The organism is Shewanella intestini, from assembly GCF_018221465.1.
GTDB classification, from domain to species: Bacteria; Pseudomonadota; Gammaproteobacteria; order Enterobacterales; family Shewanellaceae; genus Shewanella; species Shewanella intestini.
This window is the reverse complement of sequence record NZ_JAAIKR010000002.1, coordinates 230,686-346,028: the sequence shown is the minus strand read 5'-3', so window position 1 is coordinate 346,028 and position 115,343 is coordinate 230,686. Positions and strand designations below refer to the sequence as shown.

Annotated in this window: 96 protein-coding genes, 3 tRNA genes and 1 pseudogene (2 of these 100 only partly in view); 36 read left to right on the top strand and 64 right to left on the bottom strand. The window is 39.7% G+C overall.

Translation table 11 applies throughout. From position 1 onward, the window contains the following. The 5 genes from G3R48_RS04630 to ccoN form a co-directional block, all read right to left on the bottom strand. Positions 1-374, bottom strand: the 5' portion of a protein-coding gene (locus tag G3R48_RS04630) for a FixH family protein (RefSeq protein ID WP_153663517.1). The gene continues 106 nt to the left of window position 1, outside the view; 374 of the gene's 480 nt are visible here — the first part of the coding sequence; its start codon is at positions 372-374; the stop codon falls past the left edge of the window. Between the two features lie 115 nt (positions 375-489). After that, the gene (gene ccoP, locus G3R48_RS04625) at positions 490-1,446 is read right to left on the bottom strand and encodes a cytochrome-c oxidase, cbb3-type subunit III (RefSeq protein ID WP_153663515.1); all 957 of its coding nucleotides are present in this window, start codon (positions 1,444-1,446) and stop codon (positions 490-492) included. Beyond that, the gene (locus tag G3R48_RS04620) at positions 1,443-1,622 is read right to left on the bottom strand and encodes a cbb3-type cytochrome oxidase subunit 3 (protein ID WP_153663513.1); all 180 of its coding nucleotides are present in this window, start codon (positions 1,620-1,622) and stop codon (positions 1,443-1,445) included. Before G3R48_RS04620 ends, ccoP begins: the two co-directional genes overlap by 4 nt. A 9-nt stretch (positions 1,623-1,631) precedes the next feature. Then, positions 1,632-2,246: a cytochrome-c oxidase, cbb3-type subunit II gene (gene ccoO / locus G3R48_RS04615; protein WP_153663511.1), complete on the bottom strand. Its 615-nt coding sequence runs from the start codon at positions 2,244-2,246 to the stop codon at positions 1,632-1,634. Positions 2,247-2,259: 13 nt separating this feature from the next. Continuing rightward, positions 2,260-3,687, bottom strand: coding sequence for a cytochrome-c oxidase, cbb3-type subunit I (ccoN, locus tag G3R48_RS04610; protein ID WP_153663509.1), 1,428 nt, complete (start codon positions 3,685-3,687; stop codon positions 2,260-2,262). Positions 3,688-3,955: 268 nt separating this feature from the next. Here ccoN and G3R48_RS04605 point away from each other — a divergent pair, with 268 nt between their 5' ends. Beyond that, positions 3,956-4,414 (top strand): hypothetical protein, encoded by a 459-nt coding sequence (locus G3R48_RS04605; protein WP_153663507.1) that lies wholly within the window; start codon positions 3,956-3,958, stop codon positions 4,412-4,414. 49 nt (positions 4,415-4,463) lie between these two features. Here the strand turns inward: G3R48_RS04605 and G3R48_RS17215 are convergent. Then, positions 4,464-4,864: pseudogene (locus tag G3R48_RS17215) on the bottom strand (response regulator); the annotation flags it as partial. 297 nt (positions 4,865-5,161) lie between these two features. On the opposite strand from G3R48_RS17215, the gene G3R48_RS04595 reads away from it, so the two are divergent. Beyond that, positions 5,162-5,365, top strand: a complete 204-nt coding sequence (locus G3R48_RS04595) for a hypothetical protein (RefSeq protein ID WP_153663505.1) — start codon at positions 5,162-5,164, stop codon at positions 5,363-5,365. 7 nt (positions 5,366-5,372) lie between these two features. On the opposite strand, the gene G3R48_RS04590 is transcribed toward G3R48_RS04595, so the two are convergent. Both G3R48_RS04590 and G3R48_RS04585 read right to left on the bottom strand, forming a co-directional pair. Then, the gene (locus tag G3R48_RS04590; RefSeq protein WP_153663503.1) at positions 5,373-6,629 is read right to left on the bottom strand and encodes a Y-family DNA polymerase; all 1,257 of its coding nucleotides are present in this window, start codon (positions 6,627-6,629) and stop codon (positions 5,373-5,375) included. A gap of 3 nt (positions 6,630-6,632) precedes the next feature. After that, entirely contained in the window at positions 6,633-7,040 is a 408-nt protein-coding gene (locus G3R48_RS04585; protein ID WP_153663501.1) for a LexA family protein, read from the bottom strand. A 299-nt stretch (positions 7,041-7,339) separates the two neighbouring features. On the opposite strand from G3R48_RS04585, the gene G3R48_RS04580 reads away from it, so the two are divergent. Together G3R48_RS04580 and G3R48_RS04575 are read left to right on the top strand one after the other, a co-directional pair. Next, positions 7,340-7,759, top strand: coding sequence for a hypothetical protein (locus G3R48_RS04580; protein WP_153663499.1), 420 nt, complete (start codon positions 7,340-7,342; stop codon positions 7,757-7,759). A 111-nt stretch (positions 7,760-7,870) separates the two neighbouring features. After that, positions 7,871-9,157 carry a tyrosine-type recombinase/integrase gene (locus G3R48_RS04575; protein ID WP_153663497.1) on the top strand — a complete coding sequence of 429 codons (1,287 nt, stop codon included), beginning with the start codon at positions 7,871-7,873 and terminating at the stop codon, positions 9,155-9,157. Between the two features lie 642 nt (positions 9,158-9,799). Here G3R48_RS04575 and G3R48_RS04570 read toward each other — a convergent pair. Continuing rightward, a complete protein-coding gene (locus G3R48_RS04570) occupies positions 9,800-10,003 on the bottom strand; it encodes a hypothetical protein (protein ID WP_212593216.1) in 204 nt (67 codons plus the stop codon). A gap of 113 nt (positions 10,004-10,116) precedes the next feature. On the opposite strand from G3R48_RS04570, the gene G3R48_RS04565 reads away from it, so the two are divergent. Both G3R48_RS04565 and G3R48_RS04560 read left to right on the top strand, forming a co-directional pair. After that, positions 10,117-10,905, top strand: coding sequence for a GlxA family transcriptional regulator (locus G3R48_RS04565; protein WP_212593215.1), 789 nt, complete (start codon positions 10,117-10,119; stop codon positions 10,903-10,905). 6 nt (positions 10,906-10,911) lie between these two features. Next, complete coding sequence (locus G3R48_RS04560; RefSeq protein WP_212593214.1) at positions 10,912-11,082, top strand: helix-turn-helix domain-containing protein; 171 nt, start codon at positions 10,912-10,914, stop codon at positions 11,080-11,082. Between the two features lie 265 nt (positions 11,083-11,347). Here the strand turns inward: G3R48_RS04560 and G3R48_RS04555 are convergent, their stop codons facing one another. From G3R48_RS04555 to smrA, 4 genes are all read right to left on the bottom strand, one after another. Continuing rightward, entirely contained in the window at positions 11,348-11,842 is a 495-nt protein-coding gene (locus tag G3R48_RS04555; protein ID WP_153663495.1) for a hypothetical protein, read from the bottom strand. An 815-nt stretch (positions 11,843-12,657) separates the two neighbouring features. After that, positions 12,658-14,934 (bottom strand): acyl-CoA dehydrogenase, encoded by a 2,277-nt coding sequence (locus G3R48_RS04550; RefSeq protein WP_153663493.1) that lies wholly within the window; start codon positions 14,932-14,934, stop codon positions 12,658-12,660. A gap of 11 nt (positions 14,935-14,945) precedes the next feature. Continuing rightward, entirely contained in the window at positions 14,946-15,587 is a 642-nt protein-coding gene (gene psrA / locus G3R48_RS04545) for a TetR family transcriptional repressor PsrA (RefSeq protein ID WP_153663491.1), read from the bottom strand. A 314-nt stretch (positions 15,588-15,901) separates the two neighbouring features. Continuing rightward, positions 15,902-16,525 (bottom strand): DNA endonuclease SmrA, encoded by a 624-nt coding sequence (gene smrA, locus G3R48_RS04540; RefSeq protein ID WP_153663489.1) that lies wholly within the window; start codon positions 16,523-16,525, stop codon positions 15,902-15,904. Positions 16,526-16,661: 136 nt separating this feature from the next. Here smrA and G3R48_RS04535 point away from each other — a divergent pair, with 136 nt between their 5' ends. Next, entirely contained in the window at positions 16,662-17,231 is a 570-nt protein-coding gene (locus G3R48_RS04535; RefSeq protein WP_228497384.1) for a YybH family protein, read from the top strand. A gap of 23 nt (positions 17,232-17,254) precedes the next feature. Further along, positions 17,255-17,713, top strand: a complete 459-nt coding sequence (locus tag G3R48_RS04530) for a YchJ family protein (protein ID WP_153663487.1) — start codon at positions 17,255-17,257, stop codon at positions 17,711-17,713. Between the two features lie 129 nt (positions 17,714-17,842). Here G3R48_RS04530 and G3R48_RS04525 read toward each other — a convergent pair whose 3' ends face one another. From G3R48_RS04525 to G3R48_RS04515, 3 genes are all read right to left on the bottom strand, one after another. Then, positions 17,843-20,074: a sensor domain-containing phosphodiesterase gene (locus G3R48_RS04525; protein ID WP_153663485.1), complete on the bottom strand. Its 2,232-nt coding sequence runs from the start codon at positions 20,072-20,074 to the stop codon at positions 17,843-17,845. A 161-nt stretch (positions 20,075-20,235) separates the two neighbouring features. Beyond that, entirely contained in the window at positions 20,236-20,520 is a 285-nt protein-coding gene (locus G3R48_RS04520) for a DUF406 family protein (RefSeq protein ID WP_153663483.1), read from the bottom strand. Between the two features lie 94 nt (positions 20,521-20,614). Further along, on the bottom strand, positions 20,615-21,106 hold the full coding sequence (locus tag G3R48_RS04515) for a VC2046/SO_2500 family protein (RefSeq protein WP_153663481.1): 492 nt from the start codon (positions 21,104-21,106) through the stop codon (positions 20,615-20,617). Between the two features lie 125 nt (positions 21,107-21,231). On the opposite strand from G3R48_RS04515, the gene G3R48_RS04510 reads away from it, so the two are divergent. The 4 genes from G3R48_RS04510 (at position 21,232) to G3R48_RS04495 (ending at position 22,812) form a co-directional block, all read left to right on the top strand. Then, a tRNA-Tyr gene (locus G3R48_RS04510) sits at positions 21,232-21,316 on the top strand. Positions 21,317-21,346: 30 nt separating this feature from the next. Beyond that, a tRNA-Tyr gene (locus G3R48_RS04505) sits at positions 21,347-21,431 on the top strand. Between the two features lie 71 nt (positions 21,432-21,502). Continuing rightward, positions 21,503-21,587 (top strand) — tRNA-Tyr (locus G3R48_RS04500). 160 nt (positions 21,588-21,747) lie between these two features. Next, positions 21,748-22,812 (top strand): PLP-dependent cysteine synthase family protein, encoded by a 1,065-nt coding sequence (locus G3R48_RS04495; protein WP_153663479.1) that lies wholly within the window; start codon positions 21,748-21,750, stop codon positions 22,810-22,812. A gap of 68 nt (positions 22,813-22,880) precedes the next feature. Here the strand turns inward: G3R48_RS04495 and queE are convergent, their stop codons facing one another. Then, positions 22,881-23,549: a 7-carboxy-7-deazaguanine synthase QueE gene (gene queE / locus G3R48_RS04490; RefSeq protein ID WP_153663477.1), complete on the bottom strand. Its 669-nt coding sequence runs from the start codon at positions 23,547-23,549 to the stop codon at positions 22,881-22,883. Positions 23,550-23,705: 156 nt separating this feature from the next. Here queE and queC point away from each other — a divergent pair, with 156 nt between their 5' ends. The 5 genes from queC to G3R48_RS04465 all read left to right on the top strand — a co-directional run bounded on the left by queC (position 23,706) and on the right by G3R48_RS04465 (position 27,669). Then, complete coding sequence (queC, locus tag G3R48_RS04485) at positions 23,706-24,422, top strand: 7-cyano-7-deazaguanine synthase QueC (RefSeq protein ID WP_153663475.1); 717 nt, start codon at positions 23,706-23,708, stop codon at positions 24,420-24,422. 57 nt (positions 24,423-24,479) lie between these two features. After that, entirely contained in the window at positions 24,480-25,115 is a 636-nt protein-coding gene (gene rrtA / locus G3R48_RS04480; RefSeq protein WP_153663473.1) for a rhombosortase, read from the top strand. A gap of 529 nt (positions 25,116-25,644) precedes the next feature. Beyond that, positions 25,645-26,322, top strand: coding sequence for a PAQR family membrane homeostasis protein TrhA (gene trhA, locus G3R48_RS04475; protein WP_153663471.1), 678 nt, complete (start codon positions 25,645-25,647; stop codon positions 26,320-26,322). A 44-nt stretch (positions 26,323-26,366) separates the two neighbouring features. Further along, positions 26,367-26,702: an MGMT family protein gene (locus tag G3R48_RS04470; protein WP_153663469.1), complete on the top strand. Its 336-nt coding sequence runs from the start codon at positions 26,367-26,369 to the stop codon at positions 26,700-26,702. 22 nt (positions 26,703-26,724) lie between these two features. Further along, positions 26,725-27,669, top strand: a complete 945-nt coding sequence (locus G3R48_RS04465) for a DUF3108 domain-containing protein (RefSeq protein WP_228497382.1) — start codon at positions 26,725-26,727, stop codon at positions 27,667-27,669. Here G3R48_RS04465 and G3R48_RS04460 read toward each other — a convergent pair. Next, positions 27,652-28,431, bottom strand: coding sequence for a class II glutamine amidotransferase (locus G3R48_RS04460; RefSeq protein ID WP_153663467.1), 780 nt, complete (start codon positions 28,429-28,431; stop codon positions 27,652-27,654). The genes G3R48_RS04465 and G3R48_RS04460 overlap by 18 nt on opposite strands. A gap of 237 nt (positions 28,432-28,668) precedes the next feature. On the opposite strand from G3R48_RS04460, the gene fadE reads away from it, so the two are divergent. After that, positions 28,669-31,116, top strand: coding sequence for an acyl-CoA dehydrogenase FadE (fadE, locus tag G3R48_RS04455; RefSeq protein ID WP_212593213.1), 2,448 nt, complete (start codon positions 28,669-28,671; stop codon positions 31,114-31,116). A 71-nt stretch (positions 31,117-31,187) separates the two neighbouring features. Further along, a complete protein-coding gene (locus tag G3R48_RS04450; RefSeq protein ID WP_153663465.1) occupies positions 31,188-31,604 on the top strand; it encodes a PaaI family thioesterase in 417 nt (138 codons plus the stop codon). Positions 31,605-31,939: 335 nt separating this feature from the next. Here the strand turns inward: G3R48_RS04450 and G3R48_RS04445 are convergent, their stop codons facing one another. The 4 genes from G3R48_RS04445 to dapA all read right to left on the bottom strand — a co-directional run bounded on the left by G3R48_RS04445 (position 31,940) and on the right by dapA (position 38,305). Next, positions 31,940-35,032, bottom strand: a complete 3,093-nt coding sequence (locus G3R48_RS04445) for an efflux RND transporter permease subunit (protein WP_153663463.1) — start codon at positions 35,030-35,032, stop codon at positions 31,940-31,942. Beyond that, complete coding sequence (locus G3R48_RS04440; protein ID WP_153663461.1) at positions 35,029-36,111, bottom strand: efflux RND transporter periplasmic adaptor subunit; 1,083 nt, start codon at positions 36,109-36,111, stop codon at positions 35,029-35,031. Before G3R48_RS04440 ends, G3R48_RS04445 begins: the two co-directional genes overlap by 4 nt. Positions 36,112-36,316: 205 nt before the next feature. Then, positions 36,317-37,417, bottom strand: coding sequence for an NlpB/DapX family lipoprotein (gene bamC, locus G3R48_RS04435; protein ID WP_153663459.1), 1,101 nt, complete (start codon positions 37,415-37,417; stop codon positions 36,317-36,319). 3 nt (positions 37,418-37,420) lie between these two features. Beyond that, a complete protein-coding gene (gene dapA / locus G3R48_RS04430; protein WP_153663457.1) occupies positions 37,421-38,305 on the bottom strand; it encodes a 4-hydroxy-tetrahydrodipicolinate synthase in 885 nt (294 codons plus the stop codon). Between the two features lie 284 nt (positions 38,306-38,589). Here dapA and G3R48_RS04425 point away from each other — a divergent pair, with 284 nt between their 5' ends. Further along, positions 38,590-39,132: a glycine cleavage system transcriptional repressor gene (locus tag G3R48_RS04425; protein ID WP_153663455.1), complete on the top strand. Its 543-nt coding sequence runs from the start codon at positions 38,590-38,592 to the stop codon at positions 39,130-39,132. Between the two features lie 44 nt (positions 39,133-39,176). Beyond that, complete coding sequence (bcp, locus tag G3R48_RS04420; protein ID WP_153663453.1) at positions 39,177-39,647, top strand: thioredoxin-dependent thiol peroxidase; 471 nt, start codon at positions 39,177-39,179, stop codon at positions 39,645-39,647. 169 nt (positions 39,648-39,816) lie between these two features. On the opposite strand, the gene G3R48_RS04415 is transcribed toward bcp, so the two are convergent. The 15 genes from G3R48_RS04415 to aroA all read right to left on the bottom strand — a co-directional run bounded on the left by G3R48_RS04415 (position 39,817) and on the right by aroA (position 58,210). Then, a complete protein-coding gene (locus G3R48_RS04415) occupies positions 39,817-41,658 on the bottom strand; it encodes a cation:proton antiporter (protein ID WP_153663451.1) in 1,842 nt (613 codons plus the stop codon). Between the two features lie 598 nt (positions 41,659-42,256). Beyond that, positions 42,257-43,810, bottom strand: coding sequence for an AbgT family transporter (locus G3R48_RS04410; protein ID WP_153663449.1), 1,554 nt, complete (start codon positions 43,808-43,810; stop codon positions 42,257-42,259). Between the two features lie 255 nt (positions 43,811-44,065). After that, positions 44,066-45,268: a 2-methylaconitate cis-trans isomerase PrpF gene (gene prpF / locus G3R48_RS04405; RefSeq protein WP_153663447.1), complete on the bottom strand. Its 1,203-nt coding sequence runs from the start codon at positions 45,266-45,268 to the stop codon at positions 44,066-44,068. A 50-nt stretch (positions 45,269-45,318) separates the two neighbouring features. Beyond that, positions 45,319-47,913 (bottom strand): Fe/S-dependent 2-methylisocitrate dehydratase AcnD, encoded by a 2,595-nt coding sequence (acnD, locus tag G3R48_RS04400; RefSeq protein ID WP_153663445.1) that lies wholly within the window; start codon positions 47,911-47,913, stop codon positions 45,319-45,321. Between the two features lie 56 nt (positions 47,914-47,969). Continuing rightward, positions 47,970-49,097 carry a bifunctional 2-methylcitrate synthase/citrate synthase gene (gene prpC, locus G3R48_RS04395; RefSeq protein ID WP_153663443.1) on the bottom strand — a complete coding sequence of 376 codons (1,128 nt, stop codon included), beginning with the start codon at positions 49,095-49,097 and terminating at the stop codon, positions 47,970-47,972. A gap of 50 nt (positions 49,098-49,147) precedes the next feature. Further along, on the bottom strand, positions 49,148-50,026 hold the full coding sequence (gene prpB / locus G3R48_RS04390; protein ID WP_153663441.1) for a methylisocitrate lyase: 879 nt from the start codon (positions 50,024-50,026) through the stop codon (positions 49,148-49,150). A 27-nt stretch (positions 50,027-50,053) separates the two neighbouring features. After that, positions 50,054-50,713, bottom strand: coding sequence for a GntR family transcriptional regulator (locus tag G3R48_RS04385; RefSeq protein ID WP_153663439.1), 660 nt, complete (start codon positions 50,711-50,713; stop codon positions 50,054-50,056). A 343-nt stretch (positions 50,714-51,056) separates the two neighbouring features. Then, positions 51,057-51,608, bottom strand: a complete 552-nt coding sequence (locus G3R48_RS04380; protein WP_153663437.1) for a DUF2058 domain-containing protein — start codon at positions 51,606-51,608, stop codon at positions 51,057-51,059. A gap of 35 nt (positions 51,609-51,643) precedes the next feature. Further along, a complete protein-coding gene (gene pyrF / locus G3R48_RS04375) occupies positions 51,644-52,342 on the bottom strand; it encodes an orotidine-5'-phosphate decarboxylase (RefSeq protein ID WP_153663435.1) in 699 nt (232 codons plus the stop codon). Positions 52,343-52,362: 20 nt separating this feature from the next. Beyond that, positions 52,363-53,526, bottom strand: coding sequence for a lipopolysaccharide assembly protein LapB (gene lapB / locus G3R48_RS04370; protein ID WP_153663433.1), 1,164 nt, complete (start codon positions 53,524-53,526; stop codon positions 52,363-52,365). Position 53,527: 1 nt separating this feature from the next. After that, positions 53,528-53,812 (bottom strand): LapA family protein, encoded by a 285-nt coding sequence (locus G3R48_RS04365; RefSeq protein ID WP_212593212.1) that lies wholly within the window; start codon positions 53,810-53,812, stop codon positions 53,528-53,530. Positions 53,813-53,934: 122 nt separating this feature from the next. Continuing rightward, positions 53,935-54,222 (bottom strand): integration host factor subunit beta, encoded by a 288-nt coding sequence (gene ihfB / locus G3R48_RS04360; RefSeq protein ID WP_153663429.1) that lies wholly within the window; start codon positions 54,220-54,222, stop codon positions 53,935-53,937. 77 nt (positions 54,223-54,299) lie between these two features. Further along, positions 54,300-55,967: a 30S ribosomal protein S1 gene (rpsA, locus tag G3R48_RS04355; RefSeq protein ID WP_153663427.1), complete on the bottom strand. Its 1,668-nt coding sequence runs from the start codon at positions 55,965-55,967 to the stop codon at positions 54,300-54,302. Between the two features lie 102 nt (positions 55,968-56,069). Beyond that, positions 56,070-56,759 (bottom strand): (d)CMP kinase, encoded by a 690-nt coding sequence (cmk, locus tag G3R48_RS04350; RefSeq protein ID WP_153663425.1) that lies wholly within the window; start codon positions 56,757-56,759, stop codon positions 56,070-56,072. Positions 56,760-56,929: 170 nt separating this feature from the next. Next, a complete protein-coding gene (gene aroA / locus G3R48_RS04345; RefSeq protein ID WP_153663423.1) occupies positions 56,930-58,210 on the bottom strand; it encodes a 3-phosphoshikimate 1-carboxyvinyltransferase in 1,281 nt (426 codons plus the stop codon). 400 nt (positions 58,211-58,610) lie between these two features. On the opposite strand from aroA, the gene G3R48_RS04340 reads away from it, so the two are divergent. After that, the gene (locus G3R48_RS04340; protein WP_153663421.1) at positions 58,611-59,804 is read left to right on the top strand and encodes an amino acid aminotransferase; all 1,194 of its coding nucleotides are present in this window, start codon (positions 58,611-58,613) and stop codon (positions 59,802-59,804) included. 409 nt (positions 59,805-60,213) lie between these two features. Here G3R48_RS04340 and serC read toward each other — a convergent pair whose 3' ends face one another. Both serC and gyrA read right to left on the bottom strand, forming a co-directional pair. After that, on the bottom strand, positions 60,214-61,308 hold the full coding sequence (gene serC / locus G3R48_RS04335; protein ID WP_212593211.1) for a 3-phosphoserine/phosphohydroxythreonine transaminase: 1,095 nt from the start codon (positions 61,306-61,308) through the stop codon (positions 60,214-60,216). A gap of 169 nt (positions 61,309-61,477) precedes the next feature. Further along, positions 61,478-64,177 carry a DNA gyrase subunit A gene (gene gyrA, locus G3R48_RS04330; protein WP_153663419.1) on the bottom strand — a complete coding sequence of 900 codons (2,700 nt, stop codon included), beginning with the start codon at positions 64,175-64,177 and terminating at the stop codon, positions 61,478-61,480. A 503-nt stretch (positions 64,178-64,680) separates the two neighbouring features. Here gyrA and ubiG point away from each other — a divergent pair. The 5 genes from ubiG to yfaE all read left to right on the top strand — a co-directional run bounded on the left by ubiG (position 64,681) and on the right by yfaE (position 70,683). Then, positions 64,681-65,403, top strand: a complete 723-nt coding sequence (gene ubiG / locus G3R48_RS04325) for a bifunctional 2-polyprenyl-6-hydroxyphenol methylase/3-demethylubiquinol 3-O-methyltransferase UbiG (protein WP_153663416.1) — start codon at positions 64,681-64,683, stop codon at positions 65,401-65,403. Positions 65,404-65,555: 152 nt separating this feature from the next. Beyond that, on the top strand, positions 65,556-66,212 hold the full coding sequence (locus tag G3R48_RS04320; RefSeq protein ID WP_153663414.1) for an HAD family hydrolase: 657 nt from the start codon (positions 65,556-65,558) through the stop codon (positions 66,210-66,212). Positions 66,213-66,887: 675 nt separating this feature from the next. Further along, positions 66,888-69,176: a class 1a ribonucleoside-diphosphate reductase subunit alpha gene (gene nrdA / locus G3R48_RS04315; protein ID WP_153663412.1), complete on the top strand. Its 2,289-nt coding sequence runs from the start codon at positions 66,888-66,890 to the stop codon at positions 69,174-69,176. A 48-nt stretch (positions 69,177-69,224) separates the two neighbouring features. Beyond that, positions 69,225-70,355, top strand: a complete 1,131-nt coding sequence (gene nrdB, locus G3R48_RS04310; RefSeq protein WP_153663410.1) for a class Ia ribonucleoside-diphosphate reductase subunit beta — start codon at positions 69,225-69,227, stop codon at positions 70,353-70,355. After that, positions 70,345-70,683: a class I ribonucleotide reductase maintenance protein YfaE gene (gene yfaE, locus G3R48_RS04305; RefSeq protein ID WP_228497380.1), complete on the top strand. Its 339-nt coding sequence runs from the start codon at positions 70,345-70,347 to the stop codon at positions 70,681-70,683. The genes nrdB and yfaE overlap by 11 nt, the downstream gene beginning before the upstream one ends. A gap of 47 nt (positions 70,684-70,730) precedes the next feature. On the opposite strand, the gene G3R48_RS04300 is transcribed toward yfaE, so the two are convergent. Further along, the gene (locus G3R48_RS04300) at positions 70,731-71,639 is read right to left on the bottom strand and encodes a LysR family transcriptional regulator (protein WP_153663406.1); all 909 of its coding nucleotides are present in this window, start codon (positions 71,637-71,639) and stop codon (positions 70,731-70,733) included. Between the two features lie 125 nt (positions 71,640-71,764). Here G3R48_RS04300 and G3R48_RS04295 point away from each other — a divergent pair, with 125 nt between their 5' ends. Further along, complete coding sequence (locus G3R48_RS04295; protein ID WP_153663404.1) at positions 71,765-73,150, top strand: MATE family efflux transporter; 1,386 nt, start codon at positions 71,765-71,767, stop codon at positions 73,148-73,150. A 1,050-nt stretch (positions 73,151-74,200) separates the two neighbouring features. Here the strand turns inward: G3R48_RS04295 and G3R48_RS04290 are convergent. The 3 genes from G3R48_RS04290 to G3R48_RS04280 form a co-directional block, all read right to left on the bottom strand. Further along, positions 74,201-75,436 (bottom strand): sensor domain-containing diguanylate cyclase, encoded by a 1,236-nt coding sequence (locus G3R48_RS04290; RefSeq protein WP_153663402.1) that lies wholly within the window; start codon positions 75,434-75,436, stop codon positions 74,201-74,203. A 331-nt stretch (positions 75,437-75,767) separates the two neighbouring features. Further along, on the bottom strand, positions 75,768-76,430 hold the full coding sequence (locus tag G3R48_RS04285) for an SDR family oxidoreductase (protein WP_153663400.1): 663 nt from the start codon (positions 76,428-76,430) through the stop codon (positions 75,768-75,770). A 3-nt stretch (positions 76,431-76,433) separates the two neighbouring features. Further along, positions 76,434-76,994, bottom strand: coding sequence for a hypothetical protein (locus tag G3R48_RS04280; protein WP_153663398.1), 561 nt, complete (start codon positions 76,992-76,994; stop codon positions 76,434-76,436). Between the two features lie 590 nt (positions 76,995-77,584). Between G3R48_RS04280 and G3R48_RS04275 the strand changes: the two genes are divergently transcribed. Then, positions 77,585-78,466 (top strand): polysaccharide lyase family 7 protein, encoded by an 882-nt coding sequence (locus G3R48_RS04275; RefSeq protein ID WP_228497379.1) that lies wholly within the window; start codon positions 77,585-77,587, stop codon positions 78,464-78,466. Between the two features lie 61 nt (positions 78,467-78,527). On the opposite strand, the gene G3R48_RS04270 is transcribed toward G3R48_RS04275, so the two are convergent. Next, the gene (locus G3R48_RS04270) at positions 78,528-80,543 is read right to left on the bottom strand and encodes an oxidoreductase (protein WP_153663394.1); all 2,016 of its coding nucleotides are present in this window, start codon (positions 80,541-80,543) and stop codon (positions 78,528-78,530) included. A gap of 163 nt (positions 80,544-80,706) precedes the next feature. Between G3R48_RS04270 and sppA the strand changes: the two genes are divergently transcribed. Next, on the top strand, positions 80,707-82,551 hold the full coding sequence (gene sppA / locus G3R48_RS04265; protein ID WP_153663392.1) for a signal peptide peptidase SppA: 1,845 nt from the start codon (positions 80,707-80,709) through the stop codon (positions 82,549-82,551). A gap of 135 nt (positions 82,552-82,686) precedes the next feature. Then, positions 82,687-83,700 (top strand): asparaginase, encoded by a 1,014-nt coding sequence (gene ansA, locus G3R48_RS04260; protein WP_153663390.1) that lies wholly within the window; start codon positions 82,687-82,689, stop codon positions 83,698-83,700. A 194-nt stretch (positions 83,701-83,894) separates the two neighbouring features. On the opposite strand, the gene G3R48_RS04255 is transcribed toward ansA, so the two are convergent. The 4 genes from G3R48_RS04255 to G3R48_RS04240 form a co-directional block, all read right to left on the bottom strand. Beyond that, complete coding sequence (locus G3R48_RS04255; RefSeq protein WP_153663388.1) at positions 83,895-84,176, bottom strand: YeaC family protein; 282 nt, start codon at positions 84,174-84,176, stop codon at positions 83,895-83,897. Next, positions 84,173-84,490: a zinc ribbon domain-containing protein gene (locus G3R48_RS04250; RefSeq protein WP_153663386.1), complete on the bottom strand. Its 318-nt coding sequence runs from the start codon at positions 84,488-84,490 to the stop codon at positions 84,173-84,175. Before G3R48_RS04250 ends, G3R48_RS04255 begins: the two co-directional genes overlap by 4 nt. Positions 84,491-84,511: 21 nt before the next feature. Then, positions 84,512-85,636 carry a M14 family metallopeptidase gene (locus tag G3R48_RS04245; protein ID WP_153663384.1) on the bottom strand — a complete coding sequence of 375 codons (1,125 nt, stop codon included), beginning with the start codon at positions 85,634-85,636 and terminating at the stop codon, positions 84,512-84,514. An 81-nt stretch (positions 85,637-85,717) separates the two neighbouring features. After that, positions 85,718-86,389, bottom strand: coding sequence for a response regulator transcription factor (locus G3R48_RS04240; RefSeq protein ID WP_153663382.1), 672 nt, complete (start codon positions 86,387-86,389; stop codon positions 85,718-85,720). 290 nt (positions 86,390-86,679) lie between these two features. Here G3R48_RS04240 and G3R48_RS04235 point away from each other — a divergent pair, with 290 nt between their 5' ends. From G3R48_RS04235 to G3R48_RS04225, 3 genes are all read left to right on the top strand, one after another. Then, positions 86,680-87,873 (top strand): efflux RND transporter periplasmic adaptor subunit, encoded by a 1,194-nt coding sequence (locus G3R48_RS04235; protein ID WP_212593210.1) that lies wholly within the window; start codon positions 86,680-86,682, stop codon positions 87,871-87,873. Between the two features lie 2 nt (positions 87,874-87,875). Then, positions 87,876-91,079 carry an efflux RND transporter permease subunit gene (locus G3R48_RS04230; protein ID WP_153663378.1) on the top strand — a complete coding sequence of 1,068 codons (3,204 nt, stop codon included), beginning with the start codon at positions 87,876-87,878 and terminating at the stop codon, positions 91,077-91,079. 482 nt (positions 91,080-91,561) lie between these two features. Beyond that, positions 91,562-94,249, top strand: a complete 2,688-nt coding sequence (locus tag G3R48_RS04225) for a bifunctional acetate--CoA ligase family protein/GNAT family N-acetyltransferase (RefSeq protein ID WP_153663376.1) — start codon at positions 91,562-91,564, stop codon at positions 94,247-94,249. A 91-nt stretch (positions 94,250-94,340) separates the two neighbouring features. On the opposite strand, the gene G3R48_RS04220 is transcribed toward G3R48_RS04225, so the two are convergent. After that, positions 94,341-95,357: a GGDEF domain-containing protein gene (locus G3R48_RS04220; RefSeq protein WP_153663374.1), complete on the bottom strand. Its 1,017-nt coding sequence runs from the start codon at positions 95,355-95,357 to the stop codon at positions 94,341-94,343. A gap of 287 nt (positions 95,358-95,644) precedes the next feature. Here G3R48_RS04220 and eco point away from each other — a divergent pair, with 287 nt between their 5' ends. After that, complete coding sequence (gene eco, locus G3R48_RS04215) at positions 95,645-96,223, top strand: serine protease inhibitor ecotin (protein WP_153663372.1); 579 nt, start codon at positions 95,645-95,647, stop codon at positions 96,221-96,223. Positions 96,224-96,338: 115 nt separating this feature from the next. Here the strand turns inward: eco and G3R48_RS04210 are convergent, their stop codons facing one another. The 5 genes from G3R48_RS04210 to pssA form a co-directional block, all read right to left on the bottom strand. Beyond that, complete coding sequence (locus tag G3R48_RS04210; RefSeq protein WP_153663370.1) at positions 96,339-96,617, bottom strand: hypothetical protein; 279 nt, start codon at positions 96,615-96,617, stop codon at positions 96,339-96,341. A 102-nt stretch (positions 96,618-96,719) separates the two neighbouring features. Beyond that, on the bottom strand, positions 96,720-98,684 hold the full coding sequence (locus tag G3R48_RS04205) for a RecQ family ATP-dependent DNA helicase (RefSeq protein ID WP_153663368.1): 1,965 nt from the start codon (positions 98,682-98,684) through the stop codon (positions 96,720-96,722). 174 nt (positions 98,685-98,858) lie between these two features. Next, positions 98,859-99,176, bottom strand: coding sequence for a hypothetical protein (locus G3R48_RS04200; protein ID WP_153663366.1), 318 nt, complete (start codon positions 99,174-99,176; stop codon positions 98,859-98,861). 136 nt (positions 99,177-99,312) lie between these two features. Continuing rightward, entirely contained in the window at positions 99,313-100,113 is an 801-nt protein-coding gene (locus G3R48_RS04195) for a tRNA-uridine aminocarboxypropyltransferase (RefSeq protein WP_153663364.1), read from the bottom strand. Then, entirely contained in the window at positions 100,113-101,426 is a 1,314-nt protein-coding gene (gene pssA / locus G3R48_RS04190) for a CDP-diacylglycerol--serine O-phosphatidyltransferase (RefSeq protein WP_153663362.1), read from the bottom strand. Before pssA ends, G3R48_RS04195 begins: the two co-directional genes overlap by 1 nt. A 379-nt stretch (positions 101,427-101,805) precedes the next feature. On the opposite strand from pssA, the gene dacB reads away from it, so the two are divergent. Further along, positions 101,806-103,539, top strand: a complete 1,734-nt coding sequence (gene dacB, locus G3R48_RS04185; protein ID WP_153663360.1) for a D-alanyl-D-alanine carboxypeptidase/D-alanyl-D-alanine endopeptidase — start codon at positions 101,806-101,808, stop codon at positions 103,537-103,539. Positions 103,540-103,696: 157 nt separating this feature from the next. Here the strand turns inward: dacB and G3R48_RS04180 are convergent, their stop codons facing one another. The 10 genes from G3R48_RS04180 to nirB all read right to left on the bottom strand — a co-directional run. Next, on the bottom strand, positions 103,697-104,554 hold the full coding sequence (locus tag G3R48_RS04180) for a CsgG/HfaB family protein (RefSeq protein ID WP_153663358.1): 858 nt from the start codon (positions 104,552-104,554) through the stop codon (positions 103,697-103,699). Between the two features lies 1 nt (position 104,555). Next, the gene (locus G3R48_RS04175) at positions 104,556-104,960 is read right to left on the bottom strand and encodes a curli assembly protein CsgF (protein WP_153663356.1); all 405 of its coding nucleotides are present in this window, start codon (positions 104,958-104,960) and stop codon (positions 104,556-104,558) included. 12 nt (positions 104,961-104,972) lie between these two features. Then, a complete protein-coding gene (locus G3R48_RS04170) occupies positions 104,973-105,491 on the bottom strand; it encodes a curli production assembly/transport protein CsgE (RefSeq protein WP_153663354.1) in 519 nt (172 codons plus the stop codon). Beyond that, on the bottom strand, positions 105,488-106,120 hold the full coding sequence (locus G3R48_RS04165) for a response regulator transcription factor (RefSeq protein WP_153663352.1): 633 nt from the start codon (positions 106,118-106,120) through the stop codon (positions 105,488-105,490). The genes G3R48_RS04170 and G3R48_RS04165 overlap by 4 nt, the downstream gene beginning before the upstream one ends. A gap of 148 nt (positions 106,121-106,268) precedes the next feature. Then, the gene (locus tag G3R48_RS04160; protein ID WP_153663350.1) at positions 106,269-107,924 is read right to left on the bottom strand and encodes a beta strand repeat-containing protein; all 1,656 of its coding nucleotides are present in this window, start codon (positions 107,922-107,924) and stop codon (positions 106,269-106,271) included. Between the two features lie 17 nt (positions 107,925-107,941). Then, positions 107,942-108,481, bottom strand: a complete 540-nt coding sequence (locus tag G3R48_RS04155; protein WP_153663348.1) for a curlin — start codon at positions 108,479-108,481, stop codon at positions 107,942-107,944. Positions 108,482-109,028: 547 nt separating this feature from the next. Next, on the bottom strand, positions 109,029-110,906 hold the full coding sequence (locus tag G3R48_RS04150) for a bifunctional protein-serine/threonine kinase/phosphatase (protein ID WP_228497377.1): 1,878 nt from the start codon (positions 110,904-110,906) through the stop codon (positions 109,029-109,031). A gap of 64 nt (positions 110,907-110,970) precedes the next feature. Continuing rightward, complete coding sequence (locus G3R48_RS04145; protein ID WP_153663346.1) at positions 110,971-112,437, bottom strand: NarK family nitrate/nitrite MFS transporter; 1,467 nt, start codon at positions 112,435-112,437, stop codon at positions 110,971-110,973. A gap of 20 nt (positions 112,438-112,457) precedes the next feature. Further along, positions 112,458-112,784 (bottom strand): nitrite reductase small subunit NirD, encoded by a 327-nt coding sequence (nirD, locus tag G3R48_RS04140; RefSeq protein ID WP_153663344.1) that lies wholly within the window; start codon positions 112,782-112,784, stop codon positions 112,458-112,460. After that, positions 112,781-115,343: the 3' portion of a nitrite reductase large subunit NirB gene (nirB, locus tag G3R48_RS04135; protein ID WP_153663342.1), read on the bottom strand. Its footprint extends 53 nt past the window's final position; the window shows 2,563 of its 2,616 coding nt (coding positions 54-2,616); its start codon lies off the right edge, out of view; it ends in the stop codon at positions 112,781-112,783. The genes nirD and nirB overlap by 4 nt, the downstream gene beginning before the upstream one ends.

The window sequence follows — 115,343 nt, the reverse complement described above, 5'->3', positions numbered from 1 at the left end:
TTTGATAATGCAATGCGATACGCACCAGTACCATCTGCAGTGGCGTTAACGTTAAAGTCTTTGTCTTCAAGAGTAGGGTGGATAAAACTGACTTGCAGCGCCGCTTTATATTGTGGACCACCATGTTGGGTGATAATTAATTGATGTTCTTCAACCTTAACAAGAAATTGCATCCCCAAGTTTTTAGCCTGTTTTATTTTGCGTAAATCCATATTAATGGCTTTACCTTCTTTGTAGTAGTCATCTGACACCAATGAATCGGCGTTATCGATTGCAATATTCAGAGCAACCAAACTTTTTATGATGACTCCCAGTAATAACACGACGATAAACCAAGGCCAGAAGTGCTTGTACCATGGAAGTGGCTCTGACATGAATCGTTCCTAATTTTCATTCTTATTATTGAATTATTTTAACCTGAATAGGCTTAATATTCACTTAAAAAAAAGCCTCGTTTTCACGAGGCTTTTAAAATCAATCAATGTGTAACTATTTGTTTGATAAGCTATAAACATAAGCGGAGATAACGTGAACTTTCTCTTCACCTAAAATCTCTTTCCAAGCAGGCATCATACCTGTTCGGCCATTTTTGATTGACGCTTCAATGTCATCTCGGTGACTACCATATAACCAAGCTCCGTCGGTCAAATTAGGCGCGCCCATGAACTTATTACCTGAACCGTCCATACCATGACAAGCGAAGCAGCCTTTCATATATGAACCTTGTCCTTGAGCCGCTAGCGCTGCATCGTGTTCACGCCCTGACAGTTTAACGACATATTCAGTTAATCCTTTGAGTTCGCTGTCGTCAATTGGTAGTCCGCCTTTGGGTGGCATCATACCGTTACGACCGTCCATAATAGACTTTTTAATATCAGCTAATTCACCACCATATAACCAATTTCCATCAGCAAGGTTAGGGAAACCGATTGAGCCGCGTGCATCTGAACCATGACATTGTGAACAATTTTGTAAAAACAATCGCCCACCAACTTTTAATGCTTCTTTATCTTTAACTAACTCTTCAAGTGGCGTTGCCAAGTAAGCAGCAAAAATAGGTTTGTATTTGGCATCCGCTTTCGCTACTTCACGGTCATATTGTGACAAGCGGTCTTCAGCTTTCGCAGCTTCAACAGCGGCTTTTGAATCTTCATTTGACACAACACTTTGATTAGAGCTTGTCCAACCAAACAGGCCTTTGTAACTGCCTAACCCTGGGTAAAGTGCTAAATAAATTAGTCCAAATACAATGGTCACATAAAACATGTATGACCACCATTTAGGTAATGGGTTATTTAGCTCTTCAATTCCATCAAAGCTGTGGCCCATTGATTTGCCTTCATCTATACCGGTGTTGTTCTTCGAACATGCTATCAGTATAAAAACGCAGCCAAATATAACTAAAAGAGTTGGAACTATAATCCAAATATTCCAGAAGTTACTCATTTCTTTTTCTCTCCTGAGTCCTTCGCCATATCTGAGATTTCTTCTTTTGTGAATACAAGGTTCGCAGCTTCATCAAACTTACTTTTGCTTTTAGAACTGTATGCCCAGTAAAAAATCCCGATAAAAGTCACCATAACAATAATGGTTAAAATGCCTTGAAAAGTACCGTAATCCATCTTGGCCTCCTATCTGAGTGCGTGACCTAAAGATTGCAAGTAAGCGATTAATGCTTCCATTTCTGTTTTACCGTCAACCGCTTTTTTCGCGCCAGCTAGCTCTTCTTCACTATACATATTATGTGTAGGGTGAAAGTTGCTTAAGATTTCCATCTTATTTCTTGTTAACTCACCATTTAGGGTGTTTTCCATTAACCAAGGATAAGCTGGCATATTCGATTGAGGTACCACTGCGCGAGGATCAATTAAGTGAACTTCATGCCATTTGTCACTATAACGACCACCTACGCGCGCTAGATCAGGTCCTGTACGTTTCGAGCCCCACTGAAATGGGTGATCCCACACACTTTCGCCAGCAACTGAGTAGTGTCCATAACGTTCAGTTTCTGCACGTAGTGGGCGGATCATTTGGCTGTGACAGTTATAACAACCTTCACGAACGTAAATATCGCGGCCTTCAATTTGCAATGCCGTATAAGGGATCATTCCCTCAATGGGTTGTGTGGTATCTTTTTGGAATAATAGCGGCGTAATTTGCACCAATCCACCAAAACTAATCGCGATGACGGTGAAAATACCCAACAAGCCGATATTCTTTTCAATTAACTCATGATTAAATTTCATTGAATCGGCTCCTTTATGCTTCTGTTAATTCTGGTAACGAATCTTTTGGTGCTTTAACGGTGCGCATCACGTTATACGCCATGATAAACATACCCGCTAAGAAGAATAAACCACCAATGAAACGTACAAAGTAGAATGGATAAGAGGCTTCTAAACTTTCAACAAAGCTGTAAGTTAAAGTGCCGTCAGAGTTAACTGCACGCCACATTAAACCTTGCATTACGCCTGAAATCCACATTGCGACGATATATAATACAGTCCCAATTGTTGCTAACCAGAAATGCACATTCACAAGGTTAGTGCTGTACATACGCCCATGACCGAATAGCACTGGAATTAGGTGATAAAGAGAACCAATGGAAACCATTGCAACCCAACCTAATGCACCAGAGTGAACGTGTCCAACAGTCCAGTCAGTGTAATGTGACAATGCGTTAACCGTTTTAATCGCCATCATTGGTCCTTCAAAGGTAGACATACCATAGAAAGATAACGAAACAACTAGGAAGCGTAAAACAGGGTCGGTTCGTAGCTTATGCCACGCACCTGACAAGGTCATAATACCGTTGATCATGCCGCCCCATGAAGGTGCAAACAAGATAAGCGACATCACCATTCCTAATGACTGAGTCCAATCAGGTAGGGCGGTGTAATGAAGGTGGTGAGGACCAGCCCAGATATATAACGCAATTAATGCCCAAAAATGAACAATTGATAAACGATAAGAATATACTGGTCGACCAGCTTGCTTGGGTACGAAATAATACATCATACCGAGGAAGCCTGCTGTTAATAAGAAACCAACAGCATTATGACCGTACCACCATTGCACCATGGCATCTACCGCGCCAGAGTACATTGAATAAGATTTAAATAAACTGACAGGTACTGCCATTGAATTAACAATATGAAGTACTGCAACAGTAATAATAAATGCACCAAAGAACCAATTAGCAACATATATATGCGATGTCGTTCTTTTTATAATGGTGCCGAAAAACACAATGGCATAGCACACCCACACAACGGTGATTGCGATATCGATTGGCCATTCCAATTCTGCATATTCTTTACCTGAGGTGAACCCCATTGGTAATGTAATGGCTGCTGAAACGATAATGGCTTGCCATCCCCAAAATGTAAATGCGGCCAATTTAGGCGCAAACAGTTTAGTTTGACAAGTGCGTTGAACGATATAGTAGGATGTTGCAAATAGAGCTGATGTTCCGAACGCAAAGATAACCGCATTGGTGTGTAAAGGCCTTAAACGACTATACGTTAACCAAGGGGTTTCAAAGTTCAGTTGCGGCCAGATTAACTGTGCCGCAATTAATACACCGACAGCCATACCAACAATTCCCCATAAAATGGTTGTGAGGGCAAATTGGCGAACAATAGTGTAATTGTAATCAGCGCCTGTAGACTGGGAATGGTTCATCATAATACTTCCACGGCTTATTACTTTTTCTTTTTTAGTTATAGTAAAGGGTTGCTTTACCTGTGTAGTTGACAGCGCTTAAAAAAAACACAACCTTGCAGCATTAAAATTTAAGCTTGTCAATGGTTTATAACGTGAATTTAATGGTGTTCACGAACCGCCTTTATGATACGTGAGCTAAATCAAAAAAGAAACCATTCGACCCTGTGTAAATTTGATCTAGATCAAAATCTAAAAGATAATGTTAAAAAATAGATTTCAAGAGTTAACAATGAAACCAAACCATTACATACCACTAATTTTATTGATTTTATTGATTTTTACAGGTGGTTGTGGCGATTCAGCCCCTAACGTAAGTGATAATTTAAAGCAACAATCGAATCTATGTCAGTTTTCTCAATCAGCTTGCACAAAAACTGTTAATAATATTAATGTGAAGTTAACCATTACACCAGAGAGTGCTCCGAGTGAAAAACCTTTACTTGTTTTACTTAATTTTGATAACCCCGTTTCTGAAGTTCATTACCGTCTTGAAGGGCGTGATATGTTCATGGGGGTGATTCCAGGGATTGTAAATCAAACCAACGCTCAGCAATTTGAAGGCCCATTAGTTTATGGTGCTTGTAGCAGTGGCTTCATGGTTTGGCGTATGTTTGTAAGCTTTAAAACTGATGACGGAGAACACGTGGCTATTTTTGACTTTCTTGCAGACAACGACACGCAGTCTTAGTAAGTTATCGGATTAACTTTTGTCGTAATGAACATCAAAATATCTTCCGCTGCCGCGCTCTTGCGGCTTCAATTTCCATGATGTCACGGTATGAATGTAGCGCAGAGTAAACACGGGTTGATCATTTTCTTGAATCGCGCTCCGCTTCTGTTTTGTCATCGTTAATGTCATCGTTAACAATTACATCTTCTTCAGGCGCTTGGCTAGGTTGTCCCGTACGTAATATAATTCTAATTTTATTATATTCTTCACGAAGCCATTTAATTAATTCAAGTCCGGCATGAACCGTCTCCATCAAAACATCTACAACCGCAATATCTTGGTGCTGTTGTAGTATCTCTTTTGCTTGTTCTGCGTTATAGGCATTTATAAATGATAATCCACGACCATCATAAAACGCGATAATGCCAATTTTGTCATACGATGAATATCTGGTTCATCGTCAACCATTAATACTTTCCATGTTGTTAGATCTGTTTTGGGTGTTGGTTTTTCTTACCTCAAAAGAGTGGAGTCTTCTTCGTTATGCATAATGATAATTAACGCATAACTAAATAATTTTATTGGTTATTAATAGTTTGGTTTGAATGTTAATTTGCATATTTACTGAGTAATTAAAGTGTAGTTTAAGCTTTTATTTCAGGTAGGATTGTTTGGTTTGTTATTATCAAATGACAACAATGTAATTGATAACTATTCGCATTTGGTTTATATTGAGTCTAAATAAAATACCTGTTTGGAGGCATCATGAACAAACTCAATATTTCACTTTCTTATCAACAACTGGCGAGTTTGATTGACCATGGTCACTTGTGTGCAGCAGATTTACAATGTTTAGATAAAGAAACCAAACAAGCGCTATGGCAAATGTGTTTAATTCACTGTCAACAGCGTATCCACTGTAAAAACGTGGTTTGCCAACCACAAACCAAAGTGAGTGACGTCGTTTAACCAACGATTAAACACAATGAATTTTGGGAATGTCGTGCCAATTAGTGGTGTATTGCGGGGTTAGCATATCTCGGCGCATATGCCATTTAGGTGCAATGCCGTTAGCAGCAATAAAAACAGATTCACTACCAAAACGATAATTAAGCTTATCCATTACTTGCATCATTGCTGGTTTGTTCCGTTTGGCAAATAAATCATATTGATAATGTGCCTCCGGACTTAAATCAATCAGCCCCACACCCACCTTATAATAACGCACACCACCCCTAAATAATTGCGCACAAATCGTTGTTGCCGCTTTTATCAGTTGGCATGAATCATTGGTTGGTTGCGAAAAGTGATAGTGGTATTTAAACCCTGCCTGAGTGTCATCAAAAGGGGAGTTAGAAGCAAAAATAAGCATTGTCGATGTCATTGAACCTTGCTGACGAGCTTTTTCTGCGGCAATACACGCATGACGACTTAATGCTTGAGATAACGACGCTTTATCTGTAATTCGTGTGCCGACACTGCGAGTTGAAAAGATTTGCTTTTTATCAGCTCGGACTTCGTCCCATACTTTACAAACTTCTCCATTTAACTCTCTTACAATTCGCTCTACCTCCACACTAAACTGCTTTTTGGCTAATCTAGCCGGCATATTGGCTAATTGTAAGGCATCGACAATACCGATTTTCTCTAAACGTTGCGCCAGTTTTCGGCCAATTCCCCACACATCGCTAGGTTTTATACAGGCCAAAATCTCCCTGCGTTTTGTAACTGAATCAATACAACAAACACCGTTATAACCTTGGATTTTCTTGGCTGCATGATTTGCTACTTTTGCTAACGTTAAAGTTTGACCGATACCGACACAAACAGGTAAACGTGTTTCTTTCCAAACGGTACGTCTGATCAATTGTGCATGTTGAGTTAAACAAGGAATAGCAAACTGACATTGTTTAAATGATAAAAAAGACTCATCAATACTATAAATATGCTGCTCTGGAGCAAAGCGGCCAATTACTTCCATTAATGCCGATGATAAAGAACCGTATAGCTCATAGTTAGATGACAAGGCAATAATGCCTTTTCGTTCACATAACGCTTTTGCTTCAAAGTAAGGAGTGAATTTTTTAACTCCTGCGGCAAGGGCTAAACGATTAGCCGCCACAATACAGCCATCGTTATTCGATAACACCACAATGGGTTTGTTACGCCATTGCGGATTAAATACTTGTTCAGCACTACAATAAAATGCATTGGCATCGACTAATGCAAACATCCGTTATTTGCCTGCCAGAACCGGGCTTGTACGATGACAACGAATAGAACGCACCACAACACCTTCAATATTAAATGAGTCATGTTCGTGGATCACCACACTATGGTAGTTATCATTGGCAGATAATAATAATCGTCGCTGGGTATCGATTAACTTGCATACAAAATTACCATTGTAATTTGCAACAATAACATCTTGATTTTTAACGGTGACATGGCGATCGACAATTAAAATATCTTTATCAAAAATACCAATATTTTGCATTGAATCACCGCTTGCTTGACCAATAAATGTGGCGCTTGGATGATCAATTAATAACTCATCTAAACTTAAAGGAAGTTGATGATAATCTGAAGCAGGGGATTCAAACCCCGTTATTCCTGCACTGGCTAAAATAGGGATGACATTCATAGTAATTAGTTTAACTGTATATTTATACAGTATTATAGTTAACCCCGTAAAATTGGCAATCTTTTCTACTTACATCAAACCTCAACGAGTCAATTTATAGCAAGAAGTTGTGCCATTCAGATAAGCAGCTTTGCAATAACAATCATCATAAGCTTTTGAAGTAATTAGCTAATAGTAATAATTTTAAAGCAGTGACCTTGTTCAGCTTACGTTTAGCAAAAATAGATACAATAAAGCGATGAAGAGGTTTATGAACCATGTATCGCCTCAGTAGATTGATTTGAAAGTAGGGGATTGCGATGAGAAAAATGATTATATTGATATTGTTGATACTTTTTAGCACCACAGTAAAAGCAAGTTATTCAACACAACAACCTGTCGTTGTGCAAATAGAGCAGTCAATCAACAATATTGATAACGCATTAAGTTGCTCAATTATCTATTCGCACTCACCGCAATTATCGACAGCCGACTTTTATAAAGGAGTGGTGTATACCCACTTTTCAAACTTAGTCGAACAACTCATGTTAACCGGTAAATCAGAGCAACACGCACGAGACATGGTCATGAGTAAAATTGTCACTCAAGCCAAGTCATTAGAGCAGCAACTTAGCGTTAAAAAGTCTCAAGATAAAAGTCAGTTTATTGAGCTATTAAAGACCAAAGCGCAGCAATTTGATTGCGAGCATTACGCCAAGATAGATAACAATAAATTATAGATCCATCTTTATTATCGTCATAAAACACACCACATTTGGTGCCGATAAATAACGTTATCGGCATCAATTTGTTTTGGTATACTCAAGTATTATTTTATCTAGATATACCGCATGTTTGAGAAAAAACCCCCAGTTTATCCATTATTTGATTCAGCAGATTACGTGTTGTCGGGTAATCAATTTGTGAACCAACATATTACTCAAATCACCTTAAGATCCGTGTCAGATGCGGGATTAATTATAGAGCATTGCTCCGACTGGTTATTTGAACAACGACAATCAGAAAATAACTATAAAACCTACCGAAGTGAACTCACCACGTTTTTACATTGGTGCTTTGATGTAGCATCCATATCGCCAATAAAGCTGACTAGAAAAGACATTGGCCGCTATATTAATTACTGTGAAAAACCACCCAAAGAGCTGATTGGAACGTTTAATGTACCGCAATTTAAGACCGATAAAGCCACTGAAATACGTTATCCCAATGCGGCATGGCGACCATTTACTGCGAAAAAGAAAGATGGAAAACAACAGCCATATAATTTAAGTGACAGTGCTTTAAAGACAAAAATTGCGATTGTGTCGTCATTCTACGGCTACTTAATCAGTGAAGAATATACAGAACGTAATCCTGCGCAACTATGGCTAAAACACAGTCGATTCGCAATTAATCGAAAATTCATTAAAAATGAAGATGATAATCAGAAAGCATTTACCAAATTACAATGGTCATATGTTGTCAGTACGGTTTCAAACCTTGCTGAAACACAACCTGAAAAACATCAACGCAGTTTGTTTTTAATCAACTTATTGTATAGCTGTTATTTAAGAATATCCGAAATTAGCGGCCGAGCTGGGTATTCACCAATGATGAACCAATTTAGAAAAGATATTCATAATGGCATTTGGTATTTTCATGTGCCGTTTTCAAAAAGTGGTAAAGCCCGCAATATTGCCATCTCTAAATCGCTGCTTAATGCACTAATCGATTACCGGCAATTTCTTGGATTACCAGACTTACCCAGCATTGATGAACAGCAACCATTATTTGTTCGTCACAAAGCTGCTGCGCATGGACGTGATTCTGGATTATTGAATGCCAATCTAGGCATTAGACATTTAAGGGATGAACTCAATCATATCATTGCACTTGCTGCTGACATTGCATTTACCGACGGGTTTGAACAAGAAAGCCAATTGATGCGTAAACTCACAGCGCATAATATTCGTCATACAGGAATTACACATGACATTAATTTGAATCAGCGGCCATTATCACATGTTCAAGCAGATGCCGGACATGAAAGTATTGATACTACATCACAGTATTTACATACCACGCAGACTGAACGACATCAAAGCGCCGCGAATAAACCATTAGATCATCTAAAATAACGCGCTTGTACGTGAAATCTAGACAACAAACCTTAGGTAAGTACTTCAGATTTCACGTACAGATGCGCTAATAATTGCAAGGTTTATTGATACTTATAGGAAACAAATATTTGAGTATATACAAACACACAAGTATGCGCACAATGTATATTATGTTAAATAGGATCTAAAGGTAAGAGAAACTGACCTATTGTGAACTGGCTATATGGCTATAAATCGAGATTACCGGTCTAAGCGATAATTTTCATTTAGCAAAAATTTAATGACTGATTCAGCCATCTATAAAGTTAACTATCTTTATGCTTAGGAATGTTCTTTTAATCGGTTCATTACCAGGCTTTCTCGTATTCTTTTGTTCATTTGGATATCGTTGATATTCTTTAAAGTGTTATAAATGAGTCATCAGCCCTAACCCGTTTCTGAACAACATAAAAGAGTTAGACTTTTTGCGACTCCACCTAAACGAGCCGCGCATTGCAAGCATCGGGTTTAAAAAGAAAAAGAAAATGAAATGCCAGACTTATTGGAATCTACATGGGAGCAGCGCCTTCAGAACAATATATTGTGACTTGCCAATTACAACTGAACCGATACGCAAACATCACAACAAGACGCGACAATTATCAGGTATTTTTGAGCGCTCTAAAATTCTAGCGTCTCGCCGTCAGCAGGAATAAGAACTTTATCTGATAAACCACTCTTACTAATAGATTCGTTCATAATTTTTCGAGTCGTCCCGCAGTGATTTAGTGCATCCATATGGTTCGCTATCACTTGACCTGGAGACAATCGAATAAACTCCATAACCTCATCAGCAGACATTAATAGCGGTTGACCAACATCCAAATGCCTCTGTAAATTAATTAATGAGTCATGCTCTTTGTGTTTTTTAGTATGCGATGTTCAGTATTAGTGTGATACTGTCTCGAAAGTCATTATTTACGCAAATCGAGCCAATCATGTTTCAATCAGATGAGCTGATTAAAATCACATTGCTTGCTTTTGAAGGAATAAGTGCTTTTCATCTCTCTTTACCCTGTATGGTGTTTCAAGATATTTTTGTCGGTCAATCTCCTCGGTTTGATCTAAAGATCTGTACCGAAAATGGGACACAGTTTGAAACAGGCTCAGGCTTTGGTGTTGTGATTGATAGAGATCTTAGTGCGATTGAAGAAGCGGATATTGTGATTATCCCAAGTTGGCCAAATGAGCTAGCGCAGCCGAGCGAACAAATTCTTGTGGCGCTAAAGGAGCATTATGCGAAAGACAAGCTACTGGTGGGACTCTGTCTTGGGTCATACGTGCTTGCATGTGCAGGAGTTTTAGATGGAAAACGAGCCACTACCCACTGGGCTTTCATAGATCAATTTCAGCAGAGATTTCCTAAGGTAGATTTTGACCCAAATCCTCTTTTTATTGAACTCGAAACGATCATCACTTCAGCAGGGGTAGCCGCTTCGCTTGATTGTTGCCTACACATAGTGCGACGACTGTGTGGTAGCGAGCTTGCCAATGCTCTTGCACGTAAGATGGTCACAGCTCCATTTCGTTCTGGGGGGCAACAGCAATACATACCTGCTCCGATTAATGCAAAGCCCCTAACAGAAACAAGTCTTAGCCTTGTAGTTGAGCTGGTCGAGCAAAATCTCAATTTGTCACACTCATTAGATGAAATAGCTGAACGCTGCGCAATGAGCAAGCGCACCTTTACACGGCAGTTTAAAGTCACTTACGGCTGCACCTTTTGACAGTGGTTGCAAAATCAACGCTTGGTGCTCAGCCAACGTTTATTAGAAACAACTCAACTCTCTATTTCTCAAGTTGCAGAGCAAGTCGGTTTTGGCTCTGACAGTGTGTTCAGAAAACACTTCAAGTCTACTTTTTACGTAACACCGACACAGTGGCGCACCTCATTTAAACAATAGGCTAAATAGTTGGGCTATATACGTGTCACCTATCAGTCAAATTCAGCGCAGATATTCAAAAAAAGCGCAAACTTGGTCGTTTATCTATGATTTGTAGGATTACATCGTGATATCGCTGTCTATAGCCACAAATTAGTGATTATCAAATTAGCATTATTTGTGGGAAATAAAGTTAATGTTCTAAATTTAAGCCAGATTTGAAAACCATTTAAGTAAAAAAAACGCTGACTAATAGCAGCGTTATTTCGAGCAAGCATTTAATATATTATAAAAACTTATACCCGATAGATAATGATAATGCGCTACCGTAATCAATGTGTTGAGTTTGAATACTGATATCAAAACCATTGCTAGCAACATACCCAATATTTGCAGTGTAACCACTATTAGATTCAGTTGTTGTTAAGTTCTTAATTCTTACTTGTGTTGCTCCGCCACCTACATAAAAACCATCATTAAATTCATAACCTAGACCAATGGAAGTCGCTTGAAATGAACCAGAAGTATTATGGTAACGAGTATTGCTTGAAGTCATATCGGTTTGCGAGGTGATCGTAGCTTGTAAACGTAGACCTTTATAATAAGTATATGCTAAACCTAAAATAGCAGCATTAGCATCCTTAAAGTCATTTGTTCTGATTTGAGCTGAACCAATAGATGCAGTAAATCCTGCTTTAGAATCATCATAACGCGCTGCGTTTGCAGTATTAATAGAAACGATAATGAGTGATGTGATGAAAATGGCGCGACTACATTTCATGTTACTACCTTGTTTTTATCTTTTTAGATAAATATGTCATTAATATTGTGAATGAAGCACAAATAAATTGCGCTATTCCGTATAATAAATAGTGTTGAATAAACCAATTACAAAATTAAAAAAGCACTTATCAGTGCATTTCCTACACTTTGTTTAGCTTGGCAAAGTAATCATTAAATAACATTCCCCCTCCCCTAGCTGCAAAGGTTAGTCAGTAATGTTATGTATTTTGCTAAATGCCTGTCTTTTGTTATTAAATAGTACTTAATGCGCGCATTTTACAAAAGAAATATTAAATAAAGTGTTATCTAGTTATCAAATTTGTGGCGTACGGGGTAAAAATTTGTAAAACGATAACTAAAACAATAAAGATGCTTAATAGATATCTCTTTAATTAGCCTTTAAAACTTGATGTATGTACGCTTGACTGGAAAACAGTGACCTTCATTAATACTTAGGTGAAAATCAACACTTAGATCACAATAAGGCGTTTAATGTTTGTAGTGGTAGAGGAAATGAAACAGCAGAATGAAGCAATTGACTTTGCCATGATGGCTTGGGATATAACTTAACGATAAGTCGATAAACAGGTAATAAACAAGAAAATATTCACACCAGTAAAGTGATGTGAATAGGGATCAATATAGTCAATAACTACAAGAATCATTGTAAGAAACACAATATGAAAGTAAGTTTGTAGCCACAACGACAATAAAGGCTAGAGATGCCTTTTTGTTTGATTATCAGCATATATAGTTGTAAAAAAACGCTGCCTAAAGGCAGCGTTTAAAATAATGAAACACTAAATTAAATGATTAAAGTGAACTAAACTCGTCAACATTTATCGCATCTAAACGCAGTTTATCCGCTTCAATAAGTTGAGTATGTTCTTCATCAGTAATGATGTTTTCAGATAATGCGGCATCAAACAAATCTACCATTGGCAATTTTGCAGGTAATTGTTTATTACGCTGTGCTTGCTTAAGTTTTTTGTATAACGCTTTAGCTTGGTATTTTGCATTAAACGCCGCTTCTACTTCGGCAATGCCGCTTTTATCACCTGCAAATTCTCCACATAAAAACGTCAATCGATCCCTTGCTGGGCTTGGTTGCATCATCCCCATGCATAAATTAACGGCCGACTTGTCCGTTGGCATAGCAAAGTGATTACCTAATGGGAAAATAATAACCTTTAATAAAATGGAGATTATTTTGCTAGGAAAATTACGAATAGCGTCTTGTAACGCTTTAGCAGCAAAATGTAAGCGTTGCTGCATAACGTAATGCACAATGGGTAAGTCATCATGCTGACGACCATTATCTTCAAAGTGCTTTAATGTCGCAGATGCTAAATACAACTGGCTTAACACATCGCCTAATCGTGCTGAAATCATTTCCTTACGTTTTAAATCACCACCCATCACCAACATTGAAACATCAGTCATCGTTGCCAATGCAGCAGAGATACGGTTCATATCACGATAATATGATTTTGTTTGACCACTCACCGGTGCTGAAGAAAAACGACTGCCGGTTAATGCATTTGCAAAGGTACTTAATGCGTTACGACAGCTATAACCAATATGCCCCATTAATAAATTATCGAATCTATCTAACCCGGCAGCAGAATCGTCCATACTTGCCGCTTCCATTTCGGCTAACACGTATGGATGACAACGCGTTGCACCTTGGCCAAAGATCATTAACGAACGCGTAAGAATATTTGCGCCTTCAACAGTGATAGAAATTGGATTAGCCATAAATGCATGGCCTAAATAGTTTTTCGGTCCAAGTTGGATACCTTTACCTGACTGAATATCCATTGCATCTTCTACAACATCACGACCAAGCTCAGTCATATGGTATTTAGCAATAGCGGTTACAACTGAAGGTTTTACTTTTAAATCAATACCTAACGTTGTTAATCTACGCGCAGCTTCTAACTGATAAGTATTGGCGATAATCCGCGCCATGGCCTCTTGTACACCTTCAAAGTAACCGATTGGCATACCAAATTGTTGGCGTACATAACTGTATGCAGTGGTGGTTTTTGTCGCAACATGACCTGATGCAGTGGCAAGTGCCGGCAATGAAATACCACGGCCTGCGGATAGACATTCAACCAACATTCTCCAGCCGCGACCAGCATATTGTGGGCCACCGATTATCCAATCGAGTGGGATAAACACTTCTTTACCACTTGTAGTACCGTTCATAAACGCCATTGATAGTGGGTTATGACGATTACCAATTACAACACCCTCATGATCAGTAGGAATAAGCGCACAGGTAATACCAATATCAGGGGTGTCACCTAAAAGCCCTTGTGGGTCTTTCATTTGAAAAGCTAAACCTAATACGGTGGCAACGGGTGCTAGGGTAATGTAGCGCTTATTCCAAGTTAAACTGATACCCAGTGTGTCTTCGCCATTAAATGATTGTCGACAAACAACGCCGATATCAGGAATAGCACCAGCATCACTGCCCGCCTCTGGGCCTGTTAAAGCAAAACAAGGAATGTCATTACCAACAGCTAGAGACGGTAACCAACGATCTTTTTGCTCTTGTGTACCGTAATGAGTCAGTAATTCACCCGGGCCTAAAGAGTTTGGTACCATTACGGTCACCGCAGCACTAATACTGCGTGATGCGATTTTAGCGACGATAGTTGAGTTTGCATAAGCTGAAAACTCACGTCCACCAAACTTTTTAGGGATAATAAGCGCAAAAAAACCTTCTTTTTTAAAGTATTCCCAAAGCTCTGGTGGCAAGTCTTTACGGTTATGAACAATGTCAAAATCATCAATCATTGCTAATGCAGTTTGAACTTGATTATCTAAGAAAGCTTGTTCTTCTACAGTTAACCCTGGTTTACCGTAATCGTGTAATTTATTCCAGTCAGGTTTACCGCGAAATAACTCGCCTTCCCACCATACATCGCCGGCTTCCATGGCTTCTTTTTCAGTAGTTGAAAGAGGCGGCAGTACTTTTTTAAAGAAAGCAAACACGGGACGTGTGATAAAGCGAATACGCAAATCTCTTACACCGAAGAGAATGGCTAGTGCTATCAATATTAAAATAATAATACTCATAAAAAACCTTATTAATTAGTCGGGACAGGAACTGCTACACCTGCAGCCATATATGGAATAACTTTACGTAGAATGGCTTCAGTATCGTTATGCTCGTCATAATCCGCTGCAGCAATTTCGTTTAGGGCATCGGCTGAAGCCATAGTGAATACGATGGTGCCAAGGGTAAAGTGTAGTCGCCAAAACATTTCAACTGCAGGAATGTGTGGCGCACTTTGCTTAACGGCAGCAATAAATGACGCCAGATATGCCCCATAATGCGTGGTGATAAACCAGCGCAAATGCCCCTGACTTTCAATGTAACCACGGCCAAGTAATTGAAGAAATATAATGGTACCGCCGCTTCTTAGCGTATTTAGGTCAAGCAATGGCTGAATAAGTGTGGAAAAAATCTCGTCTAAAGATGCCGTTTGTGGTGATTTTTGTAAAGCAACTATCTCTGCTGCTGCATTTGGCATAAATACGTCGAGGTATCTTGCAAGTACAGCCCTGATCAACTCTTTCTTTGAGCCAAAATGATAATTAACTGAAGCAAGGTTAACTTCAGCTTTACTTGTTATCAATCTCAATGATGTTTCAGAAAAACCACGTTCTGCGAATAATTTCTCTGCTGCATCAAGAATCCTTGTTTTTGTATCAGTCCTGCTTGCCATCCTATAACCCAAGTTTAATTTAAAACACTTGTTTAAATTAATCATTGAGCGAACAGTTGTCAATTGAAAAAAATTTAAAAAAAGAACCAACAATGGCTCTGACTAACTAATAAGCAAGATAAATGGGTTTTATGTGTTATGACTAACGTAGATTAAGTCGATTAACGAATCGTCCAAAAAGTCAAAACAGAAGGTCTTAACTTTAAAACGCTTGTGTGAATGCCTTTATTGAGTATCGTTAAAAAATAAAAAACAACACTTAACATGGACGGTTAATGCCCATTAATCACCCTATAAATACTAACGTCATGACATTAACGCGACCGATTGGCGTTGTGTTGAGCTTTAGAATGACCTTTACGGTTGCGTTCGCTATTGTCGATTTTAGATTGAGTTGATTTTTTTAGCATGACAAATAACGCCCCTTCGCCACCATACTCTTTAGTGGCACTATGAAACGCTTGTACCTGTTCTAATTGTGTTAGCCATTGTGCAACCGCCGACTTAATTAAAGCTGCAAAGGGTTTATTATTACGTCCTTTACCATGAATGATAATCAGGTTTCGTTCACCAAGGTATTGGCAACGTGGTATTTCATCAATTAATATTTGCCGAGCTTGCTTCAGTGTGAGCGCCTGCAATTCAAGAACAATCTTAGTGGCATAAAGCCCTTTACGAAGTTGTTGAAACACAGCGCCTTGTACGCCATCTACTTTATATTCAAGTACTTGTTCTGGTTTGATTGGGGTAATCATTGCAGGATTGATTGTCAACGCTTGCAACAGCTCATCTTCATCAGCAGCGGCTTTTTTTGCTTGCATAGCCGTTGTTAATTTGAATTGTTGGCTGTCTATTACATTCTGCGACGCGGTTTTTGTAGGAAAAGGCGTAATATCAGCCATTGCTTGAGCAAATAAGTCATCGTCATTCATATTCATCTACATTCCTACACACTTTGTAAACATTATGCGCTTGGGCATAAATTGGAATTATTTTATAGTTAAGCAAAATTTGACCGACAAGTATTCATTTAGTCAAAAAATAATTTCATCCTTTATAGAGAGCTTTAATTGAATGAGCATTAATAGAAATATCCTCATGCCATTACATTTACTGTTAATTGTTATTTTTAGCATAACCCAAGTAAATGCAAACGAGCGACAAGAAAAGCATCAACAATTGAATATGAAACTCTCTGCATTTCAAAAAGCATTTGAATCACTTGATACTAAACAATTGCAGAATATATATCATGAAGATGCAGTGTTTATCTCTGAAAACAGAAACGACCCCATTGTGGTAGGCAAACAGAATATATTGTCGCGTTATCAACATTTTTTTGACAAGATCACTCATAAAAACGCCCGATTAGAAGTGGATTTTAGAGTAGTTGAACGTAATATTTACCCGCAAAATGTCATTGATATAGGATACTATATTGTGCGGTTTCATCCCGATAAAGCATCAGGCGATCCAATAAGTGAATTTGCAGGCAAGTTTGTTAATAATTATATCGAACATAAAAAAGACAACTGGTTACTGACTGTCGATTCTAATACCCGCTCTCAAGCCGAGTTATATTATAATGCCAAGCCAATAGCTAATTTATATTATGGACGCCAATTCATTCAACCGACTGAATAAACACCATAACAACTGAGAGTCAAATGAAAACATGCGCTTGCGGAAGTAAAACCCCTTATGATGAATGCTGTTTACCCTTCCATTTAGGGCAACAATTGCCCCAAAGCGCAGTCCAGTTAATGCGTTCCCGTTATTGTGCTTTTGTGGAAAAACGTTACCAATATATTCTTGATACCCACGCTAAAGCATTCAGACAAGGCTTGACCATTAACCTACTAGCCCAAGATGCACCAGAGTGGTTAGGCCTACAAGTGATTACTGCTCAAGAAGCAAAAAACCAAGCAACGGTGAGTTTTAAAGCTTGGTATATTGTTGCTAAACAAATCGATGTTATTTATGAAAGCTCATCATTTATTAAACAAGATGGCCGTTGGTTTTATACTGAAGGCGAACAAATGACAGCACCATTACCTAAACGCAATGAACCGTGTGTATGTAATAGTGGCAAAAAGTTCAAACAATGTTGTTTATTGAGGTGTTAAACAAAAGCGAGTCGGTTATATGAAAATCGCATTTAGGAAGTGTGCTAGCAAAATAAGAGTAACTGTCAGAAAAACGTTCTTGAAATGCTCAACAAGCAATAACAAAAAAATTTATCTTCAGATACAAAGTTAACTATTTTGCTTTAACGTCAACGCTTGTGCACTATTATAAAATTCAGCAAAGTCATTTGTTCTCAATGCTTTACTATATAAATATCCTTGTGCGTGATGACAGCCATTTTCAGCTAAAAACTGTTGCTGTTCTACCGTTTCAACACCTTCTGCTGTTAAGGAAAGATTCAAGGCATTGGCCATGGCAATAATTGCACTGACAATCTCTCGGCTTTCTCGACTGGTGCTGATATCCATAATAAACGAACGATCTATTTTCAGTTTACTAATTGGAAATTGTTTCAAATACTTCATTGAACTGTAGCCAGTACCAAAATCATCAATGGCTAAGCCAACCCCTAATTCTGATAACTCCTGACATAAAAGTGTCGCAGAACGAACATCACCCATTAACTCAGTTTCAGTAATCTCAAGAATTAATGAATGCGGTTTTATTCGGTAACGAGTCAACATTGTCCATACGTGTTCAAATAAATTGCCGCTAAAGAATTGCCGTGCAGCAACATTCACATGCATTTTGATATCGACATCTTTGTGTTGCCATAGGTTTAATTGTTTACAAGCGGATTCAAGCACCCAATCGCCAATAGCAATAATAAGATCAGATTGCTCAGCGATTCCAATAAAATCACCAGGATATACCACACCTTTTCGCGGGTGATTCCAGCGAATTAATGCTTCAGCTCCAATATACTGGCTTGTTTGCAAATCTTTTAATGGTTGGTAATAAAGCTCAAATTGACGACCGTTAAGCGCAGTATGTAAATCGCGGTCGATCTGGACATTATTTTCATATTGCGACAGCAATTTTTGATTGAAAAATTGAATATGTACAGTATTGTTACCCTTGGCATATTGCAGCGCAATATCAGCACATGATAACGGCGAATAATGCCCGAATACGGTTGCTAAATTTACCGCTGCAAGTGTTGCATTTGGCTCAATTTTTTGGCGAGAAATTACTGTCGCTGTACAAATCTTGTCGTAGAGTTTTTGTATTAAAAACTCAAAATATTGCTCGCTTTGTTGCTCTGGAAATATCACCGCAAACTCATCACTACCAATACGGGCAATATCAATGGCATTATTAGCCTCGCCAAAATGACGTAAACGGCGTGCGGTTTCTATCAATAAGCCATCACCAACATCATGGCCGTGGGTATCATTAAATCGTTTAAAACCTAATAAATCGATAATGACTAAATAACCCGTCTGTTCAGTTTTAAGCTTAGATTTAAAATAAGCACGATTATGAAGCCCTGTTAAACTGCATTGCCAAGCTTGTTTTTCTAGTTCTGCTCGGTATTCATTCTCTGTTGAATTATCATAACAACTCACTAAACCGTAAACATTGCCTTGGTCAGTTTCAAACGGGCTGACATGGTAATGCAAATAATAATTACTTCCATCTTGCCTTGTTAACCTTTTTTCACCGCTGATAACCTTACCTCGCTTTAATCTGGCTAACATAAAGTCAAGTAAACTGAGATTATTACGGAATATATCTAGATTCATCACTGAATTATTGAGAATGTTTTCTCGCTTTAAGCCCGTCATTTTATGATGTGCTTTATTGACGTACTCAATTATGCCGTTGGCTAGATTAACCACAATCACGACATGTTCGGATTGTTCTATTGCAGTGCGAAGTAAATTAATTCGCTCAGATTTATCATATGAATAGCGCGTGGCGAGCGTAAGGGCGAGTTGATCCGCACATTGAATAATAAATTGGCGTTCGTTAACAGTCCATTGGCGTAACGAATCATGCTCTATTGATAATATCCCTTCTATATGACCATTAATCCGAATGGCGACGTCTAATACTGAGGTAATATTGCTTGCACAATAATAGTCATGAAGCTGGGTAAGTAGTGGGTGTGATTGTGCATCGGAGGCTTGAATATAACGATGCAGTCTTAATTCGTTAATATAGTCAGCATGGGTTGTTACCCCTTTACGGTGGCTAGCAAACTGACTAAATAACTGGGTTTTACCATGACTATGAGCAATTAACTGATATACATTTCTATCTGCTTTATCTTGTTGCTCTAATAAATGGTTAACTTTCTCTTGTTCGTCAAACAGCCAAACAAACACTTGCGAAACTTGACAATATTCTCGCAACTGTTGACACACTAACTCTGCAGTCAGTGCAAAATTCCCTTGTTCTTTCGCACTGGAATTTACAATTAATTCCAATAAGTGCTGGTGCTGCTGTTGATTCATCAATATCCGGAAAAAGCATGCTCTGCATGTTGTAACATGCTGATGCACGATAGGAAAATCGTTAAACGTTTAATAAGATGCTAATCGTTATTTTTACTAAGATTACACGGATAAAAGAGTTAGCAATCGAAGCAATAAGCGATTTTAAATCAAACTGTTACTTACAATTGATTTTCCAATTGAAAGATCATCTTTTCAGCTGCAACATCAAAAACAATGTCGACAGACTCACCATGTTCAGTATCTGTAAATGTGGCAGTTACATTTTGAAAACGTTGTTTAGCTTTGTCTACAATGTCAGTTAATGCTTGTTTTTGTTGCGCCGTGCTTTTAATCGTAAGTACGCAATCATTTTCTTCAATAACTGCCCCAATGTCGACAAAACTACCACATTCAGGGCAACTATCATTCACATTGGCTTGTTGATTTTTAATCGTTTGCACCATTTACAACCTCATAATATAACTTAATTAATTAAATTTTAACTTTATTTAAGTAGACAAAGAATTAGATAGTTCACAATTTTGCAAACTGACGGTATTAAGCGGCAATGTTAATCGTATTTGCCATGGTACGTTGCATTTCAAGTTCATCTAAAAATGAAATACCCAGTTGATCTGGCTCAATATCGGTATTGGCATGTTTTAACATGGCTAATTGACTGCAATTACTTAAGCATAATTGCATATCTTGGTCATACATACCGCGAATCACCACCGGTTCTGGTCGTAATGCTTGCTCAAGATTAAACTGTGCTTGCCCATGGGTTTGAAATGCTTGGGCGTGATCGACCACTTCTTGTGCCTGGGATAAATCGTGTAATAATGGTTTTGCTGGAGGTAACTGTAATTGTTTGGTTAATTTTTCATCTGCAGATAAATGTGCTTCCACAGAAAATTGCGCCATATCACGGGCATCTTCTGATAGCATGGCCAAGATTAAACCAAAATCCCCTCTTCTATCTTCGCGGATATCTTGGTTTAAACGACTGCCAAGTTGTAATTCATTGATTAAAGGAAACGCACTTTGCATATATTTACATCATCTCTCTAGCTCGTTGACACTTAATCGACCAAACAAACAATAACTTGAGCTTTTTTTTCATTTTTTGCCTTTACATAACGAACCTTTGTGACTACTATGGCGTCCGCAATTGAGGAGGGGTTCCCGAGTGGCCAAAGGGATCAGACTGTAAATCTGACGGCTCAGCCTTCGAAGGTTCGAATCCTTCTCCCTCCACCATTTGCACCAGTGATAAATATACCGATTAGTGGAGGGGTTCCCGAGTGGCCAAAGGGATCAGACTGTAAATCTGACGGCTCAGCCTTCGAAGGTTCGAATCCTTCTCCCTCCACCATTTATCGGTTAATGAGTCACTAAATATAATTGTTGTGGCCAACATTTATATGTATTAAAAGTAAGGTATGTGGAGGGGTTCCCGAGTGGCCAAAGGGATCAGACTGTAAATCTGACGGCTCAGCCTTCGAAGGTTCGAATCCTTCTCCCTCCACCATTTCTTACTTATTCTTATTTTTTTCCCTACCTTAATTCGTTCATACCCGTCATATTTTTTATCTCAATTTACTCTTCACTTAAATTATTTAGCTAAATTGTCTCTGTCATTGTGTCGTGATTTTCATTATTCTGATAAAAAGACTGATAAGAGTTAAATCATGACAACTTCTTGGGTAAATAATGCCATCGCAAAAATAGAAGCTGATTATCAACGCTCAGCTGACACACATTTAATCAAATTAGATTTACCACAACTTAATGGTGTAGATATTTACCTAAAGGATGAAAGCACTCATCCAACGGGTAGCTTGAAGCATCGTCTGGCTCGTTCGTTATTTCTATATGCATTATGCAATGGCAACATTCATCAGCAATCTACTGTCATAGAATCATCATCTGGCAGCACTGCCGTGTCAGAAGCTTATTTTTCACGTCTACTCGGTCTGCCCTTTATTGCTGTAATGCCAAAAACCACGGCGAAGAAAAAAATTGAACAAATTGAGTTCTATGGTGGGAAATGCCATTTTGTCGACTCAAGCGATCAAATCTATGCTGAATCCGAGCGACTTGCCGCGACCTTAGATGGTCACTATATGGATCAATTTACCTATGCAGAGCGGGCAACCGATTGGCGCGGCAATAACAACATTGCCGACTCCATTTTTAATCAAATGAATAAAGAGCCACATCCACAACCTAGCTGGATTGTAATGAGTCCAGGAACAGGTGGCACCTCAGCAACCATTGGCCGTTATATTCGTTATCAGCAACTCAATACTAAATTATGTGTCGTTGACCCTGAAAACTCAGTTTTTTATGATTATTTTCATTCAAGAGATAAATCCTTAACCTCAAAAAAAGGCAGTAGAATTGAAGGCATTGGCAGACCAAGGGTTGAACCTTCATTCATTGCTGGTGTGGTTGATAGCATGCTTAAAATTCCAGACGGCGCTTCAATCGCAACCATTCAATGGTTAGAAAAATTATTAGGGCGAAAAACCGGAGCGTCAACGGGGACAAATCTGTATGGCGCGCTGTTATTAGCGTCGCAAATGCAGGCAAAGGGTGAGAAAGGCTCTATCGTGACCTTGTTATGTGACTCGGGTGAACGATATTTAGATACTTATTATAATCCGCAGTGGATAGATACCAACATCGGTTGTTTCAAAGCTTTCCAACAAAAACTTGAAATATTTGATAAAGACGGGGTTTTGACACAGTAAATTAACACGCCCAATGAAGGTTTTAACATGCAAACAATGCTTTGAAATCGACATTAGGCAGATTTAATTTAATCAATATTTATATATTTATGTGTTTGAACGGATAAGCGCCAATTACGCGCAATGCACGTTTTCATCGCTAGCTCCGTTGCTCTAGGCTTTTGACTTATTGGCTGCAGGCACATAATCTTATCCGTTAAATCAATACCAATAAGTACTTGGTCTAATTCATCAATTTGGTTTTGTGTCGCCACAGGGTGCTTTATTTCATTAGCCCGCTCAAGTGCCTGCTCTAAAATAGGTAACCGCCCTTTCATATTAATTTTAGGCGATGCAGTAACCCACACTTGTTGATGACACAAAACTTCAAAAGTAGCGCTAGTTTCTATTTGTACTTGATATCCTTGATAGATCAGCTGTGTGGTTAATGACCTTAAATCGTACAAACAAGGTTCGCCGCCAGTAATCACAATATGTTTAGCGCTGAAACCTTGCTCTTCAAACGCATCCATTAACTGCTTTGGCGATAAGTTAGCCCAACGCCCAATAGTACCATCCACCTGAATCACATCGTTCACGTCCACTTTATTGTGTGCTAATTTTTCCCAAGTATGCTTCGTGTCACACCAAGAACAGCCTACAGGGCAACCTTGTAAACGGACAAAAATAGCGGGAACACCAGTAAAGTAACCTTCACCTTGAATTGTTTCAAAAACTTCATTAACAGGATATTGCATAAGGTTTCTCAAGCATTTAGGGACGGCATTTATAGTGCATCCATCAAAAAAGCGCAAGTGTTAACTTAAATCGATAAATACCAGTCAATCTTTGCTTCAAAGGTTTGAACTGCGGTAAAATCTGCGCTCTTTGTATATCCAAGTAAGTGACTCGTCATGACAAAAATCAACAGTTCGGCTTTAGTGGTATTTAGTGGTGGACAAGATTCAACAACTTGTCTTATTCAGGCTCTGTCGCAATACGATAACGTTCACGCAATTACATTTGATTATGGCCAACGTCATCGACAAGAAATAGACATTGCTAAGTCATTAGCTAAACAATTAAATGTCGCCAGTCATAAAGTGATGGATGTAGGTTTATTGAATGAATTGGCCATTTCTGCATTAACTCGTGACGATATTCCAGTCTCAAATGATGTCATGAGTAATGGCTTACCCAACACTTTTGTCCCTGGACGTAATATTTTGTTTCTGACATTAGCAGGCATATACGCATATCAATTAGGTTGTAATGTAATTATTACCGGTGTTTGCGAAACTGATTTCTCTGGTTACCCTGATTGCCGTAATGAGTTCATTCAATCAATGGCTAACTCATTAGCGTTAGGAATGGATAAAGCTATTGAGATAAATACACCACTGATGTGGCTTGATAAAGCACAAACATGGGCATTAGCAGATAAATATCAGCAGTTGTCATTAGTCGAAAATGAAACGCTCACTTGCTATAACGGCATAAAAGGTAAAGGTTGCGGCGATTGCCCAGCATGCCATTTACGCGCTCGCGGCCTTAAAGATTACAAACAAAATAAAGACAGTGTGATGAAGCAATTACAAGATAAACTAAACTCCACACTTTCGACTGAATAAGTTCAATAACTATCTGCGCTATACTTAAGAATATCAAGGACGTAAGGGATTAAATAAATGGCTAGAGATACCTCTTCTGTTCTCTACCGGTTGTTACTTGTTATCAGTGCCATCTGTTTTGTATTGTTTGGTTTAGAAGCCACCAATACCTTGTTTGATGTGAATAACAGTTTGGCATACCGTCGAGATAAAATTACTGATTTCCAAGTATGGCGGTTAATTACAGGCAATTTTTTACACACTAACTTGTGGCATTTATTGATGAATTTAGCCGGTTTATGGGTTATCGTATTTTTACATGAGGTTCATTATCGCTATCACGTCAGTAAATTTTGCCTATTAATATTCTGTCTTTGTTTACAACAAAGTATTGGGTTGTACTTCCTATACCCCTCACTAGTCGGCTTTGTAGGACTCAGTGGAATTTTACACGGCTTATTTGCTTTTGGTGCCGTAATGGATATTAAAAAAGGTTTCCGCTCTGGCTACTTGCTGTTACTTGGGGTTATTTTAAAAGTGGCCTATGAGCAATATTTTGGTTCACTGCAAGGCATGTCTGTATTAATAGGTGCTAAGGTAGCCACAGAGTCACATTTACTGGGATTAGTTGCTGGTGTGTTAAGTGCAATAGTATGGTTACCAATAGCAAATCGATATAAGTACCGCGCGGCAATAGAAAGGTTGAACTCTTAATTGAATGTCGTCAGTGACCGGTAGCGGCTGACGACTTTACTCGACAACAATAACTTTCTCTATCAATCCTTATCAGCTATCTTTAGTTCCATTTATTTTTGCTTAACCGTAGGGTTAGTCCTTGTATAAATAGTCTTTTGCTTATGCCTTAAACCATAAATTTGGCATCATGTAAGCTTGCTAACTCAAGTCGTTCATTACATTCTTGCACTCTATTCTTGATTCTATATCACGCTTTAATTCAGACACTAATCGATTTTCAATGCGTTATGTAAACCCTATTCGCTTGTGGCATTAATTTAAAGTCGGTTACTTTCTTGCTCATCAACAAAGACTCAAAACTAATATGAGCGATTAATGAATAGATTTGGAGTGATTAATAAGTAAACAGGGTTAACCATGCTCAATTAAGCGTTTTAATTGAAAAAGATTATAAGAGTGGCAAGTTTAGCCTTACACGTGTAAGCTGAATAAGTTGTCAATTAATAGATGACACATTTAGGAAAATGATTAACGATAGAGAACTGATATGACACTTGAAGCGACTGTGACTATGGCACTTAATGGATCAAATACCGTTTCCGATTACAGTAAAACTGAAGAAAGCGTTAACGCAATCACCCATGCATTAGGTGTTTTGATGGGATTAGTTGGACTGGTTTTATTGCTATTGAATACTCAGCATTTGTCATTACTGCAAACCGGTGGCTTAATAACTTATGGCACATCCGTTATCGTGTTATTTTTAGCCTCTACGTTGTACCATTCCAGCACCACGCCATTATGGCAAAAGCGTTTTAAAATGGCAGATCATTGCGCTATTTATACGCTTATAGCAGGTACCTATACCCCGCTAATGTTAATTGCAATATCCAGTACCACCTCACATTGGATACTTTTCGCCATTTGGTGTTTAGCCATTGGAGGAATTGTTTTTAAAACTTTATTTATTGGTCGCTTTGAAACGTTTAGTGTTTTGCTTTATCTCGCCATGGGTTGGTTATGCGTTACTGTTTTCTCAGATTTAAAAATGGCCTTGTCGACATTAGAGATGTCATTATTAATTGCGGGGGGTATATTTTATAGCGTTGGTGTTATTTTCTATGTTATCAAACGTATACCTTATAACCATGCTATTTGGCATTTATTTGTTTTAGCTGGCGCATTTTCCCACTTTGGCTGTATCTATTTCCTTATAAGCAACTGACACAAAGTGGTAGTATTTAAAAAACTCAACACTTAGATATTCACATGCAATCTATTGAACGGATCCAATACATCGTTAAGTTAATCCCAGCAGGTAACGTATTAACTTATGGGTTAGTGGCGGATTTAGCCGGATTACCCAAACGGGCAAGATTAGTATCAAGAGCATTAAAATTAGCCTCACCTGAACTTAATCTGCCATGGCATCGGGTTATCAATAGCCAAGGTAAAATCTCTCTTCCAAAAAATTCAATAGCTTATCAACAACAAATGGAACAATTAAGGCTTGACGGAGTCATAGTCAATGCTGGTAAGATTTCATTAAAGCAATACTTGTGGAAGCCAGATATGGCAACTTTGGTCTTAACACTCCCTTTTTAACACTTAAAATAGGTGAATTATTTTGTTGATAAATAAAGCAGGGTTGGCAACTTGTTTGTGGCTAGTGTCTCCAACCTTATTGGCCCAATCATTATCCACCCAAACACACCCCTCTGTCAGTGTTGAGATGGCACCAGCACAAGCCGTGCCTTTTACAAAACCAACCCAAGCCGCCATTTTATCTCCGTTAACCGCTCAAACTGCTACTTATAACGTTTTTTATGGCAGTTTTGAATTAGGCACTGCTAAATACAAATTACCCGCAACAACATCAAATTATTATGTCTATCAATTTGATAGTGATGTCGGTTTACTGATGTTGTCAGATCAACGCCATATTAAAAGTGAATTTACTTTAGAGGGCACAAAGTTAGTGCCTTATCGCTATGTTCAAAAACGTACCGGTACGGGCAGTGACTACGAAGAACAAACGGCTTTTTTAAAGTCAGAGAATTATATTCATACCATCTACAAAAACGATACGAAGAAATTAGATTATACCGAAGAACTGTTTGACCCATTAATGGTTCAGCTGCAGTTTAGAATGGATTTAGCTGCAAACCATCGCCCATTAAGCTTTAAAATGGTTAAAGAAATGGACATTGATGATTATTCATTTCGGGTGTTGGGTAATGAAAAAGTGACCTTAGATTCAGGTACGTATGACACGGTAAAAATTGAAGTGATCCGTGACAGTACCAAAAGACAAACCATATTTTGGATGGCACCAAAACTGGCTTACTTACCCGTCAGGTTAAGTCACTTTTCAAAAGGAAGTAAGCAATTGGACATTCAATTAGCCAATTATCATTTTGAAAAGCCCTTACCCATCATGACGCCTGCAATCATTGATGGTCATGACCCTGAACAGGCAAAGCAAGCACAAGAGTTAATAGAACAGCAAAATAACGGTGATATTTCAAGCAGCGAACTTGATGAAATTAAGCGCTTAGCTACCGAAAAGTAGCTCACCTTTATTAAACACTTTCCACTCGCCAGGTTGTAAAATATACCACAGTTCGTTGTTGGTTAATGGTCGAGTCGCAATAACAGTCACCACGTCATTTGGCGTAGTTTCTTTGTTAAAATCTATCACGACATCAGTATCAATCAGCTTAGCCTGCCCAAACGGTGCTCTACGTGTTATATATGATAAATTATTACTGCAATAAAACATTAAATCATTACCGTCGCTTAAGATCATATTAAAGACACCGAGCTGCCGTATTTCATCAGCTAATGTCGCAATGTAACTAAACACGGCTTGCAAATCATTTGGGGCAGTATTGCCAAACTTTTTCACCACGCTATCTAATATCCAGCAAAAAGCTAACTCACTATCAGTATCACCCACCGCATGAAAACGTGTGGTGTTAAACTTCTCTTGATAATCACTTAATTGACCATTGTGGGCATAAGTCCAATTACGCCCCCAAAGCTCTCTGCTAAATGGATGGGTGTTTTCTAACGAAACTTCGCCTCTATTGGCTTGACGAATATGACTAATGACCATTTCGCTTTTGATCGGATAAGACTTAATTAACTTAGCAACATGTGATTCACTGCTAGGTTTTGCGTCTTTAAATGTTCGGCTTCCTTTGCCTTCATAAAACGTGATCCCCCAACCATCGACATGAGGCCCGGTTACACCACCGCGCTCGGCCAAACCAGTAAAACTAAACACAATGTCCGTTGGTACATTGGCACTCATGGCTAAAAGTTCACACATTTTTATCTCTTTATATATTGCTGCTAAGTCAGGTCATGACTGTATTGTACCTTGTTGAGTTAAGAGGATAAATAATCCTTAGAAACAAAAATTTAAACAATTGTTTGAAAAAAACTTGAATTAGATCACACATACGTTTATTTTTATCATATACAGGTCAGACCACGAATCTAACTTGTGACATGGATCAATATACAACGTCATCCCAAGTGTTTTTGGGCTTTAAGGAGAAGTAAAGTGACCACCCTACTTTGGATCATCGCAATGATCATCGTACTTGGCGCAATGGCATACTTAAGAGTATCGCTTTTAAGTACAACAATTGCTGCAGCAATCGTTATGATTGCAGGAAGTACATTAGATATCATTAACAATGCAGCTTGGATTGTTTTCTTAGTTGTTACCCTACCTTTGAATGTGAAGTCCTTTAGACAAAACTTCATCAGTAAACCGTTATTAAAAGTTTATCGCGGTATCATGCCAGAGATGTCTTCAACCGAAAAAGAAGCCATTGAAGCAGGTACTACATGGTGGGAAGCCGATCTATTTGCAGGCAACCCAAACTGGTCAAAACTTCATAATTATCCTAAAGCACGATTAACCGCTGAAGAACAAGCTTTCCTTGATGGCCCTGTTGAAGAAGTGTGTGCAATGCTCAATCAACATGAGGTGTCTCATGAGCTTGGTGATTTACCACAAGATGTCTGGCAATACTTAAAAGACAATGGCTTTTTCGCGATGATTATTAAGAAAAAGTACGGTGGTTTAGAATACTCAGCTTATGCGCAATCACGTGTGTTACAAAAATTAGCCGGTGTGAGTAGTGAATTAGCTTCAACGGTTGGAGTTCCAAACTCTTTAGGCCCTGGCGAATTATTGCAACACTATGGTACAAAAGAGCAACAAGACCATTATTTACCACGTTTAGCTAAAGGCCTTGAAGTCCCCTGTTTTGCACTAACTAGCCCAGAAGCAGGCAGTGATGCAGGTTCAATACCTGACTTTGGTGTTGTTTGTCATGGTGAGTTTGATGGTGAACAAGTGCTTGGGATGAAACTAACGTGGAATAAGCGTTATATTACCTTAGCGCCAGTAGCAACCGTGCTAGGGTTAGCATTTAAACTGCGCGATCCTGACGGCCTCTTAGGTGCTAAAGAAGACTTAGGGATTACTTGCGCGTTAATTCCGACTGATATTGCTGGTGTTGAAACCGGTCGTCGTCATTTCCCATTAAATTGTATGTTCCAAAATGGTCCAACACGCGGTAATGAGGTTTTTGTCCCATTAAGCTTTATTATTGGTGGTCCAGAAATGGCCGGTCAAGGATGGCGCATGCTGGTTGAGTGTCTCTCTGTCGGTCGTGGTATCACCCTCCCATCAAATTCAGCAGGAGGGATTAAAACAACGGCTTTAGCAACGGGTGCTTATTCTCGTATTCGTCGTCAATTCAAGTTACCCATTGGTAAACTAGAAGGGATTGAAGAACCAATGGCGCGCATTGGTGGTAATGCCTACTTGATGGATGCAGTGACATCATTAACAACGACAGGAATTGATTTAGGTGAAAAACCTTCTGTCATTTCAGCGATTGTTAAATTCCATTTAACCGACAGAATGCAAAAGTGCATCATTGATGCAATGGACATCCATGGTGGTAAAGGTGTTTGTTTAGGCCCGAACAATTACTTAGGTCGGGGTTATCAAGCCGCACCAATTGCAATTACTGTTGAGGGCGCAAATATTTTAACCCGCTCTATGATCATTTATGGTCAAGGAGCCATTCGCTGTCATCCTTATGTATTAACCGAAATGGAATCAGCATTTGATACTGACAAAAGCCGCGGTTTAGCAAACTTTGACGCTGCGATCTTTGGTCATATTGGATTCGCTACATCTAATTTCATTCGTAGTCTGTGGATGGGATTAACAAGCAGTCACTTTAGCAATTCACCCTATTCAGATAAAACCAAACGGTATTATCAGCACATGAATCGATTCAGTGCTAATTTAGCATTGTTATCTGATTTAGCGATGGCAACACTGGGTGGAAACTTGAAACGTAAAGAGCGTATCTCGGCGAGATTAGGCGACTTACTAAGTCAGCTCTATCTTGTTTCAGCAACCTTGAAGCGTTATGAAGATGACGGCCGTTTGACTGAAGACTTACCTTTAGTTCAATGGGCGTGTGAAGATGGTTTATATAAACTACAAGACTCATTAGATGATTTATTAGATAACTTCCCTATGGGGTTAGGTAACATTCTACGTGTTGTTATGTTCCCATTCGGACGCCCAGTTAAACGCCCAAGCGATATACTGGATCACAAAGTCGCTAAGATTTTACAAACGCCATCGGCAAGTCGTGATCGTTTAGGTGAAGGTCAATATTGGGCGCCAACTGAATTCAACGCAGTGGGTATTCAGGAACAAACTTTTGCTGACATTCTTGCTGCAGAACCGCTTTACGACAAAGTATGTAAAGCGGCTGGGAAGCGTCTACCATTTATGTATTTAGATAAAATAGCCCAACAAGGTAAAGAGTTAGGTGTGCTAAATGACGCTGAGGTTGAGTTACTAAAACGTACTGAAATTGGTCGTATGAAATCCGTTAATGTGGATGATTTTGATACCAGAGTACTAAAAGCAAATGAGATTAAACCAAGCACACGCGAACAAGCGGCTTAGTTTCATTTCAAACAATAAGGGTAAAGCATATGCTTTACCCTTTTTTTTATCTAAAAATAAAGAGTATTTAGATGACAGGATTACAACTGATGCAAGCAATGATGACAGGTAAGCTCCCTGCGCCATCCATCACCCGAACTATTCCGATGACAATGACTCAAGCTCAATTTGGAGCCGTTAATTTTGAAGCTCATGCTGACGAAAATCATCTTAACCCAATGGGTGCTGTTCACGGTGGTGTAGCTGCAACAATTCTAGATTCAGCTACCGCATGTGCCGTACACAGTGCACTTGGTGATAAGGAAAGTTATGCCACAATTGACCTGCAAATTAAGATGGTTAGGCCCTTACCTATGTATGAAACAATATATGCAGAAGGCAAGCTGCAAAATATGTCAAAATCGATTGCAATTTCAGAAGCTAAATTGACTAACAAAGCAGGAAAGTTACTCGCAACAGCAACTTGTACTTGTTTAATAAAGCGCTAAATAGCAGGCCATTAAACTTCATATGGACCCTATATTAATCAGTCCATCGTTATTAACTTAACATAACCAATGATTGGATCATTTAATATTGCAATGAAGCTGAAAACGATGTTAACCCCAGCTCTAGGTTCATTTCAGTTTTGTTTATCATCGCGGCGTTATTTTCAAACAGACCAGCTTACAAAGTACATTCTTACTGTTTTTTTATTCAATATCTCACTGATTTTTAGTGATTAAATAATTATTAGCATACACAAATAACAAAGCCAGTCATCACGACTGGCTTTGTGTTAAGGGCAACAGTTTTAGCTAACCTTATCTAAAACTACTGAAATTTATTGCGCTAACTCTTTTTCTAGTTGGTTCGAAACCGTTTGCGGAGAGCTACTATTTTTAGCAAATACACTATAAGCAATCGGAATAACTAACAAGGTAAAGAAGGTCGCTAACAAAATACCTGTTAGCACGACAACGCCAATAACAAATCGGGTTTCTGCGCCAGCACCATTAGATAATACTAGCGGTATTGCACCTGCAGCAGTCGTAATACCAGTCATTAAGATAGGTCGTAATCGTTGAGCTGATGCCTGTAAAATGGCTTGTTGAAATTCAACACCTTTATCGCGTAATTGGTTAGTGAACTCGACAATTAAAATACCATTTTTCGCGGCTAAGCCGACTAACATAATTATCCCAATTTGACTGTAAATATTGATACTTTGGTCGGTATACCATAAGCCAATTAATGCCCCAAGCGTTGCTAAAGGCACGGTTAACATAATCACTGCTGGGTGAATATACGATTCAAACTGGGCCGCTAACACTAAAAATACAATCCCTAACGCCAATACAAATACAAAGGTCATAGAAGAACCCGAGTCTTGGTAATCTAATGATTGCCCTTTGTAACTAATCACCGCTTCAGTTGGTAAGTAGGTTTGTGCAAGTTCATTTAAATAGTCCAACGCTTCACCTAAGCTATAGCCATCAGCTAAGTTAGCTTCAAGCGTTATCGAGCGCATGCGGTTATAACGGTTTAAAGACGATGCATCAGCAAACTCTTCAATATTGACCAAATTGGATAATGGAATAAGCTCTTGGGTTCTGTCTGATCGCACATAAATATTTTCCATGTCGGTGGCTGTATTTTGGTTATCACGGTTACCTTCAATGATAACGTCATACTCTTCACCATCTCGCATAAACGTTGTCACCAATTTTGACCCTAACATGGTTTCTAACGTCCGCCCGATATGCGCAATTGATACCCCAAGATCTGCCGCTCGGTCTTTATCAATCAGCACCCGTAATTGCGGCTTAGTTTCCTTATAGTCATGATCTAAGCCAACCAGTTTTGGATTGTCTTTTGCTTTTTCAAGCAAAATATCTCGCCAAGTCGCAATTTCTTCATAACTTGGACCACCCAATACAAATTGCACAGGTTTACCCACACCGCGCCCAAATGCTTGACGCATAACTGGGAAGGCTCTTACCCCTGCTAAATCAGAAATACGGCTACGAATGTCAGCAATAATGGCTTGGGCATTTCGCCTTTCATTCCAATCTTCAAGTACGATAATTGCCATACCATTGGAAAAATTAGCCGCGGTGCCAAAACCACGTGGCGCACGGATCAATAAACGTTTTATATCACCGCTTTCAACAAGTGGCATTAAGCGCCCTTCTATTTCATCCATGTACTTTTTAATGTATTCAAAGCTGGCACCTTGTGGGCCGTTTACAATTAGGAACATAGAACCACGGTCTTCTTGCGGAGCAAATTCTTGCGGAATGATCTTAAGCAAATAACCACTGGTACTAAATGCACCAATTACAATCACCAGCACCATTAACGGTCGTTTTATCGCAACATCGAGAGTTCGCATGTACCATGCACTCAATGCCGCCATCACCCTATCCACCTGACGAACCAACCAACCTGGTTTATCGGTCTGCTTGAGTAATTTTGAACACATCATTGGGCTAAGTGTTAATGCCACAATGCTTGAAAACAATACCGCTGCGCTCATGGCGACAGCGAACTCTTTAAATAACTTACCTAAGTCACCCTCTAAGAATGTAATTGGCATAAATACAGCAATTAACACTAATGTAGTTGCAACAATAGCAAAGCCCACTTCACGTGCGCCTAAAAATGCCGCTTTTAATGGCGAATCACCTAATTCTATACGCCGATGAATATTTTCTAGCATTACAATGGCATCATCTACCACCATACCAATGGCTAAAATCATTGCTAACAGCGTTAATAGGTTAATGGTGTAACCTAGGGCGTATAACACAATAAAGGTCGCCATTAACGACACTGGTACAGTTAGTGCTGGGATTAACATTGCACGGACACTACCTAAAAACAGGTAAATAACCACGATAACAAGCAACATGGCAATAAATAGTGTGTTATATACCTCTTTAATCGACGCTTCAATAAACACAGAACTATCATACGAGCGTTTAATTTCCATTCCAGCTGGTAATGTCGGATTGATTTGATCTACTAAGGCATTTGCGCCGCGAGCGACATCTAAGGTATTGGCTGTCGATTGTTTTGAAACACCTAAACCAATCATCGCTTCTTTATTGCCACGGAACATAATGCGCTCTTCTTCAGAGCCAATATTGACCTTGGCGACATCGCCCAATTTAACCAAATAGCCATCGTCACCTTGAGTAATAACCAAGTTGGCGAAATCTTCTTCAGTTAAGAAGCTGCGATTCACCCTGACGGTGAAATGACGTTCTTTAGATTCGATTGAACCTGCTGGAAGTTCCACGTTTTCAGAGCGCAGGGCGCTCTCAATATCCGTTACGGTTAAATTACGAGATGCTAAAGCCTGACGGTCAATCCAAATGCGCATAGCATAAACTTTCCCGCCACCTAAACGGATATTAGCAACACCATCTAAAACTGAGAATCGGTCGACCAAATAACGCCTGGCATAGTCGGTAAGTTCAAGCGTCGACATCTGATTAGAGACTAAGTTAAGCCACATAATCACTTCATCGCCGCCATTGGCTTTACGCACTTCAGGTGGCTCGGCTTCATCTGGCAGGTTATCTAATAAACTTGAGACTCTATCTCGAACATCATTCGTTGCCGCTTCAATATCGCGACCGACATTAAATTGTAATGTGACAGTTGAGCGGCCGTCCCGACTTTGAGAACTGACATGTTTAATGCCTTCAACACCGCTTATTCTATCTTCAACAAGTTGTGTTATACGACTTTCAACCACCGAGGCACTAGCGCCGCGGTAGCTAGTGTCAATTGACACAATTGGTGGGTCAATGTTGGGATACTCGCGTAATGGTAGTTTTTCAAATGACACTAAACCAATAATGATGAGCAAGATACTAATGACTGATGCAAATACGGGACGTTTAACCGAAATATCCGTTAAAATCATGCTGCAGTCTCCGCATTACCTTTTAAGGCAAAGTGAAATCGTTCTGCTTGTTCTGGCGTGACCGTATCACCAGGTCGTACTTTTAAGAGGCCACGGATAACTACTGGGTCACCTACCTTAAGGCCGTCAACGACCTCAACCCACCCACGGGTACGCAGCCCAATGTGAATTTGTAAACGCTCGATTTTATTTTCGCTATTTACTAAATAAACATAGTGTTTATCTTGAATGGGAATAATGGCCGACTCTGGCAATAATAATGCTTCACGGCTTTGTTTAATCAAATTGACTTTCATCAACATGCCTGGCAATAACGCGTGATCAGCATTTGGCACTATTGCACGGACTATAACAGCACGTGTGACGGGATTAACACGGCTATCAACAACGGTCACCTTGCCTTTGAAAATGGTGTCTGGAAAGGCGACGGTTTCAGCTAAAATTTGTTTGCCAACCTGTAACTCTTGGATGAAACGCTCAGGTACCGAGAAGTCGAGTTTGATTTTACTGACATCATCTAAAGTGGTGATGGCTTGTGATGGGGTAACAAAACTACCACGACTCACATTACGAATACCTAGACGGCCACTAAAAGGCGCGTTAATGGTTCTATCAGCAAGCGCAGCTACTTCTTGGTCGAGCACCGCCCGTGCTGAATCAATGAGGCTTTGTAGTCTGTCTCTTTCTGTTTCTGCAACGGTTTTACTGGTGACTAACGAGCTTATTCTGTCAAATTCTCTAATGTGTTCTTTTAACACGACTGAAGCCGCACGCACTTTAGCTTGTTGTTCGGTATCTTGCAGTTGTACCAGTAATTGGCCTTTTTTAACTAATTGACCATCTTCAAAATTTAAGCTGGTAATAATTTCGCTGATTTTAGAAGTGACTGTAATTGATTCGTAAGCTTTGCCGGTTCCGATCGCTTCAACTTCATCACGGACCTGCATCATTTTTGCATTTGCAACGACCACATTGGGAATGGGGCGTTCTTTTTTGGCTAAAGTCTTTTCAGATTGACTATTGTAATAGGCATATGCAATACCAGCTAATACCAACAACGTTATTATTATATTTTTCATTTTGTCTTTTAGCCTGCAAACGAATAAAGTGATATCGATTATCGAAGCTAACATTATTTACATTGTTACGTGATGGTTCAAGTTGTTTTACTTTTGTTTACAAATTTCAACCCACAGACATACCTTGCAACATCCATTCTGAAAAATCAGCGTTTAAAACAAAAAAAAGAGACCTAAAAGGCCTCTTTTATATCGAGTAAATGAATTAACGTACTTTGCGGTCTTCTTCCATTAACTCGCTAATTTTGTCATAAACTTCGATAATGGCTTCATCAGCTATCGGTTCATCATCGACATGTTTAAACAAAATTTTAGTATTATCAGGCTCATTACCCTCTTCAATCATAATGCGATAGTTGCCCTTTTCTAGGTTTAGGTCTTTATCGCCCCATATAGAGCTCCAAAATCCACCTGAATCATCTAATGTTACATAATAGAGGCCTTTGCTCTTATCCATATCGACAATTTCAAAACCCAGTTCAGGTAACACTACACGCAAGCGATCCCATGTATTGTCATATTTGGCATCCGCTAACCAATAAGCACCCTGTTCTTCAGTTGGACGAACCAGTGATAATTTAATACCTAAACTGCGTTTAATTCGTGCTTCACGCAGGGCTTTTTCTCGGTTAACACTTACATAAGCAATCGCGTTATTTAGCATATCAATAGTATAACGACGTTTGTCATCACTAGTTAGTAAGATATCTTGAATTTCTTCGTCAAAACTTTCTTCATGTTCTACAAGATCAATTTTTAGATCGCCAGAACGTCCATGTGGTTTGACATCAACAGTGAATTTGTAGCGTTGGCGTAATATATATTCTTTATCTGCGCCCCAAAGACTTGAATCCATGACTTCAGTGCTTTTGATCCAATCCGTTTCAATCACACCTGTTGTGGTGTCTTGATTACGAATATTGATGTTATTTTTGTTTAAATAACCAATGACATCAGCAAAGATCTCTTGTTTTAGATTGACATCGTTGTCAATACTTTCAATAACTACCTTAATGTTATCAGAACCTTCTTCGACATGAGTCCCTTCTGCCATTGGTAGTACTTGCAGTGGCGGTCTAATATCAAGTTGTTTTCCAACAGGACTATTTGCAACCTGCGCAGCGACTTTTGGAATATCATACTCTTTGCTGTAATTTGGTTCACTTAACCCAGCAGGAATAGTCAATAGCGGTGACACTTGAACATTCGTATAATCGTCATTGCCGTTAACTTGTCTGCGTTCAATAGGTGTAGAACACGCTGTAACGGCTAAAAGTAATAACACAGGGGTGGCTTTTTTTATCATAAATTATTGCACCTTAATATGGGCTTGTTGCATTGTCTCTAACAACAGACCATGAAACTCGTCAGAAAGTTCAGTTAAAGGCAGACGAATATGCCCATTTGAGATTAACCCCATGCGATGAACCGCCCATTTCACAGGAATGGGGTTTGCTTCGCTAAACAATGAGCCATAAATACCGGCCATTGTGCTATTTATTTGTTGTGCTTTTTTTTGATCGCCATTAAGCGCAGCATCACACATTTGTTTAAATGCATTAGGGGCAATATTATTAGCAACTGAAATGACACCATTACCGCCAAGTGATAAGAATTCACATGCCGTTGCATCATCTCCGCTATATAACTTAAAGTCGTTACCACATAACTGACGTAGCTGCGCCACACGTGATACATCACCCGTCGCTTCTTTTACACCAATAATGTTGTCAATCACAGCCAGTTTAGCGACCGTTTCTGGTAACATGTCAACCGATGTACGACCGGGGACATTATATAAAATCTGAGGGATATCAGTACTTTGGGCAATCGCAGTATAATGCGCAATTAACCCTTTAGGTGACGGCTTATTATAATATGGCGTCACACCAAGCATTGCATCAACACCGCTATGTTTCATCGCTTGCGTTAATTCAATCGCTTCAGCAGTGGCATTGGCACCGTTACCGCCAATAACAGGAATTCGACCTGCGGCAAATTTAACGGTTTGGTTCACTACTTGTACATGTTCTTTATTTGGTAGTGTTGCTGATTCACCAGTGGTGCCAACTGCGACAATGGCATCGGTACCTTGTTCTATATGGAATTCAACCAGTCTTTCAAGACTTTCATAATCTACTGAGCCATCACGATTCATTGGTGTGATTAAGGCTACTATGCTTCCGTTTAACATCTACATTCCCCAAGGATTCAGGAATCGCTATGTTACTGATGGTTTCAAGCAATGACAAGCGTTTGCATCATCGAAATTAAAAAATGCTGTTCACGTTTAGTCACTGATTTATGTCAAGATAGTTAAACGGTTCATTTGCTCATGCAATATCAGTTTGTAACAGTTTTTTAAACGATGGCGTCGGATTAATCTCAAGGTATGATAAGATTAATTTTAAAAATATGTATGGCTTTATGTAGTGTTTACATAAGTGTCAGTAGTAAGTAACACAATGAGGAAACCGTATGACCAATTATATGGTCGTGACAGCGATGGGAGTAGACCGTCCAGGTCTTGTTGGAAAGATATCCAACTTAGTCAGTGTATGTGAATGCGATATTGTCGACAGTCGCATGGGACTATTTGGTAATGAGTTTACATTAATCATGATGATTTCAGGCTCTTGGTCCTCAATAACTCAAATTGAAACTCGTTTACCTAGTTTAAGTGTTGAACTTGAATTAATGACGGTAATGAAGCGTACCTCGAAACATACCCCGCAAAATTATATTTCACGTATTGAAGTGTCATTTTATGGAGAAGATCAACGCGGGACAATGAATACCATTACACAGTTTCTACATGAACGTTCACTTGATCTTGCTGCGGTTCGCTCTCATGCGGATGAGCATAATGATAAGGGCATTCACACTCAAACTATTTTGCTCTCCATCAACATTCCTGAAAAAGTTGATTTAGCAACATTAGAAAACAGCATTCATGATCTAGCCAATCAACTGCAATTAGACTGTAACATCAAACGCATGCAAGGCATTGCCGCGCCGTAATGCTAATGTAGTCACTTTCCTTTTATTATTGTCAATGGAACGATATGAAAACCTTAAATACCGGTGATAATGCACCAATGTTCACACTTCAAAACCAATTCGGTGAGACCATTTCATTAGCAGAAATGCTAAAAAATGGTCCAGTGTTAGTTTATTTTTATCCTAAAGCCTCAACGCCTGGTTGTACGATACAAGCGCAAGGGTTACGCGATAGTAAATCAGCGCTAGATTCATTAAACATAACCGTTTTGGGGGTCAGTCCGGATCCGGTTTCACGTTTACTAAAATTCTCTGATAAACAAGCGCTTAATTTTCATCTACTCAGCGATGAAGACCATGCCGTTGCGGATGCATTTGGGGTATGGGGAGAAAAGAAATTCATGGGAAAAATCTACGACGGAATTCATCGCTTGAGTTTTGTCATTGGTACTGATGGTAAAATTAGTCACTTTATCAACAAGTTTAAAACCAAAGAACATCATCAAGTTTTACTCAATACGGTAAAAGTAGTGTAAATAAAAAGCAGTAATAAAAATTGTTTTCGATTAAAAAAACCAGTCATTGTGACTGGTTTTTTATTTGTTTACTCATTTGTTCAATGTTCTGACTAACAACGCTGACTCGTTTTGTATACCTGCCACTTCAGTGTCAACATATCCATCAGTCCCCTCTTGTTAATCACTGTTAAGCCTCGACATTGCAGCTCGTCGTATTGATTATCTCAGCGTTGGCATTAGCCTGCGCTGCAGCTGGCAACAAACTGATTAATTCAATATCTGTTGGCAACGCCTGATTATGCTCTAATGAAATCACCCTCACCTTTGACGTTCTAGTGATATATAACAATGGAATAGCCGTTTCACCATAACGTTTTTTAAAATCATCAATAGTAAAGCTTTCAGTTAAATTGGTGACTTTCAGTACTCCCCCTTTGGCCATAATAGTTGCAATTTTGGCATAAGAGATATTGTCACCAAACAAACCTAAGCGTTGTAAATAAGCTTCTGATAGCTGATGTCGGGCACTGCTTGAGTCAGTATTTGTTAATCCAAATACATTTTTTTGCCCTAGTAAATCTTGAAAGTGAAAGCTAACCAGCGGATTAAGCTGCCTGTATGGTGACAACACCAAAACTCGACCGATACCACTTAAATCCATATAGGTTTCGGCATGTTCGGATGCTGGATTACCAAAATACACCGGTAAGTTTGCCATTCTTGCTTGGCGAATATTATCCCAGTTGGTATCAGCCAGTAATACCCCAATGTCTTTATCCTGTAAAATTTTAGCTAACTCACGGCTAAACTGTGTAGCCCCAAAAATCAACATACCTTGAGGCGAGCCTTGTTTTACACCAAGAAACTGTGCCCAACGTCCAGCCGTTAGACTTTGAATAACAACCGTGCCAATAATAATCAAAAACACTAATGGCACAATAGAACTGGCTCCCTTAAAGCTCAACGCTTCTAATTTAATGGCAAATAAAGAAGAAATAGCCGCCGCGACAATCCCCCTTGGCGCAACCCAACTTAAAAACCACTTATCATTTGTGGTTAAATTAGTCCCAATGCCACACAACCAAATACTTAATGGCCGCGCGATAAACATCACCACAAATAGCACAGCGAGTCCTTCCCAACCCAGATCTAACATGGCATTGGAATCTAACCTCGCCGCTAACAATATAAATAAAGTTGAAATCAGTAATACCGTGAGGGTCTCTTTAAAAGCTAATATCTCAGTAATGTCAACACCGCGCATATTCGCAAGCCATAAGCCCATCACTGTGACCGTTAACAACCCAGCTTCTTCTTGAATAATATTAGAGCCAACAAAAATCCCCAGCATAGTGGTTAATACCGCGGCATTAGTCAGGTAATGAGGAAACCAATTACGCCTTAATGCCACCCCAATGATGTAACCACTTAAACTCCCCAAACCTAAACCAATAATTAAAGTCAGTCCTAATGCATGGATCACATGTGATGTGGGATCGGCTGTTACTGCAATATATTCATATACTAAAACTGCAAGCAATGCGCCGATGGGATCAATAATGATGCCTTCCCAACGTAAAATACTCGACAACTTGGTGTTAGGTTGAACTGTCCTTAACATGGGTACAATAACCGTTGGGCCCGTAACGACAACTAACGCACCAAACAATAAGGCAATGGACCAATCGAAACCTAAAATATAATGTACTGCGGGTGCAATACAACCCCAAGTAATGACTGAGCCAAAGGACACTAAGTGCGTCACCATGCGGCCGTGATCACGTATTTCCTTAACATTGAGTGTTAATGCGCCTTCAAATAAAATCACAGCAACACCTAAAGAAATAATCGGAAATAATAAATCCCCAAAAACAGCATCGGGGTCAAGTATTCCAAGACCAGGGCCTAACAATAAACCGCACAAAAGTAACGGCAATATCGCAGGTAAGCGTAGCTTCCACCCTAACCACTGACACACAAGCGATAGCACACCAATTAGGGCCAACATTGCCGTAATGTGTTCAACCATAATCATAATCCTTTTTCTACAATCAATTGCGGTGAAAAATTTAAACGCTAAGTGATACTAATCATTACCACAAATCAATACATGTTAAGTTTAAGAAAATTAATCAGTTTATGTTGTTTAAATCCAAATTTAATCAATAAGCTCAAAAAATGGTTAACTGCAAAAGAAATATGCCTGACATAATAAGGACGCAATGGATTGTTTAATGGGATAAAGAGACTATTGGGATGTATGCTTATCTATTTTACAAGGTATTTTATAAAAATAAGCGCTGGAATTTATCTTGCCTTTTACACCGTTTAAAATTAGGTAATCTTAAATACGCAGTGATACGTATTTCATTTAAATGCTAAAGTTGTCGAGACAGCATTTATGCTAAATGCTCCCCACCAAAGCCAAAAGATGAACATACATTATTGGGGTAAATAGTTACCAACCTAAGGTTATCCACATTTTGACACTATCATTGACGTAAGCAAATGGCGCATAAAATAAAACAGGCCAATTTGTTGATTGACCTGTTTGTTATATTGTAAGGAAGCAATTAAATAATCTGATTAGATTGCATATTTAACATACATTAAAATGAATGCTTGTATTAATACACGTAGCTAGAGCCTAATCCCAAGGGCAAGCCAATTGACCAGTAGATCAGTAACCATACACTCCAGACTGACAATAACGCCAAACTAAATGGCAGCATCATTGAGATTAACGTACCAATACCAATGCCTTTGACATAGCGTTGACAATAGACAACCACCAATGGAAAGTACGGCATTAATGGCGTGATAATATTTGAGCTTGAGTCACCCACACGATAAGCCGCTTGTGATAAGTCTGGGCTGATATTGAGCTGCATTAACATTGGGACTAACACCGGACCAATTAATGCCCATTTTGCTGAAGAAGAACCAACAAATAAATTAACAAATCCCACCAAGAAGATCATACCAATTACGGTCACTTCTGGCGCTAAATTAAGTGCCTTTAAGCCGCCCGCACCTTCAATAGCAATCAATGCACCGAGGTTAGAAGCTGAAAACGCGGCAACAAACTGAGCACAGAAAAATGCCATTACAATATAATGCGACATACCACTCATCGCTTTTGACATTGCTTGCACGACATCGGCTGAAGTTTTATATGCACCGGTTAAATAGCCGTAAACTAAGCCAGGCAACATAAAGAAGATAAAAATTAACGGCACAATCGATTGCATCAACGGTGCACTAAAACTGGTTAATGAGCCGTTGTTATCACGCAATGTTGAGGTTTCTGGGATCGTTAGTGAGAAAAAGCCAACAATGGCCAATAACATGACTGATGAAGCAATCTTAAATGCTTTGAGCTCTTGCAGCGTTACCTGCTCCATTTTAGGTAAATCGACTTCTTCAGCTTTTACTTCATGGGTTTTCTTCAGTCTTGGCTCTAAAATTTTGTCGGTTAAATACCAAATAACCAAGGTAATTGGGATACATGATGAAGCCGCAAAGAACCAGTTGTTTAGTGGATTAACTTGAATGTCGGGGTCAACAATTTGCGCTGCTGACTGAGTAAAACTTTGCAATAATGGATCGATACCAGATGGGATAAAGTTGGCGCAAAATCCACCTGACACACCAGCAAACGCGGCAGCAATACCCGCTAATGGGTGTCGTCCTACAGTAAAGAAAATCACCCCAGCTAACGGAATAACGACCACATAACCTGCATCTGTTGCGGTATGAGAAATAATCCCCACAATAACAACTGCAGGGGTTAAAAACTTTATTGGCGTTATTTTAAGCATTTGCTTTAATGCCGTATTAATGTAGCCAGATTGTTCTGCCACACCTACTCCCAACATGGCAACTAAGACAACCCCCAATGGCGCAAAGGCGGTAAAAGTGGTAACCATACTGGTTAAAAACTGAGTTAATGCATCAGCGCTTAGTAAGTTGTTCACTACTATGGGGCTATTGGTACGTGGATCAATGGCTTCAAAATTAATCCCCGATAAAAGTGCTGAAATGACCCAAACACTAAACATTAATATTAAAAATAACATCGCAGGATCAGGTAACTTGTTTCCCACCCTTTCAATGCCATCCAGTGCTCGGTTGAATAAGCCGTTAGGCTGCGATGCTAATGGTTGTTGATTGCTACTCATTTATTGCTTCCCCTTGCTCAATCCAATAGAACTAAGCAGATTATTATTTATTCTTTCCATATCTATTGCAGAGTAAAAAACAAGTCTGTAAATAAGCTTAAAAAATAGTAGAAAAGAACAGAAAGACCAACAAATGTGAACTGAAGCAGTAACATAACTAGATAAGTTAATATAACTTGCTGAAGAGATTTACCATAGCGCGTGAATGTGAGGTTCACTCACGCGTCATCGTATTTTGAACATCAACACAACGCCTTAACGTGTTTCTGGTACTCTGATATGACCTTCCATCAGAACCCGAGCACTGCGGCTCATACTGGCTTTTTCAACTTGCCAGTTTCCCTGAGTAAAGCTGGCTTTTGCCCCCACTTTTAGTGTGCCAGATGGGTGTCCAAACACGACTTGGCTTCTGGGTTTACCGCCGGCTGCAATATTGACTAATGAGCCCTCTACGGCTGCTGCAACAGCAATTGCAACAGCTGCAGTTCCCATCATCGCATGGTGTAACTTGCCCATAGATAATGCCCGAACTTGAAGATCAATTTCATCAGCTTTTATGCTTTTTCCACTTGAGGCAACATAGTCCACCGGCGGTGCAACAAATGCAATTTTAGGTGTATGCTGGCGCGCTTTGGCTTCATCTATATGATTAATTAAGCCCATTTTAACCGCGCCATGGGCACGCAGCTGTTCAAAAAAAGCCAATGTAGTCGCATCGTTATTAATTGCATCTTGTAATTCTTTGCCAGTAAAACCGATATCGACAGCATTGACAAAAATAGTCGGAATACCTGCATTTATCATGGTCGCGCGAATACTTGAAAGTCCGCGCTGAGCAAATTCACTTACCGACTCTGGTAATAATAAGTCATCGACAACATTGCCAGTAGGGAACATGGCGGCATTTTTATCCGCAGGCGCCATAAACTCAACCAACACTTCAGCCGCTGGAAAAGTCACACCATCGAGTTCAAAGTCACCGGTTTCTTGCACTTCACCGTTGTGCATTGGAATATGGGCAATAATGGTTTTATTAATATTTGCTTGCCAAATACGCACAATCGCAATGCCATTATCAGGAATTCGACTAGCACTCACCAAACCATGACTAATGGCAAAAGCCCCTACCGCAGCCGTTAAGTTACCGCAGTTGCCGCTCCAATCGATAAATGGTTTATCAATAGCAACTTGGCCAAATAAATAATCCACATCGTGATCCACTTGCGTGCTTTTAGAAACAATCACCGTTTTACTAGTACTAGATGTCGCACCGCCCATACCGTCGGTTTGTTTAGCGTATGGATCTGGGCTACCAATAATCCGTAAAAGCAGCGCATCACGCGCCGCCCCAGCTTGCTGAGCTTCATTCGGTAAGTCGGTTAAAGCAAAAAACACACCTTTACTGGTGCCACCACGCATATAAGTTGCTGGAATTTTTAATTGGGGTTTGAAAGACATAACACCTCTAATACGGGCATAAGGTCAGATCCTTATGCCCTTTCAACTAGTTAAACCGATTCAGAAGCTAAGAAATCCTGCGCAAAGCGCTGTAATACACCGCCAGCTTGATAAATCGATACTTCCTCTGCAGTATCTAATCGACACTTAACCGCCACGTTAATTTCATCGCCATTGGATTTATGAATGATTAAATTAAGCATCGCGCCAGGTTTAGGTTGACCTAAAACATCAAAAGTTTCAGTGCCATCGATTTGATATGTATGGCGGGTTTCACCACCGGTAAATTCAAGCGGCAATACGCCCATACCCACTAAATTAGTGCGATGAATACGCTCAAACCCTTGGGCAACAATCACTTCTACACCCGCTAGGCGCACACCTTTGGCAGCCCAATCGCGTGATGAGCCTTGGCCGTAATCTGCACCGGCAATAATAATCAGTGGCTGTTTACGATCCATGTATGTTTCAATGGCTTCCCACATACGCATGACTAGGCCTTCCGGCTCTACACGCGCAAGAGAACCTTGTTTTACCTTACCATTTTCTTTCACCATTTCATTGAACAACTTTGGATTAGCAAATGTTGCACGTTGGGCGGTTAAGTGGTCTCCGCGGTGGGTAGCGTAAGAATTAAAGTCTGCTTCTGGTAAGCCCATTTTATCTAAATAAGCACCAGCTGCACTGTCAAGTAAAATAGCGTTGGAGGGTGACAAATGATCGGTGGTGATATTGTCACCAAGCACCGCCAACGGGCGCATAGCTTTCATGGTACGCTCGCTTGCTAATGCCCCTTCCCAATACGGTGGACGTCTAATGTAGGTGCTTTGTGGTCGCCAATCATATTGTGGATTGTTATCACGGCCATATTCGACTTTAATGTCAAACATCGGCTCGTACACTTGTCTAAATTGTTCAGGCTTAACGCTTTGTTTAATAACTGCATCAATTTCTTCATCTGATGGCCAGATATCTTTTAAAGTGACATCATTACCAAACTCATCCTGACCGAGCGCATCGCGTTCAATATCAAAACGAATTGTACCGGCAATAGCATAGGCAACAACCAAAGGCGGGGATGCCAGAAATGCTTGTTTAGCATACGGGTGAATGCGGCCATCAAAATTACGATTACCTGACAATATTGCCGTTGAATATAAGTCGCGTTCAATTACTTCCTGTTGAATAACTGGGTCTAATGCCCCGCTCATGCCATTACACGTCGTGCAAGCAAAGCCGACAATACCAAATCCAAGTGCTTCCAGTTCAGATAATAAATTGGCGTCTTTTAAATATAACTCAACCGCTTTTGAACCAGGAGCGAGTGAGGTTTTAACCCAAGGTTTTCTGGTTAATCCTTTGGCATTGGCATTACGGGCAATTAGCCCTGCCGCGATAACATTGCGTGGGTTGGAAGTGTTTGTACAACTGGTAATTGCTGCAATAATACAAGCGCCATCAGGCATTTGACCATCTTGTGCAACTGTTGTTGGTTGAGCAATGCCTTTGTCTGCAAGTTGTGTGGTTGCCACTCTGCGGTGCGGATTAGAAGGCCCAGCAATATTACGACCAACAGATGATAAATCGAATTTCAGTACGCGTTCATATTCAACATCGCGTAACTCATCTGCCCATAAGCCGGTTTGTTTAGCGTATTGTTCTACTAAGTTAATTTGCAGCTCGTCGCGGCCGGTAATGCGTAGATAATCAATCGTTTTATCGTCAATATAAAACATTGCCGCCGTTGCGCCAAATTCTGGTGTCATATTTGAAATGGTTGCGCGATCGCCCAATGTTAAGTTAGCGGCGCCCTCCCCAAAGAACTCAAGGTAAGTCGAAACAACACGCTCACCACGCAAAAACTCAGTGATCGCCAACACAATATCTGTTGCGGTAACCCCAGCTTGACGTTGTCCCATTAGCTCTACGCCAACAATATCAGGTAAACGCATATATGATGGACGTCCAAGCATGACGCTTTCAGCCTCAAGGCCGCCCACGCCAATCGCAATAACACCTAAAGCATCAACGTGCGGAGTATGGCTGTCGGTGCCAACTAAGGTATCAGGGAAAGCAACACCGTCACGAGATTGAATAACCGGTGACATTTTCTCTAGGTTAATCTGATGCATAATGCCATTACCGGGTTGAATGACATCGATATTCTTAAACGCCGTTTTAGTCCAATTTATAAAGTGAAAGCGATCTTCATTGCGTCTATCTTCAATTGCACGATTTTTAGCAAATGCATCTTTATCAAAACCCGCATGCTCTACTGCCAGAGAATGGTCGACAATCAATTGAGTCGGAACAACAGGGTTAACCTTTGCAGGATCGCCACCTTTTGCAGCAATAGCATCACGTAAGCCAGCCAAATCAACTAATGCGGTTTGGCCTAAAATATCATGACAAACGACACGTGCTGGATACCATGGAAAATCTAAATCACGTTTGCGATTAATTATCTGTAACAAACAAGATTCAAGTTTTTCAGGTTGGCAGCGTCTAACTAAGTTTTCAGCTAATACTCTGGCGGTATAAGGTAAGGTTTTATAACTGCCTTTACTGATATTTTCGACCGCTTCTTTGGTATCAAAAAAATCGACACCACACTCAGGAAGTGGTTTGCGATATTGATTATTCATAACTTCATCCATGTAAAAACACCAAGGCACTAACCTTGGTGTTGTTGTTATAATTATTATTTACGGGTAGAAATTGGCGTTACAGGACGCAAATCACTGCCAGTGTAATCTGCGCTTGGGCGAATAATGCGATTATTTGAACGCTGTTCCATCACATGTGCAGCCCAACCAGTCAGGCGTGAGCAGACAAAAATTGGTGTGAATAATTTTGTTGGAATCCCCATGAAATGATAAGCAGAAGCATGGAAGAAGTCTGCATTACAAAACAACTTTTTAGTGTCCCACATGAATTCTTCACAAGCGACTGAGATATCATAAAGGGATGTATCACCATGAGCTTTGGCTAACTTCTCAGACCATGCTTTGATAATCACGTTACGAGGGTCTGATTCACGATAAATGGCATGACCAAAGCCCATTATTTTCTCTTTATTGGCTAACATTTCTGCCATTTTCGCTTTAGCATCCACAGGAGATGTAAAGGTTTGAATCATATCCATTGCCGCTTCATTCGCTCCGCCATGTAGCGGTCCACGTAATGAACCAATTGCGCCGGTAATACATGAATACATATCTGACAACGTTGAGGCACACACTCGCGCGGTAAAAGTGGAAGCATTAAATTCATGCTCAGCATATAAAATTAATGACACATCCATTACTCTTCGGTGTTGATCTGACGGCGTTCTGCCGCGCAACAGTTTCAAGAAGTGACCAGCTAATGAGGCTTCGTCAGTCACACAATCAATTTCAACACCCTCGTGAGAGAATTTATACCAGTAACACATAATGGCAGGGAACGCGGCAAGTAGGCGGTTAGCTGCTTTATGCTGATCGTTAAAATCAACTTCAGGCTCTAAATTTCCTAAAAAAGAACAACCAGTTCGCATAACATCCATTGGGTGTGCATCGGCAGGTATGCGTTGTAATACCTCTTTTAACGCTTGAGGTAAATCTCGTAGCGCTGTTAATTGCATAATGTAATTATCTAATTGAGTTTGATTAGGCAATTGCGCGTTAAACAGTAAATAAGCCACTTCTTCAAATGTCGCATTTTCTGCTAAATCAGCTACATCATATCCGCAATAAGTTAAACCTGACCCTGATTGCCCCACAGTACAAAGCGATGTTTCGCCTGCACTTTGTCCGCGTAATCCTGCCCCTGCTAATTTTTTATCTACCATGATTTATCATCCTTTTGTGTACTAACATTTTATTTTTATTATTGAATTGCTTATTTATTTTTTCCTTCAGCAAATAAATTATCAAGCTTTTGTTCGTAGTCGTGATAACCAAGGTAATCATATAAGTCCATACGTGTTTGCATGGTGTCGACAACTGCGCGTTGATCGCCATCTTGTAGAATATGGTTATAAACCAATTCTGCGGCTTTATTCATCGCTCTAAATGCACTTAATGGATATAACACCATTGAAGCGCCCCACTCGCCTAGTTGTTGTTTGTTCCATAATTCTGTTTGACCAAACTCAGTAATATTGGCGAGAACGGGAACATCGAGTGCTTGTGAGAATGCAAGGTAATGCGCTTGTGTTTTAACTGCTTCAGCAAAAATGCCATCGGCGCCAGCTGCAACATAAGCTTTAGCTCTTGCAATTGCAGCGTCTAGACCTTCTTGTGCAAACGCATCCGTACGCGCCATAATAAAAAAGTCTGGGTCGGCTCTGGCATCAACGGCTGATTTAATTCTATCGACCATTTCCTCTGTTGAAACAATCTCTTTATTCGGGCGATGTCCACAACGCTTTTGTGCCACTTGATCTTCCATATGTACAGCTGCTGCACCGGCTTTTTCCATGTCTTTTATCGTCTTGGCGATATTAAATGCTCCGCCCCAACCTGTATCAATATCAACTAACAATGGCAAGTCACAAGCGGCGGTGATCCGCTGAACATCGACAAGGACATCATTAAGTGATGTCATGCCTAAATCAGGTAAACCGTATGATGCATTGGCTACACCGCCACCAGAAAGATAAATGGCTTGATGACCGATTTGTTTTGCCATGATGGCCGAATAAGCATTAATCGTACCGACAATTTGTAATGGATGGTTTGCAGCCAAAGCTTCACGAAATTTTTTTCCAGCGCTCATATTTCATTCCTTGTATTTGTGTCGCAGTTATTTGTATAAATTTAATTGGGCTTCAATATTATTTTTTGAATACATAATGTGACGGCGCATCAACAATTCAGCTAACTCAGGATCGTTATTGGTAATTGCATGTGCAATATGTTGATGTTCATCAAATGCAGTGGTCACCCGTGGACCAACCATTCCTAGCTGTACCCGATACATTCTGACTAAGTGGTACAAACCATCTACAAGCAAATTAATTAATTGTTTGTTTTTACTACCTAAAATGATTCGGTAATGAAAATCTACATCCCCTGCTTCTTGATAATATGATTCACCACCTTTGACTTGCTCACTATGACGGGAAAGTAATTGTTGTAGGCCGTCAATATCTTCAGATGTCATATTCACAGCCGCAAGTCGCGCCGCCATTCCCTCAAGAGATTCGCGAATAACATAAAGTTCAATCAAACTTTCTGTGGTTAATGAAACGACTCTGGCACCTACGTTAGCTTTACGCTCGACTAAATGACAGGTTTCTAATCGATTAATGGCTTCACGAATAACTGCGCGGCTGACTTGAAATTTTGTCGACAATTCTTGTTCGCTCAATTTACTGCCAGCAGCAATCTCACCTTCAACGATATCATTGCGAAGTTGAATAAAAGTTTTATCTGCAACTGTGACAGCAGGAGATTGAATCATGTCTACTCGTTAATGGTTTGTTATTTTATGGCGACTACCATACGTACAAGTGTGATCTAGGTCAAGTTAAACCCGAGCAAATTGTCGACAAAATTGATTTTATTAATCCACTTTGGTGGATATGGGCTACTTTAAACAGTCTATTGTCGACAAAATACAAAGTGATAATCTATAAACATTGAAAAAATAAAAGCAATAGCTCTGTGCTTAGGAACAACACGAAGATGAATAGGAAAGCTGAAATTAGCAAATAGAAAAAAGAGAGGGGGGTGGAGCGAAAATGGCTGCAAATAATGGACATCGACATCAGCAATAATTATTGCTAATGCCGATATACAAAGTGTTACCACATAAGATCATCAGGTATTTCATAACCTGCATATGGATCGTCTTCATCAGTTACTTGTGCATGACTGGTACCCGAATGGGCATCAAATAAATAGCCACACCATTGAGGGACAAGTAAATTTACTCGTTCTGCCAATTTATGTGGCACAACATAACTTTTATCTTCATGACGAACAATGCCCAAGCTACCATTAAGCAATTGCTTTTGGATTTCATCATTAATATACAAAGAATAAATTTTGTTCTCTAACGTAAAGTTAAATTTAATTTCGCCGTCCGACGGAAGTTTAATCGCACGTTGATTAAATTCAGTAATTAAGCTGCGTACTTGACCTTTTTCAGATGCAAGCGCAAAGCGTTGTTCATTTAATGCTTTATCTTTTTCGGCTTGTTGCGCTTTTTGTTGGGCAATTTGTTCTTTAAGCGCAGCACTGCCATCATCAACTTTGGCTTTTTTATTCCGGCGTTGTTGAGTTTTTACATCACGTGCCTTCTGTTTGCTGGTTAAACCCGCTTTTAATAACTGTTCTTGTAATGCATTAGCCATATTGGTACCTATCAATTTACGTGATAAATCAATTCTTAACTTTGTAATGAATGATATATTGCCGTTAAAGCAGCAAGTGGATCTGATGCTTTGGTAATTGGTCGACCAATGACTAAGAAATCCGAACCTGCTGCAATGGCTTTTTGAGGAGTCATTACACGGTGTTGATCGCCAGCATCGCTACCCTCAGGACGAATACCTGGAGTGACCAATTGAAATTCTTGTCCTAGATGTGATTTCAAATGTTCGGCTTCTTGCGCTGAACAAACTACACCGTCAAGACCTGCCTGTTTGGTCAGTTTAGCCAAACGCATAACATGCTCATGTGCTGGTGCATCAATACCTAACAACGCTAAGTCTTCATCTGACATAGAAGTTAATACTGTTACCGCAATAAGTAATGGTGCTTTATCACCATAAGGCACTAACGCATTTTTAGCCGCTTGCATCATAGCCAAACCACCACTTGCGTGAACATTTGTCATCCAAACACCCAATTGAGCTGCTGCGGCAACAGCTTTAGCAACAGTATTTGGAATATCATGAAATTTTAAATCAAGGAATAAATCAAAGCCACGCTGGTGGATTTGTTTGACAAATTCAGGACCAAATAAAGTGAACATTTCTTTACCAATTTTTAATCGGCACATATTTGGATCTAATTGATCAATCAATGAAAGTGCTTGCTCTGCATTATCATAATCTAGTGCAACCACAATTGATTTAGTGGACATACTTTACCTCTATTTATTAACTATTCGCCGTCTAAACCTTTTACGCGTTTAATGCTGCCCCATTCTTTACATGACGGGCAATGCCAATAAAGACTGTGAGATGGAAAACCACAGGCATTACAACGAAAACTTGGTCTGAATTTTATTTGTTGTTCAACAAGTTGCGACAGCATGGTTAAGCTTTCTTTTGCTTGACCATCTTCGGCTTGTTTAATTTGTAATTTCATAAGATGTTGGAAGCCGCGCATTGTTGGATGGCGGTATAAACTTTCAAGCATCATTGATTCTGCTTCTGAGTCTTGTAATAAACTCATTTTATGTTCAGCTAATGCGACGGTAACGCTGGCTCCAGCACCTTTATCGATAGCAGACGTCAATAGATCGTTATAACCGCTTTTGTCGTGGTTTTTGTCAATATAAATTTCTTTGGCCACATTAATGGCATCCACAAACAATGTGACGTCAGCTTTTATCAAATTATCGAGGGCTTTTTTACAACCAGCAACATCATCAACAGCAAGATATAAGGATGATAAAGATAACCATGCGCGGCCACATAACTCATCTTGTTTTAATGCTTGTTGGAATAATTTTATTTTATCAGTGTCGCAATTAGCTTCATCGGCTAATTGGCAATAAAAATGCGCCGTTGTATGTTTTAGCGTTTGTTGACGCTTGCGTGGTAATCGCTTGGTGATATTAATGGCAGATTGCCATTCTTTAGTTACTTGATAAATTGATATTAAATGAGTCTCAGCTTCTTCGCTGTGTTCATCTTGGCTAACTAAATTGGAAAAGATTTCTTCAGCTCGATCATAAAATCCAGCGGCTAAATAGTCTTTGCCAAGCTCCATCATCGCCATATCGCGCTGTTCGGTAGTTAAACTTGGACGCGCAATAAGGTTTTGGTGGATGCGTATTGAACGATCGACCTCACCACGTTTGCGAAATAGTGAACCGAGTGATAAATGCGTATCGATGGTTTCGTCATCGACATCGAGCATGCTAATAAATAAATCAACGGCTTTGTCTGATTCATTAGACAATAAGAAGTTCAACCCAGTGAAATAATCACGACTGAGTTTTTTTGATTGATGATTCTGACTCAATCGGACACTGCGTCGTCCCATGTACCAGCCGTAGCCAGCAGCAATTGGTAAGAGTAAAAATAACAATTCCAGCATGTTACGCTGCCGTATCCTCTATTTGACGCTCATGTTGTAAAGTTAATTTGTCTAATTGCTTATTCTGTTTACGCAATCGTATTTTCAAACGTAAAATATAATATGAAGCAAACAACCAACTGATAATGAAGCCAGTTAAAAACACCACGGCAAGCACAATGGGTAATCTAAATTCCCCTTGAGCAACAAAATAACTGATGGTGACAACTTGCTCATTGCGAGCACCAAAAACTAACGCAAGAACGAAACATAATCCAACGATAACAATGGCAAAAAATGATTTCACTATCCGCTCCAACTTTATTTCTTATTAAAATGATTATCTAAGAAATTATGCCTTGTGACTAGCTTTGCTTAGCATTAGAGACAAAAAAGCCTCCAAATGGAGGCTTTTTATTCAGATACTAATTAATGATTAACAGCATCTACACGTTCACGTAGTTCTTTACCCGGCTTAAAGTGCGGAACATACTTGCCTTCCAAAGCAACTGAGGTTCCAGTTTTTGGATTGCGACCAGTACGTGGCGCACGAAAATGAAGAGAAAAGCTGCCAAAACCGCGGATTTCTATTCGATCTCCGGTTTCCAATGTTGAAGCCATTTGCTCCAACATTTCTTTAATGGCACTTTCTACGTCTTTCGCCGACAGTTGCGACTGTCTGGTGGCGAGTTTTTCGATAAGTTCAGATTTTGTCATCTTAGCTATCCCCTATTATCAAGCCAAACCCAGTCGCCTAATAGGGAGCAAACTCCCTATACAACAGACGAACGCGATTATTTACGAGCGGCTTTAAACGCTTCAGCCATAGCATTACTAATAACAGCATCATCTTGCTTGTTAATAGTTGCCATTGCTTCTTTCTGTTCTGCTTCATCTTTCGCTTTGATAGATAAGCTGATAGAACGGTTCTTACGATCAACACCCATGAACTTAGCTTCGATTGCATCACCAACTGAGTAAACAGTTGATGCGTCTTCGATACGCTCAGCAGAGATATCAGCAACACGAATGTAGCCTTCTACTGTATCTGCTAGTTCAACAGTTACACCTTTAGCATCAACAGCTGAAACTGTACCATTTACTATAGTACCTTTCTTCTTATCTGCTAAGTATGCATTGAATGGATCGTCTTCAGTTTGTTTAACACCTAAGCTAATACGTTCGCGCTCTGGGTCAACTGAAAGAACAACTGCGTGGATTTCGTCACCTTTCTTGTACTCAGATACAGCATCTTCGCCAGTACCATTCCAAGAAATGTCAGATAGGTGAACAAGACCATCAATACCGCCGTCAAGACCAATGAAGATACCGAAGTCAGTGATAGACTTGATCTTACCTGATACTTTGTCGCCTTTATTGAATTTAGAAGCGAAGTCATCCCATGGGTTAGTCTTACATTGCTTAAGACCAAGAGAGATACGACGACGTTCTTCGTCAATGTCCAGAACAAGAACTTCAACTTCGTCACCTAAGTTAACAACTTTAGATGGGTGGATGTTCTTGTTAGTCCAATCCATTTCAGAAACGTGAACAAGACCTTCAACGCCTTCTTCAATTTCTACGAAACAACCATAATCAGTCAAGTTAGTTACGCGGCCAGTAAGACGAGTGCTTTCTGGGTAACGTTTGCTGATTTCTAACCATGGATCTTCGCCAAGTTGCTTAAGACCTAGTGAAACACGAGTGCGCTCACGGTCATACTTAAGCACTTTAACATTGATTTCGTCACCAACATTTACGATTTCAGATGGGTGCTTAACGCGCTTCCAAGCCATATCTGTGATATGTAGAAGACCGTCAACGCCACCTAAGTCTACGAATGCACCGTAGTCAGTAAGGTTTTTAACGATACCTTTAACAGCTTGACCTTCTTGAAGATTTTCAAGAAGCGCATCACGTTCTGCACTGCTTTCTGATTCGATAACAGCACGACGAGAAACAACAACGTTGTTACGTTTTTGGTCAAGTTTAATTACTTTAAATTCTAACTCTTTGTACTCTAGGTGAGCTGTATCGCGAACTGGGCGAACATCTACTAGAGAACCTGGTAAGAAGGCACGGATACCGTTTAATTCAACAGTGAAACCACCTTTAACTTTACCATTGATGACACCGATTACAGTTTCAGCATCTTCATAAGCTTTTTCTAGAACAATCCAAGCTTCGTGACGTTTCGCTTTTTCACGAGATAGTTGAGTTTCACCAAAACCATCTTCAACAGAGTCAAGAGCAACATCAACTTCGTCGCCAACTTGAATTTCTAAAACGCCTTGTGCGTTTTTGAATTCGTCAGCATTGATTGGGCTTTCAGACTTAAGACCTGCGTCAACTAGTACCATACCGTTTTCAATCGCAACAACAACGCCGCGTACGATAGAACCAGGACGGAACTCAAGTTCATTTAAAGATTGTTCAAATAGATCAGCAAAAGATTCAGTCATGTTTAAGTTACTTATTTAATAAACCACTATCCATCCTAGATGTGGAGTCGAGTAATATTATTCAAATTATCCTTAATTCGAATACCTACCGCCGACTAACAATTAATCAACGGTAATAGATTTTTTAACTTGCTCAAGCACTAACTCAAGCACGCCTTCGATTCCAATACCACTTGTATCAATAACAATGGCATCATCTGCTGGCACCAAAGGTGAAGCAGAGCGGTTCATATCACGCTCATCGCGTTCAATTATTTCCGCCAAAAGGCGCTCGATTTTAACATCGAAGCCTTTGTCCTGCAACTGATTAAAACGTCTTTGCGCCCGCTCTTGTGCAGAAGCCGTTAAGAAAAGTTTCAACGGTGCATTAGGGAATACCACCGTCCCCATATCGCGGCCATCTGCTACTAAACCCGGTGCAGCGCAAAAAGCGCGCTGGCGGCGTAATAATGCTTCGCGTACTCGTGGCAATGAAGCGACTTTAGATGCTGCATTTCCCGCTTCAGGTGTACGTATGGCACCGGTAACGTCCTCACCTTCTAGTACGACTTTAATTTCGTCACTTTCCGCTACTGACAAAAAAGCCACATCTAAATGTGCGGCAAGCAAAGTGATTGCTTCTTCGTTCTCTAATTCCACATCATGGTGAATAGCGGCCAGCGCTAACACACGATAAATGGCACCGCTGTCAAGTAAATGCCAGCCTAAATGCTGTGCCAATAACTGGCTTATTGTCCCTTTCCCTGCACCGCTTGGACCATCTACGGTAATAATTGGAGCGCGTTCAAACATAATTTCCTCCGAAAACAACCATCTTCCTTGAAAGTAATAAAGGGTTAACCCAAATTAAGCGGGCGGCATTGTATAACAATTCAGAGGGAATTACTGCGAATATTTTCAGTTTATTACGTACGGTTCTATGTTAAAAAACACAACAACCGTACTGATAACAGATGTGTCAATTAGTCCGCAAGTCGGGTAAATTGTGTAAAATAATCAGGGAAGGTTTTAGAGGTACAATCAGGGTCATTAATGGTGATGCCACAATCGGCAAATGCCAACAAAGAAAAGCACATAGCCATACGATGATCATTATAGGTATCAATAGCGGCAGTATTAATCACTTTTGGTGCGGTGATAGTAATGTAATCTTGTCCCTCTTCAACTTCTGCGCCGACTTTTCTTAACTCAATTGCCATTGCCGCCAAGCGATCGGTTTCTTTAATCCGCCAATTGTAGATATTAGTTAAACGTGTCGTGCCTGTGGCAAAAATGGCAGCGGTAGCAATGGTCATGGCTGCATCAGGAATGTGATTCATGTCCATGTCAATACTTGTTAATGCTGACTTTCTGGCAATAATGTAATCATCGCCCCATTCAATATCTGCACCCATTTTTTCTAAGGCGTCAGCAAATAACACATCGCCTTGAATACTTTTTTTACCCACGCCTGTGACTTTCACTTCACCACCTTGGATGGCACCAGCAGCTAGAAAATAAGATGCTGAAGAGGCATCGCCTTCAACTAACAACTTACCCGGCGAAACATATTGTTGGCCACGTTTAATTTCAAAACGTTGATAATCATGATTAATAACAGTGACACCAAATTGGTTCATTAGCGCAATGGTGATGTCAATATAAGGCTTAGAAACTAATTCGCCTTTAATTTTAATATTCACATCATCACGCGTTAACGGTGCAACCATTAATAATGCGGTTAAAAATTGGCTGGATAAATCTCCCGCTATTTCAACATCACCACCATTTAATCCGGTCGCATTTATCGCTAGCGGTGGAAAACCGGCATTTTTAAGGTAAGTAATATCTGCACCGAGTTGCTTTAATGCATCGACCAAATCACCAATGGGTCGCTCTTCCATTCTTGGTTCGCCCGTTAAAGTGAACTCACCTTGACCTAGAGTTAATGCGGCGCACAACGGTCGCATTGCCGTTCCTGCGTTGCCTAAAAAGAGCGCTTGAGATTTTTGGGCATTGATAACCCCATTAAGCCCTTCTATTTCACATACAGTATTTTGTTCACTAAGAGAATAATTAACACCAAGTTGCTTTAACGAAGCCAACATATAACGAATATCATCTGAATCGAGTAAGTTAGTCAGTGTCGTTTTACCCTTGGCTAAAGTTGCTAATAATAATGCCCGATTAGAAATGCTTTTAGATCCGGGAATATTAATTTCGCCGTTAATAAGGTTGATTGGTTCAAGTCGTAATTGCTTCATATGAGTTCTTCTTAAAATAACAGTACTGACAAAACAGGATGCGAATGTTTTTACCCTTGGTAAACAATGAATTTAAACTCAAGTGGCAATAAATGGTTACACCGCAAGATGTAATTTTACATCTTTATCAATTTACCCATTGCAGCTCAGGATTCAACTGTTAATTACATTAAAGTGCGGTTTTAAGACCTAAATGAATTATTTTCTAGCAGATTTGCCGACTAGCTTGGTTTATCCACACATTTAGGCAAATCACAACATGTCATCTAAAGTTGCCATAAACTTTTTTCTTCAATTTATGCAATTTACAATGGGGCGAATAAAAATGATTTATTCACTGATATATAAGCGGTATCCTGCATGAATATCGCACGTTAATGACAAGAATAAAGGTTTGCTCATGTTTAATTCTCTTACCCCGTTACCCGCTGATCCCATTCTTGGGTTATTAACCGCCTATCGTGAAGATCCTCATCCTCAAAAAGTGGATTTAGGCGTAGGTGTATATAAAGATGCCACTGGTCACACCCCCATTTTAGATTGTGTTAAAGCCGCTGAGCAGCAGCGAACAGACACAGAAACCACGAAGGTTTACATTAGTCCAACAGGCTCTGCACAATTTAATCAATTAATGACCGAACTTGCTTTTGGTCAAAGACATCAAGCGCTACTTGCCGATAGGATCAAAACTGTGTCGACCCCGGGTGGCACTGGGGCATTACGTGTTGCTGCTGAATTTATTCATCACTGCAAACCTAATGCCGTTATTTGGGTAAGCGACCCAACCTGGGCGAACCATACGGCATTATTTGAAGCCGCCGGTTTAACAGTGAAAACCTATCCTTATTACGATTACGACAGTAAATCGATAAAATTTGAACAAATGACAGCCGCACTTAAAAATATTGCCAAAGATGATGTGGTACTCCTTCATGCTTGTTGTCATAACCCTAGTGGCATGGATTTAACCCCTGCACAATGGGATGAAGTGATCGCGATTACTGCTGAGCAAGGCTTTACACCGCTAATCGACATGGCTTATCAAGGTTTTGGGGATGGTATTGATGAAGATGCTTACGGTGTACGTCAAATGGCTGCGGCCGTTGAAGAACTTATTTTATGTAGTTCTTGTTCGAAAAACTTTGGTTTATATCGAGAACGAATTGGCGCCTGTTCTTTAATGGCAAATGACAGTGTTAAAGCCAATATTGCCTTATCTGTGATGCTGTATGTTATTCGTGGCATTTATTCTATGCCACCGGCACATGGTGCCGCACTCGTAGAGACGATTCTTGACAACACTGAGCTTAGATTACAATGGCAACAAGAGTTAGCAGTGATGAGAAACCGAATTAACAGTAACCGCCAAATGTTAGTTAATAAGCTACTCGAAAAAGGTGTGAAGCAAGACTTCAATTTTATCGCCAGGCAAAAAGGCATGTTTTCATTTCTTGGGATTAACCCATCTCAAGTTGCTACATTAAAAAAGGAACACAGTATTTATATGGTCGATTCTAGCCGAATAAGTATTGCTGGTATAAGTGAAGGCAATGTAGATTATCTAGCACAATCTATTGCTTCCATTTTGCGCTAAGTCAGGTTGCTTTCACCCAATGTCGTGTTTATCTTTTGAGCTGATTTTTGCAGCGCATTACTAGCTATTAGTACAAGACTGCGGCTTTGATGTGTAGCTAGTTGACATGAGAAACCGATAACGCAGAAGAAATGACCAGCAAACGTCGCCTGAAGGGTTCGGCTAAAAGACAATAAAAAGTATATACATATAAAAAGCCAATGACATAGTCATTGACTTTTTGGTGTACATCTTCAGTTATCAACCTTTGTATCAAAAAAAGTTAAGCTAATTTGAATAGTACCTTGCCTTATATTGAACTATCAGTCTGTCGATGATGTTAACTAATAACTACTCAGCCTAACTGTTTAAGTCACACTATTTAGCAATACTATTCCAACAAAGAATCGGTTAACAACGTTATCTAACTCTATGCAGAATGCTGTTTAGCAAAGGCATTCATAAATGTAACTAGAGCCTCAACACCTGATAGCGGCATAGCATTATAAATGCTAGCACGCATGCCGCCGACAACACGATGCCCTTTTAATGCCACTAAACCATTAGCCTGTGCTTGCGCTAAGAACTTACTATTAAGCGCATCATCATTTAATTGGAAAGTAACATTCATTTTCGATCGGTTAGACACTGCAACCGTATTTACGTAGAAATCATTTTCATCAATACACTGATAGAGTAATTGTGCTTTTTGACAATTAATTTGAGCAATGGCTTTAACACCACCTAATGCAGTCAACCATTTAAATACTTCAGCAGCCAAATACCACGCAAATGTGGGCGGAGTATTAAACATTGAACCATTAGCAGCAGCTACGCGATAGTCCATAACAGAAGATTGTGCGAGGCTTGGCAGAGATAACATATCTTCATGGACAATGACCAATGATAAACCAGACGGGCCAATATTCTTTTGAGCACCTGCATAAATAACGGCAAATTGCGATACATCTATTTCACGAGACATGATGGTTGATGACATATCTGCAATCACCGGCCACGGGCTGGTTAAGTTTTCAAAAATCTCAATACCATCAACAGTTTCATTTGGACAATAATGTACGAAACGGTAATCATTTTTATCGCCAATGAGTTTGGGTAACGTAACCACTTTTACACCGTCGTCTTGGTTAACGATTGTAAGTTCATCTATCGCTTCTTCGCCAACTAATAATTTTGCTTCTTTAACTGCGGCACGAGACCATTGGCCTGAGGTTAAATATAAAGCGCGGCCATTGTCACCAAGAAAATTATTGACGATATTTGAAAACTGCGCGCGGCCACCGCCATGCATAAACAGCACTTTATAGTTATCAGGAATGTGCATTAATTGGCGTAAATCGGCTTCAGCTTGTTCAGCTAGGGCAATAAATTCTTTACTGCGATGGCTAACTTCCATTACAGAGGTGCCTAATCCATTCCAATTAATTAATTCCTTTTGTGCTTTTAACATTACATCGGCAGGTAACATCGCCGGGCCGGCACAGAAATTATACGTCGTTGTCACAGATTACTCCTTTACACTTCATCAGTTAAACTTATTGGTTAATCATCTTATGAATTATAATCTCTAATGAATAGTGAAATATTTGCATTTGAGATGAATAACTTATTTTGATTAATAAAACAAAAAGAGCGCCAACAGGCGCTCTTTTTTAAAAATGAATGATGTTTATTTATTCAGCTGGCTGAGCATCGTCATTTTCATTTGTTGTCGGTGTTTGTTCAGCTTCAGTACTTTCAATAACCTCAGCGACAATCGGGTTACCCTCTTCGTCTAGTACAACTTCATCTTGAATTTCTTCAATACGTTGAAGACCAACAACGCTTTCATCGTCTGCGGTACGAATTATCGTCACACCTTGTGTATTACGACCAATTAGCGATACCCCTTCTGCTGGAGTACGAACTAATGTGCCCTTGTTACTAATTAGCATAATTTCATCAGAGCCACTCACTTGAACCGCGCCAACAACTGCGCCATTACGTTCACTCACTTTGATCGAAACAACACCTTTAGTACCGCGACTCTTAGCTGGATATTCACCAAGATCTGTACGTTTACCATAGCCATTTTCTGTGACAGTTAAGATATCACCTTCGGCTTTTGGAATGATCATCGATACCACTTTTTGACCATCTTCAAGCTTAATACCACGAACACCAGTTGCAGTACGGCCCATAGGACGGATGGCAATTAAGTCTTCACCCGTTTCAGGATCTTTCTTCACTTCACCAGTTTCAGAATCACGCACTTTTTCATTAAAGCGAACCACTTTACCTTCGTTAGAGAACAACATGATGTCGTCACTGCCGTTAGTAATGTCGACACCAATTAATTGGTCGTCATCTTTTAGGTTTACCGCAATAATGCCATTAGCACGTGGGTTGCTATAAGCCGTTAGCGCAGTTTTCTTAACTGTACCGTGAGCCGTCGCCATGACAATGTACTTATCATCAGCATATTCACGAACTGGTAAAATCGCCGTAATACGCTCACCGTCGGATAAAGGTAATAAGTTAATAATTGGACGACCACGAGCTGTACGGCTAGCTAATGGTAATTGATATACTTTTAACCAGTACATTTTACCAAAATCAGAGAAACACAAAATGGTGTCATGGGTATTAGCAACTAATAGTTTCTCAACGAAATCTTCGTCTTTGACTTTTGTTGCTGCTTTGCCTTTACCGCCACGACGCTGCGCTTGGTAATCGGTTAGTGGTTGATACTTGGCATACCCCATATGAGATAATGTCACCACGACATCTTCTTCGTTAATTAAGTCTTCAAGACTCATATCAACTTCATTTTGATTAATGACTGTGCGACGTTCATCGCCGTATTGCTCAAGAATCTCATGTAATTCTTCTTGAATCACTTCCATTAAACGTTCTGGGCTACGCAAAATAAAGAGTAAACCAGCAATGACTTCAAGCAGTTCTTCATATTCAGCAAGGATCTTGTCATGTTCAAGACCGGTTAAGCGGTGTAAACGTAACTCAAGAATGGCTTGGGCTTGTTGCTCAGTTAAGAAGTATTCGCCATCACGAATACCATATTCTGGTTCTAACCATTCAGGACGAGCAGCATCATCACCGGCTTTTTCAAGCATGCCTTGCACATTACCTAGTTTCCAACCTTGAGCAACTAATTTAACTTTTGCTTCAGCTGGGGTTGGCGATGCTTTAATTAACGCAATAATTGGGTCAATGTTGGCAAGTGCGATCGCAAGTGACTCAAGAATATGAGCACGGTCACGCGCTTTACGTAATTCAAATACGGTGCGACGAGTAACAACTTCACGACGATGAAGAATAAAACACTCTAGCATTTCTTTTAAGTTAAATAGTTTAGGTTGACCGTTAGTCAACGCCACCATGTTAATACCAAAAGAACACTGCATTTGCGTTTGAGCATATAAATTGTTTAATACAACTTCACCCACTTCACCGCGTTTGATTTCAATGACAATACGCATGCCGTCTTTGTCAGACTCATCACGTAGACCACTGATACCTTCAATTTTTTTATCTTTAACAAGTTCAGCTATTTTTTCAATTAAACGTGCTTTGTTAACTTGATAAGGAATTTCAGTCACGATAATACGTTCGCGACCATTTTCTTCTTCGATGTCTGCTTTTGAGCGCATAACTGCGCGGCCACGACCCGTTTTATAAGCATCAATAATGCCTTTACGACCATTAATCGTCGCAGCAGTTGGGAAGTCAGGCCCTGGGATATGTTCCATCAATTGTTCAATTGACAGACTTGGCTCTGCAATTAATGCTAAGCAACCATTAACGACTTCTGTAATATTGTGCGGCGGAATGTTCGTTGCCATCCCAACCGCAATACCAGAAGAACCATTAATTAATAGGTTAGGTACTCGTGTAGGCAGCACAGCAGGAATATGTTCTGTGCCGTCATAGTTAGGCACATAATCAACCGTTTCTTTTTCAAGGTCCGCCAATAAAGAGTGGGCTAACTTTTCCATGCGGATTTCGGTGTAACGCATTGCTGCTGCTGAGTCACCGTCAACCGAACCGAAGTTACCTTGACCGTCTACAAGTGTATAACGCAATGAAAAAGGCTGCGCCATACGAACAATAGTATCGTAAACAGCTGAGTCACCGTGTGGATGGTATTTACCAATCACGTCACCGACAACACGAGCGGATTTTTTATATGGTTTGTTCCAATCGTTTTTTAGTTCGTTCATCGCGAATAGCACACGGCGATGGACCGGCTTTAAACCGTCACGAACATCGGGTAATGCACGACCTACAATTACACTCATTGCATAATCTAGGTACGAATTCTTAAGTTCGTCTTCAATGTTAATTGGCGAAATTGATGATGCCAGATCAGTCATAAACTGCTCGTTCCCCTGAAAATTAGCTCACTGCAAAACGTCCATATTACAGTTTGGCTTTTAAACGTGATTTGGCATTCTAACACAGAATAAATTTGTCGCTAGCGCTAAGGGGTTTCTATTTATTATTTGTCGGTTATTTATCAAAACTGCTTATATTTTTGAGCAACTTAGGTCATAAAACCACCACTAGCGAATAATAATTAATCAAGTCTTTTGCTGATAAATGATTACCTCGCCAATCAAAGCAAAATAATTAAATCATTTGCAAAATCGCTTTCATTATTGCCGCTTAAAACTGAAGAAATGTAGACTTGTTACCCCAACTCATGTTGCAAGTCATTTGTTAACAGTGCACTTTCGTACCATTTTTACCATTCACTTTCATTCAATGTTTAAAATCGTTATTTATCTTATTACAAATGACAAATGTTGTGAGCAAGACTGTTTATCGTCAAACACATAACGTTATAATGTGCAAAAAAGTCAACTAGGTGAAAACAATGTCACAACAAACAACGGATGAGTTGAACGTCGACCTGCAAGAAATTGCCAAATTTGAAGCAATGGCTGAATCATGGTGGGATCCTGAGGGCGACTTTAAACCTTTACATCAATTGAACCCATTAAGATTAAATTACATCGACAGAACCAGTGGTGGCATTTTCGGTAAACAAGTACTCGATGTAGGTTGTGGCGGCGGTATTCTTGCTGAAAGTATGGCCAAAATTGGTGCTAATGTGACGGGTTTGGACATGGGCAATGAACCATTAGAGGTGGCTAAACTACACGCATTGGAAGCCGAAGTCGCATTGACCTATTTAAAGAACACCGCGGAGCAACATCGCGATGAGCACACAGCTCAGTACGATGTGGTTACCTGTATGGAAATGTTAGAGCACGTCCCAGATCCGCAATCAGTCATACAAGCATGCTGTGACATGGTAAAACCCGGTGGATTTGTTTTTTTCTCAACTATTAACCGTAACATCATGTCGTATTTACAAACGATTGTTGGTGCTGAATATATCTTAAAAATGCTCCCCGTTGGCACCCATGAACATAATAAGTTTATAAAACCGTCTGAATTAATTGGTTTAGTGGATAACACTGATTTAATTTGTAAAGATGCGCTTGGCATAACTTACAACCCAATATCTGGTGTATTTAAATACACTCAACGTGTTGATGTTAATTACATGATTGCCACACAAAAAATTGTGTAGATACGGTTGCCATTGTGTCCGCGATACAATGGCATCACTTTGAGCAATTAAATAAGCAGTAAAACCAAGTCATCATAGCAAAACCTCTTATACGTATTCTATTGTCAGCTAGTTAACTTACATATGCATATTTGCATAATCGAGCAATTACAATGTTAAAGACTATTCACGCAGTGCTGTTTGATTTAGACGGTACGTTAGCAGATACTGCACCTGATTTAATCGCTGCATTAAATGACAGTTTACAAGCCGCAGGTTACCCCATTAAATCTGCAACACATTTACGAAATGCCGCTTCACACGGCAGCTTACATTTAGTTAAAGCGGCGATCCCCGATGAACCTGAAGCTGTGCAAGCACAAATCCAGCAACAATTACTTCAGCGCTATACCCAAATTAATGGCAAACATGCACATTTGTACGAGGGTATTGCACCATTATTAGCAATCTTAGCTGACAAAAATATTCCTATTGGGATTGTCACCAATAAGCATGCTTGCTTTACGCGGCCATTAGTTCACACATTAGGCTTAACACAACAAAGCGTGACGATCATTAGTGGTAACTCCACGACCCATTCAAAACCCCATACCGCACCTATGTTGTTAGCTGCGCAGCAATTACAAGTTAATTGCGAACACATTTTATATATTGGTGATGCAGAGCGAGATTTAATTGCCGCTCAAAATGCCAATATGATTGGTGGTGTTGCGCTATGGGGTTACATTAATAAGCACGATGAACCCTGCCACTGGCCTGCCAAATACCGATTCCATCATCCACTTGAATTTGCAGTTTTATTTGATTAATGCCAAACAGACACATGCAGTCACTTTATTTGCTAAATGACAGATATTAATACTAATGCTGGTGTGGGTACTAATAGCGACTGATTGTCACGTTGGTTTATCGTGCTTTTAAATATATTCCTAGGATAAAGGAGCCATTTTCTGCTCGATATCAGCCCTATGAAATTATTTCTTACTCACCTTTCGTTTGCATTATTTCAGCGCGACATATTCGTCAGCAAATAAACCGTAATTGTTTAATTAAGTAGCGATCAATTAGCGAAACAACATTTATTTATGGCGATCGTTTCGGCAAAATGTAGAAGTTGGTGTTATGTCACGCTGCGTACATTCCGCTATGGTTTGATTTCGCGAGTAAGTCGATACTAACTGTGGACAATTATTGGGTAGTTATCCACAAGATGTTCAATTAATTGTGGCTTGCAAATCAATTAAAACCTCACTATCTTGTATTATATTAATTAAACAACACCATATCTTGTGTGCCAAACAAATTGAAAGACACAACTCTATAATGAGCGTTGTTATTCAAAAAAGGCTTATTTTTACAACCTATAATCGTAAAATAAACCTAGTTTCACCTAAGTATTCAACACTAACGCCGTTGGTGAATGGATCAAAAAGGTGATCTAATGCCGTCGAGATATTAAAAAACAAAATGCAAGGCACCCTTCAATGAATAGCAATTTGATGGTCACTAAGCGCAGTGGCGAACGTGAAACAATTGATTTAGAAAAAATCCACCGAGTCATTACATGGGCTGCAAAAGGGCTGCAAAATGTCTCTGTTTCTGAAGTTGAACTTCGTTCGCATTTGCAGTTTTTTGATGGGATCCCTACTGAAGCAATTCATGAAACCATTATTAAAGCAGCGGCAGATCTTATTTCCCCTGAATCACCGGATTATCAGTTCCTTGCTGCTCGTTTAGCCATTTTTCATCTTCGCAAGAAAGCTTTTGGTCGTTTTGAGCCACCAAAACTGTATGACCATTTGACTAAGCTAGTAGAGTTAGGTAAGTATGACACCCATATCTTAGCTGATTACTCCAAAGATGAAATTGATCTGCTTGATTCTTATATTGATCACTGGCGAGATATGAACTTCTCTTACGCCGCAGTGAAGCAATTAGAAGGCAAATATTTAGTTCAAAACCGGGTAACACACGAAATATATGAAAGTGCTCAGTTTTTATATATTCTTGTTGCCGCATGTCTGTTTGCAAAATATCCTAAAGAAACTCGCCTTCAGTATGTCAAAAATTTTTATGACGCCACATCAACATTTAAAATTTCGTTACCGACGCCTATCATGGCCGGTGTACGCACACCAACGCGTCAATTTAGTTCTTGCGTATTAATAGAATGTGATGACAGTTTAGATTCAATTAACGCCACCGCGTCTTCAATTGTGAAATATGTCAGCCAACGTGCAGGGATTGGTATTAATGCAGGTCGCATCCGTGCATTAGGCAGTCCAATTCGTGGGGGGGAAGCATTTCATACCGGTTGTTTACCTTTTTATAAATATTTTCAAACCGCTGTTAAATCGTGCTCACAAGGTGGAGTACGAGGCGGTGCAGCTACCCTTTTCTACCCCATTTGGCATTTAGAAGTCGAGTCATTACTGGTTCTCAAAAACAACCGTGGTGTCGATGATAATCGCGTGCGTCATTTAGATTATGGGGTACAATTAAACAAACTCATGTATCAGCGCTTAATAAAAAATCAAGACATCAGTTTATTTAGTCCATCTGACGTACCTGGTCTATATGATGCTTTCTTTGCAGATCAAGTTGAGTTTGAGCGTTTATATAACTTGTATGAAGCAGATAGCACAATACGACGCAATACAATCAAAGCCGTTGAACTGTTTTCATTAATGATGCAAGAGCGCGCTTCAACTGGTCGCATTTATATTCAAAACGTTGACCACTGCAACACACATAGCCCGTTTGATCCAAGTATTGCACCAATTAAACAATCTAACCTCTGTTTAGAAATTGCATTACCAACTAAACCACTCAATAATATTAATGACCCAGAAGGTGAAATTGCTCTTTGTACCTTATCGGCATTAAACCTTGGCGCAATTAAGGAACTTTCAGAGCTAGAATCTTTGTCTGATCTTGCCGTTCGTGCACTAGATAATTTACTTGATTATCAAGACTACCCGATTAAATCTGCACAACTCGGTTCAATGAACCGCAGAACCTTAGGCATAGGTGTCATTAACTTTGCTAATTATTTAGCCAAAAATGGCAAACGTTATTCCGATGGCTCAGGTAATAATCTAACTCACAAAACCTTTGAAGCCATTCAGTTTTATTTGCTAAAAGCCTCGATGAATTTAGCAAAAGAGCAAGGCGCGTGTCCGTTATTTAATGAGACGACGTATGCTAAAGGTATTTTACCAATCGACACGTACAAGCGAGCATTAGATAACGTATGCGATGAACCTTTACACATGGATTGGGAATCGCTGCGCAGTGACATTCAACAATACGGTTTACGTAACTCAACCCTGTCAGCATTGATGCCATCTGAAACCTCGTCGCAAATCTCCAATGCAACAAATGGTATTGAACCACCACGAGGTTTAATTAGTGTTAAAGCCAGTAAAGATGGTCAGTTAAAGCAAGTCGTACCTGATTTTGACAAACTTAAAGATCAATATGAGCTGCTTTGGAATATGCCAAGCAATGAGGGCTATTTAACCTTAGTGGGTTTAATGCAAAAGTTTGTTGACCAGTCAATTTCGGCAAACACAAACTACGATCCAACTCGTTTTGATAATCAAAAAGTGCCGATGCAAACGCTATTAAAAGACTTGCTCACAGCATACAAACTTGGTGTAAAAACCTTGTATTATCATAACACTCGCGATGGCGCATCAGATCAACACGACGATATTACCTCGGTTGAAAAAGAAGATGATGACTGTGCTGGCGGCGCGTGTAAAATTTAATAATAGTTTCAATTAGCGGGCGCGACCCGCTATTTTAGGATTGAAAAAATGGCTTACTCTACTTTTTGTCAAACACCAAACGACCCAACAACAGAACCAATGTTCTTTGGTCAACCGGTTAACGTTGCTCGATATGATCAACAAAAATATGAAGTTTTTGAAAAGTTAATTGAAAAACAATTATCATTCTTTTGGCGACCAGAAGAAGTCGACGTCAGCCGCGATAAAATTGATTATGGCTCACTTCCTGATCACGAAAAGCACATTTTCATTTCTAATTTGAAATACCAAACCCTGCTCGACTCGATTCAAGGCCGTTCACCTAACGTGGCATTTTTACCTTTGGTATCAATACCTGAGCTGGAAACATGGATTGAAACATGGTCTTTTTCTGAAACTATCCACTCGCGTTCATATACCCATATTATTCGTAATATCGTTAACGATCCCGGCGTTGTGTTTGATGATATCGTGCAAAATGAAGAAATTCTAAAACGTGCCGGTGATATTGCCCATTATTACGACAAACTGATCCATTTAACTCAAGTGCATGAAGTTCATGGTGATGGCACCCACACCATTAATGGCCAAACTATTACGGTTAACTCACGTGAACTTAAAAAAGCACTGTACTTATGTATGATGTCAGTTAACGCACTTGAAGCCATTCGTTTTTACGTTAGTTTTGCTTGTTCGTTTGCTTTTGCTGAACGTAAGTTAATGGAAGGCAACGCAAAAATCATTCGCTTAATTGCCAGAGACGAAGCATTACACCTTAATGGTACCCAACACATTTTACAGTTAATGCAAGGCGGCAAAGACGACCCTGAAATGGCTGAAATTGCTAAAGAATGTGAACCTGAAGCATTTAATTTATTTTTAGAAGCGGCTGAACAAGAAAAAGAATGGGCGAAATACTTGTTTAAAGACGGTTCAATGATTGGTTTAAATGAACAGATTTTATGTCAATATGTTGAATACATTACTAATCAGCGGATGAAGTCGGTTAATTTAATTCAACCATACGCTGAACAAACTAATCCATTACCTTGGATGAAAAACTGGTTAGAAAGTGATGCGGTACAAGTTGCACCGCAAGAAGTTGAAGTATCGTCATACCTTGTAGGACAAATCGATTCTGCTGTCGACAGTGATGAGTTTGCTGATTTTGACTTGTAATAACCCTTTTAAAAAAGCACCTATTGTCAGTATAAATGGCCAACCTGTGCTGTTATATACTGACAATGAAGCCAATTTGCTTGAAGCACTTGAGCTCAAGCAAATTGAGGTATTTTCTGAATGTCGCAATGGCTTTTGTGGTTCATGTAAAACCAAAATTAATCAAGGCTCTGTGAAATATATTAACGACCCTATCGTTGAGCTTGAAGCCAATGAATGTCTGCCATGCTGCTGTATCCCTGATTCAAATTTAGATTTAGATCTCACAGTTAAAAAGCCAGCTAATTTACAGATGTCAAAAAGCACCTTAGAGACTTGTGTAGATTGATATGGGTCTTGAAACCACCAGCCCTATAAAAGCAATAAACCAACAGGTTAACTTTTTGCACTGACACTGCGCTTTGCCAGTTTAGCTTCAATGAACATTTTATTCACCTCTGCAAACATCCAGTTCATAATATTACCCGCACCTTTATCTCGACGTTTTACTAAGCCCATTTCTATTAGTAATGAATCAGAAATGTGGTAACAACTTAGCTCGGTTATTTCACCTGAATACCATTGAGAGTCGGCAATATGTTCTGGTACTAATGCCCAACCTAAGCCTTTAACGACCAATGACGTCATATGATAATAACTATCGATATGCCAGCAATTAGCCGAAATGGGTTTACTTTTGGTGAGTAAGTCGCAAATCACTAACTGTCTATATTGATTTAACTGGGCAATGGTCGGTACTGACACTTTCGCTAATGGATGATCAACTGACACAATTAAAGATTGATGAAAACTATCAATACTAAAAAACTCCAAGCGTTCGCAAAGTTGCTCATCTAAAAATAACACCCCTAAATCGGCTTTTTTCTCATCAACCCATTGGGCAATATCGTCACGAGAACCATTAAGAATGGTAAGTTGTAGCAAAGGAAACGTCGCCGCAGTTTTATAGAAAAATGTTTCAAAAGCGGAAATGGGCACAGCTTCATCAATGGCGATGGTCAACGCTAATTCATCTTGGGTTTGAACACTCATTGCCCGAGAATTTAGCCGCTCACACTGCGCGATTACCGCATTAGCTTCAATTAACATTTGTTGACCTTGCTCGGTTAACACAGGCATGCGTGCACTTCTATCAAATAACTTAAATCCTAAATCCACCTCTAAGTTGGCAATAGCAGTACTGACGCGTGACTGTGCTTTACCTAATGTCCTTGCTGCAGCAGAAAAAGATCCACTATTTACCGCAGTAACAAAAGCTTCAAGTTGTTCAATTGACCAATTCATGTTTTTGTACCATTAATTAATAACAACCCATTATATCTATCCGCTAAAGTGATAGATACTAACTTTAAACCATCTTAATCATCCCTGATAATCACCATTCTTATTGAATTCAGAAAGTTGTAGTTATGTCATTTGAGCCGAAAACATCAGTAGTAGAATTAACCGTCAGTAAACACTTTTGGAAATATGCCATTCCATCCATAACAGCAATGTTAGTCAGTGGCTTATATCAAATTATTGACGGCATTTTTGTCGGACACTACATTGGCTATGAAGGGTTAGCCGGAATAAACATGGCCTGGCCAATTATTTGCTGCATTGTCGGTGTGGGAATGATGATTGGTATGGGTGCCGGTAGCTTGTTATCTATCAGTCGTGGGGCTGATGCACCCAATCAAGCCAAACGCGTCGTTAATAATGCCGCTATCTTAGTTATCCTTATGAGTTTTCTCAGCGCGATTATGATTGGACTCTTTGGCCAGCAATTATTGCTGTTACAATCAGCTAGTGGTAGCAGCTTATCTATGGCCACTGATTACATTGAGGTTTTTGTATATGGTGCATTTTTTACTACTGCCGCAACAGCGCTCCCCTTATTGGTACGCAATGACGAAAATCCAGCCCTAGCGACCAAATTATTAATCATGGGCGCGGCGCTCAATATCGGCTTAGATTATCTATTTATTGCTGTTTGGGAGTACGAACTAAAAGGAGCAGCAATAGCGACATTATTGTCACAAGTTGCGGTGGTACTATTGGCAATAAACTACTTTGTCTCTCCTAAAGCCAATACCCGTCTTAAGTTAACTATCAAAAACGTAACAGCTAAGGAAATGAGTTCAATATTAACCCTTGGTAGTTCAAGTTTAATTATGTTTTTGTATTTTAGTTTTATCATTGCACTACACAACTATTTGTTTATGAAGTTTGGCTCAGCGGTTCATGTCGCCGCCTTTGCCATTGTAGGTTATGTGGCAACCCTATTTTATTTGTTAGCTGAAGGGATTGCAGGTGGTATGCAACCTCCGGTAAGTTACTATTACGGTGCAAAAAACATGAACCACATAAAAGCGACCGTATTACTTGCGGTTAAGGTTACGGGCATTTTGGGAATTTGCAGCGTCGCGTTTATTAACCTATTTCCTGAGCATGTTATCAGCTTTTTTATTAGTGAAGATGCTGCATTAATGGCTGAAACCTTAACGGGTATGCGGCTACATTTATTTGCATTAGTGCTCGATGGCTTTATCTTTATTGCCAGCATGTATTACATGGCTGTCAATCAGGCAAAAATAGCCTTAATGGTTTCATTTGCAAACATGTTTATCCAAATCCCATTTTTGTTCATATTACCCAATATGATCGGTGTTAACGGCATATGGTTAGCAGTGCCCCTTTCTAACGTCGCGTTATCGCTATTACTGTTACCTTTTATTATTAAAGAAATTAAACGAATCAATGGCTTGTGCGCCTCTAACAAAATGCGTAAGCACTTGGTTGCAATAGAGTAACGCATTAATTAACTCATCTAACCTTAAAGGGCCAACGAACAAAGCAAACCGTTGGCTGATTGTGCAAAAGTGCAGTTGAATAGCATTGTGTTGAACAAACAAGTTCAACATACTGGTATGAGAAACATTGCGGTTGTCAGTTGTCAGTTGTCAGTTGTCAGTTGTCAGTTGTCAGTTGTCATATAATAACTTAAGTTTTATTGATGTATTTTCCACGATTATTTGCAATCACTTTTGAAAAAACTTATTTTGAATAAATTAACCCAATAAAAAACAATTCCATCTTTGGCTTGATTTGGTTCTGCTTTAAATTAAGCCATCATTTATGTCCTGTTACTTGTTGAATAACATATAATTAAGACAAAAATTTTGATATTTATAAACCCTCTTCATTCTGTGCATATAAAAATAATTTAAATCTAAGACCTATTAAAGCCACCGCTACAACAGCTAACGCTAACATAATTAAACACTATTTTGTTATAATACCATTTAATACATAATCACTGTAGTTCAATTAATAATTGATAGACAGTCATAAAATTACAGGCATTGTATTGATACCGAATAACCTTAATCAACATGGCTAATAATGTTATTAAACTAACACTAATTAGCTGTTTGCATCTAAAACAAAAATGTATATTTAAAAGTGGGGTTAGCTGACGCTAGCTTTAACGGATATTGTATATTTAAACCTATAGCACCAATATTTTACAGGTATAATTTTATGGATACGAATTTATTGGAAGTCTATTTATTATCTAGTACACCACATTTTTTAGCCAAGGTGACATTTAATTTAACTAAAGTGACGTTTTAAAATAGCTATATAAGCATATATAATGCGCAACACTTGTAACAGGTTAAAATATGGCGCTTCTGTGAGCTTCAACTTAATTGGATAAGGCGCATAAATTTATATCATGAGAAGCCTTACACACATTATAACTTCTAATTATCAGGCTCGTGGATTATTTTAGTAACCTTGACGCATTATCTAATTTTAGCTGTACAACGTAAGCACTGCTTTTGCCCGTTTCCCATAGACTAATAGTGATTAATTTGTATGGAATTTTTACCTTGCGCCTTTGCTTGATATAATGCTTTATCAGTCTTTTTTATTAAGTTCTCGACACATTTCATGTCAATGCATTTTACACATTGACCCACCCCAATACTGACAGTCACTTTAAACTCATTGGATTCAGAGATGAAAAGTAACTGCTCAAAACGTTGCCGAATAAGTTCAGCTAATTGACTTACATGAGTTATATCATTGAGTGGAATAAAGGCTATGAATTCTTCGCCACCCCAACGCCCTACTACACCGTCACGGCTTCCCACGATTTCCTTAGTGATTGACGCTAACGCTTTTATTACCGTATCACCCGTAAAATGGCCATGTGTGTCATTAACAAGCTTAAAGTCATCGATATCGAGTAAAAGACACGTCAGCTTTTGACTTGAGAGTTTTTTTAGCCACTCATAAATAGCGCTTCGATTGAGTAACTCAGTTAAACTGTCATGTGAAGCTCTATATGATAATAAGTTTTCATAGTGAACTTTATCTGTACAGTCTTCAATAACAACTTGAATTGCTTTTTCGCCTTCCCATTCAACAACATTGTCATATGCATTGAAAAACCGTCGTTGGCCGTCAAAACAAATGTTCTCAATAACGTGACTTTTACCTATAAAATCGCCATCAAGAACATCAGCATATCGTTGATAGGCTCGTTGTTGTACCTCGATGGGGATAATGGGTAAAATAGTTTTCATTGCAAGCACTTGCTCTATGGAATCCGCTCGCATTTCTTTCACCCAAGCATTATTAATCATCAACGGTTTGAAGTTTCTATGGACAATCATGCCTTGCCCTGAATTCATCACTAAACGCCGAAACATCAAATCTTGTTGTCGCAATCTTTGATTAGCTTTGACAACGACAGACAGGTCAATGACAGTAACTTGTAATGCCGGTTTGCCTTGCCACTTAATGACATGATCAACCGAGAAAACAGTAAACTCTTTTCCATAACGATCAATATTAGTGAAAGTATGACCTTTAGGCGTTATTTCGCCAGCGATAGTGCCTTTAAAATTTTTAACTGCAAGGTCTTGATACTCTTTGGGAATAAGATCTAAAAATGAATTAATATCAGCGAGCAACTCTTCACTACTTTCGTAACCATACAAACGTGCGTAATTGAGGTCGGCATCGACTACAATTAAATCTTGTATGATAACAACACCATAAGTGGAGTCGATATTAATAAATGGCATTTGAAGAATCGGTTATTTTATTGGATAGAATATTATAACCAGTTCTGGTAGGTTTTCTAAAGCGTTAAACAATAAATTCGTCCAATTACAAACTGTTGTAACATTTAGCTGTCTACTTTATAAACAATCACTTTACTATTGCAAACTAACGCCTCTGTCATTGAAATAGTAACTGTCCAGTTAAGACATTAAAAAATAAACTTTTTGTTTACAAAACCACACATAACGAATTGGCAACTTAGCGTGGCTTTGTAAATTGCAACGATTTAAATGCTGATGTTGAAATTAACTGGCTATTTTTTTAAATAAGCGAACAATAAAAAATTGTAACTTACCAAGGCAGTATTTGACCATTTGCGTGCCTAAATTCACCTGTTTGCGCTAAAGTTAATCCATTAATTAACTCACCTAGACAACTGGCGCTTTCACGTGCACTAATATTCCCACGCTGGCCAACCATATCCGTTTGAACATAACCTGGGTGATAAATACCAACGGCAATTTTTCTTGGTGCTAAGTCATGACTTAATGACATACCAGCAGCATTTAATGCCGCTTTTGACATTCTGTAACCATATCGGCCACCGGATGTATTATCTGTAATTGACCCCATTCGCGACGTTATAAGTGCCACTTTACTGTGTTGTCCTAATTGTCGCTCAAGTAATTCAACGATTTGCAATGGAGCGATGGTATTGACTTCAAACTGACGTCTTATGGTGTCAAAATTAAGTCGTCCAAATTGTTCATCATGCAAAATGCCGGCATTACAAATCAGTACATCAATGCGAATATCTTTGACATAAGCCTGTAATGTCTTTAAGTCTGATTCGTTAGTGACATCAATACCACTGACTATCTCAACCCCTAAATTTGACAACGCCTGTGAGCGATTTCTGCAAACTGCGATAACGTTCGCACCCTGGGCAACAAAATATTCACTCAGGGCTAAACCTATACCACGGTTTGCACCTGTGATTATGACCGTTTTCATCTGTTAAACTCCTTGTCGCAATGCCAATGTCATTGACGGTAGACTTATTTGTTGCTTAGACACTACGGTAAAATTCTCTAAATCTATCATACTGGAATAAAATAAGTCTGACTTACGATAAAAGACTAATAGATAATGCGGATCAATAAACACACTACCAATATATTGCTCAATATGCCTTATCGCCGTGGTGAAATCTTTCCCATCTGCGGTCGATAACGCTAATGTAGCCAAATCTAATTCATTGATTAAGTCATCATTATTGGTATCTTCTTTGGTTAAGACATAAAGTTGCGCAATTGCGTTAGGTTTCGCTATCTCTGAATCAGTTTTCGAAATAAGGTGACTTTCTCGAAATATTAGTTCTCGGTGTAAAATAACATTTTCATTAGTAGGTAATAACCAGTGCTGTTGCCTACTTTGGCTATCAATAAATAAATAGTTTCTTACCGATGATGATAATACCTGTGTATAGCTGTTATCAGGTGGTACAGTCACATTTTCAAAACTGCTTAATGTTAACAATATTGAGCGCGTGCCTTTAATATACTCAGGCTCACTCATTGAGATACTTTTCTCTGTTATTACAGTTTTAGTACTGATCACATTTTTTATTGGTTTATTTTTATACTGACTCACAAATATGATGCCACTGACAATAATTGTGAGGATTAAAAAAATACCCAATACAGCGATAATGACACCATTTATTCGCCATATAGTTGAATTGAATTTTTTGCTATTCATCTAAAATTTAATACCATTATAAATTCACCACCAAGCTACAATATCGAACATATTCGTTACAATATAGAAACGCCTGAAAAAGTACAGTTTCATTTCAGATACAAATCACAGTTTTAAATGAAATAAAACCGTTATCAAGGCACTGTTTAAAACCCATACAGTTAATGGTTGATTTACCCCCATAATTTAACAATCACTTATTTAGCATCAAATCCTATGTTCTAACAGGCTATTAATGTCCTGCTCTTGTTAATCACTACAGTTAATCATTATTAAATTTCCAACAAGGTTATAGGTTAATTAAATTGAGCGATTTTTGTGATCCTGTAACTTTTTTATTGCTAATCACAGTATTTTGTCATGCAATAGTATAAATTAATGCACCGTTATCCGACACAAAGCACTTAATGATGGAAAATAAGACCTTATTGTTACTCGTTATTTCTCTGTTCACTCTCGGTTGTCATGCCAATAATGTTGCCACAAAAAAAACCACAGTGATTATACCGACGCCGTCTGGTACACATGTTTCTCCAGCAAACTATTCGAGATTTGATTCCATTTTAAACGCATCAAAATTACAGATTTCCACCCCGAATGCTAAACCCGGTTCAAAATATGAACTGGCAACAGACAGCAATTTTTCTGATGTCGTTAACGAACACTTCTATGTCGATACAGGGAGTGAAGCACTGGTAATGAGTATGCAAGGTTACAAACTGCGTAATGAATTACGGGTATTGCCAAACTTCAAAAGTGACTTGCCAAGCACGTTTTATCACTTATCTGCAGATGTGATACCAATAAATCCTCGTGAAGCCATGAATAATAGTCCGTCTAAAAATGATGCGATGACGCTGTTGCAAGTGCATAACAAAGGTACATTTGATGATGGCAAACACGGTGTAGGATATATTCCTCACCCATTGTTACGTATCGTTTATGAAAAAAGTCGACAAGGCTATGAAGATAATTACTGGGCAATTATTAAAAACAATAATGTTAATTGTTCAGCAAAAAGTGGTAATAGAGGCACAAGTGAATGTAAAAATGCCTACTTAAGATTACGTCTAGGTCAATTTGATCCCGAGCAGCCGACCAAGTTTGATGTCATTGTCGGAAATAAAAAACTCGTAATAAAAATGGATGGAAAGACCATGGTCGATCACGATATCAGTTATTGGCAAGCGTTCTTATGCTACTTCAAAGCAGGTGTTTACAACCAGTTTGAAAATGGTAAAAGTGAAGCTCACTTCTATAATTTAACTTATAAAATTGAGCAGCGTTAACATTAAAAATTTCCCATAAAAAATGCCTAACATTTATTAGGCATTTTTTATCTGCGTTTATCTATATTGCCATAGCAAGTTCTGCACCTTGTCTAATTGCGCGCTTTGCATCCAGTTCGGCAGCAATATCTACACCGCCAATCATATGCACTGGCAGACCAGTGGCTTGCATTTGCGCTAGCAAACTTCGATTAGATTCTTGTCCCGCACATAAAATGACATTATCAACCTCTAACACTTTGTTTTCAGACTCAACGGTAATATGCAGCCCTTGCTGATCAAATTTTTGATAACTCACACCAGTCAGCATATTCACACCATGTTTCTTAAGTACGCTTCTGTGAACCCAACCAGATGTTTTACCTAACCCTTTACCCATTTTGGTAGATTTACGTTGTAATAAATGTATTTGGCGCTCACTTTGATGGCTACTTGGCTGTGTTAACCCGCCAGCTTGTTTATATTGTTCATCAATACCCCATTGTTTATTCCATTTTTGAGGTTCAAGCGTCGATGAGTGGGATTCACATAAAAAGTGCGCCATATCAAATCCAATCCCGCCAGCACCAATTAATGCCACATTATTGCCTACCTCAACTTCACCATTAAGCACTTGTTGATAGTTAACAACCTTAGGGTTATCAAAGCCTGATAAGTTAATCTCTCGAGGGATAACCCCTGATGAAATCACAATTTCATCAAATGACTCTTCCTTTAGCACTTCAGCATCAAGGCGTGTATTTAAGCGAAGATCAACGTTATGCAGTTTTATTTGATTGAGGAAATATCGAATCGTTTCATTAAATTCTTCTTTCCCGGGTATTTTTCTCGCTAAATTAAACTGACCACCAACTTCTGATTTAGCTTCAAACAATGTCACCTTGTGACCGCGAGTTGCTGCGTAAACAGAAAATGCCATCCCAGCGGGCCCCGCCCCCATTACAGCTATGCGTTTTTTATCTGTGGTTGGGGTAAAATTAATTTCGGTTTCATAACATGCTCGTGGATTGACTAAGCAGGTAGCACGTTTCATTTGAAATGTATGGTCTAAACAGGCTTGGTTACAACCAATACATGTATTGATAAGTTCACTGTTATCTTTTGCTGCTTTATTTACAAATTCCGCGTCAGCAAGAAACGGTCTTGCCATCGACACCATGTCTGCTTGACCGCTAGCGATGATATGTTCGCCAATTTCTGGGGTATTGATTCTGTTTGTGGCAATAAGGGGGACATTTACCTCTTTTTTCATACGCTCAGTCACCCAAGCAAATGCACCGCGCGGTACACTGGTCACAATCGTCGGAATACGGGCTTCATGCCATCCAATACCTGTATTGATAATACTCACGCCCGCTTGTTCTAGTGCTTTGGCAAGTTCCACGACTTCATCCCATGTAGAACCATTATCGACTAAATCTAGCATCGACAATCTGAAAATAATAATAAATTCATTTCCCACTTTTTCACGAATGGCCTTCACAATTGCAAGCGGGAATTTAGCGCGGTTTGCAAACTCGCCGCCCCATTTGTCGGTACGTTTATTTGTTCGTGAACAAACAAACTGGTTAATTAAATACCCTTCCGATCCCATTACTTCTACACCGTCATAGCCAGCTTTCAATGCTAATGCCGCGCTTTTAGCGTAATCATTGATCGTTTTATCAACTTGGCGAGTAGACATAGCAGAGGGAGTAAATGGCGTGATCGGCGACTTAATCTTACTTGGCGCTAAGCTAAATGGGTGATACCCATAACGCCCTGCATGTAGTATCTGCATGCAAATTTTACCACCACCATCATGGACTGCATTCGTAATGATTTTGTGTTTTTTTACTTGCCATGAAAAGCTTAACTGACAAGCATGTGGGGCTAAGCGTCCTCTAAAATTTGGTGAAATACCACCAGTGACAATGAGTCCAACACCACCAAGTGCTCTTTCCTTATAAAATGCAGCAAGTTTCTCAAATCCGCCTTTTTCTTCTTCTAGACCAGTGTGCATTGATCCCATCAAAACACGATTTTTTAACTGCGTATGGCCTAAATTTAAAGGTTCTAATAAATGTGGAAACGCCATTCAAACATCCTTTTTAAACAAGTGATTTAAATCAGCATACCTTGTCATTTCTACAAGCTCAATCCCTCTCACTTAAGTTTGTTAAAAACCTTTACAATTCAATTCCCCATTTATTTGTGAATTACGTTAGCATATGGCCATTAACTTGATACAGGAGTGGCTAATGACCGCTAAACCTTCTTTTTTAAAAAGATTATTCTCAATTATCTGGATGATTATTAATGTATTTAGACAAATAATCGTTAACGTTATTTTTTTTAGTGTATTAATTGTCCTGGTTATCGTTTTGATGGTTGGGGATGATGAAATCAATCTTGAGAACAATTCAGCGTTAGTTTTAAACTTAAGCGGCAAAATTGTTGAACAAAAAAGTTATGTTGATCCTGTTGAAGCACTGATTAGCCAAAGCAGCAAAAACAATCCTGATGGCGAAATATTACTCAGCGATATTATTTATGCCGTTAACAATGCCACTCACGATAAGCACATCAATACCATCGTGTTAGATTTGGCGCAGTTGCGCTCTGCTGGGATCAGCAAAATGTCGGCTATCGGCACAGCATTAATGGAATTTAAAGCCACGGGTAAACAAGTTATTGCCATTGGTGATAATTACAATCAACAACAATACTTTTTAGCCAGTTTTGCTAATAAAATATATCTTAATCAACAAGGTAGCGTAACTTTAGATGGATTAAGCCGTTTTCGCTTATATTACAAATCAGCACTGGATAAACTTAATGTCGATATGCATGTATTTCGTGTTGGCACATTTAAATCAGCCGTTGAGCCGTACATTCGTGACAATATGAGCGATGCAGATAAAGAAGCGAGTAAGCAGTTATTAAGTGATTTATGGAATAGCTATGCTATAACTGTGGCGAAAAACCGTGATATCTCTCCGCTAAATCTTGTCATGGCGCATGAACAATATATGGCTGAACTAGATAAAGCAGATGGTGAATTTGCTCAACTTGCCATTAATATGCATTGGGTGGATGAGCTCATTTCAGCCGATGGTTTCAGAATGGCTATGGTTGAGCGTGTCGGTACTAGTAAAGATGGTGAATCATTTAAGCAAATCAACTTAGCTGATTATTTGAGCTTAAATAAACCGCACCCCCTATTTGAAGCAACTGACACAGTTGGTGTTGTGGTCGCTAAAGGCAATATTTTAAATGGCCAACAGCCCGCAGGGCAAATTGGCGGCGAATCGACATCAGCACTGTTAAGACAAGCGCGTTTTGATAATAACGTGAAAGCAGTGGTATTAAGAGTCGATAGTCCTGGTGGCAGCGCATTTGCTTCTGAACAAATTCGCCAAGAAGTGTTAGCACTGAAAGCGGCTGGCAAACCGGTTGTTGTAAGTATGGGCACGTATGCCGCATCAGGTGGATATTGGATTTCAGCAAGCGCAGATTATATATATGCTACGCCAACGACCCTAACTGGTTCGATTGGCATCTTTGGCATGTTTGCAACCTTTGATAAAGCATTATCAAAACTTGGCGTAAACAGCGACGGTGTCGCAACATCTGAGTGGGCTGGTTTAACTGCTACTCGGCCTTTATCTGACAATGTTAAACAAGTCATTCAACGTCATATTGAGAAAGGTTATTTGAACTTTATTTCGTTAGTTGCCAAAGAACGTAACATGACAATTGACCAAGTAGACGCTATTGCACAAGGCCGTGTATGGACAGGCAAAAGAGCATTAGCACTAGGCTTAGTTGATGAACTCGGTGATATTGACCAAGCCGTTGCAAAAGCAGCAAGTTTAGCTAAAGTGGACGTGTTTGATACCAAAATGATCGAAAAGCCGTTAACCACTGAGCAAATTTTTATGCAACAACTTTTATCGGCCAGTGCAGATTTCATTCCACCAAGCTTTATTCATACCAGTATTGCCACTCAAATGCTCAATCACTTTGGTACTGCCCTTGAGCAGTTATCAATGTTTGATGATCCAAATCATGTTTACATGTATTGCGACGCTTGTGAATTCTGATTAAAAACTAATCATGCTTTAAAAAGATGACAGCGAGCATAAACCAAAGCCTGCAATTGCAGGCTTTTTATTGGGTTTCATTTAAAACCCCCGTATAATTTCAACTTGTTAATTCACTTATTCAAAGACAATGTTATGACTAAACGATCCATTTATGTCGCTTATACTGGCGGAACTATCGGCATGCAAAAAACCGCAGAGGGCTTTGCGCCTGTGGCGGGGTTTTTAACGGATTGTGTACAATCAATGCCAGAATTTTACCATGATGAAATGCCTGATTTTGTCATTCATGAATACAACCCATTAATTGATTCTTCTAATATGGCTCCGACTGATTGGCAAATGATTGCTGACGACATTAAAGCCAATTATGACAACTACGATGGTTTTGTTATTTTGCATGGTACGGATACAATGGCATATACCGCATCAGCATTGTCTTTTATGTTACATGGCCTATCAAAACCCGTAATTGTAACAGGCTCACAAATACCACTCGCGCAACTACGCTCTGATGGTCAAACCAACTTACTTAACTCATTATATATTGCTGCAAATTACCCCGTTGCTGAAGTCTGCTTATTCTTTAATAACAATTTATTTCGTGGTAATCGCTCAACTAAAGCACATGCTGACGGATTTAATGCGTTTTCATCGCCAAACTTCCCCACGTTATTAGAAGCAGGCATTAAGATTAACCTTAAAGCGGGTAAAATCGGCGCGGCAACAGCCCGACCATTAGATGTCGTCACCATAAGTCCACAACCTATTGGTGTCGTGACGCTCTACCCTGGTATGGCAACCGATTTATTTAAAAACATCCTTCAGCAACCCGTCAAGGCGTTAATATTGCAAACATACGGCGTGGGTAATGCGCCACAAAACCCACAATTACTGTCCATACTCAAACAAGCAGATTTAAATGGCATTGTGATTGTGAATTTGACTCAATGCTTCCAAGGTAAAGTGAATATGGGTGGTTATGCAACCGGTAATGCGTTAGCGCAAGCAGGAGTGATATCTGGTGGTGATATGACCGTTGAAGCGGCCTTAGCTAAATTACACTTTTTGTTATCGATTGGCTTAACCTCTGAACAAATAAAAGCCAAAATGCAGCAAAATATGTTTGGTGAACTAACTGCTGATTAATAAGCTCAATACCTCTTTAAAATGGGCAAAGTGTCGCAATCTATTTGCTGTAAACATAGCGATGATTTTCACTTAGACAATAAAAAGCAATGCAAATGCATTGCTTGTTTATGTAAAGTAGTACACAAGCTATTATGCCTGCGTCACAACCTCGAAGCAGACACGATAGTTAATTTATAACAAAAACACGCTAGTTATAAATCTTGCACTTTAAACTCAGCAATCGGTTCACCTTTAAATTGCTTTTTTAACTCAGACTTTGACAACTCATTGATCGCACCACCTTGGGCAATAGTAAAATGATCCGTTTGATTAAGTTTTCTAGACTGGTATAACATGACCACTTGCATAGTATGTTCACGTTGAGTTTCAGTTAACAAAGACCCATCTTCCCACTTACCTAATTCAGTCGCGCTTAACAGGCGTAAATATACGTCTTCAGGCATTTGGTCAATGACATTATTAATATCGTTCATACAGACTTCCGTTTATGCATCACAATTCTGATTCGGGTAATGAGATACCCGCTAAAACCAATGGCAAAGCTACTAATTGCAACAATAGCTCGGCTTCCTTGCGCAACTTCTCCGCCCCAAAACCACAATACGGCACCAGCGACAAACAAGGTCAAAAAGATAAATGTGTGGTTCATCAATTGATTTGATTTTTCGATGTGGCTAATTTTAGCTAACGACGCCAAATTGCCATTAATCGACGTTTGGCAATGTGAACATTGCTTAGCTTTACTCGATATGCGTTTTTGGCAACGTGGACATTCTACTAATGCCATATTATTCCCCTTGTTAAATGCTTATAGGTCGTCAACCACCGCCAACATAGCAATTAAAGACGCTTCGCCAAGATAAATGCATCGCTCTGGCGACCAGCCCACAAATGGGTCTGGTAAATTGGCATTATCCTTAAAGGGCATTTCTAAGGTATTGGCGACACAAGAGAAGGTATTTCCTACCCAATTTGAGGCGACGGTTAAGTTGGCTTTACCAGGTTCATCTTTGTCGTAACCGAATTCGGTTTGAAAATCGGCGCTGGCCAGCAGTAATGCCGCGTTAAATTTAGTATTAATTGCAGACATTTGGTCATTGTATGCCGGCACGCCTTCGCAACCGGCTAAGAACACATAAGGTAAGCCTTCGTCACCATGGACGTCATAAAATAAATCGACACCAGTCTGATGCATTTTATTAACCACATAATAAACTTCAGGGCTTTTTTCTAAGCTTGGGCTTTGCCATTCACGGTTTAAGTTTGTTCCCACGGCATTAGTGCGCAGGTGACCACGAGCACTGCCATCAGGATTCATATTAGGAACAATATAGAAGTTGGCTTTATCAAGTAACTTTTTCGCAGTCGGATTATCGCTATCAAGTAGTTGATTCAATAACCCTTCTACTAACCATTCAGCCATAGTTTCACCTGGGTGTTGGCGTGCAGTAATCCAAATGTTCTTTTTAGCAGGGTCGCCATCACCGATTTTAAGTAATGTCATGTCACGACCATCTAAAGTCAGACCTAGGTGCTCTTGGCTCACTGATGAATGCAGTTGTACTTCACTGATTAAATCTAAATGACGTTCGTAACTGTAAGGAGCAAAGTAGGCAATTTGAATAGATTCACAATCTAATTCCGCTTCAATGGTTAACTTACCGTCTTGATAATGGGTAGGTAAACGGAACCAATGTTGACGATCGTAACTTGCAACAGCTTGATAATCTTCCCAACCCTTTGGATAAGATGCCGTACCAGCATTTACGATATTGAGTTGGTATTGTTGACCAACTTCACCGTCAAAACGGAAATTAAACCACTGGTAAAATTCATTACCCACATCAGGTCGAATGGCTAATTGAATATCTTGTGGGTTGGCTAAACTGATAACCTCAATATTACCGCCGTCGAAATTCGCGCTGATCCGCATATTACTTCCTTTATCATTGTGATAGTAACGACAACCATGCCGTTATCTTGGTGAAGAGTTTAGCAAAATCAGCTCAATAATTTAAGCCGCAACAAAGGTAAAACTGTAACCTTGCCCCCGAACAGTATTAATGAGTTCACGTGGCAAGTTGCCACTGACTAATTTACGGCGAGTATTACTAACATGCATGTCTAGATTTCGATCAAATTTGCCGTGTTCTTTTTCAAGCACATGGCGCTGTAATTCTTGCTTAGTAACTACTTTACCTTGTTTATCATAAAGGTACTTTAATAATCTAAATTCGGTTTGAGTTAGCGACAGTGACTGATTGTTGTATTGTACTGTACAAGATATATCGTCAAAAAATATGGATGATAATGTCAGTTTAGGTTCAGTTTTTTTAAATCGACGTGAAAATATCGTTAATTTTAACTGTAACTCACGCATATTAAACGGCCGTGGTAAATAGTCATCGGCGCCTTGTTCGTATGCGTTAATTCGTTCTTCATCATTGTTATCGTAGGCTAATGCCATCACCGGTGTAAAAGCCCGTTGAGATAACATAAGCCAAAAACTGGCAAGCGGTTGGCATGCTAAGTCAAATAAAATTACGTCAAATGATTGCGTATCTATTTTAATCATGGCTTCAAACGCACATCGAACAGACTGCACGTCTAAACCTAATGCACTCAATTTGTTGTGCATCCCTTCAACAGCATTAATTTCGTCTTCAATGAGTAATATTTTGGTCATACGGCGCAACAGGCTAAATGGTAACAATTCGTATTTAGCTTACCATGTGTAAATGGCTTAAATCTATAATGTTACTGGCACTCCCTAATTTCAATTGTATAATTTGTGATGAAGGCAACAATTTACTTACATTTTATGCGTTTGGCGTTCGTAAAGACTCATTAACTCGTGTTTCAGCTTGTAACACGTATTTACATATTTCGCCCACATTTGGTTTTCATTTCGCTTACTATGTTGTTTAAAATACCCTTGATAAATTTTGCCAACGCTTGTTGTAAAAGGACCGTTACGTGATGAACAAGAAACAGATTATCCTGCCTATTATTGTAATTAGTTTTGGTATCGTCAGTTATATAGGGATTGCATCATTAAAGAAGCCCCCAGCAGAAAAGCCCCCTATTGATACGACCCCATTAGTCTCTGTTCAAACTGTAGAATTTAAACCGATGACATTTTCAGTTAATTCATACGGTGTGGTTAAGTCTAAATATGAAACTGAAATGATTTCACAAGTAGATGGCGAAATAGTCTATTTATCTGACAAGTTTGTTAAAGGCGGATTTATATCTAAAGGGGAAACCTTAGCGAAAATCGACCCAAGTGATTACCAGTCAAATTTACTTGATGCCCAAGCACAAATTGCTACCGCTCAAGCGGCATTAATTCAAGAAAAAGCCAACGCAGCCGTAGCCGAACAAGAATGGTCACGTATTACCGAAGGCAAGCCCACTGAACTGAGCCTACGCAAACCCCAACTTGCTCAAGCCATTGCCAGTTTAAAAAGTGCAGAAGCTAGCTTGCATCGTGCAGAGCGAGACTTACAACGTACCAATATAATCGCTCCTTATGATGCGCTTATTTCAAACCGTAATATTGGTCTTGGTTCTTATGTCAGTCGTGGCACCGCACTCGGTATGTTATTAGGCACAAGTGTTGCTGAAGTGCGTTTGCCACTTGCAGATAAAGAAATTCAATTTTTGGACCAACGCGGCGCTGAAGCTCAAGTAAATTTAGTGGGTAATTATGCCGGCCATAAAAATCATTGGCTTGGCAATATTGTACGCAGTGAAGGTGTGGTGGATAGCAAAAGCCGCATGACGTATTTGGTTGCTCAAATTGACGACCCTTATGGATTAAAAACAGATAAACCACAACTGCGTTACGGTACGTATGTGACGGCAACAATTAACGGTTCTAACGCTGGCGATGTCACTATTGTGCCACGTCATTTAGTGGTTAATGGACAAGTAGCGATTATGGACGATGAGAATAAGCTGCGCTATAAAAGCGTTAATATTATCAGGCAAGAAGGTGCCAATGTGGTGATTGATGCCGGCCTCACTTCTGGAATGCAGCTAATCACCTCAGCACTAGATTACCCAATTGAAGGCATGGATGTTGCCTTACCAGCAGATAAAACACTACAAAGTGAGCCAGTTGATACGGCTACTGACACAGATTTAGCAATGGGTAATAAGGAATAATCATGGAAGATACACACAAAGGCCTGATTGCCTGGTTTGCCCGCAACAGCGTTGCGGCCAATTTGCTAATGCTCATCATTTTGCTTGGTGGCTTATTAACTGCCAGCTCAATTCGTAAGCAGTTTTTCCCAGCAATTGATATTAATTGGATTGAATTTAGTGCGCAGTATCCTGGAACCGCTCCGCAAGAAGTTGAAGAAGGCATCACCATTAAAATTGAACAAGCATTAGAAAGTGTTCAAGGGTTAAAACGGGTTATTACCTATTCAAATCGAAACCAAGCCAGTGGTTATTTTCAAATAGAAGATGGCTACGATCCGCAGGTAGTGCTAGATGAAGTTAAATCAGAGATTGATTCTATTTCAACGTTCCCCGCGGGCATGGAAAGCCCCAAAGTTGAACGTATCAAAATTCGCCAAGAAGTGATGTACCTGAGTCTTTATGGTGACTTAACCCAGCGGCAACTCAAAGACTTGGGTGAAAAAATACATAATGAAATTATGCAATTGCCAAATGTTAATATTTCTGAATATTACAGCGGCTTGGGCTATGAAATCAGTGTTGAAGTGAGTAAAGATAGGTTACGTGAATTTGGGTTAACTTTTAATGATGTCGCCCAAGCGGTGCGTGGTTATTCACGTAATATGTCAGCAGGACAAATTAAGGCTGAGAATGGCTATATTAATCTTCGAGTGCAAAACCAAGCGTATGTCGGTTATGAATTTGAAGACTTACCTTTATTAACCCTTGAAGATGGCACCAATTTATTATTAGGCGATGTTGCAACGGTCAACGATGGGTTTGAGCAAGGTATTCAATACTCAAAATTTAATGGTAAAAATTCCGTATCTTTGTTTATTGGCGCATCCAAAAATCAAAGTATTACCGATGTTGCTGACGTTTTACACCAGTATGTAGAAAAAAAACAAAAAACACTGCCACAAGGCGTCACGCTTGAACCCTGGGTAGATATGACCTACTACCTACAAGGTCGCTTAGATTTAATGCTCGACAGCATGAAAAGTGGTGCGGTGTTAGTCTTCCTTATGTTGGCCTTATTTTTACGTGTACGGTTAGCGTTTTGGGTCATGATGGGCTTGCCCGTGTGTTTTTTAGGCACCTTATTGTTCATGCCAATGGCGTTTATTGATGTCACTGTCAACGTTATCAGTTTATTCGCTTTTATATTGGTATTAGGTATTGTTGTCGACGATGCCATTGTTATGGGAGAAAGCGCTCACTCTGAGAGTCAAGAACATGGACAGAACATTGATAGCGTTATTCGTGGTGTAAAACGCGTTGCCATGCCCGCGACCTTTGGTGTATTAACCACCATTGCAGCATTTTTACCCATTACTCTGGATGAAGGGCCCTCGTCGGCATTTGGGCAAGCCATTGGTTATGTGGTTATTTTATGTTTGTTATTTTCGCTAATTGAGTCGAAATTAATTTTACCGTCGCATTTAGCCCACATGAATAGCCCTAAAGTGGTTCAACCTGGTTCAAAGAACCCACTTGATTGGCTGCGCAATATCGTTAATTACATTCAAGGTAAAGTCGACACTGGCCTACATTGGTTTATTAACCATATATACCGCCCGAGTTTAGTACTAGCCACTACCTATCGCTACGCTATCATCATGTTATTTCTAAGCTTTATTTTAATTTGTGCCGGCCTTTATGCTGGTGGATTGGTTCGGTTTATTGGCCAACCTAAAATTCCGCATGATTTTCCAAGAGTCAATGTGGAAATGAATGTAGATGCGTCAGAGTCGGCAACATTAAAGGCAGCACTTGCCATTGAAGCGGCATTATATAAAGTCGATAAAGATTTAGTCGCAGAATATGGCCATGGCATGATTGCGCAAATGCAAGTCGACCTTCGCGGACGTACCAATGCGGAAATTATGGCCAAATTAGTCGACCCAGAACATCGCCCGCTCAATACTTTTGAAGTTGCTGATTTATGGCGTCAAGCCATTCCGAAAATACCCGGAGTAAAATCATTTACTATTCAAGACAGCTTATTTGGTGGTGGCCGTGACGATGGAGATATCAGCTTCCGTCTTGAAGGGCTTAATGAACAACAGTTATTACAAGCTTCGTTAGCCTTAAAGGCAAAATTAAACACCTTAAAAGGGGTCAGTGATGTTAATGATTCACGCCAATCTAGTGCCAAAGAAGTGCAGTTTCATCTTAAACCCCTCGCCCATTCATTAGGATTAACTTTAGCCAATATTGCCAGCCAAGTGGGTAACAGTTTTTATGGACTGGAAGCACAACGTATCATCCGAAACGGAGAAGAAGTTAAAGTGATGCTGCGCTACCCTGAAGAGCAACGAAACTCCATTGCACTGGTACAAGATGTATTAATAAAGATCAGTGAAGGCGCAGAGTTACCCTTATCTGAAGTCGCTGAAATATCAGTAGTTCAAGGGGTAAATAGTATTCGACGTGAAAACAGTAATCGGACAATCAATGTATGGGCATCGGTTGATTCTGAACAAGCTGAACCCTTCAAATTAGCCGAAGATATTCGCGATAACTTTATCCCGCAGTTATTAGCCAAATACCCAACAGTAAAATCGGAAGTGTCAGGCAGCATTCAAGAGCAGATTGACAGCGCAAATACTCAAGTGCGTGATTTCATTATCTCGATGTTGGTGATTTACAGCTTATTGGCAATTCCACTTCGCTCTTATGTACAACCATTTATGATCATGTCAGTGATCCCCTTTGGCATTATTGGCTCAATGTTAGGTCACTTGATCTTAGGGATCGACTTAAGTGCATTATCAGTATTTGGGATCATTGCAGCAGCAGGGGTGGTCGTCAACGACTCATTAGTGATGGTTGATTACATTAATCACTCGCGCAAAAAAGGCGTACCGATGAAAGAAGCGGTGCTCAATGCAGGCTGTCGACGATTTAGAGCTATTTTATTGACCTCATTAACTACTTTTATTGGATTAATGCCCATCATGACCGAAACGAGCATGCAGGCACAAATGGTCATTCCTATGGCCGTTTCATTAGCCTTCGGTGTGCTGTTTGCGACGGTGGTAACCCTATGCCTTATTCCATGTTTATATTTAGCCATTGAAGATATGAAGTTGCTCACCAGTAAAGTTATCGGCTTATATACACCAGATAAACTCACACAAACGCCAGCGCATTCATCTCAAGCTACGCCTGAAGCAAGATGATATTTAGTGCTTAGTGACATTAAAAAGACCACTTTATAGTGGTTTTTTTTTGTCTGTAAACATGCTGTTGCCAACAATGACATTGACCAACTTACACCGCGGGCGGTAATGTCAAATACCACTGAGCAACGCAATGCCCATGGTCAATATAAATTTATTAAGCCGTTGGTATATTGAAGTTTCCTATTACTGTATTAACAGACAAGAACACTATTTTGTCATAAGATAAATAGACCAACATTTGTTAAGTTTGCCTGCTGCACCCTATCATATTTACGGCAAAAGCGAAGCCCATACTTTGCGTTTTTTAACGTCATTGTAAGCTGCATAAGCAACCCCGTGGCAGTTATCAACAATAGGGAATGAAATGCAGATTAACAGAGTGATTATTTAAGTTGATCAACATCCATAAACTATTTTATTCTCTCTTAACAACAGTTTAGAGCATCACCACGCGCGGTTATTAGTGTCACGGGAATATAATGAGCCAACGAAATATTCAGTCTTTATTTACACCTGCTTGTATTGCAGTTATTGGTGCCAGTAATAATCACAAAAAAGCTGGAAATGGCATTATGAAAAACCTGCTATCAAGTGGCTTTTCTGGGCCAATTATGCCTGTAACCCCCAACTATCGTGCCGTTATGGGGGTATTAGCTTACCCAAACATTGACGCATTACCGGTCGTACCTGACCTTGCTATTATCTGTACACATGCCGATAAGGTTATCGCCAATATTGAGCAGCTTGGTAAATTTGGCTGTAAAGTAGCTATCATTATGGCATCTGGCATCAGTGAATCCGATAATCAATCCTATAATACCCTCAGTAAACTGAGCACCATTGCCAAACAATACGGTATGCGAGTACTTGGGCCAAATAGCCTTGGGATGATATTACCGCCACTTGGATTAAATGCCAGCCTAGCTCATAGCAACGCGCTAACAGGCAAGATTGCCTTTGTGTCACAATCAGCCGCCATATGTACCACGGTTTTAGATTGGGCAAATAATAAAGGCATTGGTTTTTCTAGTTTTATCTCTATTGGCGAAGCTTGTGATATCGGCTTTGATGAATTACTCGATTACCTAGGCCGTGACGGAAAAACAGCGGCTATTATGCTTTACATCGATTCGGTTAGTGAAAAACAACATTTTTTATCAGCCGCGCGCGCAGCTGCCCGCAATAAACCGATTTTGGTGATTAAATCTGGCCGCAGCAACGAAGGAATTAAAGCGGCTATGCGCCATACTGGCGGTATTGGCGGCAATGATGCCGTTTATGAAGCCGCTTTTCGCCGTGCCGGTATGTTGCGAGTGACTGATCTTGTTGATTTATTTGCCGCCTTAGAAAGCCTTGCCCATTCAACACCATTAAAAGGTGAACGCATTGCTATTATCAGCAATGGCGGTGGACCTGCGGTATTAGCGGTCGATGAACTGATACTCAAAGGGGGAAAATTAGCTCAGTTGACCAATAGCACCATCACGCAATTAAATCAGCTTTTACCCAGTACTTGGTCAAAACAAAATCCGGTGGATTTAATTGGTGATGCTGGCCATCAACGTTATGCTCAAGCGCTTGATATTGTGATGCATGATGAACAATGCGACGCAATTTTAATCCTACATTCTCCGTCTATTTTGGATGAAAGTGAGAAAATTGCACAAAGCGTCATTGATACCATTAAACAACATCCTAAACGTAATCATATCAATATTATCACTAATTGGAGTGGTGAAGATGCCACTTATTTAGCTAGAAAGCGTTTTAATCAAGCCAGCATTCCAACTTATCGCACCCCTGAAGGCGCAGTTCGAGCTTTTATGTACATGGTTGAATACCGACGTAACCAAAAGCTACTCCAACAAATTCCTCAATCAATTCCAAGTAATATTCCAACTGACAGCAAAACCGCAAGGCAGTTATTACAACAAGCGCAAACCAAGCAACAATGCGCAATAGATACGCACCAAGCGGCACCTGTTCTACAAGCTTATGGCTTACAAACCATTGAAACCCACTTTGCTGTTAACGCTGACGATGCTGTTAGTGCAGCGCAAAAAATCGGTTATCCCGTCGCGTTAAAAGTCCAATCTGCACAATTAAAATATAAATCAGATGTACACGGCGTGATGTTAAATCTTTATAACGATGAGCAAGTTCAACAAGCTGCAGCATCGGTCCTAGAACGGGTAAAGCAAGCAACTCCCGATGCTGTTATCGATGGCTTAATCATTCAAAAAATGGCCTTAACCGCAGGGGCACAAGAGTTACGTGTTGCGGTAATTAACGACCCTGTTTTTGGCCTCGCAATCTGTTTAGGTGAAGGCGGATCTGATTGGGATCCGACGGTCGATGCAGCGGTGGCACTGCCGCCTCTGAATATGACTTTAGCCCGCTATATGGTTATCCAAGCGTTAAAAAATCGTCACATACGTGACAGGCAACTGCCACTAGGGTTAAACATGGATGCCATTTGTGTGATGTTAACTCAAATATCCCACTTGATTATTGATTGCCCAGAAATAGCAGAAATCGACTTTAACCCCGTTCTGGCCGCGGGTGAAACCATCACCTTATTAGATGTTAATATCAAACTCAATTCAGATGGCGAACACAATCCACATCGATTAGCCATTTTGCCTTATCCAAAAGAGTTGGAACAACACATTACTTTAAAGCACAATCTAGCTGTGATGTTAAGGCCCATTTTGCCCGAAGATGAACCTAAGCATATGGACTTTGACAATTCTTTATCTGATGAGGATCGCTATAAGCGTTATTTTAGTGTTAGAGCAAAAATGACCCATGAAGAAATGGCCGTGTTAACCCAAATTGATTACTCGCGTGAGATGGCCTTTATTGCCACAACAATCAATGATCAGGGTGATGAAATCACTTTAGGTGCGATAAGGGCTTGCATTGACCCTGACAACATAGAAGCAGAATTTGCCATGGCAGTGCGCAGTAACTATCAAGGTCTGGGGTTAGGTCGCGCTTTATTGAAAAAATTGGTTGCTTACTATCAACTAAAAGGCACTCGTAAATTAATGGGTTTCACCATGATGGAAAATAGAAACATGGCCAACTTAGCAAAATCATTAGGATTTGAGGTGTCGTTTGACAGCGAAGAACACTTAATCAAAATGTCAATGCAGTTAAAGTAGCTCTATTAAGTGAAATAAAACAAAATCGGCTTTATTAAATAGCCATAAAAATACCGACATAAGTCGGTTTTTTATACGCAAGATTGGTAGCTTAATATTTGACGCAATTTCGCCCTGCTGCTTTCGCGTTATACAACAAGTCATCTGCTCTTGCTAAAACCGTATCCATATCATCACCTTGCGTTAGTGCCGATACGCCAATTGAAATGGTAATGTGACCGAGTGACTTTTTCTCTTTACCAATGGTCAATTGTTTATCCGCAATCCGCTCACGAATTTTTTCAGCTATCCCCACTGCATCAGACAGCTTTGTGTCAGGCAATAAAATAACAAATTCTTCACCGCCATAACGGGCAACAAAATCTTCACCTTTAACAGCTTGTTTAAGCGCTAAGGCGACATAAGCCAACACCTTATCGCCAATTAAGTGACCATAACTGTCATTAAATTGCTTAAAGTGATCAATATCTATCAACAATAAACAGCAACCAACGTGATGATCATGGAATTGAATTAACTGCTCTGTTGCAAATAATTCATAGGCGCGGCGATTATTTAATGATGTCAGCTCATCAGTCATGGCGACGATATTGAGGTTTTCCATTTCACCCTTTAAATTAGATAGCTCGCCACCTAATGCATCAAGTGAATTTTGCATTTCTTTGTTCGAAGAAATTACGGTTTCAACTTCTGAAGCTAAACGAATGACCATCTGATTGAGTAGTTCAGTTGAAGGCTTTTTCTGTAATTCATTATTAAACTGATGCAAAGAAGATGAAAAAACCTGATTACCGTCTGTAAACGTCTCTAACTTAGCAAATAAGCTACTCAGTACGATTTGTGTTTCTATTTGAACATTTTCGATTACCTCAGGCGATCTCGCTTCAATAAAACGATGATATAAGCCTTGATTAACCTCGTCAGTAAATTGTGCTTTATTTGCAATAAGCCCATCGATGGCACGTTTCAAGTTAAGGTTTGTTTCTGCAAAATAGTCATACCAAGTTGCATAGTTTTGCGGGGTAACAGGAATATTCAAGGCTGACATCTGCGGGACAGCTAAGCGTAAAATCTCAGCAGATTGTTCAAGTTTATTTTTCTTATCCATGTGAAACCTTTGTACGTAACCATAAGCTGTTTCTATATTTTTTCATTCTACATTATCTTTGCAACCAAAAAACTGTATTCAGATTCCACAACTTAAATAAATCTCATCTTAATAATAACCAAAATTTAAGTTTGATTTGTTATGGTGACAATGCTGCATAATTAAGCAGCAATGTAAACGCTGTATCCACATGTTTTGATTTTTTAAACTTTAGCAACCCCTTTTACAGGCGCTTATTGTTTACACCCTGACTCAATACCTATTTACATTAAAATGAAGGAACAAGTATGACATTCTCTTTGTTAACACAAACTAAACTTTGTTTTGAACCATTTCAACGAACCCGCATAACGTTCGACCGTGCAGGAGCTGCGATGATGTTATGTATTGGAATGACAACAGGTTGCGCAGTTACTAATGAAAGTCCTCACATTACATCGTCTATATACACTGCAACTAACCACAGTCCAGAAGCCAGTTTCAGTATGTTTCCGGCCCCAGTTAAGGGGATGACGCAACATGTATTGCAGCTGCCAAAACAAGATAACGAAAGTGATTATGAAGTAGAAGTTCAGTTAGGCAAAACTGAATTAGCAGATTGCAATTTAAAAGGCTATTGGGGTGATTTAGCGCAAAGGAATCTTGAAGGTTGGGGTTATAGCTTTTATGAAATGACCGAATACTCTGAAGGTATGTCAACCATGGTAATGTGTTATGAACCCAAAACGACGCGATTTATCCCAATTGGAGATGCGTTTAAATTTAAATATAACAGCCGTTTACCAAAGGTATTCTATTTACCCGCAGACGTTGAATTGACTTACCGAACATGGAAAACAACTCAACGTTACCAAACAACAAACTAAATCAGTAAACTGACGTTATTAAGCCCATTTAAGGGCTTAATAACGGCGCAATAGTTAATGAACAGTGAATTCATTCTTTTACAACAATACACTACACAATTTCTGCATCGTCAAATCAGTATCGTCTTATTCTGACCACTTGCATAATTTCAACTTCAAACCCAGCAACGGTTTCTACTGCCGGATAATATACTAGGCTGACTTTTTGTCCCGCGAGATTTTTGTACTTTTTGGTCCGTTTGTATTTAAAAGGTACATGCTGACCTTTTATCATTAACGTTTGTAAAAACCAGTCCCCCTTCTCTCTTTGAGTATGCGTTTCAACCGTCAGCCCTTCACTATAGGTCAATTGTTGGTGTTTTTTTAATAATTGTTCTGGTTCACTTTTACTCATTGAAAATCTACTTCGATTAATTATGCAATGTCAGTTTACATTTTATGTGTTTGTTCATATCACCCAAGTGTGCAAGCCACATCAACGATTTTATAACCTCGGTTAAAGGTTAATCGTTAAACGCGAAACGGCCTCTAATACGTGTGCAAATCGATGCTGCTGGCAAGCACCAAAGCCAGGTAATTGCTTTATTTTGGCGCGACTATATCTTGGCATCATCATACCGACTAAAAACTTGGCTTGTTGATTAACATCAGGTCGCGTAAAGCCTTTGGTTAACGCGACATCAAATAACGGAGTAAGTAACTGAGTTAGCTGTTGTTCACTAGCTAAAGGCGCTAGGGTTGATTGTGGTAATTGCGCTGCCTCACCCAAACACACACTACATCGCCCGCACTGCGCATCCGCTTGGTGATCATCAAAATATTGCGCCAAGTGAAAACTGAGACAATAACGAGACTCAAACGTGTCAACAAGCGCTGCAATGCGCTTGATTTCTTTGTCCTCATTGTTGGCAAAATAGGTACTTAACTCATGGGATAAGTTTTCTTGGTTAAGAAGTTGGCTATTAACCTCGAACACTTGAGTGATTTTCTTGGTTTCTAAAGTAATGAGATCTTTTTCAGCTAAATATTCCAGCGCCGCAACCACGCGGCTTCGTTGATGTCCAAACTGCTGATTTAATGCTTCAAAATCTAACTGACCCCAAACTTTTTTGAACACGGTAAAGTCAAATATTTGCTGGAGGAATTGTTGGCGTTGTTGATTGAATTGGCTCAAAATTGTTTGAGCATCACTATTAAAGCGATATTTAAAATCAGCAAAATAAGCAAAACTTGGCGTCACTACGCCACGCATTTCTAATTGTACTAACAGCGTTTTAAGGGGTAATAAACGGATATTACATTGGTTAGACACCGGTGTTTCTTGCATTTCCCAACGCCCTTGGGAAGTCCCTTGTTGAATAATTTCAATCAATTGAGCAATATCATTGGGTTTGGGGGTGTCAGCATAAACAAAGTTTTCAACGGTATTGATACCATCTTTATTAGCTAAAGTAATACAATGAGCAGCCTTGCCATCTCGTCCTGCACGCCCAATTTCTTGACTGTAATTCTCTATCGATTTGGGTAAATCATAATGAATAACAAACCGAATATCGCTTTTATCTACCCCCATACCAAAAGCAATGGTTGCCACAACCACTTTAATATGTCCGGACATAAAATCATCTTGGATTTGTTGTCTTATTTGATAGTCAAGCCCGGCATGATAAGCCTTGGCGTGAATTCCGTGTTGGTTTAAAGCTTGTGCCAACGTTTCAGTCGTTTGTTGCAAAGTCACATAAATAATACCGGCTTGATCTTGCAAATACAGCGGCTTAACCGTATCCATTAACACTTGGATTTTATTTTGTTGCTCAACGCCTTGCACACATAAACTTAAATTTTTACGTTCAAAACCTGTTTGGACAATGGTGTTGCTGGCAATATTAAATCTTTTGGCCATATCTTGCTTAACCGCACGTGTTGCAGTGGCAGTTAATAGTAATACTTGAGGGATAGCGAATTGCTGGCGATACTGCGGTAATTTTAAATAATCAGGCCTGAAATTATGGCCCCACTCAGAGATACAATGCGCTTCATCGACGACTAGAAGCGAAATAGCAATAGCACTAAGAAATCGCCTAAAACGCTCATTTTTGAAACGTTCAACAGACACCATGAGCACTTTGAGTTTGCCGTTGCGAGCATCTTGCATAACTTGATTTACATCATCAGCACTTAACGTTGAGTCGATACTGGCTGCAGCAATGCCTTTGTCAGCCAAAAATGCTAATTGATCCTTCATTAGCGCCAATAAAGGTGACACCACTAACGTCAAATTGGGTAAGCAACATGCGCTATATTGATAACATAGTGACTTTCCAGATCCTGTTGGGAATATGGCCAATGCTGATTGCCCTTGCAGTAGCGTTTCTATCACATCTTGCTGACCATGATTAAAATCTGAAAAGCCAAACCATTGCTGGAGGTTGTCGGTCAATTGCGTTTGAGTAAAATCCATTTTGTCCTTGGTATTTTAGCGTTGATGTCTGGATTGTGTCGTTATGTCGTTATGTCGTTATGTCGTTATAGGGCGATGGGAAGACATCCCTAAATAAATATCCACCAAAGCTCACTGTTGTGAAAAAGCCTGTTATCACATAACAGGCTTTATGGTGCGCTTTAAATCAACGTTTTATTTGCGGGCGATATATTGATTGATCAACTTGGTTAATTTATCTTCAATGCCATCAATGATTTTTTGTTGTTCAAGACCTGCCGCATTGAAAAAAGCATCTGCTTGGTCGTCATTAAGCACTTTATTTCCAATTGAAAATTGGATTTCAGCCAATGATTTATCGTATCGCGGCACCACATTCAATTGATAAATTGGCTGCAATTTTTTAATAAATGCTTTTTGTACTAATAAACAAAAAGCTTCAATATGATCGATACCGTCAGGCCCTAAGCAGCCAGGTTCTAAACGATAAAGTATCGTTAACTGTCTATCCATTGTCTTCCCAAATGCTAACTGCCCTTTGGCTTTAAATTTGACCTTAGGCTAGTTCACTCTGCTTGTTTCTCTGTGAATTGATTAATCATAGTATTAATCAATCAAAAAAAACTAAATTTTAATTGGTAACTTTCAACTATTTGTTACTGGATTTAGCCTGGTTATATGCAAGATTAAATTGATCAACATACTCGCTGATTGGCACTATTGTTGATTTTAAACGCCGATTACGACCCAATAATGATGATTCGACAAATAAATCAAACCACGCAGTCAGCGCGTGACCATTTAACGGCTCACCAGCGGCATCTAACGCCAGAGCTGCGACTTCTGCGGTGCCAAGTTGAAAATCATGGCTCCCCTTTCTAAGGGCATAGGTTGCTAACTTGCTAGATGAAATAGAAAGTACTTTTAGTTGATGCAAATAAGGGCTTTTGCGAAACATTTTAATTGCTTGTCGCCAACTGCCATCTAAAAAAACCAATAATACTTTTTTATCTGACTGCTGCGCTTGCTTTTCAATGCGATTAAATACCACTTGCTGTTCAACATATTGCTCAGGAAAAACTAAATAAACTTGATATTGCGGGTCCACTAACTGCGCAAGCATAGCTTGATTTGGCTGCGTTCTTGACCATAAATATGCATGGGTATCTGGAATTAAATCAGCGATTAAGCGACCACTATTGGTTGGCTTTAGCACTTCATCATCGTACATAATCAGCATGACACTAATGTCACTGCTGAGCGGTTTACGGTGCGCACAAGTACAAAACTGGGTGCCAAGTAAACATAACGGGCAACGGATCAGTTTTTTACCGCGAGCTGAAAATGCTTTTGTAGAAAGAGATTTACGATAAGCATAGAGTCTGTGCACAGCATGCACTGGCTTAAAATCAACTAAAGACGCAACTTGTTGAGGTTTACGGGTATCCATTACAAAATACGTCGTAATAGAAAATCAGCTCTCAGGCGTCTAATTCTATTCATCACTTTTCTAACAGGCGCTGGGTAACTTTGCAGTGTTTCTATTTGACTGTAATGAAATAAACGCTCGGTATGTTCAAGAATATGTTGCTGTTCTTGTTTAAACGAGTTTTTCCAGACACCCGATTCATCATGAACCAATAAGCCGTTTTCTAAATCTAAAGCCCAGGCTCTAGGATTTAAATTAGAACCGGTGATTAAATGGGTTTTATCATCAGCACTGATGCCTTTTAAATGGTAGCTATTGATATTATGCTTCCATAAATAAATATTAAGCTGGCCGCTTTCAATTGCCCATTGTTGTCTTTTAGCAAACTTGCGCAGTGTTTGCTCATACATATACGGTAATGCCCCAATCGTTGAAAAGGGTTGATCTGTTGGAATAAAGAAATCATTGGCGGTTTTGTCACCGACAACAATATCGATTTTCTTGCCTTCACGTAAATGCTTAGATAATGCCAAATTTAACGGTCTTGGCGGATTAAAATACGGCGTACAAATAAATAAGTGTTCTTGAGCATTATTGACCAGCCCCACAACGGCTTCATTTAACTTATTCTTTTTGCGCCCTAGACCAACAATTGGGGTTACACGGTTACCAATGCGCGTTGCGTCAAATTCGTATTTTGCTTTTGCTAAACGTAATTTAAAACTGCGTATTGTTTGTTTATCTGGTAGTACTTCCGTTTGAGCGGGTTGAGTCAATGAGCAAACTGCAGGGTCAGCTAAAATATATTTTTCAATCATTTCACGCATTGACGTCGCAAGCGCTTTCGATTCCAGCATATGATAACGATCAAAACGGTATTTCTGCTGTTGATGCAAATAAATATTATTTAAACTAGCACCGCTGAATATCACCACATCGTCGATAATAAAACCTTTAAGGTGGAGTACGCCCATAAATTCACGCGACTTAACCGGCACTCCCACAATATTGATTGGATATTGTGCTTGTGCAATTAATTTACGGTATAAAATATAATTACCGCTATCGCCTTTGTGGCCGATTAATCCGCGTCGAGCACGATGAAAGTCCACCAGCACGTTGACTTCTAGCTGAGGATTTTTTGCTTTCGCTGCCATTAGAGCATGCAAAATTTCACGTCCAGCTTCATCATCTTCAACGTACAGAGCTGAGATAATGATTGACGTTGTTGCTTGTTCAATTTTTTCTAGCAAGGTTTTTTTAAAATCTTGCGGGGTTAGTAACCAGCTCAATGCATCAGCATTAAGTGAAATTCCACCTAGCTTATCCAGCAAGGTATCCTCCTTTAAAAAGCACCTTTGAAATAGCAATACCTATTTAATGATCGGTATACAGATTTGCCATTTGAATTGCAGACATTGTTACCATTAGGAAACACCACACTAATTAATGTCGCTATGTGCAATAAACATTATTAATTCAATTTTGAATGACAACTTACTCATATAGCAAGGGGCGAACAAGTATTTTCTGACCCGTATCAGTAAAAATGACATTTTTGTCGCCTTTTTACACAATTAGGTAGATTTTTTACCATGCGAGTTTCAATGGCACTGTTTATTTTACGGATTGCCCCATAAAATTAACCGCCAAACTAAATCTAAATTATTGCTAAACTGGGCATATTGTCCCGGTACATAGGTTATTTTTATCGTGAAGTTCATCCGCTCCTTTTTGCACCCGTTAAGACATTCTTTTCGCTTCCTCACTAACATGACATTAATGGTCGGTATTTCTTTTAGTTGTATCGCTAACAATAGCCCCGTCAATGAGCAAGGCCCCTCGATTAGCCTTACCCAATTACAACAGCAATTAACGGCGATAACCAGCAACGTCAGTCAAGATAGAGCAAGTCAGCTCAGCAGCTTAATATACCGTATGGATACCCAGCAAATACTGTTTGAACACAATAGCGCGCATTACTTTCAACCTGCCAGTGTCCAAAAAATATTCACCGCGGTTGCTGCTCAACATGTGTTAGGGCTTAAGCATCATTTCGATACTCAAATTCGCCTTTCTGCACCGTTTGGATCGCTAACACCAGTATCAAATACTAAGTTAATTCACTCATCTGCTGAGCAAGTTGCAAATAATAAGCAAACAACAAACCGCGTCTTAAACGAGGCTGATGGGGTTTACAACGGTGACGTGCTCATTCGTTTTGGTGGCGATCCACTGTTAACACATCAACAATTAATCCATCTTATAAGCGCGTTATCAAAACTTGGGATTAAGCAGATTAATGGGGAAATTGTTATTGCATCAAATGTAACACCGACGCCACAACCTCGAGGCTGGGTGTGGGATGATTTAGGTATTTGTTATGGCGCACCGATAACCAATGGTATTGTCATTGATCAAAATTGCCTCAAGGCCAACTTAGCCGCAAAGCGCTATAACGAAACGTCTAAAATCACATTAAGCCCCTACCCAATAGATGTCCAAAAAGCCTACCGTATTAATGGTCATTCTTCGCCATTACTTGAATTTAATACGACCGCTTACTTTAAAAAAAATCAGCAGGCTAAAACCAATAACAATAAGGATGACTGCCGCCTCAACTTAGCACCAGTGGTAAACGGGCGATATAACATTAGCGGGTGTTACACTAATCGTTTATCACTACCGTTATCCCTAGCCATTAATAATCCAAGTCAATTTGCCTATGCGTTTGTTGAACAAACCTTAGCAAAGCTTCATATTAGCCACGCTCCAATTAATATCAATCAACCTATTAAATTTGATAATCAATCTCTAAAAGCCCATTTCCCGCTATTAATCGCTCAGCATCAGTCAGACAGTACCCAAGCTTTAGTCACTCAAATGCTACAGCAATCTAATAATGTCATTGCTGAAACCCTACTTAATGCCATAGCTCAACAATTAGCTCAACAATTACACCAGACACAGACTGTCACTAAAAGTGACAGTGACAACGCTGGCAACGCTGGCAACAATAATGACAACCCAGCATGGGTACTGACACAAGTATTAAGCCAATTAGGTCTTGATGTTAACGATGCCAACGTTACCGATGGTTCGGGTCTTTCTCGCTATAACTTAGTCAATGCTCATCAACTTTTAGCGGTATTACGTTATCAAGCCTCTGCGAAAGTTAACTTACTTTCGCAACTGCCAACAGCGGGAGAGTCCGGCACATTAAGGACAAAGGCGGTATATTTACAAGATGGGATTAAGCACCGATTGCATGGTAAATCTGGCAGTATGCTTGGGGTACATAATTTAATTGGTGTACTCAATAGTAAAGCGAACGGGACACTCTTGTTTGTCATTTTAGAAAATAACATTTCACCTAAACGCCAAGACAAACAAAGTTATGTGAATGCCATTTTAAATGAGTTGGCGACACTGCCTCCCTTAAACTAACCGACAAAAAGTGTACTATTTGTACCCAATGGTAAAGTATAAAAAAAGCCCGAAAAGTTCGGGCTAAGAGAGAAATTAATTCATATTATGATTTAGGGGTACTTATCGCAATTAGTTGCAGTTGCCCCCACCGTTAACAACATGACTTTCAACCGAGCTAACTTTTAAATTGTTTTAGCCGCATACTCACCTGCGCTTCACTGTGTGCTTCTAACCAATATTTTTGTAATGTCTTATTTTTAAGGCCGTTTTGTTCATCCGATAAATTCCACGCACCTTTCCAAATACCATCGGCAATTAAATGCACAACAGCACTTTCAATCGCAGAAGCAACACATAAACTAACTGGTTCATTTGAGGTATAGCCCGCCTCAGCCTCGAGTAGTTCTTGTGCATCTAGAAACTTAAATACACCAGCGGTAATTTCTTTTGAAATAACAGACTTAGTTGTTGTAACACTACTTAATAAACGTCCTGTTCGAATATCGACAGCCCGTAAGTTCACTGTAATCCGGTCAACACGGTATTGACCAGAAGTACCAATGCCGAGGTAACGAGCACCTGCCCCCCCCGTTTTAATATTAGTATCATAAGCGACAATGCCCCCTTCCATTAAAATCTGGGCACTATTGAGTTGCGGCAAACCATTTGCTTTGCCTTTTAACCCTGCGCGAACAATTTTGCGTTCGGTTAATAAATTTTGTAACCCTTCACGTTCTACTGGCACAAACCATGTTGAATCATTTAATGCTTGGGCAAGAAAAGCGGTACCACTTTGCGGTACTGCCGTTGAAAAGTTGCTTGATGGAATAGGTTTGTATTGACCGGTTTGATCTCTAAAGTCATATACCGCTGCTACCATCTGTCCCTGAGGAGAAGGTAAACTAACCAAGTCACGATACGTTTCGCCTTTAGGCATTAAACTAGAAGTGGCTTCAATGCCGTCAAATTCACTGTCGATACTGCTACAAGCCGACAACAGTAGTACAGCTGATATAATCATTAGCTTTTTCATATTAGCCTCCTGTCGTCTCACCAACGATACCGCCAACTTCAATCACCGTGGTTTCGCCTGTTAATAAATCCGTGATGTGTACCAACAATGAACCATCTTCATTGACTACATTAATTTCAAAGTCATCTGTTTTTAAGTACCCTTCACCACCATTAGCGGCATCATTAAAAAGTTGACTCATTAAACGAGATTGTAATGAACTAGCTAAACGCTCTAACGCTGTGGGTGCTACATAACCTGAACCACCACCTGTGTGTTCATTTTGTGCACTGGCATTTTGCAGTAAATAACTGCCATTTAAGTAACTGCCACCAAAATTGGGGTTAACGGGTGTATAAACCAATTGAGTCGCCATTGATGACGCTGAAAAGGTTAACAAAGCTGAGATCAATATTAATTTTTTCATAATGCTTCCCTGCTATATTTCATCGGGCGCGAGATCCGGATCGGTAAATGCGCTCCACTTAGTTTGCCTTTGATGTTGTTTCAATACATTATCAACGCGTTGAGCCGCACCTAATGCTTGCTCATCAATATTGCGCGATGCGGGTGAGACAAACGTGACAAAAATGGGTTTTCTATTGTGTAATATACTAATTTTACTGCCACTTCTTGCAGTTGCGTATTCTTTTACCGTTAAGCCGGTATGTAAAGCTGTGCCGTTGATATCACGGTAAGCGCTAACAAAATCTCGATAAAAGCGATGCCCTAACCGTGTCATAGCTCTATTGAGAATTAATCCATCAACCAGATCGGTTTCTTTACGCGGCGTTGCATCGCTAATATTGACGGTTTGGTCTTGTTGTTGTGGTAAATATTTGTCGTCTGCTTGGCCTGTTTTTTCAGGTTGTTTGGCTGGTGAAACATTTATAGGATCGGCTAATACACAAAAGTGGCTAATCACAATGATTGCAAGTAGCCACTGGTAGTATTTCATACACGTACCTCGTGCATGTGTGTTTGTGCCCATGCTATCGCTTGACCGCGACTAGACACTCCGATTTTTCTAAAGGCTCGGTATAGGTGGGTTTTAATGGTCGACTCACTCACAAATAATTGATTAGCAATATCCAGATTGGTACTACCAGAAAGCAACGCTTGTAACACTTCCCTTTCCCTAATGGTCAACTGCTCGCTGTCATCTTCAACCTCAGTATTTGTCATTGACTGTTGTAATGCTTGTGGGAAAACACTGCGACCTTTTAATAACTCATTAAATCCAGCGCTGATTTCAACTAAAGTCGCTTCAGCATAAAACGCACCCAAGGTTGTTGCAGGGTGAATAATAAATTTGGCATCGACTTGTTTTGGAAAATTAATAAAGACAGTGTGTGAGTGAGCATGTTCTCTCTCTATTAAACGCTGTAATTGATAAGCTTGTTGAAGGTCAATCGTAGATAAGTCAAAAATGACCATAGTGACCGATTGTTGCGATAACTTTTTAGCCATGTCACCCGGTGCCGCTTTGGTTAACTTAACTAAAAACTCTTGTGGCCAACGACAGTCCAATAAATCTATCAACATTTGTGAACGAGAGACAATCATCCAATTAACGACTTTAAACATCTTTAACACTCCATGTGAACCGATGGGTAGAACTACTTCCAGTAAGAAATAAGTACGATAACGAAAATAAAGATTAGCAACTCAAATACCAGTAAACAATTAGCCTAAAGGGTGCTTACGCACCCTTGCCTAGACTAAAGTATTAGTACTACATACCTTGAACGATGGTTGCCATGTTGTTTGAACCACTTGCAATTACGCTAGCCATATTGCCTGAATCTGTTTGCGTGATACTGACCATGTTACTAACACCACCAGTTACAAAGATATCTGCCATATGGTTTGTACCCGTTTGCGAAATCATTAACTCGTTGTCTGTACCAGTCCAAGATTCTGCAACTGCACTGTTAAAGTCACCTGTTTGTGAAATATCCACTACAGATGAAATATCAGCAGAATCTGCATAAGCTTGGTTTTCATTACCGACTTGATCAATCATCACCACATTGCCAGAACCAAATGTACCTGCACCGATATCTGGGCCAAAGTAGTTATTTGCACCAGGTTGGTTACCCACAACGTTACTATTACCTGTTTGGTTAATGGTAATAGAGCTACCACCACCTAACTCACTCGCTGCACCGGCATAGTTATCAATACCCGTTTGTACAATAGCGATATTATTAGAGAAGCTTGACGCTGCTTGGCTTACAACTGCTTGGTTGGTGTCGCCTGTTTGAGTAACGCTAGCAGTATCACCAACACCAACTTGAGAAACTGTCGCTGTATTACCCAGACCAGCTCCTGAATTACCGCTTTGGAATATTGTTGCTGAGTTACCTTCATTTAACTGTTCAATGTTTGCTTCATTTTCCATGTCAAGCTGGGTCACTGACGCGGTATGGTTTAAACCATTTTGGTCAATATCCGTGACGTTTAAATCACCTGATTGATTTACTGTAGCAACTGAGCCTGAACCGGCTTGCAGTAATGTCGCACTAGCCATCGTACCGCTTTGGGTAACACCAGCAACATTTGAATCGCCATCTTGTTCAATATCAGTGAAGTTATCATCACCACTTTGCAAGACAGACAAGTTATTACCTTGGCCCATTTGCAGCGCGACGGTTTCATTTGAAACACCAGTTTGTGCGATAGTACCTACGTTACCGTCACCAATTTGTGACAGTGTCGCGACAGTGTCATCATCTGTTGCATTGTTACTAAATACATTTGTATCTTGGTCAATACTACCAACGTTACCACTGCCTTCTTGATTAATCGTCGCTTCAGCGCCATCTGATGCATATTGATCAATCACGGCATTATTACCGCCACCTAAGCTTTGGTTTATTGTTGCATTAGCAAAATCAGACCAAACATTGTTGATTAATGCCGTATCACCACTTCCTAACTGATTAATGGTTGAGTTGGCACCATCGCCGTTATCTTGAACAATATTACCTTGGTTAGCGTTACCTTGTTGGTTAACGACAGCAGCAGCATTTAAACCATTGTTAAATGTCTGCTCAATATCCGCAGTATTGCCATCACCATTTGAGATGATAGTCGCTGTTGCAGTCAATGTAGATTGATGCTGATAGATAGTTGCTTGGTTACCGCTACCGTCTTGGTCAACAGTTGCCGTTGTTTGGCTAGTGTTTTCTTGGTCGATGGTTGCAACGTTATCATCACCGGCTTGATCAACCTCTGCCAAGTTGTTGTCACTGTTGAGCTGCTGCGTTACTGTGGTTTGGTTATTATTACCAGATTGACCGACATTGGCCGTGTTGGTATTACTTGCATATGCACCCGAAGCAAGCATCATAGATGATACTAAAATTGCTATTTTTGAATATTTCATCTCGTATTTCCCTTTACTTAGTTTGATAAACTACCTTGAGTAATGACAACACTTTGTGAGTTGCCCCACTGTGTTACACCTACTGCATGTCCGGAGCCGTACTGCTGGATCCGAATAGCATTTTCTATTCCGGTCTGATTAATGACCGCTAAATTTTCTGTTCCTATTTGAGTAATATGTAACGATAATTCAGCCCCGTTTTGTTCAGATAACACTTGATTTCCAAACCCAGACTGTAAAACCGTTGCTTCAATATCACTGCCAAATTGATTCGCTATTAATTGGTTTTCATAACCTTGCTGATTAACCAGCATTTGATTTGAAAAACCAGATTGATTAACAGCAGAAAGGTTACTGCCACCGACCTGCATGATGGTTGATGAAAGCAAGTCACCAAATTGGGTAACTTGAGCACGATTATCAGAAAGTGCTAATTCATCAACATCACTGATGTCTTGTTGACTCCAACTTGGCAATGAACTCAAACACAACGCACAAGCAAAAATCCTTGCTGTGGCTGTCACGTGAGATTTTTTTTCACGTTTAATCAAGGTCATGCATCCTGCCCCTTGTGTTGAGTTAATGGGTTCCAATCATCTTGAAATTCACTAAACACAACGTTGTTGTTGAGAGTGTCAATATTATGGCGCGCAGATAAGTTGATTGAATCGTCAGCGAGTATTAAAGGATGATAGACCAAGCAGTGATTTTTAATCCTTGCCCCCCTCATTAGTACTATTTTTGCAATGAAAACCTCACACTTTGCGTCAATGATGAAAGGGGAAATTAACGCTATTTATTTTCAGCACCCAAAACAAAATATATTAAATACATAGCCTTATGCGGTGATCCTGTATCATAAAGAGGAATCAACCGCCGGTGACATCAGCTTGTTAACAGAATATGAACTAGCAGGTTGAGGCAGGAAGATGAGGGACAATTGACAGTGGCTTTGGGTCCAGGAGGCGCCATAGGATTGCTATATGACTGTTGTAAAGGAAGTAATAATGTCATGACTGTCTACTTAAAAAACATGTGCACGACTTAATTGAATTCAAACACAGTAAAGCTTACTTTAATTGAGGACAAGATAATTAACTTATTTCATTTTAGTGCGATACAAACTAAGCAAATCACCAGCAATAAACTTAACCCTTGCCAAAAACGCAGCGGGTTTCTTTGCATCAGTGGAATAAATGTTTTTTCAACAACCGGATAGTTAACCGTAGTCAGAGCATGTAAAAATTCCGCGGTGTCTGCATAGCGATGACAAGGCTCAATGGATAACGCTTTTTTCAATACGACATCAATCCACTCTGGCAGCATTGGATTAAGTTGATGCGCTGGTATGTATTTTAAGGCCAAATAATCTCGTCGACTTTGACACTTGGCCAATTTTGCACCAAAGGGTAACTGCCCGGTGAGCATTTCATAGGTTATCACCGCTAGTGAAAAGATATCTGCGCGTCTGCCGGCTTGATAACCTAAGATTATTTCTGGGGCACTGTAATCTATCGTACCTAAGATATGGTCACGTACCAGCGGAGTTGATATCTCCGCTATCCCTTTGATATAACAAGAGCCGAAATCGATTATCTTTACTAATCCATTGGTTGTTAAAAATATATTGTCAGGCTTTAAATCTTGATGCAGGGTTTCTTTGCGATGAAAGGCTCTTACTCCACGTTCTATTTGTTTAATTAGCCCTAATACCTGTGCTATTGATACACATGGATTGTCATTTATCCACTGAGCGAGTGTTTGCCCGCTAAGGTATTCGGTTAAATAATATAAGCTGGACTTAGGTTTATTAACATGGCAAATACTCACCACATGCGGGTTTTGTATCCGCTTTCCTATCCAACTTTCTAATATAAAACGTTCAATATATGCAGCGTCATCAAGATAATTGACAGAAGGTGTTTTCATGCAATAACTGTTGCCAGTATTATCAATCACTTTGTAAACTTGGCTACGTTGTGATTGATACAAAATCGCCGTTACTTGATAGTCATCCATGAACATCCCAACGGTTAATGGTGGTGGAAAAGGCCGTTTTGAAAGGTGCTTATATACGTCATCTACCCCTTGTTCCGGTAATGAAGAAACTGACAAAATTTGTGCACTTAGATTATCATCACTGCCGCAAACAAGCGCCTTTTCAACTAACTGTTGGCAAACTTGTTCGCACAAACAATCATTGATGCTGGCTTGCTGCATCATACGTTGCAATGCTTGGCTTATTTCATTATCAGTTAATACATCATGAATACCATCAGTGAGCAGTACATAAACATCATGTAGTTGAACATCAACTTGGCGGTAATCAACATCAAGCTTCACATCAAGCCCTAACGCGCGAGTTAAATACGCTTTTCCTTGAGCCACTTGGGTGCAATGATCTTGACTTAAGCGGGTAAGCACGCCATCTCTAAATCGATAGACGCGAGAATCCCCCACATGCAATAAATGCACACTGCATGATTTGAAAATTAATGCACTAAAAGTACACACAAAACCTTTACGTGCATCACGATAATCTTGCCCTAAGCCATATAACCAACGATTCAATGCCGTTAATACTTTCGTACTAGCAACTTGTACTCCCCAAGTATCTGGTGTTGAATAATAATCAGCAATAAAGTTACTGACACTTATTCTTGATGCTTGTGCGCCGCCTTCTGCGGTGCTGACACCATCACTTATCACACTCACAATTCCTTTTGTGGTTAGTGCCATTCCTTGTGGGATATTAATCGCGATGGCATCTTCATTTTGCGGTTTTAATCCTGCTGTTGAATATTGACCCACATTTAATGCAAGTGACTGAATACACGTTAAGTGGGCAATAGAGGTATCGGCTGCGCTTTGGATATCATCGATATAACCTTGCACCCTATCCTGCGGACAGTTAGTGACAGCAATATCTATTTGATCCGCCTGATATTCCGCTTTTACCATTGATGATTTTAATGTGTTCATGTTTATTTATCACCTGAGGGGCGTTTAATGACCCTCATAGCGTGTCAGTCGCTAATTAACATTATTAGCTCACACTAATTAACGTTACTTTACCCTCTTCATTTATCTCAGCTATATGGCCTTTAGGCTCTGACATAAAGAATAAGGTCATGAAACCAAATACCGCACTGGTTGCAATAACATAAAAAAATGTTTGCGTTGAAACCATTGAATAGACGGTCAGATAGAACACAGCGCCCACATTGCCATAAGCCCCTGTCATTCCGGCTATTTGGCCAGTTAAGCGCCGCTTAATTAACGGCACCGCTGCAAACACTGCACCTTCACCACTTTGGACAAAAAAAGAACAAGCCATCACCACGACAATCGCTAAGGAAAGCCCCCAACTGCTATCAATTTGTGCCACCATAAAGTAACCCACGGCTAATCCTGCAGTCAGGATAAGTAATGTTGTTTTACGGCCACATTTGTCACTTAACCACCCGCCACCGGGACGCGACATTAAATTCATAAACGCATAACTAGAAGCGACCATCCCTGCTTGTGCCATACCCAATGCAAAGGTTTCAGCAAAGAACAATGGCAACATTGATACAACCGCAAGCTCACTACCAAAAGTGGTAAAATACATGATGTTTAATACCGCAACTTGCTTAAACTCATAGCGTTCAAACTCAGGCACTTCAGCGACAAAAATCTGTTTATTCACTTGATAAGTCTGAAAAACATCAAATAAAAATACTAATAGCAAACCAACATAAATGGCGAGTGTCATGGTTTCAGTTAGCATTGCTACGCCAGTTGGTGACAGTTTCCACGCCAGTAACGCTAAGGTTGCATACATTGGCACTTTCATCACAATGAGCAAGGCAAAATCTTTTTTACTGGTGACTTCTAACCCACCTGCTTTTTTAGGTTTAAAATAAGTCGAACCTTTTGGGGTATCGGTAACATTAAAGTAATACACAAATGAAAATAACAAGCTCATTGCACCAGTGATCCCAATGGCATATCGCCAGCCATTTTCACCACCAAATGCCAATGCAACAGCAGGCAAGGTAAACGCCGCCGCAGCTGAACCGAAATTGCCCCAACCACCGTAAATACCCTCAGCAGTACCCAACTCTTTAGCCGGAAACCACTCACTGACAATACGAATACCAATGACAAAGCCAGCTCCAATGAAGCCCAATAAGAAACGCGCGATGGCTAATTGCTCAAAACTATCGGCAACCGCGAACATAAAGCACGGAATGGAACAAATAGCTAATAAGGCCGAGTATGTTAAACGTGGGCCATATTTGTCTGTCACCATACCAATGATAATCCGTGCTGGGATCGTTAACGCTACGTTAAGAATCAATAAGGTTTTAATTTGTGCGGTGGTTAAACCAATGCTATCTGCAATAACGGTCATTAAAGGCGCGGCATTAAACCACACCACAAAAGTAATAAAGAACGCCATCCAACTTAAATGCATGACTTTCATTTTTCCGTGAAATGCAAAAATATTAAATTTTTCGGTACTCATAATTTGTCCTTAAATTAATGTTATGCGATGGCCTTAACCAATACTTGTCCGTGTTGCTTCTTAATTTCAAATGACATGGCAGATAAATTACTGTCTTCAATGCACACACCATCTTCTAATTGGTAATGATGTTTATACAATGGTGAAGCAACACATAATTTGCCTTCGATATCACATACTAACCCTCTGGCTAATACGCTCACCCCTGTTGCTGGATCTACATTACCGACTGCATATAAGCCGTCATTGCCTAAGTCGAAAATGGCCACTGCGGTTTCATTTACCCACGCAGCAATGCCAGAACCTTGCGGTAATACACTCGCCTCACAAATCTTGACCCAATTCATATCACGTCCTCCTGTGTCGTCTGTTGCAATGGGGCATCGTCATCAATTTGTGTCACCGCAATTTGTCCCGCCCCCGTTTTGCTTATTAGGCTGTTAACGGGAAATCGCTGTTGCCTAATACGTTGATAACCTTGTTCAACCTGTTTAGGCGCTTGGGAAGGATTAACAAATTCAGTAAAACGAGTAAGAAATTCGGGCGACGCTAGGCTGGTTTTCCATTCGCACTGATAACGCGCCACAACTAACGCCATTTGCGTAGACAACTCATCATTAATTGCCAGAATATCGTCAATGACCACGGCCTTTAAATACTCAACACCACCATCAAGTGATTCAAGCCAAGTTGAAGTGCGTTGGAGTTTGTCCGCGGTTTTGACATAAAACATCAAGATACGATCGATGTAGAGATACAATTGCTCGGTCGTTAAATCTGTGGCAAATAAGTCACCATGACGCGGGCGCATACCGCCATTACCTGCAACATACAAATTCCAGCCTTTATCTGATGCGATAATGCCAATATCTTTACTTTGCGCTTCGGCGCACTCGCGGGTACAACCTGATACAGCAAACTTTAACTTATGCGGACTGCGCAAGCCTTTATAACGATTTTCAAGATCTATTGCCATTTTGATGGAATCTTGCACCCCATAACGGCACCAAGCGCTGCCGACACAAGATTTAACGGTGCGTAATGACTTACCGTAGGCATGACCCGTTTCGAAACCCGCGTCGATTAAACGGCGCCAGATTAGCGGTAATTGCGATAATGTCGCCCCAAAAAGATCAATTCGTTGTCCACCCGTAATCTTGGTATACAAGTCAAAATCCTTAGCCACTTCACCAATGACAATTAATTTCTCTGGGGTAATTTCACCACCAGCAATTCGCGGGACTACAGAGTAACTGCCATCTTTTTGTAAATTACCTAAATAAGCATCATTGGTGTCTTGTAACTGCACGTGGGACAAGTTTTGATTGAGTACATAATCATTGGACAAGCTGGCAAAAATAGATGCTGCAGCAGGCTTACAAATATCGCAACCGTATTTGTGGCCACTTGTGTGTTTACCATGTTGGCTGATTAAGCGGTCAAAATCGCGGATATTGTCAACTTTACAGATGTGATATAACGCTTGGCGGTCGTGTTCAAAATGCTCACAAATCCCTTTATTAAAATCAACCCCTTGTGCTTCTAAGGTTTGATCTATTATCTTCTGGACTAATGAGGCACACCCACCGCAACCTGAGGCGGCTTTAGTACAACTTTTTACCTGCGCAAGTTGGTGATTACCCGCAATAACATCATTGGCAATATCGGCTTTAGTGACCTGATGACAAGAACACACAATCGATGTGTCTTTTAAATCAGCCTCATTGGCAGCGCCGCCCAACAATAGGTCTACCGCAGCACCATCAATGGCATCTTGTGACAGGTATAAATCAAGCAAAAAATTATATTCACTGTTATCTCCTATCAATACCGCGCCTTTAAGGTGCAGCCCGGTTTCATCTAACCACAATTTTTTATAGATTCCGGCTTGATTGTCGCTAAGCTCGACATATTGCGCACCGTCAAAACCACGGCTTTGACCAATCGCGGCAACATCGACACCCAGCAATTTAAGTTTTGTGCTCATATCGGCACCGGTAAACTCAATTGCAGTGACATCAGCGACCGAATGAACAATATGCGATGCGGCAGCATTTGCCATTTGGTAGCCTGGCGCGACCAAACCAAAGATACGTTGTTGCCATAATGCACACTCACCAATCGCATAAACATCTTTGGCAGAGGTTAAGCAATGATTATCAATCACTATACCACCGCGTTCGCCTGTACTGATTTGTGCTTGTTTGGCCAAGGTATCTTGCGGCCTAATCCCTGCAGAAAAGACAATCATGTCAGTTTCTAAATAACTATCATCGTTAAATGTCATCCGATGACGAGCGGTTTCACCATCAATAATCGCTGTCGTGGCTTTATTTACATGCACGCTGACATCTAATTGTTCAATCTTTTGGCAAAGCAACTCTCCCGCTTTATCATTAAGCTGAACGGGCATTAATTGCGGCGCAAATTCCACAACATGCGTTTTCACACCAAGTTGTTTAAGCGCATTTGCCGCTTCTAATCCAAGTAAACCACCGCCGACAACCACGCCAACTTTGGCCGTGGCCGCAGCTTGGTTAATGGCTTCAAGATCTTCAATGGTGCGATAAACTAAGCAATGTTCTCTGTCGTTACCATTAATAGGAGGCACAAATGGATACGACCCCGTTGCTAACACTAATCGGTCATATTCAATCACTCGATTATCTGCTGTGGTGATGGATTTATTTTCAGTATCAAGCGCTATCACCTTAGCGCTTAAATGTAAGGTGACCCCATTTTGTTGATAATCATCTTGAGTGGCCAACATTAATGCTAAAGCGCTATTAGTTTCAAAATACTTAGATAACTGTACCCTATCGTAAGCGGGACGACTTTCTTCGCCAAACACATGAATATCAAATACATGCTGCATTTTATGCTCACATAATTGCTCGATAAAATGG

Excerpts from the sequence above, each read along its gene's own strand:
- rrtA (WP_153663473.1), top strand. The coding sequence starts at position 24,480 with ATGGCTAGAGATACCTCTTCTGTTCTCTACCGGTTGTTACTTGTTATC.
- G3R48_RS04280 (WP_153663398.1), bottom strand. The coding sequence starts at position 76,994 with ATGAGTGAGCCTGAGTATATTAAAGGCACGCGCTCAATATTGTTAACA.
- smrA (WP_153663489.1), bottom strand. The coding sequence starts at position 16,525 with ATGAATATGAATGACGATGACTTATTTGCTCAAGCAATGGCTGATATT.
- G3R48_RS04410 (WP_153663449.1), bottom strand. The coding sequence starts at position 43,810 with ATGAGTAGCAATCAACAACCATTAGCATCGCAGCCTAACGGCTTATTC.
- G3R48_RS04550 (WP_153663493.1), bottom strand. The coding sequence starts at position 14,934 with ATGAGTATTATTATTTTAATATTGATAGCACTAGCCATTCTCTTCGGT.
- G3R48_RS04195 (WP_153663364.1), bottom strand. The coding sequence starts at position 100,113 with ATGGATACCCGTAAACCTCAACAAGTTGCGTCTTTAGTTGATTTTAAG.
- ccoN (WP_153663509.1), bottom strand. The coding sequence starts at position 3,687 with ATGATGAACCATTCCCAGTCTACAGGCGCTGATTACAATTACACTATT.
- G3R48_RS04225 (WP_153663376.1), top strand. The coding sequence starts at position 91,562 with ATGAGCCAACGAAATATTCAGTCTTTATTTACACCTGCTTGTATTGCA.
- G3R48_RS04525 (WP_153663485.1), bottom strand. The coding sequence starts at position 20,074 with ATGAATCAACAGCAGCACCAGCACTTATTGGAATTAATTGTAAATTCC.
- G3R48_RS04415 (WP_153663451.1), bottom strand. The coding sequence starts at position 41,658 with ATGGTTGAACACATTACGGCAATGTTGGCCCTAATTGGTGTGCTATCG.
- G3R48_RS04240 (WP_153663382.1), bottom strand. The coding sequence starts at position 86,389 with ATGACCAAAATATTACTCATTGAAGACGAAATTAATGCTGTTGAAGGG.
- G3R48_RS04445 (WP_153663463.1), bottom strand. The coding sequence starts at position 35,032 with ATGATTTTAACGGATATTTCGGTTAAACGTCCCGTATTTGCATCAGTC.
- G3R48_RS04285 (WP_153663400.1), bottom strand. The coding sequence starts at position 76,430 with ATGAAAACGGTCATAATCACAGGTGCAAACCGTGGTATAGGTTTAGCC.
- nirD (WP_153663344.1), bottom strand. The coding sequence starts at position 112,784 with ATGAATTGGGTCAAGATTTGTGAGGCGAGTGTATTACCGCAAGGTTCT.
- sppA (WP_153663392.1), top strand. The coding sequence starts at position 80,707 with ATGACCGCTAAACCTTCTTTTTTAAAAAGATTATTCTCAATTATCTGG.
- dapA (WP_153663457.1), bottom strand. The coding sequence starts at position 38,305 with ATGTTAAACGGAAGCATAGTAGCCTTAATCACACCAATGAATCGTGAT.
- G3R48_RS04230 (WP_153663378.1), top strand. The coding sequence starts at position 87,876 with ATGGAAGATACACACAAAGGCCTGATTGCCTGGTTTGCCCGCAACAGC.
- ubiG (WP_153663416.1), top strand. The coding sequence starts at position 64,681 with ATGTCACAACAAACAACGGATGAGTTGAACGTCGACCTGCAAGAAATT.
- G3R48_RS04165 (WP_153663352.1), bottom strand. The coding sequence starts at position 106,120 with ATGTTTAAAGTCGTTAATTGGATGATTGTCTCTCGTTCACAAATGTTG.
- G3R48_RS04170 (WP_153663354.1), bottom strand. The coding sequence starts at position 105,491 with ATGAAATACTACCAGTGGCTACTTGCAATCATTGTGATTAGCCACTTT.
- G3R48_RS04200 (WP_153663366.1), bottom strand. The coding sequence starts at position 99,176 with ATGGATAGACAGTTAACGATACTTTATCGTTTAGAACCTGGCTGCTTA.
- nrdB (WP_153663410.1), top strand. The coding sequence starts at position 69,225 with ATGGCTTACTCTACTTTTTGTCAAACACCAAACGACCCAACAACAGAA.
- G3R48_RS04180 (WP_153663358.1), bottom strand. The coding sequence starts at position 104,554 with ATGAAAAAGCTAATGATTATATCAGCTGTACTACTGTTGTCGGCTTGT.
- G3R48_RS04555 (WP_153663495.1), bottom strand. The coding sequence starts at position 11,842 with ATGAAATGTAGTCGCGCCATTTTCATCACATCACTCATTATCGTTTCT.
- G3R48_RS04450 (WP_153663465.1), top strand. The coding sequence starts at position 31,188 with ATGACAGGATTACAACTGATGCAAGCAATGATGACAGGTAAGCTCCCT.
- G3R48_RS04205 (WP_153663368.1), bottom strand. The coding sequence starts at position 98,684 with ATGGATTTTACTCAAACGCAATTGACCGACAACCTCCAGCAATGGTTT.
- G3R48_RS04320 (WP_153663414.1), top strand. The coding sequence starts at position 65,556 with ATGTTAAAGACTATTCACGCAGTGCTGTTTGATTTAGACGGTACGTTA.
- G3R48_RS04275 (WP_228497379.1), top strand. The coding sequence starts at position 77,585 with ATGATGGAAAATAAGACCTTATTGTTACTCGTTATTTCTCTGTTCACT.
- ccoP (WP_153663515.1), bottom strand. The coding sequence starts at position 1,446 with ATGAGTAACTTCTGGAATATTTGGATTATAGTTCCAACTCTTTTAGTT.
- aroA (WP_153663423.1), bottom strand. The coding sequence starts at position 58,210 with ATGAAGCAATTACGACTTGAACCAATCAACCTTATTAACGGCGAAATT.
- G3R48_RS04460 (WP_153663467.1), bottom strand. The coding sequence starts at position 28,431 with ATGTGTGAACTTTTAGCCATGAGTGCCAATGTACCAACGGACATTGTG.
- G3R48_RS04255 (WP_153663388.1), bottom strand. The coding sequence starts at position 84,176 with ATGAACGATATTAATAATGTCATTGACCAAATGCCTGAAGACGTATAT.
- G3R48_RS04585 (WP_153663501.1), bottom strand. The coding sequence starts at position 7,040 with ATGAATGTCATCCCTATTTTAGCCAGTGCAGGAATAACGGGGTTTGAA.
- bamC (WP_153663459.1), bottom strand. The coding sequence starts at position 37,417 with ATGATAAAAAAAGCCACCCCTGTGTTATTACTTTTAGCCGTTACAGCG.
- queE (WP_153663477.1), bottom strand. The coding sequence starts at position 23,549 with ATGCAATATCCTGTTAATGAAGTTTTTGAAACAATTCAAGGTGAAGGT.
- prpC (WP_153663443.1), bottom strand. The coding sequence starts at position 49,097 with ATGGTAGATAAAAAATTAGCAGGGGCAGGATTACGCGGACAAAGTGCA.
- psrA (WP_153663491.1), bottom strand. The coding sequence starts at position 15,587 with ATGGCAAGCAGGACTGATACAAAAACAAGGATTCTTGATGCAGCAGAG.
- G3R48_RS04595 (WP_153663505.1), top strand. The coding sequence starts at position 5,162 with ATGAACAAACTCAATATTTCACTTTCTTATCAACAACTGGCGAGTTTG.
- G3R48_RS04620 (WP_153663513.1), bottom strand. The coding sequence starts at position 1,622 with ATGGATTACGGTACTTTTCAAGGCATTTTAACCATTATTGTTATGGTG.
- G3R48_RS04290 (WP_153663402.1), bottom strand. The coding sequence starts at position 75,436 with ATGCCATTTATTAATATCGACTCCACTTATGGTGTTGTTATCATACAA.
- gyrA (WP_153663419.1), bottom strand. The coding sequence starts at position 64,177 with ATGACTGATCTGGCATCATCAATTTCGCCAATTAACATTGAAGACGAA.
- lapB (WP_153663433.1), bottom strand. The coding sequence starts at position 53,526 with ATGCTGGAATTGTTATTTTTACTCTTACCAATTGCTGCTGGCTACGGC.
- acnD (WP_153663445.1), bottom strand. The coding sequence starts at position 47,913 with ATGAATAATCAATATCGCAAACCACTTCCTGAGTGTGGTGTCGATTTT.
- eco (WP_153663372.1), top strand. The coding sequence starts at position 95,645 with ATGACATTCTCTTTGTTAACACAAACTAAACTTTGTTTTGAACCATTT.
- G3R48_RS04385 (WP_153663439.1), bottom strand. The coding sequence starts at position 50,713 with ATGATTCAATCTCCTGCTGTCACAGTTGCAGATAAAACTTTTATTCAA.
- G3R48_RS04270 (WP_153663394.1), bottom strand. The coding sequence starts at position 80,543 with ATGGCGTTTCCACATTTATTAGAACCTTTAAATTTAGGCCATACGCAG.
- G3R48_RS04605 (WP_153663507.1), top strand. The coding sequence starts at position 3,956 with ATGAAACCAAACCATTACATACCACTAATTTTATTGATTTTATTGATT.
- G3R48_RS04565 (WP_212593215.1), top strand. The coding sequence starts at position 10,117 with ATGTTTCAATCAGATGAGCTGATTAAAATCACATTGCTTGCTTTTGAA.
- pyrF (WP_153663435.1), bottom strand. The coding sequence starts at position 52,342 with ATGTCCACTAAATCAATTGTGGTTGCACTAGATTATGATAATGCAGAG.
- prpB (WP_153663441.1), bottom strand. The coding sequence starts at position 50,026 with ATGAGCGCTGGAAAAAAATTTCGTGAAGCTTTGGCTGCAAACCATCCA.
- G3R48_RS04425 (WP_153663455.1), top strand. The coding sequence starts at position 38,590 with ATGACCAATTATATGGTCGTGACAGCGATGGGAGTAGACCGTCCAGGT.
- G3R48_RS04380 (WP_153663437.1), bottom strand. The coding sequence starts at position 51,608 with ATGGCTAATGCATTACAAGAACAGTTATTAAAAGCGGGTTTAACCAGC.
- G3R48_RS04440 (WP_153663461.1), bottom strand. The coding sequence starts at position 36,111 with ATGAAAAATATAATAATAACGTTGTTGGTATTAGCTGGTATTGCATAT.
- G3R48_RS04155 (WP_153663348.1), bottom strand. The coding sequence starts at position 108,481 with ATGACCTTGATTAAACGTGAAAAAAAATCTCACGTGACAGCCACAGCA.
- G3R48_RS04300 (WP_153663406.1), bottom strand. The coding sequence starts at position 71,639 with ATGAATTGGTCAATTGAACAACTTGAAGCTTTTGTTACTGCGGTAAAT.
- ansA (WP_153663390.1), top strand. The coding sequence starts at position 82,687 with ATGACTAAACGATCCATTTATGTCGCTTATACTGGCGGAACTATCGGC.
- G3R48_RS04470 (WP_153663469.1), top strand. The coding sequence starts at position 26,367 with ATGCAATCTATTGAACGGATCCAATACATCGTTAAGTTAATCCCAGCA.
- G3R48_RS04245 (WP_153663384.1), bottom strand. The coding sequence starts at position 85,636 with ATGCGGATCAGCGCGAATTTCGACGGCGGTAATATTGAGGTTATCAGT.
- G3R48_RS04590 (WP_153663503.1), bottom strand. The coding sequence starts at position 6,629 with ATGTTTGCATTAGTCGATGCCAATGCATTTTATTGTAGTGCTGAACAA.
- G3R48_RS04145 (WP_153663346.1), bottom strand. The coding sequence starts at position 112,437 with ATGAGTACCGAAAAATTTAATATTTTTGCATTTCACGGAAAAATGAAA.
- G3R48_RS04495 (WP_153663479.1), top strand. The coding sequence starts at position 21,748 with ATGACAACTTCTTGGGTAAATAATGCCATCGCAAAAATAGAAGCTGAT.
- nrdA (WP_153663412.1), top strand. The coding sequence starts at position 66,888 with ATGAATAGCAATTTGATGGTCACTAAGCGCAGTGGCGAACGTGAAACA.
- bcp (WP_153663453.1), top strand. The coding sequence starts at position 39,177 with ATGAAAACCTTAAATACCGGTGATAATGCACCAATGTTCACACTTCAA.
- G3R48_RS04295 (WP_153663404.1), top strand. The coding sequence starts at position 71,765 with ATGTCATTTGAGCCGAAAACATCAGTAGTAGAATTAACCGTCAGTAAA.
- G3R48_RS04340 (WP_153663421.1), top strand. The coding sequence starts at position 58,611 with ATGTTTAATTCTCTTACCCCGTTACCCGCTGATCCCATTCTTGGGTTA.
- ccoO (WP_153663511.1), bottom strand. The coding sequence starts at position 2,246 with ATGAAATTTAATCATGAGTTAATTGAAAAGAATATCGGCTTGTTGGGT.
- G3R48_RS04175 (WP_153663356.1), bottom strand. The coding sequence starts at position 104,960 with ATGAAAAAATTAATATTGATCTCAGCTTTGTTAACCTTTTCAGCGTCA.
- G3R48_RS04220 (WP_153663374.1), bottom strand. The coding sequence starts at position 95,357 with ATGGATAAGAAAAATAAACTTGAACAATCTGCTGAGATTTTACGCTTA.
- G3R48_RS04580 (WP_153663499.1), top strand. The coding sequence starts at position 7,340 with ATGAGAAAAATGATTATATTGATATTGTTGATACTTTTTAGCACCACA.
- G3R48_RS04530 (WP_153663487.1), top strand. The coding sequence starts at position 17,255 with ATGAAAACATGCGCTTGCGGAAGTAAAACCCCTTATGATGAATGCTGT.
- G3R48_RS04575 (WP_153663497.1), top strand. The coding sequence starts at position 7,871 with ATGTTTGAGAAAAAACCCCCAGTTTATCCATTATTTGATTCAGCAGAT.
- G3R48_RS04150 (WP_228497377.1), bottom strand. The coding sequence starts at position 110,906 with ATGAACACATTAAAATCATCAATGGTAAAAGCGGAATATCAGGCGGAT.
- G3R48_RS04250 (WP_153663386.1), bottom strand. The coding sequence starts at position 84,490 with ATGGCATTAGTAGAATGTCCACGTTGCCAAAAACGCATATCGAGTAAA.
- G3R48_RS04535 (WP_228497384.1), top strand. The coding sequence starts at position 16,662 with ATGAGCATTAATAGAAATATCCTCATGCCATTACATTTACTGTTAATT.
- trhA (WP_153663471.1), top strand. The coding sequence starts at position 25,645 with ATGACACTTGAAGCGACTGTGACTATGGCACTTAATGGATCAAATACC.
- G3R48_RS04160 (WP_153663350.1), bottom strand. The coding sequence starts at position 107,924 with ATGAAATATTCAAAAATAGCAATTTTAGTATCATCTATGATGCTTGCT.
- cmk (WP_153663425.1), bottom strand. The coding sequence starts at position 56,759 with ATGTTTGAACGCGCTCCAATTATTACCGTAGATGGTCCAAGCGGTGCA.
- G3R48_RS04520 (WP_153663483.1), bottom strand. The coding sequence starts at position 20,520 with ATGGTGCAAACGATTAAAAATCAACAAGCCAATGTGAATGATAGTTGC.
- ihfB (WP_153663429.1), bottom strand. The coding sequence starts at position 54,222 with ATGACAAAATCTGAACTTATCGAAAAACTCGCCACCAGACAGTCGCAA.
- G3R48_RS04515 (WP_153663481.1), bottom strand. The coding sequence starts at position 21,106 with ATGCAAAGTGCGTTTCCTTTAATCAATGAATTACAACTTGGCAGTCGT.
- prpF (WP_153663447.1), bottom strand. The coding sequence starts at position 45,268 with ATGTCTTTCAAACCCCAATTAAAAATTCCAGCAACTTATATGCGTGGT.
- G3R48_RS04210 (WP_153663370.1), bottom strand. The coding sequence starts at position 96,617 with ATGAGTAAAAGTGAACCAGAACAATTATTAAAAAAACACCAACAATTG.
- queC (WP_153663475.1), top strand. The coding sequence starts at position 23,706 with ATGACAAAAATCAACAGTTCGGCTTTAGTGGTATTTAGTGGTGGACAA.
- rpsA (WP_153663427.1), bottom strand. The coding sequence starts at position 55,967 with ATGACTGAATCTTTTGCTGATCTATTTGAACAATCTTTAAATGAACTT.